The sequence below is a fragment of the Acinetobacter haemolyticus CIP 64.3 = MTCC 9819 genome, assembly GCF_000369065.1.
In the GTDB taxonomy this organism is placed as follows: domain Bacteria; phylum Pseudomonadota; class Gammaproteobacteria; order Pseudomonadales; family Moraxellaceae; genus Acinetobacter; species Acinetobacter haemolyticus.
The window spans coordinates 241,040-356,382 of the sequence record NZ_KB849812.1 but is presented as its reverse complement, the minus strand read 5'-3'; the positions used below and the strand labels follow the sequence as shown (position 1 = coordinate 356,382).

Annotated in this window: 96 protein-coding genes, 8 tRNA genes and 1 pseudogene (2 of these 105 running past the window's edge); 72 read left to right on the top strand and 33 right to left on the bottom strand. The window is 40.1% G+C overall.

Annotated elements, in window-relative coordinates; all coding sequences use genetic code 11:
- The 3 genes from F927_RS15820 to F927_RS15810 all read left to right on the top strand — a co-directional run.
- Nucleotides 1-679 carry the 3' portion of an OXA-214 family carbapenem-hydrolyzing class D beta-lactamase OXA-264 gene (locus tag F927_RS15820; RefSeq protein ID WP_005087154.1) on the top strand. The gene continues 149 nt to the left of window position 1, outside the view, so the window shows 679 of its 828 coding nt (coding positions 150-828); the start codon falls outside the window, past its left edge; its stop codon occupies nt 677-679.
- Nucleotides 680-1,008: 329 nt separating this feature from the next.
- On the top strand, nt 1,009-2,730 hold the full coding sequence (locus F927_RS15815) for a GGDEF domain-containing protein (RefSeq protein ID WP_005087152.1): 1,722 nt from the start codon (nt 1,009-1,011) through the stop codon (nt 2,728-2,730).
- Between the two features lie 53 nt (nt 2,731-2,783).
- Nucleotides 2,784-4,547: a P-loop NTPase fold protein gene (locus F927_RS15810; RefSeq protein WP_005087150.1), complete on the top strand. Its 1,764-nt coding sequence runs from the start codon at nt 2,784-2,786 to the stop codon at nt 4,545-4,547.
- Between the two features lie 23 nt (nt 4,548-4,570).
- Here the strand turns inward: F927_RS15810 and uvrA are convergent, their stop codons facing one another.
- Nucleotides 4,571-7,402 (bottom strand): excinuclease ABC subunit UvrA, encoded by a 2,832-nt coding sequence (gene uvrA / locus F927_RS15805; RefSeq protein WP_005087149.1) that lies wholly within the window; start codon nt 7,400-7,402, stop codon nt 4,571-4,573.
- 256 nt (nt 7,403-7,658) lie between these two features.
- On the opposite strand from uvrA, the gene F927_RS15800 reads away from it, so the two are divergent.
- A complete protein-coding gene (locus F927_RS15800) occupies nt 7,659-8,231 on the top strand; it encodes a DUF2939 domain-containing protein (RefSeq protein WP_005087147.1) in 573 nt (190 codons plus the stop codon).
- A 55-nt stretch (nt 8,232-8,286) separates the two neighbouring features.
- A complete protein-coding gene (locus F927_RS15795; protein ID WP_005087145.1) occupies nt 8,287-8,640 on the top strand; it encodes a DUF1304 domain-containing protein in 354 nt (117 codons plus the stop codon).
- Nucleotides 8,641-8,792: 152 nt separating this feature from the next.
- Here F927_RS15795 and tenA read toward each other — a convergent pair whose 3' ends face one another.
- Complete coding sequence (tenA, locus tag F927_RS15790; RefSeq protein ID WP_005087143.1) at nt 8,793-9,467, bottom strand: thiaminase II; 675 nt, start codon at nt 9,465-9,467, stop codon at nt 8,793-8,795.
- A 172-nt stretch (nt 9,468-9,639) separates the two neighbouring features.
- Here tenA and F927_RS15785 point away from each other — a divergent pair, with 172 nt between their 5' ends.
- The 13 genes from F927_RS15785 (at nt 9,640) to F927_RS15725 (ending at nt 22,172) form a co-directional block, all read left to right on the top strand.
- Entirely contained in the window at nt 9,640-10,722 is a 1,083-nt protein-coding gene (locus tag F927_RS15785; protein ID WP_005087141.1) for a DUF475 domain-containing protein, read from the top strand.
- 131 nt (nt 10,723-10,853) lie between these two features.
- Nucleotides 10,854-12,218 carry an MFS transporter gene (locus F927_RS15780; protein ID WP_004641478.1) on the top strand — a complete coding sequence of 455 codons (1,365 nt, stop codon included), beginning with the start codon at nt 10,854-10,856 and terminating at the stop codon, nt 12,216-12,218.
- A 51-nt stretch (nt 12,219-12,269) separates the two neighbouring features.
- On the top strand, nt 12,270-12,851 hold the full coding sequence (gene ssb / locus F927_RS15775) for a single-stranded DNA-binding protein (protein ID WP_004641476.1): 582 nt from the start codon (nt 12,270-12,272) through the stop codon (nt 12,849-12,851).
- A 143-nt stretch (nt 12,852-12,994) separates the two neighbouring features.
- Nucleotides 12,995-14,365 (top strand): tyrosine-type recombinase/integrase, encoded by a 1,371-nt coding sequence (locus tag F927_RS15770; protein WP_005087139.1) that lies wholly within the window; start codon nt 12,995-12,997, stop codon nt 14,363-14,365.
- A complete protein-coding gene (locus F927_RS17275) occupies nt 14,362-14,523 on the top strand; it encodes a hypothetical protein (protein ID WP_005087136.1) in 162 nt (53 codons plus the stop codon). Before F927_RS15770 ends, F927_RS17275 begins: the two co-directional genes overlap by 4 nt.
- A gap of 44 nt (nt 14,524-14,567) precedes the next feature.
- A complete protein-coding gene (locus tag F927_RS15765; RefSeq protein WP_001055585.1) occupies nt 14,568-14,951 on the top strand; it encodes a transposase in 384 nt (127 codons plus the stop codon).
- Nucleotides 14,948-15,283, top strand: coding sequence for an IS66 family insertion sequence element accessory protein TnpB (tnpB, locus tag F927_RS15760; RefSeq protein ID WP_000618091.1), 336 nt, complete (start codon nt 14,948-14,950; stop codon nt 15,281-15,283). The genes F927_RS15765 and tnpB overlap by 4 nt, the downstream gene beginning before the upstream one ends.
- A 74-nt stretch (nt 15,284-15,357) precedes the next feature.
- Nucleotides 15,358-16,941, top strand: a complete 1,584-nt coding sequence (locus tag F927_RS15755; protein WP_005080957.1) for an IS66-like element ISAba25 family transposase — start codon at nt 15,358-15,360, stop codon at nt 16,939-16,941.
- Between the two features lie 9 nt (nt 16,942-16,950).
- On the top strand, nt 16,951-18,414 hold the full coding sequence (locus tag F927_RS15750; protein ID WP_005087132.1) for a site-specific integrase: 1,464 nt from the start codon (nt 16,951-16,953) through the stop codon (nt 18,412-18,414).
- On the top strand, nt 18,411-18,929 hold the full coding sequence (locus F927_RS15745) for a hypothetical protein (protein WP_005087131.1): 519 nt from the start codon (nt 18,411-18,413) through the stop codon (nt 18,927-18,929). The genes F927_RS15750 and F927_RS15745 overlap by 4 nt, the downstream gene beginning before the upstream one ends.
- Before the next feature lie 38 nt (nt 18,930-18,967).
- A protein-coding gene (locus tag F927_RS17145) for an IS4-like element ISAba33 family transposase (RefSeq protein WP_107010211.1) occupies nt 18,968-20,058 on the top strand; the annotation gives its coding sequence in 2 pieces (ribosomal slippage) (nt 18,968-19,508 and nt 19,508-20,058; 1,092 coding nt in all).
- Nucleotides 20,059-20,061: 3 nt separating this feature from the next.
- Nucleotides 20,062-21,759: a hypothetical protein gene (locus F927_RS15730; protein ID WP_005087129.1), complete on the top strand. Its 1,698-nt coding sequence runs from the start codon at nt 20,062-20,064 to the stop codon at nt 21,757-21,759.
- On the top strand, nt 21,756-22,172 hold the full coding sequence (locus F927_RS15725) for a hypothetical protein (protein WP_005087126.1): 417 nt from the start codon (nt 21,756-21,758) through the stop codon (nt 22,170-22,172). Before F927_RS15730 ends, F927_RS15725 begins: the two co-directional genes overlap by 4 nt.
- A 91-nt stretch (nt 22,173-22,263) precedes the next feature.
- Here the strand turns inward: F927_RS15725 and F927_RS16955 are convergent.
- Nucleotides 22,264-23,354 (bottom strand): IS4-like element ISAba33 family transposase gene (locus F927_RS16955; protein ID WP_108565324.1). Its coding sequence is split into 2 segments (ribosomal slippage): nt 22,264-22,814 and nt 22,814-23,354, totalling 1,092 coding nucleotides; the frame shifts between segments, so codons are not numbered across the junction.
- A 106-nt stretch (nt 23,355-23,460) separates the two neighbouring features.
- Between F927_RS16955 and F927_RS15710 the strand changes: the two genes are divergently transcribed.
- Nucleotides 23,461-26,775 (top strand): VPA1262 family protein, encoded by a 3,315-nt coding sequence (locus F927_RS15710; protein ID WP_005087123.1) that lies wholly within the window; start codon nt 23,461-23,463, stop codon nt 26,773-26,775.
- Nucleotides 26,776-26,796: 21 nt separating this feature from the next.
- Here F927_RS15710 and F927_RS15705 read toward each other — a convergent pair whose 3' ends face one another.
- Nucleotides 26,797-27,258, bottom strand: a complete 462-nt coding sequence (locus F927_RS15705; protein ID WP_017394392.1) for a hypothetical protein — start codon at nt 27,256-27,258, stop codon at nt 26,797-26,799.
- Nucleotides 27,259-27,376: 118 nt separating this feature from the next.
- Here F927_RS15705 and F927_RS15700 point away from each other — a divergent pair, with 118 nt between their 5' ends.
- The 4 genes from F927_RS15700 to F927_RS15685 all read left to right on the top strand — a co-directional run bounded on the left by F927_RS15700 (nt 27,377) and on the right by F927_RS15685 (nt 36,532).
- Nucleotides 27,377-27,595, top strand: a complete 219-nt coding sequence (locus F927_RS15700) for a helix-turn-helix domain-containing protein (protein WP_005087120.1) — start codon at nt 27,377-27,379, stop codon at nt 27,593-27,595.
- A 453-nt stretch (nt 27,596-28,048) separates the two neighbouring features.
- Complete coding sequence (locus tag F927_RS15695) at nt 28,049-33,094, top strand: AAA domain-containing protein (RefSeq protein WP_005087118.1); 5,046 nt, start codon at nt 28,049-28,051, stop codon at nt 33,092-33,094.
- On the top strand, nt 33,087-34,475 hold the full coding sequence (locus tag F927_RS15690) for a hypothetical protein (protein WP_005087116.1): 1,389 nt from the start codon (nt 33,087-33,089) through the stop codon (nt 34,473-34,475). The genes F927_RS15695 and F927_RS15690 overlap by 8 nt, the downstream gene beginning before the upstream one ends.
- A 623-nt stretch (nt 34,476-35,098) precedes the next feature.
- The gene (locus F927_RS15685; RefSeq protein WP_005087114.1) at nt 35,099-36,532 is read left to right on the top strand and encodes an amino acid permease; all 1,434 of its coding nucleotides are present in this window, start codon (nt 35,099-35,101) and stop codon (nt 36,530-36,532) included.
- A gap of 57 nt (nt 36,533-36,589) precedes the next feature.
- Here F927_RS15685 and pdxR read toward each other — a convergent pair whose 3' ends face one another.
- Nucleotides 36,590-38,092, bottom strand: a complete 1,503-nt coding sequence (gene pdxR, locus F927_RS15680) for a MocR-like pyridoxine biosynthesis transcription factor PdxR (protein WP_005087113.1) — start codon at nt 38,090-38,092, stop codon at nt 36,590-36,592.
- A gap of 154 nt (nt 38,093-38,246) precedes the next feature.
- On the opposite strand from pdxR, the gene gabT reads away from it, so the two are divergent.
- Together gabT and F927_RS15670 are read left to right on the top strand one after the other, a co-directional pair.
- Nucleotides 38,247-39,539, top strand: coding sequence for a 4-aminobutyrate--2-oxoglutarate transaminase (gene gabT, locus F927_RS15675; RefSeq protein WP_005087111.1), 1,293 nt, complete (start codon nt 38,247-38,249; stop codon nt 39,537-39,539).
- Nucleotides 39,536-40,984: an NAD-dependent succinate-semialdehyde dehydrogenase gene (locus F927_RS15670; protein WP_005087110.1), complete on the top strand. Its 1,449-nt coding sequence runs from the start codon at nt 39,536-39,538 to the stop codon at nt 40,982-40,984. Before gabT ends, F927_RS15670 begins: the two co-directional genes overlap by 4 nt.
- A 62-nt stretch (nt 40,985-41,046) precedes the next feature.
- Here F927_RS15670 and F927_RS15665 read toward each other — a convergent pair whose 3' ends face one another.
- Nucleotides 41,047-42,027 carry a LysR substrate-binding domain-containing protein gene (locus F927_RS15665; protein ID WP_171057120.1) on the bottom strand — a complete coding sequence of 327 codons (981 nt, stop codon included), beginning with the start codon at nt 42,025-42,027 and terminating at the stop codon, nt 41,047-41,049.
- A gap of 23 nt (nt 42,028-42,050) precedes the next feature.
- Nucleotides 42,051-42,677, bottom strand: a complete 627-nt coding sequence (gene ycaC, locus F927_RS15660) for an isochorismate family cysteine hydrolase YcaC (RefSeq protein WP_004641467.1) — start codon at nt 42,675-42,677, stop codon at nt 42,051-42,053.
- 284 nt (nt 42,678-42,961) lie between these two features.
- Here ycaC and F927_RS15655 point away from each other — a divergent pair, with 284 nt between their 5' ends.
- The 3 genes from F927_RS15655 to F927_RS15645 all read left to right on the top strand — a co-directional run bounded on the left by F927_RS15655 (nt 42,962) and on the right by F927_RS15645 (nt 46,385).
- Entirely contained in the window at nt 42,962-43,822 is an 861-nt protein-coding gene (locus F927_RS15655) for a pirin family protein (protein WP_005087105.1), read from the top strand.
- A gap of 435 nt (nt 43,823-44,257) precedes the next feature.
- A complete protein-coding gene (locus F927_RS15650; protein WP_005087101.1) occupies nt 44,258-45,556 on the top strand; it encodes an FAD-dependent oxidoreductase in 1,299 nt (432 codons plus the stop codon).
- A 1-nt stretch (nt 45,557) separates the two neighbouring features.
- Nucleotides 45,558-46,385, top strand: coding sequence for an SAM-dependent methyltransferase (locus F927_RS15645; protein ID WP_005087098.1), 828 nt, complete (start codon nt 45,558-45,560; stop codon nt 46,383-46,385).
- A 49-nt stretch (nt 46,386-46,434) separates the two neighbouring features.
- On the opposite strand, the gene F927_RS15640 is transcribed toward F927_RS15645, so the two are convergent.
- Nucleotides 46,435-46,510 (bottom strand) — tRNA-Thr (locus F927_RS15640).
- A gap of 64 nt (nt 46,511-46,574) precedes the next feature.
- Nucleotides 46,575-46,664 (bottom strand) — tRNA-Ser (locus tag F927_RS15635).
- Nucleotides 46,665-46,785: 121 nt separating this feature from the next.
- Between F927_RS15635 and F927_RS15630 the strand changes: the two genes are divergently transcribed.
- From F927_RS15630 to F927_RS15620, 3 genes are all read left to right on the top strand, one after another.
- The gene (locus F927_RS15630; protein WP_004641452.1) at nt 46,786-48,666 is read left to right on the top strand and encodes a potassium transporter Kup; all 1,881 of its coding nucleotides are present in this window, start codon (nt 46,786-46,788) and stop codon (nt 48,664-48,666) included.
- A gap of 159 nt (nt 48,667-48,825) precedes the next feature.
- Nucleotides 48,826-49,902, top strand: coding sequence for a DNA/RNA non-specific endonuclease (locus F927_RS15625; RefSeq protein WP_005087096.1), 1,077 nt, complete (start codon nt 48,826-48,828; stop codon nt 49,900-49,902).
- Between the two features lie 71 nt (nt 49,903-49,973).
- Entirely contained in the window at nt 49,974-50,216 is a 243-nt protein-coding gene (locus F927_RS15620; protein ID WP_005087095.1) for a hypothetical protein, read from the top strand.
- A gap of 69 nt (nt 50,217-50,285) precedes the next feature.
- On the opposite strand, the gene aqpZ is transcribed toward F927_RS15620, so the two are convergent.
- Together aqpZ and F927_RS15610 are read right to left on the bottom strand one after the other, a co-directional pair.
- A complete protein-coding gene (aqpZ, locus tag F927_RS15615) occupies nt 50,286-50,975 on the bottom strand; it encodes an aquaporin Z (RefSeq protein ID WP_004641445.1) in 690 nt (229 codons plus the stop codon).
- 173 nt (nt 50,976-51,148) lie between these two features.
- Nucleotides 51,149-52,156 (bottom strand): AraC family transcriptional regulator, encoded by a 1,008-nt coding sequence (locus tag F927_RS15610; RefSeq protein ID WP_005087093.1) that lies wholly within the window; start codon nt 52,154-52,156, stop codon nt 51,149-51,151.
- Nucleotides 52,157-52,270: 114 nt separating this feature from the next.
- Here F927_RS15610 and F927_RS15605 point away from each other — a divergent pair, with 114 nt between their 5' ends.
- A complete protein-coding gene (locus F927_RS15605; protein ID WP_005087092.1) occupies nt 52,271-52,918 on the top strand; it encodes a sterol desaturase family protein in 648 nt (215 codons plus the stop codon).
- A 301-nt stretch (nt 52,919-53,219) separates the two neighbouring features.
- On the opposite strand, the gene hisF is transcribed toward F927_RS15605, so the two are convergent.
- Nucleotides 53,220-53,978, bottom strand: a complete 759-nt coding sequence (hisF, locus tag F927_RS15600) for an imidazole glycerol phosphate synthase subunit HisF (RefSeq protein ID WP_004641438.1) — start codon at nt 53,976-53,978, stop codon at nt 53,220-53,222.
- 112 nt (nt 53,979-54,090) lie between these two features.
- Between hisF and F927_RS15595 the strand changes: the two genes are divergently transcribed.
- The 3 genes from F927_RS15595 to F927_RS15585 are packed head-to-tail and all read left to right on the top strand — an operon-like array spanning nt 54,091 to nt 56,097.
- Nucleotides 54,091-55,041, top strand: coding sequence for a homoserine kinase (locus F927_RS15595; RefSeq protein ID WP_005087090.1), 951 nt, complete (start codon nt 54,091-54,093; stop codon nt 55,039-55,041).
- 9 nt (nt 55,042-55,050) lie between these two features.
- Nucleotides 55,051-55,668: a DUF1294 domain-containing protein gene (locus tag F927_RS15590; RefSeq protein ID WP_005087088.1), complete on the top strand. Its 618-nt coding sequence runs from the start codon at nt 55,051-55,053 to the stop codon at nt 55,666-55,668.
- A 36-nt stretch (nt 55,669-55,704) separates the two neighbouring features.
- Entirely contained in the window at nt 55,705-56,097 is a 393-nt protein-coding gene (locus F927_RS15585) for a DUF4870 family protein (RefSeq protein ID WP_004641431.1), read from the top strand.
- Nucleotides 56,098-56,133: 36 nt separating this feature from the next.
- Here the strand turns inward: F927_RS15585 and F927_RS15580 are convergent, their stop codons facing one another.
- From F927_RS15580 to hisB, 6 genes are all read right to left on the bottom strand, one after another.
- Nucleotides 56,134-57,018 carry a DMT family transporter gene (locus F927_RS15580; RefSeq protein WP_005087086.1) on the bottom strand — a complete coding sequence of 295 codons (885 nt, stop codon included), beginning with the start codon at nt 57,016-57,018 and terminating at the stop codon, nt 56,134-56,136.
- Complete coding sequence (locus F927_RS15575; protein ID WP_005087085.1) at nt 57,005-58,459, bottom strand: SulP family inorganic anion transporter; 1,455 nt, start codon at nt 58,457-58,459, stop codon at nt 57,005-57,007. Before F927_RS15575 ends, F927_RS15580 begins: the two co-directional genes overlap by 14 nt.
- Before the next feature lie 234 nt (nt 58,460-58,693).
- Nucleotides 58,694-59,425 carry a 1-(5-phosphoribosyl)-5-[(5-phosphoribosylamino)methylideneamino]imidazole-4-carboxamide isomerase gene (gene hisA / locus F927_RS15570; RefSeq protein ID WP_005087083.1) on the bottom strand — a complete coding sequence of 244 codons (732 nt, stop codon included), beginning with the start codon at nt 59,423-59,425 and terminating at the stop codon, nt 58,694-58,696.
- 167 nt (nt 59,426-59,592) lie between these two features.
- Nucleotides 59,593-60,132 carry a DUF805 domain-containing protein gene (locus F927_RS15565; protein ID WP_005087081.1) on the bottom strand — a complete coding sequence of 180 codons (540 nt, stop codon included), beginning with the start codon at nt 60,130-60,132 and terminating at the stop codon, nt 59,593-59,595.
- 149 nt (nt 60,133-60,281) lie between these two features.
- The gene (gene hisH / locus F927_RS15560) at nt 60,282-60,899 is read right to left on the bottom strand and encodes an imidazole glycerol phosphate synthase subunit HisH (RefSeq protein ID WP_004641424.1); all 618 of its coding nucleotides are present in this window, start codon (nt 60,897-60,899) and stop codon (nt 60,282-60,284) included.
- Complete coding sequence (hisB, locus tag F927_RS15555) at nt 60,899-61,492, bottom strand: imidazoleglycerol-phosphate dehydratase HisB (RefSeq protein WP_002116767.1); 594 nt, start codon at nt 61,490-61,492, stop codon at nt 60,899-60,901. The genes hisH and hisB overlap by 1 nt, the downstream gene beginning before the upstream one ends.
- Nucleotides 61,493-61,596: 104 nt before the next feature.
- On the opposite strand from hisB, the gene F927_RS15550 reads away from it, so the two are divergent.
- The 5 genes from F927_RS15550 to F927_RS15530 all read left to right on the top strand — a co-directional run bounded on the left by F927_RS15550 (nt 61,597) and on the right by F927_RS15530 (nt 63,841).
- On the top strand, nt 61,597-61,974 hold the full coding sequence (locus F927_RS15550; RefSeq protein ID WP_005087080.1) for a GNAT family N-acetyltransferase: 378 nt from the start codon (nt 61,597-61,599) through the stop codon (nt 61,972-61,974).
- A gap of 101 nt (nt 61,975-62,075) precedes the next feature.
- Nucleotides 62,076-62,151: transfer RNA gene (locus F927_RS15545), tRNA-Phe, on the top strand.
- 135 nt (nt 62,152-62,286) lie between these two features.
- Nucleotides 62,287-62,362, top strand: a tRNA-Phe gene (locus F927_RS15540).
- 261 nt (nt 62,363-62,623) lie between these two features.
- Nucleotides 62,624-63,055 carry a hypothetical protein gene (locus F927_RS15535; protein WP_004641419.1) on the top strand — a complete coding sequence of 144 codons (432 nt, stop codon included), beginning with the start codon at nt 62,624-62,626 and terminating at the stop codon, nt 63,053-63,055.
- A 66-nt stretch (nt 63,056-63,121) separates the two neighbouring features.
- The gene (locus F927_RS15530) at nt 63,122-63,841 is read left to right on the top strand and encodes a hypothetical protein (RefSeq protein WP_005087079.1); all 720 of its coding nucleotides are present in this window, start codon (nt 63,122-63,124) and stop codon (nt 63,839-63,841) included.
- A 136-nt stretch (nt 63,842-63,977) separates the two neighbouring features.
- Here the strand turns inward: F927_RS15530 and F927_RS15525 are convergent, their stop codons facing one another.
- From F927_RS15525 to ompR, 3 genes are all read right to left on the bottom strand, one after another.
- Nucleotides 63,978-65,492 carry an acetyl-CoA hydrolase/transferase family protein gene (locus F927_RS15525; RefSeq protein ID WP_005087078.1) on the bottom strand — a complete coding sequence of 505 codons (1,515 nt, stop codon included), beginning with the start codon at nt 65,490-65,492 and terminating at the stop codon, nt 63,978-63,980.
- Between the two features lie 121 nt (nt 65,493-65,613).
- The gene (locus tag F927_RS15520) at nt 65,614-67,068 is read right to left on the bottom strand and encodes an ATP-binding protein (protein ID WP_004641411.1); all 1,455 of its coding nucleotides are present in this window, start codon (nt 67,066-67,068) and stop codon (nt 65,614-65,616) included.
- 18 nt (nt 67,069-67,086) lie between these two features.
- Entirely contained in the window at nt 67,087-67,851 is a 765-nt protein-coding gene (gene ompR, locus F927_RS15515) for an osmolarity response regulator transcription factor OmpR (RefSeq protein WP_004641409.1), read from the bottom strand.
- Nucleotides 67,852-68,239: 388 nt separating this feature from the next.
- Between ompR and F927_RS15510 the strand changes: the two genes are divergently transcribed.
- From F927_RS15510 to F927_RS15495, 4 genes are all read left to right on the top strand, one after another.
- Nucleotides 68,240-70,594, top strand: a complete 2,355-nt coding sequence (locus F927_RS15510) for a Tex family protein (protein WP_005087076.1) — start codon at nt 68,240-68,242, stop codon at nt 70,592-70,594.
- A gap of 160 nt (nt 70,595-70,754) precedes the next feature.
- Nucleotides 70,755-71,585, top strand: coding sequence for an AraC family transcriptional regulator (locus tag F927_RS15505; RefSeq protein WP_005087075.1), 831 nt, complete (start codon nt 70,755-70,757; stop codon nt 71,583-71,585).
- Between the two features lie 77 nt (nt 71,586-71,662).
- Nucleotides 71,663-72,373: an AzlC family ABC transporter permease gene (locus F927_RS15500; RefSeq protein ID WP_005087074.1), complete on the top strand. Its 711-nt coding sequence runs from the start codon at nt 71,663-71,665 to the stop codon at nt 72,371-72,373.
- On the top strand, nt 72,370-72,687 hold the full coding sequence (locus tag F927_RS15495) for an AzlD domain-containing protein (protein ID WP_005087073.1): 318 nt from the start codon (nt 72,370-72,372) through the stop codon (nt 72,685-72,687). Before F927_RS15500 ends, F927_RS15495 begins: the two co-directional genes overlap by 4 nt.
- 48 nt (nt 72,688-72,735) lie before the next feature.
- Here F927_RS15495 and F927_RS15490 read toward each other — a convergent pair whose 3' ends face one another.
- Nucleotides 72,736-73,491, bottom strand: a complete 756-nt coding sequence (locus F927_RS15490) for an SDR family oxidoreductase (protein WP_005087071.1) — start codon at nt 73,489-73,491, stop codon at nt 72,736-72,738.
- 107 nt (nt 73,492-73,598) lie between these two features.
- Between F927_RS15490 and F927_RS15485 the strand changes: the two genes are divergently transcribed.
- Both F927_RS15485 and F927_RS15480 read left to right on the top strand, forming a co-directional pair.
- Entirely contained in the window at nt 73,599-74,483 is an 885-nt protein-coding gene (locus F927_RS15485) for a LysR family transcriptional regulator (RefSeq protein ID WP_005087070.1), read from the top strand.
- 100 nt (nt 74,484-74,583) lie between these two features.
- Nucleotides 74,584-75,348, top strand: coding sequence for an HD domain-containing protein (locus F927_RS15480; protein ID WP_005087069.1), 765 nt, complete (start codon nt 74,584-74,586; stop codon nt 75,346-75,348).
- A 259-nt stretch (nt 75,349-75,607) separates the two neighbouring features.
- On the opposite strand, the gene F927_RS15475 is transcribed toward F927_RS15480, so the two are convergent.
- Both F927_RS15475 and F927_RS15470 read right to left on the bottom strand, forming a co-directional pair.
- Nucleotides 75,608-76,495 carry an SDR family NAD(P)-dependent oxidoreductase gene (locus tag F927_RS15475; protein WP_005087067.1) on the bottom strand — a complete coding sequence of 296 codons (888 nt, stop codon included), beginning with the start codon at nt 76,493-76,495 and terminating at the stop codon, nt 75,608-75,610.
- Nucleotides 76,496-76,744: 249 nt separating this feature from the next.
- Nucleotides 76,745-78,022, bottom strand: coding sequence for an O-acetylhomoserine aminocarboxypropyltransferase/cysteine synthase family protein (locus tag F927_RS15470; RefSeq protein ID WP_005087066.1), 1,278 nt, complete (start codon nt 78,020-78,022; stop codon nt 76,745-76,747).
- 297 nt (nt 78,023-78,319) lie between these two features.
- On the opposite strand from F927_RS15470, the gene ettA reads away from it, so the two are divergent.
- The 9 genes from ettA to F927_RS15425 all read left to right on the top strand — a co-directional run bounded on the left by ettA (nt 78,320) and on the right by F927_RS15425 (nt 89,336).
- Nucleotides 78,320-79,981, top strand: coding sequence for an energy-dependent translational throttle protein EttA (gene ettA, locus F927_RS15465; RefSeq protein WP_004641376.1), 1,662 nt, complete (start codon nt 78,320-78,322; stop codon nt 79,979-79,981).
- 145 nt (nt 79,982-80,126) lie between these two features.
- Complete coding sequence (locus F927_RS15460; protein WP_005087065.1) at nt 80,127-80,711, top strand: hypothetical protein; 585 nt, start codon at nt 80,127-80,129, stop codon at nt 80,709-80,711.
- Between the two features lie 207 nt (nt 80,712-80,918).
- Nucleotides 80,919-81,323, top strand: a complete 405-nt coding sequence (locus tag F927_RS15455; protein ID WP_345788874.1) for a cation efflux protein, CzcI-like — start codon at nt 80,919-80,921, stop codon at nt 81,321-81,323.
- Between the two features lie 164 nt (nt 81,324-81,487).
- Nucleotides 81,488-81,673 carry a hypothetical protein gene (locus F927_RS15450; RefSeq protein WP_005087061.1) on the top strand — a complete coding sequence of 62 codons (186 nt, stop codon included), beginning with the start codon at nt 81,488-81,490 and terminating at the stop codon, nt 81,671-81,673.
- 150 nt (nt 81,674-81,823) lie between these two features.
- The gene (locus F927_RS15445; protein WP_005087059.1) at nt 81,824-82,252 is read left to right on the top strand and encodes a cation efflux protein, CzcI-like; all 429 of its coding nucleotides are present in this window, start codon (nt 81,824-81,826) and stop codon (nt 82,250-82,252) included.
- Nucleotides 82,253-82,306: 54 nt separating this feature from the next.
- Nucleotides 82,307-83,728, top strand: a complete 1,422-nt coding sequence (locus F927_RS15440) for a TolC family protein (RefSeq protein ID WP_005087057.1) — start codon at nt 82,307-82,309, stop codon at nt 83,726-83,728.
- A gap of 4 nt (nt 83,729-83,732) precedes the next feature.
- Nucleotides 83,733-84,974, top strand: a complete 1,242-nt coding sequence (locus tag F927_RS15435) for an efflux RND transporter periplasmic adaptor subunit (RefSeq protein WP_005087055.1) — start codon at nt 83,733-83,735, stop codon at nt 84,972-84,974.
- Entirely contained in the window at nt 84,964-88,107 is a 3,144-nt protein-coding gene (locus tag F927_RS15430) for an efflux RND transporter permease subunit (RefSeq protein ID WP_004641363.1), read from the top strand. Before F927_RS15435 ends, F927_RS15430 begins: the two co-directional genes overlap by 11 nt.
- A 284-nt stretch (nt 88,108-88,391) precedes the next feature.
- A complete protein-coding gene (locus tag F927_RS15425; RefSeq protein WP_005087053.1) occupies nt 88,392-89,336 on the top strand; it encodes a cation diffusion facilitator family transporter in 945 nt (314 codons plus the stop codon).
- A gap of 24 nt (nt 89,337-89,360) precedes the next feature.
- On the opposite strand, the gene F927_RS15420 is transcribed toward F927_RS15425, so the two are convergent.
- Nucleotides 89,361-89,699, bottom strand: a complete 339-nt coding sequence (locus F927_RS15420; RefSeq protein WP_004641358.1) for a hypothetical protein — start codon at nt 89,697-89,699, stop codon at nt 89,361-89,363.
- A gap of 226 nt (nt 89,700-89,925) precedes the next feature.
- Here F927_RS15420 and F927_RS15415 point away from each other — a divergent pair, with 226 nt between their 5' ends.
- Both F927_RS15415 and F927_RS15410 read left to right on the top strand, forming a co-directional pair.
- Nucleotides 89,926-91,545, top strand: a complete 1,620-nt coding sequence (locus F927_RS15415; RefSeq protein WP_005087052.1) for a hypothetical protein — start codon at nt 89,926-89,928, stop codon at nt 91,543-91,545.
- Between the two features lie 168 nt (nt 91,546-91,713).
- Nucleotides 91,714-92,649: a hypothetical protein gene (locus tag F927_RS15410; protein ID WP_005087050.1), complete on the top strand. Its 936-nt coding sequence runs from the start codon at nt 91,714-91,716 to the stop codon at nt 92,647-92,649.
- A gap of 56 nt (nt 92,650-92,705) precedes the next feature.
- Here F927_RS15410 and F927_RS15405 read toward each other — a convergent pair.
- The 7 genes from F927_RS15405 to F927_RS15375 form a co-directional block, all read right to left on the bottom strand.
- A tRNA-Glu gene (locus tag F927_RS15405) sits at nt 92,706-92,781 on the bottom strand.
- Nucleotides 92,782-92,812: 31 nt separating this feature from the next.
- A tRNA-Glu gene (locus F927_RS15400) sits at nt 92,813-92,888 on the bottom strand.
- A 213-nt stretch (nt 92,889-93,101) separates the two neighbouring features.
- Complete coding sequence (locus F927_RS15395; RefSeq protein ID WP_004641352.1) at nt 93,102-94,517, bottom strand: amino acid permease; 1,416 nt, start codon at nt 94,515-94,517, stop codon at nt 93,102-93,104.
- Between the two features lie 111 nt (nt 94,518-94,628).
- A tRNA-Glu gene (locus F927_RS15390) sits at nt 94,629-94,704 on the bottom strand.
- A gap of 121 nt (nt 94,705-94,825) precedes the next feature.
- Nucleotides 94,826-94,901: transfer RNA gene (locus F927_RS15385), tRNA-Ala, on the bottom strand.
- A 58-nt stretch (nt 94,902-94,959) separates the two neighbouring features.
- Nucleotides 94,960-96,468 carry a glutamate--tRNA ligase gene (gene gltX, locus F927_RS15380; RefSeq protein ID WP_005087048.1) on the bottom strand — a complete coding sequence of 503 codons (1,509 nt, stop codon included), beginning with the start codon at nt 96,466-96,468 and terminating at the stop codon, nt 94,960-94,962.
- A 106-nt stretch (nt 96,469-96,574) separates the two neighbouring features.
- Nucleotides 96,575-96,877: a hypothetical protein gene (locus F927_RS15375; RefSeq protein WP_017395591.1), complete on the bottom strand. Its 303-nt coding sequence runs from the start codon at nt 96,875-96,877 to the stop codon at nt 96,575-96,577.
- A 397-nt stretch (nt 96,878-97,274) separates the two neighbouring features.
- Between F927_RS15375 and F927_RS15370 the strand changes: the two genes are divergently transcribed.
- From F927_RS15370 to F927_RS15335, 8 genes are all read left to right on the top strand, one after another.
- Entirely contained in the window at nt 97,275-98,267 is a 993-nt protein-coding gene (locus F927_RS15370) for a sulfate ABC transporter substrate-binding protein (protein ID WP_005087046.1), read from the top strand.
- A 200-nt stretch (nt 98,268-98,467) separates the two neighbouring features.
- Nucleotides 98,468-99,391: a 16S rRNA (cytosine(1402)-N(4))-methyltransferase RsmH gene (gene rsmH / locus F927_RS15365; protein WP_005087045.1), complete on the top strand. Its 924-nt coding sequence runs from the start codon at nt 98,468-98,470 to the stop codon at nt 99,389-99,391.
- Nucleotides 99,391-99,729, top strand: a complete 339-nt coding sequence (gene ftsL / locus F927_RS15360; protein ID WP_004641340.1) for a cell division protein FtsL — start codon at nt 99,391-99,393, stop codon at nt 99,727-99,729. The genes rsmH and ftsL overlap by 1 nt, the downstream gene beginning before the upstream one ends.
- Nucleotides 99,730-99,739: 10 nt before the next feature.
- On the top strand, nt 99,740-101,569 hold the full coding sequence (gene ftsI / locus F927_RS15355; protein ID WP_004641338.1) for a penicillin-binding protein PBP3: 1,830 nt from the start codon (nt 99,740-99,742) through the stop codon (nt 101,567-101,569).
- Between the two features lie 7 nt (nt 101,570-101,576).
- On the top strand, nt 101,577-103,076 hold the full coding sequence (locus F927_RS15350) for a UDP-N-acetylmuramoyl-L-alanyl-D-glutamate--2,6-diaminopimelate ligase (protein WP_005087044.1): 1,500 nt from the start codon (nt 101,577-101,579) through the stop codon (nt 103,074-103,076).
- Nucleotides 103,077-103,098: 22 nt separating this feature from the next.
- Entirely contained in the window at nt 103,099-104,496 is a 1,398-nt protein-coding gene (locus F927_RS15345) for a UDP-N-acetylmuramoyl-tripeptide--D-alanyl-D-alanine ligase (protein WP_005087042.1), read from the top strand.
- Nucleotides 104,497-105,615, top strand: a complete 1,119-nt coding sequence (mraY, locus tag F927_RS15340; protein ID WP_005087040.1) for a phospho-N-acetylmuramoyl-pentapeptide-transferase — start codon at nt 104,497-104,499, stop codon at nt 105,613-105,615.
- A 61-nt stretch (nt 105,616-105,676) separates the two neighbouring features.
- Nucleotides 105,677-106,495 (top strand): putative RNA methyltransferase, encoded by an 819-nt coding sequence (locus F927_RS15335; protein ID WP_005087039.1) that lies wholly within the window; start codon nt 105,677-105,679, stop codon nt 106,493-106,495.
- A 28-nt stretch (nt 106,496-106,523) separates the two neighbouring features.
- Here the strand turns inward: F927_RS15335 and ponA are convergent, their stop codons facing one another.
- Nucleotides 106,524-109,115 carry a penicillin-binding protein PBP1a gene (gene ponA / locus F927_RS15330; RefSeq protein WP_005087037.1) on the bottom strand — a complete coding sequence of 864 codons (2,592 nt, stop codon included), beginning with the start codon at nt 109,113-109,115 and terminating at the stop codon, nt 106,524-106,526.
- A 163-nt stretch (nt 109,116-109,278) separates the two neighbouring features.
- Here ponA and F927_RS15325 point away from each other — a divergent pair, with 163 nt between their 5' ends.
- The 7 genes and pseudogenes from F927_RS15325 to aroB all read left to right on the top strand — a co-directional run.
- On the top strand, nt 109,279-110,337 hold the full coding sequence (locus tag F927_RS15325) for a pilus assembly protein PilM (RefSeq protein WP_004641327.1): 1,059 nt from the start codon (nt 109,279-109,281) through the stop codon (nt 110,335-110,337).
- The gene (locus F927_RS15320; protein WP_004641325.1) at nt 110,337-110,981 is read left to right on the top strand and encodes a PilN domain-containing protein; all 645 of its coding nucleotides are present in this window, start codon (nt 110,337-110,339) and stop codon (nt 110,979-110,981) included. The genes F927_RS15325 and F927_RS15320 overlap by 1 nt, the downstream gene beginning before the upstream one ends.
- Nucleotides 110,978-111,688: pseudogene (locus tag F927_RS15315) on the top strand (type 4a pilus biogenesis protein PilO). Before F927_RS15320 ends, F927_RS15315 begins: the two are co-directional and overlap by 4 nt.
- Nucleotides 111,688-112,215, top strand: a complete 528-nt coding sequence (locus F927_RS15310) for a pilus assembly protein PilP (RefSeq protein WP_004641321.1) — start codon at nt 111,688-111,690, stop codon at nt 112,213-112,215. The pseudogene F927_RS15315 and the gene F927_RS15310 overlap by 1 nt, the downstream one beginning before the upstream one ends.
- 61 nt (nt 112,216-112,276) lie before the next feature.
- Nucleotides 112,277-114,409 carry a type IV pilus secretin PilQ gene (gene pilQ, locus F927_RS15305; RefSeq protein ID WP_171057143.1) on the top strand — a complete coding sequence of 711 codons (2,133 nt, stop codon included), beginning with the start codon at nt 112,277-112,279 and terminating at the stop codon, nt 114,407-114,409.
- A gap of 38 nt (nt 114,410-114,447) precedes the next feature.
- Nucleotides 114,448-114,990, top strand: coding sequence for a shikimate kinase AroK (aroK, locus tag F927_RS15300; RefSeq protein WP_005087029.1), 543 nt, complete (start codon nt 114,448-114,450; stop codon nt 114,988-114,990).
- Between the two features lie 20 nt (nt 114,991-115,010).
- A protein-coding gene (aroB, locus tag F927_RS15295; RefSeq protein WP_005087027.1) for a 3-dehydroquinate synthase crosses the window boundary here: on the top strand, nt 115,011-115,343 show its 5' end (the start). Its footprint extends 753 nt past the window's final position; 333 of the gene's 1,086 nt are visible here — the first part of the coding sequence; it begins with the start codon at nt 115,011-115,013; its stop codon lies beyond the right edge, outside the window.

The following is a 115,343-nucleotide window of genomic DNA, read 5'->3' as shown; positions in this document are numbered from 1 at the left end:
AACAACAGGTGTTCTAATTACCTTTGATGGACAGGCGTATAAAGCATACGGTAATGATCTGAATCGTGCCAAAACTGCGTATATCCCAGCATCTACTTTCAAAATATTAAATGCTTTGATTGGTATTGAACATGATAAAACTTCACCAAATGAAGTATTTAAGTGGGATGGTCAGAAACGTGCTTTTGAAAGTTGGGAAAAAGATCTGACTTTAGCTGAAGCCATGCAAGCTTCTGCTGTACCTGTTTATCAAGCGCTTGCCCAGAGAATCGGATTGGATTTGATGGCAAAGGAAGTCAAAAGAGTCGGCTTCGGTAATACACGCATCGGAACACAAGTTGATAACTTCTGGCTCATTGGACCTTTAAAGATCACGCCAATCGAAGAAGCTCAATTTGCTTACAGGCTTGCGAAACAGGAGTTACCATTTACCCCAAAAACACAACAGCAAGTGATTGATATGCTGCTGGTGGATGAAATACGGGGAACTAAAGTTTACGCCAAAAGTGGTTGGGGAATGGATATTACTCCGCAAGTAGGATGGTGGACTGGATGGATTGAAGATCCGAACGGAAAAGTGATCGCTTTTTCTCTCAATATGGAAATGAATCAACCTGCGCATGCAGCTGCACGTAAAGAAATTGTTTATCAGGCACTTACGCAATTGAAATTATTGTAATGCGTAATTCACTGATTTTAAGCAAAAAAAAGCCCAATCTCTTAGCATGAGTTGGGCTGAGAAATAGGATGTTTACATTTGGGGGGAGAAAACATCCTAGAGGGTAACGAGTGAGTAGTAAGTCATATATTCATTGATCAAAGTATGTGGCTTGATGGCTGATTTGTAAAATTGATAATTTTCATTTTTACAATCTGTTTCGGCAATGAAGTGGGTGGGCGTATATGATGTTGGTCGTATAAAGGTTTTGTGATTGTTAGAACATCGCTAAAATGTTTATTTGGTTATGAATTAACCAAAATAATGGGTGAGAAAAGCAAGGTATGTTCATGGGACGTGATTTAAAAAACTCAAAACTACGTTCTGAGCAGATCAGCCTCCGTTTGTTTTCATGTATGGCTGTGATCATTTTATCGATCTTATATATTTCTATTCCGCTGATTATCCGGAGTTGTCAAGAATATACCGAAACCAAACAAGTGCTGACAGATACGACCAGTTTACGAGCACTGGTTAAGACTGTGAATAAAATCTCTAGGGAACGTGCGCCGGCAAATAAGGTAATGTCCAGCACACCCGATGAGCTGGCTGCAAACCAAGCAGAGTTACACGCTTTTAGAGATATTGTAGATGCTGAAATTGATCAAACAGTCACAATCTTGGAGCAAGGTGGCTTTCCATCGATAGCTCAATCTTTGCAGACTGATTTAAAAGCAGAATTGGCGCAAGCGCGAATTACAGTGGATGCTTATGCACTTATTCCACCTCATCAACGAACATCTTTGCAGTTCGATCAAGCGATTTTGTCGATGTTTACTGCATGGGATAAAGCACGTGAACTTTTAAATAAATGGATGATTTTATCAGAGAGCAAAGATAGTAAAATTTCAAATTACTTTACTTCTATTCTGATCTTAACGGATATGCGTGATCAGGCGGGACGTGTTGCTTCTAATATTATGGCTCCCGTTACGTTTGATGAAAAAATCTCAGATGAAAATCTTGCTCGATCTTTGCAAACACAACATCAAACACGCTATTTATGGGCGTTGGTGGACACCATTCATTTAGAACAATCCAAAACACCTGAATATAGTCGGTTGCATCAACGAGTCAAAACTGAGTTTTTGGATCAAGGACTTCCGATCGTAACTCGATTATTATTACAGAGTAAAAATAATGAAGATTATTTTATTTCTGGGACGGAGCTAACAGAGCAAATCGTAGACAAGTTTACAACGGTGATTGATCTGCAAAACTATATTTTGGATTACAGCATTGAATTTGCGACTACCCAAAATCAGAATGCTCGACAACAGTTTCTTTTTACCCTTGGTATTTCTAGTCTCTCTTTGATGATTGCGCTTTTTACGATGATTTATGCTAAGCAAAAAGTGTTTAGTCCATTGATTAAGGCCCGAAATATGATTCTTGGATTGTCTGATGTCAGCGATGAGCCTGTGAATCCACGCAAATCTCAAAACGAGTTCTATTCTTTATTTGAAGCGATAGACAAACTCAAAATCATGTTAGGTCAACGGGATACGATGGAGTTGCAATTAAAGCAGATTGCCAACTCGGATCCGATGACAGGGGTATCCAATCGCCTTGCACTAGATGAGTATCTTGATCTACTTCAATCTAAACCTGAGCTTCTTGGGCATTTGGGTGTGATCGTGATTGATATTGATAATTTTAAATTTGTGAATGATCAATATGGGCATATTGTCGGTGATCAGGTGATTATAATGATCGCGGAACAGTTAAAGCACAATGTGCGTGCCTCAGATTTAATCGTCCGTTATGGTGGTGATGAATTTTTGGTAGTGATTGAAAATATTCAGTTAGATGCCGCAAAACAAATTGCGGAAAGTATCCGTTTGGAAATTTCTAAGCAGGCTATTGAGATTTCTCGTTCGGGAGAACAACTCTTTGTCTCGGTCAGTATTGGCGTTGCAACAGGGGCTGAAAGTTGGTTGGAATTGTTAGAGAAAGCCGATCAGTCTTTATTAAAAGCGAAGGTAAAAGGGAAGAATATTGTTGAGACTTGATTCGTTCAATTATTTAATTATTATAGAATTTTATAATTATAGTGTTGTAGCTGATGAATATCTCAGAGAAAGAAGAAAGATTAAAAGGCATATTAGAACATAATATAAAAAATGAGAAAATTGGTACCGCAATTGCGATTACTGGATCTTGGGGTGTTGGTAAGACTTTCTTTTGGAATAAGTTTCTAAAGGATGTTACACAGAAAGAAAAAGAAGATAAGAAAGATTTTTTTTACGAAGCGAGTAGAGTTAGTTATAAAAGTATTTTTGATTGTCACAAATATGCCTATATTTCTCTTTTTGGTATTGAAAATTTAAGTGATTTGAAGAATACGATATGCACAAAACTTAGTCTTAACCCTTATGCAAAATTAGATGTTGGTAGGTTTGAATTCATCCAGCTTTTAAAAAATACAATTGCTCAATTTAGAGATTTAAAAGTATCCAACTATGGTGTCAGTGCTTCGGCAAGAATTTTAGAGTCTTTGCTTTTCTTGCAAGTCAAAGATGCAATTATTTGTTTTGATGACTTTGAGCGTATGTCTAATAAACTTGATATTAAAGATGTCATGGGGCTAGCCAACTATTTAAAATTAGAAAAGAATTGTCAGGTCATATTGATTTTAGATGAAGATAAAGCTGAAGGTGACAATAAGAAAAAGTATGCGGACTATAAAGAAAAGTTAATCGATGAAACGATTGTTATTAATTCTGTTGAGCCTTTGATAAGGGAAAATGCGAAAGATATTGATGAAGCATTAGTTAATCTGATGATTGATTTTGCTGATAAATTAGAAATTCATAATTTTCGATTTTTTCAAAAAGTAATTAAATTGTATCAGCAGTTTAGGAGTGAACTATCAGTTGATATTGCTCTGTCGACTAAAGAAATTATTTTAGTAAGAGTTCTTCAAGGCTACTTAATTCATGAATTTACTAATTTTGAATATGGTTGGAATGATTGCAAATATTATTCAGAACAGACAAAAGAGAGTTGGTCGGATAGAAAAAAGCAAACTTATGAAAGTTTACAAAAGGTATCCTATTCATTTGCTCATGATGATTTATGGTTTTTAGAGTTCAAGAAATGGTTTGAACAATGCGATAGAGTTGATTTTTATGAGTTAAATAAATTAGCTAACTCAACTCTAATATCTGAAAAAAATAATAAATCCAAAAATGATTTGTATGATTTAATGTATAAGTGGAGAAATTTGGAAGTTAATGAGTCTTATTGTGATCAGATTTTCTGCTTATCAAATGCAGTTGTAGGTGTAGAAACTTTAGAGAATTTATACTTTTATAGTGATTTGCTGAAAAAGTTTGGCAGACATGATTTATCACGAGAGTTGAATCAAAGAGTTAAAGAAAATTTAAAGCACTGTTTAAATCAAGATGCTTTAGGAACCATTAATCTAGCTTTTGATTTTGGGTATAATAGGAAAAACTTGTTTCATCGATATCTTAAATATTGGCAATATCACAACCAAGATCTAGTTGTACCAAGTTTATTTAATGTTATGAGTAATTATTTGCTAACTAAAAGTTGGAATGATAGAGATAAAGTGACTCTAAAAAATGCAACTAAAAGTGATTGGGAAGTTTTAATATGGGATAAAATTCCTAACGATCCTAGATTTACTCAAATTCATAAAATGTCATTAATAAATAAGATATTTGGACAGCAGATAGATACTAGTTTAAGCCCTCAAATTAAAAGCATGATTTTTGAAATCTTAGAAGAAAAAGCAGATAATGGTGATACTTATCTTAGAAAAAATATTGAACTTATTATATCAATATTAAGGGAAAATTAAGGGCTCTTCCGAGCCCATTAAAATCACTTCAACATCGGCTTTAAGAAACGTCCTGTATGTGAGATTTCAACCTTAGCCACTTGCTCAGGTGTACCTTCTGCAATAATTTGACCACCTCCAGAACCACCTTCAGGGCCTAGATCAATCACCCAATCGGCAGTTTTGATCACATCCAGATTATGCTCAATCACTACAATGGTATTACCCTTATTGCGTAGTTCATGCAAGATGTCAAGTAACTTGGCAATATCATGGAAATGCAAACCTGTGGTTGGCTCATCTAGGATATATAAGGTTTTACCCGTATCACGTTTTGCTAACTCACGCGCTAATTTTACGCGTTGAGCCTCACCACCTGAAAGGGTTGTTGCAGCTTGACCCAAACGGATATAACCAAGTCCCACTTGAGTTAGGGTTTCTAGACGACGATGAATCACAGGAATTGCACTAAAAAATTCGGCTGCATCTTCTACGGTCATTTCTAACACATCAGAGATATTCTTACCTTTATAGCCCACTTCCAGCGTTTCACGGTTATAACGCTTGCCGTGGCAGGCATCACAAGGCACATACATATCAGGCAGGAAATGCATCGCGACCTTGATCATGCCATCGCCTTCACAGGCCTCACAGCGTCCGCCTTTCACGTTAAACGAGAAACGACCTGCACTATAACCACGTGCTTTGGCTTCAGGGGTTTGCGCAAATAACTCACGAATTGGGGTAAATAAACCGGTGTAGGTTGCTGGATTCGAACGTGGTGTACGGCCAATTGGACTTTGGTCAATATCGACCACTTTATCCAAGTGTTGCAATCCATCAATCGAATCAAATTTTTCTGCGGTAAGAGTGGTTGCACCATTGAGTTGAGTGGCTGCTAAAGGCAATAAAGTACGGTTAATTAAGGTTGATTTTCCTGAACCTGAAACACCAGTGACACAGGTCATAATGCCTAAAGGAATAGTCAAATCGACATTTCTAAGATTATGTCCGCTTGCGCCTGAAAGCTTAATCACTTCATCCGGACGTGGTGATTGGGTACGTTGTTTTGGCACTGCAATTTTTAATTTGCCTGAAAGATATTGACCTGTAAGCGAATCGGCATGGCTTGCCAATTCATCATAGGTTCCTTCGGCGATGATCGCACCACCGTGAATCCCTGCACCTGGTCCGATATCAATAATATGGTCCGCAGCACGAATTGCATCTTCATCATGCTCAACCACAAGCACGGTATTGCCCAAATCACGTAAACGAATCAGCGTTTGTAATAAGCGATCATTATCACGTTGGTGCAGACCAATCGACGGTTCATCAAGCACATACATCACGCCCATCAAACCTGCACCGATTTGCGAAGCGAGGCGAATACGCTGCGCTTCACCCCCTGAAAGGGTTTCAGCCGAACGTGCTAAGCTTAAATAATTGAGTCCCACACTCACCAAAAAGTGTAAACGCTCACGAATTTCTTTAAAGATTTTATCGGCGATTTCGCCTTTAGCCCCCTCAAGATTGAGATCTTGATAATAACTTTCTGCATCACCAATCGACATCTTGGTGATTTCAGCAATGGTTTTGTCTTTAACACGAACATGACGCGAGATTTCATTGAGACGAGAACCACCACAGGCATCACAAGCGGCATTAGATAAGTATTGAGCTAAGTCATCTCGAACATAATTCGATTCAGTCTCACGATAGCGGCGTTCCAAATGTGGCAAAATTCCTTCAAAAGGCTGCACACGGTTATGTTTACGACCACGTTCATCAATATAACTGAGGTCGATTTTTTCTTTGCCTGTACCTTGTAAGAATTTCTTTTGTGTCTCTTTATCCAGTTGATTCCACGGGGTATCGAGTGGAATATCAAAATGATCTGCGACTTTTTGAAGCATCGTATAGTAATACGGACGCTGTCTGTCCCAACCACGAATTGCACCTTGGCTGATCGATACTTCTGGATTTGGAATAAGTTTGTCGGCACTAAAATGACTACGCGTCCCTAAACCATCGCAGACAGGGCAAGCACCAAAAGGGTTGTTAAATGAGAACAAACGAGGCTCGAGTTCAGCAACTGCACGGTCACATTCAGGGCAAGAGTGTTTCGCTGAAAAGACGCGTTCAGGGTGTTCGCCATTCATCCACGATAAAATTGCAATATCACCACCTAAACGTAAGGCAGTTTCAAAGGATTCAGCAATTCGATTACCAAGATCATCACGTACTTTGAAACGGTCGACCACGACTTCGATGGTATGTTTTTTCTTTTTGTCTAATTCAGGTGGGGTATCAATATCAATAATTTCGCCATCGACACGTGCACGCACAAAGCCTTGGCTTTGTAATTGTTCAAATAAGTTACTGTATTCACCTTTGCGCTCACGAACCACAGGTGCGAGCAACATCAGTGCCGTACCTTCTTCAAGCGATTTTACCGCATCAACCATTTCCGAAACGGTTTGTGCGACCATCGGTAAGTCATGTTCAGGACAGTAGGGTGTCCCCACACGCGCATAGAGTAAGCGCAAATAGTCATAAATTTCGGTAATTGTTCCGACCGTTGAACGCGGGTTATGGCTCGTCGACTTCTGCTCAATCGCAATTGCAGGCGATAAACCTTCGATTGAATCAACTTCAGGCTTTTCCATCTGCGAAAGGAATTGGCGTGCATAGGCCGAAAGTGATTCAACATAGCGACGCTGACCTTCAGCATATAAGGTATCAAATGCTAAGGATGACTTTCCTGAGCCTGAAAGTCCCGTAATCACCACAAACTTGTCACGTGGAATATCGAGTGACACATTTTTTAAATTATGGGTACGTGCGCCTCGAATACGGATATGACTTTGACTCATAAATACATCTCAGTAATGTGATAATTGAAATAGGGAGTGTAATCTGTTTCCCCACAAGGAATTGTGAAGTTTCCTCAAACCCTCTATATAATAGCGATTTAAAATTGTTCAAGCTGTAACAAAACGATTTTAAGCGTCAGTTTGTGTCGGATAAATGATGTGGCTCATGTTTTAACATGAATTTTTTATATTGCCCAAGTGTTTATCTGTGAGTTTTACAGACCATTTAGTAAAAAAGTTTATTGCTGAGGATAAGATGTCACAAAAATTAAAGATGACCAGCATTGTGTTGGTGTTATTGGTCTTCGGCTATTTATTTGCTTCACCCTATTTAACGATTTATCAAATCCGTCAAGCAATTGAACAAGAGGATAGTGCAGCATTGGCCAGTCATATTGATTTTCCAAGTGTACGCCAGAGTTTAAAAGATCAGGTGAACTCACAAATGTTGCAAGACATGCCTCAAGCGCCTTCGTCAGAGCGCGGACTCGCTGCACTTGGGGCAATTTTGGCGTCATCGATGCTGGATAAGGTGGTGGATGTTATGGTGTCACCGCAGGGAATCACGATGCTGATGCAAGGCAAACAACTCAAGGACAGCTTGCCTATGCAAACGCAGTCAGATTTTCAAACCACACATTTATCCGAATCCGCATCTTTATCTGGTGCTGAAAAAGGGAGCTACAAAGGTCGTTACCAGTCTTTCAATCAATTCGCCGTGCAAATTCAGCATCCACACAATCGTTTGCCGACCAAAATTATCTTGCAAAGAACGGGTTTGAGCTGGAAAGTCACACAAATCCAATTGCCGATCGAGCAAAATCGCTAGATCAGTGCTACATTCATTTCAATCATAGAATGAGCAGAATAAGGAATCGAAAAACATGCTAGCAAATATTTTAATTGCATTGATTGGTCTATTACATGTTTATATCTTAGTGCTGGAAATGTTCTTGTGGGATAAACCAGTAGGTTTGAAAGCATTTGGAAATTCGCCTGAAAAAGCACAACTCACTAAGGTACTGGCACAAAATCAGGGACTTTATAATGGTTTCCTTGCCGCAGGTTTATTTTGGTCATTGTGCGCACCTGAGAACTATGCACTGCCTTTGGCGAATTTCTTTTTAGGCTGTGTGTTGGTGGCTGGAATTTTTGGTGGGTTGACTGCCAGTAAGAAGATTATCTATATCCAAGCACTGCCTGCCTTGGTCGCTTTAATTGTCGTCAATTTATTTTAATGCGGGTGCTATGCAGCGTTTGAGCTTTGTGTTTTAATGCCCTCAGTTTGAGATGAGCCTCATACAGTATATCGGACGATACGATATACGACTAAGCCCCTTAATTGGGGCTTTTTTATGTCGATTAAAAACTAAAAAAATAACTGAACGGCTTAGGTTTGGTCGAGACCTAACCATTGACGTTGCTGATAGGCGCTGTCCCAAAACAACCATTCGAGTTTTGCGCCCATGGTATAGGCTGCATGCATTTTCGCTAAAGTATCTGGGTCGCAACGCGCGGCAACTTTATCCACGGTCGCAATCACATTCGCTACGGCAGTATTGAACTCTTCACCTGCATAGGTATCAATCCAGGCTTGGTAGCGATTGTTGGCGACAGATTGATGAATAATATCCTTGCCGACTTCGGCATAGATCCAGAAACAAGGCAGTAATGCTGCCAAAACCACGGGATAACTTTCTGACCATGCTGTGGCGGTCAAGAAAGAGGTGTAGTGATGGCAAGCCAAAGTTAAAGGTGTGTTTTCAAAATCAGTTTTGCTAATGTGGAATTCTTGCATAAAATCATTGTGCAAACTACGTTCAACAATGATGGCAATCTTTGCCGCTTCAGAAAATTGAATCACATCATCGGCATCATAGGCTTTGGCTGCAGCGATTGCGAGTGCACGACCATACGCCAATAAATAATGCGCGTCCTGAATCACATAGTGGCAAAATGCTTTTGGATCTAATGTGCCCGCTGCTAGTTCTTGATTGAAAGGAAGGGCTAATATTTTTTGGTATAAATCGTGATTTTGCTGCCAAAGCGCTTGTGAAAATGCCATGAAATGAACCTGCAGAATGATAAAAATGAATTTTGTCCAAACTATAACAGAAGTCCGTTTTATGCTGCTTGAATCTGCAAATAAGTCCAACAATCTTTTCTATCTTTCGGTTAAAACTCGCCTACAATAGAGCCATTTTTATGACCCAATAATTTTGTCTAAAAGGCAGCTCATGAAGCATTTCCGTTTTTCCATATTCTTCACCATTGTGTGTTTAGCACTGTCTGCGTATTGGGGTTATACCCATGGTCCAGAAGCAGGCATTTCAACTATGTTAAAGGCACTCACCATTACCGTCATTTTGGCGATTATGGAAGTTTCTTTATCTTTTGATAATGCTGTGGTCAACGCATCCGTCCTGCGCAATTGGGATCACTTCTGGAAGATGTTGTTCCTCACCGTTGGTATTCTCGTTGCTGTATTCGGTATGCGTTTAATTTTCCCGATTTTGATCGTTGCTGTCACTGCTGATATGGGCATGATGGAAGTGGTGAAATTGGCGCTCAATGATCCGAAGTCCTACTCTGAACGTTTAATGGAGCATCATCCTGAGATCGCAGCCTTTGGTGGGACATTCTTACTCATGGTGTTTTTAAACTTCTTTTTTGATGATGAGAAAGAAACCCATTGGTTCCGTTGGATTGAATCCAAACTGGCACATTTAGCCAGTGTGCCTGCGATGTCAGTTTTTATTGCATTGGTGGCGATGTTGATTATGGCGGCACATGTGGACGAAGCAAAGCGTCTGGTGGTGACCATGGCGGGCATCTGGGGCATCGTGGTATACATCGGTGTGAAAGTTCTAAGCCACTTATTGGGTGGTGAGCCTGAGGTGGACGACAATGGCAATGCTGTGACGCAAGGTGCAGATGGCGCAGCAAAGGGTGTGGTAAAAGCGGGTATTGGTGGTTTCCTCTATCTGGAAGTGCTTGATGCATCATTTAGTTTTGATGGCGTGATCGGAGCATTTGCGATTACCAGTGATGTCGTGATCATTATGTTGGGTCTTGCAATTGGTGCAATCTTTGTCCGTTCCATGACCATTTATTTAGTCGAAAAAGGCACGTTGGATGCCTATATCTTCTTGGAGCATGGTGCGCATTATGCGATTGGTGCTTTAGCATTTATCATGATTGCAAGTGGTACAGGTTTACATGTGCCAGAAGTTGTGACAGGTTTGATTGGCGTTGCCTTTATTGTTTGGGCGGTGATTGCCTCGATACAGTATAGTAAGCGACAGCAGCAACTCTCTTAAGTTTGGATTCAGTTCAAACGACTAAGATGATGAGGGACGGTAACGTCCCTTTTTGTTTTTTGGTTATGTTTTTTTCAACGCTTTGCGAGCGGATGGCTTATAATCCGTTCAGCCAGTTTTAGTGTCTTAAAATGATGAATGCTTTAGAACGCCGTTCAACCTTTGCCTTAAGTAGCATTTTTGCCTTACGCATGTTGGGCTTGTTCATGATTATCCCTGTATTTGCAGTTGCAGGGCAGTCTTATCAATATGCAACGCCTGCATTGATTGGTTTGGCTGTCGGGGTATATGGGCTGACTCAGGCACTGTTACAGATTCCATTCAGTTTGCTTGCCGATCGCTTTAGCCGTAAACCATTGGTGGTACTTGGTTTATTACTCTTTGCCTTGGGTGGCGCGATTGCGGCGATGTCTGAAACGATTTATGGCGTGATTATTGGCCGTGCGATCGCAGGGGCTGGGGCTGTTTCAGCTGTGGTGATGGCACTGTTGGCAGATGTCACACGTGAAGAACAGCGAACCAAAGCCATGGCGATTATGGGTATGAGTATTGGTCTCTCCTTTGTGGTTGCCTTTAGTTTGGGGCCTTGGTTAACCAGTTTGGTTGGGATTTCAGGCTTATTTTGGGTGACCACCTTAATGGGCTTGATTGCGATAGTTATGCTTTTACTGGTTCCCAAAGTCACACGGCATCATCGTAACTTCCAGCAAGGTTATTTGCCACAGCTTAAACAAGTGATTCAGATGGCCGACCTGAATCGACTGCATATTTCTGTATTTGCCTTACATTTGCTGTTAACTGCAATGTTTATCTATGTGCCTTCGCAGTTGATTGAGTATGCTCAAATTCCATTATCACAACATGGTTGGGTTTATTTACCATTATTGTTGATCAGTCTGTTCTTTGCATTTCCAAGCATTATCGTGGCAGAGAAGTATCGTAAAATGCGTGGCATTTTTCTCTCCGCTATTGCAGGGATTATCGTTGGTTTATTTATTTTGATTTTTGGTTATGAATCAAAATATGTATTACTTGCAGGTTTGGGGATTTTCTTTATTGCGTTTAATGTGATGGAGGCTTTATTGCCTTCATGGCTGTCTAAATCTGCACCCTTACAATCTAAAGCCACCGCCATGGGGATCAATGCCAGTGCCCAATTTTTAGGGGCATTCTGTGGCGGGATTTTAGGTGGTCAATTGATCATGTTACAGAATACTGCACTGGGTTGGAGTGTGCTCACGGTCATTGCTATACTATGGTTGCTGATTAGTTTTCGTCTTGCTCAGCCGCGTTATTTAACTTCAGTAGTGCTTGCACTGCCTGAAATGCAAGAAACGGATGAGTGGACTTCAAAACTTTTGGCAATTCGTGGTATTGAAGAAGTGGTGGTGATGCCCGAACAACAAGTTGCTTATATTAAGGTCGATAAACAGTGTTTAGATGATGCTGGGCGACAAGATTTAACGCACTTGATTGGCAAAGAGGTAGCCATTTAAGCATAACTCTTATAAAGTAAAACATAGAAATAGATAGGATGAAGACAGCTAATGCGTGGTGTGAATAAAGTTATTTTAGTCGGTACTTTGGGTAAAGATCCAGAAACAAAGACTTTTCCGAATGGTGGCTCGCTAACACAGTTCTCGATTGCAACAAGTGAATCGTGGACAGATAAAAATACAGGCGAACGTAAAGAGCAAACAGAGTGGCATCGTATTGTATTGCATAACCGTTTAGGTGAAATTGCACAGCAATATCTTCGCAAAGGTTCTAAAGTCTATATCGAAGGTTCACTACGTACCCGTCAATGGACTGACCAAAATGGTCAAGAGCGCTACAGCACTGAAATTCGCGGTGATCAAATGCAAATGCTTGATTCACGTCAGCAAAGTGAACAAAGCGGTGGTGATTTCAATCAACCACGTTTTAACAATAATCAAGGCGGTGGTTACCAAAACACAGGTCATAACAACAATCAAAATGGTTATGGTCAAGGTGGTGGTTTTAATGGTGGTAATCAAGGCAATTATGCAGGTAATCCACAAGCTGGAAATGGTTTTAATACACCAAAGTCTGCACCACAACCTGCTGCGACAGCACCTGCTGATTTAGATGATGATTTGCCCTTTTAGACTATACAATAATTAAATATTGTATTTAATATAAAGTAAGAACCTGATTTAGATTGGGTTCTTATTTTTTTACTCTAAAAAGCTTGTATTTCTTGTAAAATAACTTTATACAATATAAAACATTGTATTTATTATTCTTAAGTATGCCTGACTTACACCGTAAAAATTTCATAGCTCAAGATGGTGAGCGATTTACTTTGTTAGTTAATGAAGATGGTATTCCTGATTTCTGGACTACACTCTATATGACTACTAAAGTGAGATCTCAGACTCAGGCTACTCAAAGAGCACATTTAAATAACTTGGTTCATATCAATATTTGGGAACAAATTGTAGGTGAACGTTTATCAGACAAGATAATTCGCATAATTAATGATCATACTAAAATATTGAATGATGATTTATTTACGACAAATGAAATTCATCAGATTGGCCATCATTGTAAATTAACTTCTAAAGCTGCTAGAAGAAATTTAAAAGTCTCATCGAAAAAAACAAGAAATGATAATTTAATTAAATTCATATCTCCGATAAGTAAAATCCCTGATCCAATAGTAGGGGTAGAGCAACAAATAGGTAGAATTCATGAGTTTGCAGAGTATTTTGAATTCTTAGCAATCAATATCTTAAGATCAAAGCCTTCTTTTTCAGCTTACTTAGATCAGATATCTCGAATTAAAAGCAATATCTTGAATCAAAAGAGTAAAGGACGTAGTTCCAGAAACAAAGTAATTGATCCAGATAAGAAGGCACCTCCTCCCGAAGTTTTTGATGAGGTCATGAGGATTGTTGATTTTGAGAATCCAATGAATCCATTTACTTCTGCTGTTAGAACCAGAAATTATTTATTGTTTCGAGTGCTGTATGAAACAGGTATGAGAACTGGTGAAATATTACAGCTAAAGATTACAGATATTGATTTTTCGGACTCAGTAATTCAAGTAAGAAGAAGGCATAACGATCCCGAAGATACAAAACGTAGATTCGAACCAAATGCAAAAACTGAAGAAAGAGATATTCCTATCTCACGAAAACTATCTAATGAACTTAGAAATTATGTTTTATATGAGCGTAGAGAAATACCTAACGCAAAATCACATAGTTTTTTGTTTGTTTCAAATAAAGGAAAAAGCAAAGGTGATCCATTGTCACTAATTCAATTTTCTAAAATGGTAGAGAAAGTGGCTGTTAGTGAAAAATTAGCAGATTTTATTAAAAAGAATGGTTTTTCTACATCTAAAACTATAACTAAGCACAGCTTTAGACATAACTTTAATAAAAGATTTTCTCAAATTATTGATACAAACAATAAGTTAGCTGTAGAGGAAGACAGGCTAAATGATGTTATTTCGGAAAAAAAGGAAATAGAGCAAAGGATGTATTTAAATGGGCATCGTAGTGCTACATCTGCCTTGGTTTATAACTTGAGACATACTAAAGAACAAGCAGAGAAGCTCCTAAAAAATGAACAAAATAGAATTGATGAACATCTAAATATTGGAGAATTTGAATGAAACAGGATTATGCAGATGTTGCTGAGTTCTATCTCGAAACACGATTAAGTAAGGCAGGTTATGCATTTGATTTTTTTGATTCACATTGGTCTTTAGATAATTCACTGATACTAAACGTAAGCATCCGGCTAACACAGCCTTACCAAGCGATCCTATAAGCCTTAATTTAGTTCCCACCTAAAAACAAGTGGGGACTTAATCCATGAACATGGATATATATTCAGCAACACCTCCTGTTGCTAAAAAACGCCGAAAATACAGCAAAGAATTCAAACTCAGTATTGTCAATGCCTGCAAAAATCCTAATACCTCGATCGCTTCGGTCGCACTGCAACATAGTATTAATGCCAACCTTGTCAGTCGTTGGATCAGGATCTTCAGCCATCATGAGGGTGCCGTGCAGGATCCTACTCATGTGAATCCAGCATTTATTGCTTTGCCTTACACTGCTGCAATCAGCCAACCTATTGATGAGAGGATCACGTTGTGTATCACCGTGCCTCATACGAATAATGATATTCAGCTAAAATGGCAGACATCAGAAATACCTGCCTTGGCAGAATTACTCAAGGCACTTGCAACATGATCCGCATTGATGAAATCTGGTTGTCTACTCAGCCCATGGACATGCGTGCAGGTATGGATACGACCATGGCTCAGGTGGTGAGAGCCTTTGGCTACATCAAACCGCATTGTGCTTACCTGTTCTGTAATAAACGTGGCCATCGCATGAAAGTGCTGGTACATGATGGATTGGGCATCTGGCTGTGTGCCCGGCGGCTGGAACAGGGCAAATTTCACTGGGCTCAAGTTCACCAAGGTGAAACCGTGGCCCTCAGCCCGGAACAGTTACAGGCACTGATCCAAGGTTTGCCCTGGCAGCGCATTGGACGACAGCAGGTGGTGACGATGCTTTAAACCAGGCTCGACCATTCTGCTATTCTCCAAACGTTCTATTTCATTCTTCTCATGACCTCAGGCATACTGCGGTCATGAATACGCTGCCTGACTTAAGCCAACTGACCCATGAACAACTGCTGGAATTCACCAGGCAGTTGGCGCTGCAGCATCAGTCTCTAGCACAATCAAACCAACAATTGGATGCCAAAGTTCAACATCTTTCTATTCTCAATCAAAAATACGAGCATGAACTGGCGCTGTTTAAAAAGCACAAATTCGCCCAAAAGAATGAACACTTAACGGCAAAACAAATCCATCTGTGGGATGAAGCGGTTGAAGAAGATATTGCCGCGGTTGATCTAGAACTGGAACGGCTAAATGCAGATAAAACCAATGCAGCGACACAGAAAGCCAAAACCAATAAACCTAAACGTCGACCACTGCCAGATCATCTACACACCATCCGTATTGAGCATGAACCTGCATCAACCCAATGTGCTTGTGGCTGCCAACTCCGTCGTATCGGCGAAGATGTCAGTGAAAAACTGCATTTCAGACCGGCACAGTTCTATAAGGAACAGCATGTGCGTGGTAAATGGGTCTGTGATCAGTGTGACACTCTAACTCAGCAAGCGATGCCCGCCTATGTGATTGATAAAGGCATTGCTTCACCTGAATTGCTCAGCCATGTGCTGGTATCGAAGTATGCCGATCATTTGCCGCTGTACCGTCAACGCCTGATCTATCAGCGGGCTGGCATCGATCTTTCTAGATCAACTTTATCTGACTGGATAGGTCGCTGCGGTGTAGAACTGGAACCTCTGGCCAATGCCTTAAAAGAGGTGGTGCTGCAACAGCGGGTGCTGCATGCAGATGAAACACCGGTCACCATCATGCGGATGGGTGAGAATAATAAAAAACCGAAGAAAGGTTATGTCTGGGCCTATGCCACCACACAGTATAATCCAGTTCAGGCGGTGATCTATGACTTTCAGGATAGTCGTTCAGGCCAGCATGCTGAAGAGTTCTTGAAAGGCTGGCAGGGCTATCTAGTCTGTGATGATTACAGTGGTTATAAAGCACGTTTTAAATCAGGCCAGGTGATTGAGGTGGGGTGCATGGCCCATGCACGTCGTAAATTCCATGAACTGCATGTAACTGGGAAAAGTCAGGTTGCTGAACAGGCCTTAGTGCTGATTCAGAAACTGTATGCGATAGAAGCAGAACTCAGGAAAAAGACCGATGGTACAGCGGAAGACCGCCGCGAATACCGACAACAGCATAGTCAACCAGTGATGCAACAACTATATGAATGGCTCAACCAACATCATCTGACAGTGCCATCGAGTTCTCCCACCGCCAAGGCTATCAATTACACTCTGAAGCGTTGGCCAGCCTTAAGCCGCTATCTGGATGATGGCAATCTACCGATATGCAACAATTGGGTAGAGAATCAGATGCGTCCCTGGGCGTTGGGACGCAAGAACTGGCTGTTTGCAGGTTCGCTGCGCAGTGGTCAGCGAGCGGCAAACATCATGACTTTAATCCAGTCAGCAAAGCTGAATGGCTTGGATCCGTATGCCTATTTAAGTGATGTGCTGAAAAGGTTACCGACACACAAAGTGACCCAAATTGAAGAATTGCTGCCGCACTGCTGGAAACCTAAATCGAATTAAAAAATAGGTATGGGATTCAGCGGACGCTTACTACTAAACTGGGATATTGTAAATACAAAAATTCATCCTGAAGTACTTAAGGGGTTCCGCTTAACAATTGCGAGATTAGCTGAGGAAGTATCAGCTCATTACACAAATAACTGTTGGAGTTATTTTAGAAGATACCTAATAGATACAGATATATATGAGGGTGGACTGATTACACCTGAATTGATTTTGAATCTTAAAGCTAGTTTGAAAAAAGAGGATGAATATAAGTTAGGAACTATTCGTGCTCTATTACGTAATTGGATCTCTTGGGGATTTAATGGATTAACTACTGGTGTTGAAGAGGTTTTAGATAAGATTGTATTAGCAGGAAATACTAAAGGTAAGGCAGTTACTCACCATTGTCCTTATACAGGTCCATATACATTAACTGAACAACAATCATTGTTAGTATGGGCAGGGAATGCATTTAAAAGCGAACTAATTAGTTTAGAAGAATTTGCATGGTTATATATAATTTATTCTACGGCTCGCCGATCAAATCAGATTCGAGCATTAAGAGTAGTCGATTTAACAGTTAAAAAGGTTGTTGATGGTCTAAAATACGAGCTTGAAATTCCTAGAGCTAAGCAAAGAGGTGGTACGTTTAGAGGAGAATCACGATCAATATATATCAGTGAAGATATGTATTTGGTTCTGAAAAATTTAATTGATCAAAACAAGCAAATAGCTAGAAAATACATCCCAAAATTAACAGAAGAAGACTTAAAAGAACTTCCGATTTTTTTCAATGTTAATAGGTTTAAGGTAGTCAATTCGGTAGAATTATTCCGTGAAAAATTGAAGACAACACCTGATTGTTTTCATGCTTCAATCAAAGATGTTGATATTTTAACTACAAGTCTATCTCGAAAGTGTGATGCTATTTCTGAAAGAACATCAGATTATATTCACTTCACTCCAGTACGATGCAGACGAACACGTGCAACAAACCTGGTTCGGCATGGAATCACGGGAGTTCAAATGGCATATTTAATGGATCATTCAGATACTCAACAATTGAAAGTTTACACAGCTCATACACATGAATTGGCCTTACGCATCTTTGAGCACATGAATGATCCTATGACTTTCCTAGCTACTAAATTTGAAGGTCGACTAATCGAGGATGAGAGAGAAGCTAGACGAGGACAAGATATTACTAGCAGAATTTATAAGAGGGACAATAAACAGATTGGTAATTGTGGAGGCTCTCCATCATGTCAAGCTGGTATGAAAGCATGTCTGCTATGTGATCAATTTCAACCTTTACTTTATGCACCTTGGGATGAATTGTTTTTAGATTTATTAGAAGAGGTTGAGCAGCGACATAAAGAGGGTGCTAGCGAATTAGTTATAAAATCTTATGACTTACAATTATCTCGTGTAAAAGCCATTTTAGATGCATGTGATAAGCGCATTAAAATGGAGGAAATAAGAGCATGAGCGAAGTTATTCCATTTGTACCCAAACATGAATTAGATTGTCAAAAGAACTTAAATGATTTCATTTGTCGGGCCAAGAATCAGTTAACTATTTATGAAGATCAAGGTGGTTTCAGTAGCTCAAATTGGAAGCATTATTTAGCTAATGGTCGTGCTCAATCTATGGAATTTACTGGTTTAGCGGAAAAAGGTAGAAAGACTGGTTCTCCGATGGAGCCCCCTTTTGTTGATTTTGCTAAAGCTTATGTAAGAGATAGCCAAACATGGAATGCAACAAATCCCGGTAACATGATGATGGTATTAAAGACTTGTCATGATGCACTACTCTTTATTTACTCTAAAGCAGATGTTTTACTACTTGATGGGATTGTATTAAGAAAGATTACTGAGATGATTTATGAACGGAGTTCTGAATCTTCAAGATACCGTTATGGACAAATGTTGGAAAAATTTTTAGAAGATTTGCGACTTCTTAAAATTAATCTTTGTACACGACAAAAAAAGATAACTCATTGAAATAATGGCATAATACTTGTTTTCTGACGACGAATATGATGACACATTTCAATGAGTTACATCTCATCTTAAACAAATATCTAAAGTGGAACAAGTCACATGCAAAATGTTTTACACTGATTATGCTTGCATTAATTGTAAAACAGACATGTAATCTTTCTTCTGCATCTAAAGCCTTACCCATCAAGTGCTTACCACAATCATTTTATCGACGTATACAACGCTTCTTTGCAGATCAGTATTTCGATTATCGTCAAATTTCTCAGTTAATTTTCAATATATTTTCATTCGATAAAGTCCAATTAACTTTGGATAGAACTAATTGGAAATGGGGAAAACGAGATATTAATATCTTGATGTTAGCCATCGTCTATCGTGGAATAGCGATACCTATTGTTTGGACATTGCTCAATAAACGTGGAAATTCAGATACAAAAGAGCGTATTGCTTTGATTCAACGCTTTATCTCCATTTTTGGTAAAGATCGTATTGTGAATGTGTTTGCAGACAGAGAATTTATCGGTGAGAAATGGTTTACATGGTTAATTGAAAATGACATTAACTTCTGTATACGTGTTAAAAAAACTTTATTGTGACCAATCACTTAGCCAAGAATCATAAAATTAGTGATTTATTTCGTCATCTTCAAGTTGGTCAAACTGAATGTCGTAAACGACGTATTTGGGTTGGTCGAGTGAAACTGTATATTAGTGCGCTACGATTAGAAGATGGAGAGCTTTTACTTGTTGTTTCTCCTATGTTTAATGCTTCTGCTATTCGTGATTATGCATTACGCTGGGAAATCGAAACGTTATTTAGTTGTCTCAAAGGACGTGGATTCAATCTTGAAAATACTCGTTTAACAGACCCTAGACGAGTCAAGAAATTGATAGCAGTGCTAGCTATCGGTTTCTGTTGGTGCTATTTAACAGGTGAATGGCAACATGATCGGAAAAAAGCGATAAAAATAAAGAAGCATGGACGACTTTCAGTAAGTTTATTTCGCTACGGTTTGGACTATGTTCAAATGGCTATTCTACGTTTGATTGGTTTTGGAAAAAAAGAAGAATTTAAGAAAGTGCTAGCAATTTTAAGAAAGAAAAAGCCTGATAGGACAAGGATCCTATGAAATTTGTCGTGTACAGAGAAAATTAATATAACTATTCCTGTATGGACAAATCCGTGGAAACGACCTGGAAATAAAGCACAAGGAACATCAGAAGAAGATAGAAAATGGCAACAAGAAAGGCTATTAGCAAGTTTTGAAATTACAGCATTAGCTGATGCATTCAGGTTGGCAAAAACAGCTTATCAAAAATTTTATTCAGCTCAAGCTGTATTACTGATGTGTGCTCCTAGTCGTGGTGGGGAGTTGAGTTTTTTAACAGTAGATTGTTTGTTTGAAGAAACTCATAGTGAAAAAGTGAAAAATAAAGAAACTCAGCAGTTGGAGGATAAAGAAACAACAATCCTTTATATTCGATGGAAGGCAGAAAAAGGTGGAGGCTTTATTTCCAAGCCTGTTCATCCATTAATAGCTCCTACAGTTAAGGAAGCTGTTAAAAGATTGATTGAAATTGGAAAGCCAGCGAGAAAAGCTGCCAAATGGGCTATTGAAAAATCGGGCCAATTTTATCGGCATGATGATTGTATAACATCTAAGGAACATGATGAAGATGCACCACTTACAGTTGCAGAGTTTGCTGCTGCATTTAATTTAACAGATTGGTCAGTAGGTCAAGATACTCTATCTATTAATACTAATACTATTAAAAAGCTATATAAGCAGAAATGGGTCGAAAATTTAGTGGATGCTAAAAGGCATTTGACTTACAGAGATTTAGCTACATTTACTGTTCAGAAGTACAGTAGAAAATTTCCTAAGTGGCCTCAGATCCCCGAAGTAAATCAGCCGATTTATGATTTACTCTGTTTAATAAGAGAAAATGAACTTCATAATAATTTTGAATCAAAACAATACAGTTTTGAATGTCCAGATTTAAATCGCTTAAATGACGCATTAGGTGCAATACATCAGAGATTACCTGGTACACACTCTCTATTCAGTGAATTAGGCATTAAAAATGAAGATGGAGGCGAAATAGTTATTTCCTCCCATCAAATTAGAGTTTGGCTATCCACGATGGCAGAGCGTGGTGAGATGGACTCTCTGGATCTAGCTATGTTTGCTGGACGTTCAAGAATTGAAGATAATCGTGCTTATGATTTGCGACCAATGAGTGAATTTAAAGCAGAATCTAGAAAGCTTTTAGAGCTAGGATTAGCAAGCTTGGATGGTACAACCGCTTTGGAAGCTGTCAAAGTTAATGTACCTGTAACATTTGAAATGCTAGGGCGTAAAGATCGAATAGGTACAGTACAAGTCTCAGGTTATGGATACTGTGAGCATGATTGGACAATGACACCCTGTACTAAAGCAGGTGAATGTATCAGTTGTAAAGAACATGCGTGTGTAAAGGGATTGCCGAAAAATGTTGAACATCTCAAGCAGCTAGAAGATGTTGTGCAAAATGAACTTAATCGAGCCGCTGCTGCTACGCAAGAAGGCTTTCATGGTGCAAATGCTTGGTTAGTTTACCATGGCAAAAAACTCGCCATTATTAAGACATTATTAAAGTATCTAGAAGATGATCAATTACCTGATGGCTTAATACTTCGTATCCCAGAAGAGTTAGATGTGAGCCTGACAAAAATTGCATTAGGTGAACAAAATTTAATGAATACGGTAGACGAAAAGAATCCTATGTCTGAACAATTAGCGAATGAATCAAAGAATTCGTTCTTAGCATTATTGCAAGGTGGCTTATGAAACATAAATTCATTGATGTCAAAGAAATGAAAGTTATCGAAAGTATCCTTAATAAATGGTCGGGTAAGTTAACTTGGGATCTTTTTGCAGTGTCAGTTGCTAGAGCATTAGATAAACCTTCTATTTCTAAATTTACCTTAATGAGCTATGAGCCTGTAAAACAAGCTTTTAATCTTCGAAAAAAGACGCTTAGAGAGGCAAAATCGACCATTATAGCTTCAATGGCTGATGTAACGATTGATATGCTTATCAAAGAGAATGAAGAGCTAAGAAACCAAATTTCACATTTGAAAAAGCTACTTGAAGAAAAAGAAAGTTTATGGGTAGACCAGTACAGAAGGTGGCAATACAACCTATCTCAGATGCCGAATGTGGATTTGGCAACTTTAGATCGACCTTTAGTTAAAAAATAAAGCTTCATAGTTCTCTAAAACTATGAATTACAATGTATTTTAATTTGATAGGCATATTGTTATTATTGTTTTTCTCTGTACACGACAAATTTCATAGGGCCCTTGTTCTATCAGGCTTTTTCTTTCTTAAAATTGCGAGCACTTTCTTAAATTCTTCTTTTTTTCCAAAACCAATCAAACGTAGAATAACCATTTGAACATAGTCCAAACCGTAGCGAAATAAACTTATTGAAAGTCGTCCATGCTTCTTTATTTTTATCGCTTTTTTTCGATCATGTTGCCATTCACCTGTTAAATAGCACCAACAGAAACCGATAGCTAGCACTGCTATCAATTTCTTAACTCGTCTAGGGTCTGTTAAACGAGTATTTTCAAGATTGAATCCACGTCCTTTGAGACAACTAAATAAGGTTTCGATTTCCCAGCGTAATGCATAATCACGAATAGCAGAAGCATTAAACATAGGAGAAACAACAAGTAAAAGCTCTCCATCTTCTAATCGTAGCGCACTAATATACAGTTTCACTCGACCAACCCAAATACGTCGTTTACGACATTCTGTTTGACCAACTTGAAGATGACGAAATAAATCACTAATTTTATGATTCTTGGCTAAGTGATTGGTCACAATAAAGTTTTTTTAACACGTATACAGAAGTGAATGTCATTTTCAATTAACCATGTAAACCATTTCTCACCGATAAATTCTCTGTCTGCGAACACATTCACAATACGATCTTTACCAAAAATGGAGATAAAGCGTTGAATCAAAGCAATACGCTCTTTTGTATCTGAATTGCCACGTTTATTGAGCAATGTCCAAACAATAGGTATCGCTATTCCACGATAGACGATGGCTAACATCAAGATATTGATATCTCGTTTTCCCCATTTCCAGTTGGTTCTATCCAAAGTTAATTGGACTTTATCGAATGAAAATATATTGAAAATTAACTGAGAAATTTGACGATAATCGAAATACTGATCTGCAAAGAAGCGTTGTATACGTCGATAAAATGATTGTGGTAAGCACTTGATGGGTAAGGCTTTAGATGCAGAAGAAAGATTACATGTCTGTTTTACAATTAATGCAAGCATAATCAGTGTAAAACATTTTGCATGTGACTTGTTCCACTTTAGATATTTGTTTAAGATGAGATGTAACTCATTGAAATGTGTCATCATATTCGTCGTCAGAAAACAAGTATTATGCCATTATTTCAATGAGTTATCTTTTTTTGTCGTGTACAAAGATTGTTTTTATTTTAAATATAATAAAAGGTAACTTATGTCTTATCAATTAAGCGACTTAATAGAAGATAGTCGCCTTCAAAGGTTATTCTTATTTAAAAGCAAACCTTGCGCTTTACAACTGTGGATACTACAAATAAAAAAAGATGATCTTGTAGAGAACAGAATAGTATACGGGCGTTTGGTTCCATACAGCTTTTTTAATAACGCTTGGTCCTTTAGTGACAAGGATAATTCTAAAAGTGTCGAGAATTTTCGTGCTAGTGTTACTCAATTGAATTTATATATAGATAGCTCTCTGTGTAGTGATCTTTTTAGGATGATTTGTACAGGTCAATCTATTAATGTAATTAGTGAAGCTTTAAATTTAAAGATCCCCAAAAAGTTGAGTAAACAATACGGGAATACAATTCTAATAAACAAGAATCCAATTTTTAGACCAGTAAGTTATCTGGTCAATCGTGACTCGTATCTGACTAATTTACTGCTTAGTCCACATGGTAGTGCAGGAGCTTTGAGTGCTGCTGTAAGTAATAATAGTAAAAGTTTACTATTCTATTTTGATGATAGTTATAGTCGTGATCTTGCTTCAATAGTTCTAAAGAGACTTAAAGAAGATACAGGTATGGACTTTGATGGCGTTGACATCCATAGATTAGGTGAAATCGAACTTTTGGTATTTCCAACATTAGATGATAAAGAAAAAAATTTACTTTCTATAGAAAGAACTAAATATAAAGGGTTAATTATTAAGTTCAATTCAAGCCAGATTCCTAATTTTGATAAATTTCAGTTCCATTTAAGTTGTGAGAATAATAACCAGGTTTATTTTTCAAAAATTGTTTTAGCTCAATCTAATCGAAGTGGGATATTTCAATACTATTTTGATTTAGATGAAAAAATATTCAAAATTACTGATGCTACAAAAATTGATATTTTTGGTTTTAAGGAGAATGATTCTACCGAAGGATGCTTATGTTGCAGTTGGAGAATTACATACGTTAAAGAAATTAATTTACGGATGCAAGTTATTGGTAATCAATCGAATTCTGTAAAATTTGATTGGCTTGAAAAAACGGTTAACTCAAAAAAGAATGACCGTTTAGTGGCAGCGTTAAATCCAGTAAAGAGTGCAGATATCTCAGAAAGTCGTATAAGTGAGTATGCAATTGATCCATGGGTTGAAGAAAATCAGAATTTAAAATCATTATTTCAAAAGCTCAATCCTCCTAAATCAAGTGGGAGGTTTTTTCTTCAGTGGGGCAAAAGTGATGGTGAGGGGAGATTACAATTTGTTGAATGGTTTAAAGAATTAATATCGAAACATAAAAGTAAACATATTACTATTTTTGATCCATATTTTGAGGATGTTGGATTAGGTTTGTTAACTTTGTATGCCTCACAAAGTGCTGAATATTCAATTTTTCGTAGTCTTCCAAAGCCATCGGATCCTAATATACCAAAGCGTAGAAAAACAGATAATGTTGTAATAGTAGGGCTTGATAATTTATTAGCAAACTGTAAGCAAAATAGTAAAAGGCTGCAAAATAAAAAAATTAAAATTTACGGGTTAAAAGATGGTTATTTACATGACAGATATATTTTGGTCATGAACGATAACGGACTACCAGTCGAAGGCTATCATTTATCAAATTCCTTTCAGAAAGCAACGGAAAATTATCCATTGTTAGTTACTCCTATTCCAACGGATGTTCTTTATGGAATTAATCAATATACTTTTGATCTCATAAAAAGATTAAATAATTCTTCAGATTTAGAAGACGATAGTAGTCCTATTACTATGCTTTTTGATTCAAAAAATATATCTAGAAATACAAAAATATATGATCCTTTAGCTTTCTTGAATAATGAGTTGGCTGGAAAGGTATTAAGTGTATGGCTACAGAAACCTGTGTTAAAAGGTTTGTTTGGAGATAACTTAATAAAAAAAATGAATGAATTGGGTGTGATACAAAATGAATCATTCCATGATTTACCAGATGAAGGACTATTTCTTTGTTTAAATCAAATTGATGGTGAACTTGCTGATTTTAAGGAGGCATGGAAAGTTATAGGAGAAATATTAGCTCGTACAACAACTGGTGATTCTAATTTAGAAAAGTTGAAGACTGAAAGTAAGTTTTTATTATTCCTTTCAAAATTTTTGTCAAATTCATTTCAAAGGAATCATCTTAATGATGATAACGGAGTTTCAGTAATTGACCCAACTTACTTTAGAAAAACACTAGTAGAGTTAATTCAAAGTTCAATATGGGTACGAAATTTTTTCCAATCAACTAAGTATAGTGCTTTAACTTGGGCCGAATTTTATACAATCAAATGTCTATGGCAATACGAACCGAAGTTACTCATTGATATAGTAGAGAGAGAGTTAGTTACAGATTTTAATTCAACTAAGATAATTGAATTATCTTTGCTTGGTCAGATAGTTAGTGAAATTTCATTCAATCTTGAATTTAATTCTATTTCAAATCAACAATTACAGATATTACTTGCGAGCAAAATTGTGTTTTTAAGGTGGTTGGGTTGGAATGCTTTGGAGCAGAGTATAATTTCATCCTCCGATCTTGCTAAAATTAATAAAAGTTTAGCGAATTTTGAATATACTGAAAAAATTCAGTTTATTGCATGGATTCTTAATAGAAATCATGAAAACACTGATTTTGCTGATACTTATAAAAATATATTGGATGTGCTATGGAATGTACTTCCAGAGCATATTGCTTATGAAGATTTAGAAACTTTTATTAATGCTGCAAGAGGCCACATGCATAAGCTTACATGGAGTGGTCTGTGGCTATTTAGAGATATTATTCAGCCATTATTGGATAATAAGCGTATTGGTTTTGATGATGCTTGTAAGATTTGGCTTAAAGATTTTATTGAAATATTAGAGTTGAAAGAGCCTAATAGACCATTAATTTTTTCTTCAGAAAGAGAAGGAAATCTAATCAATATTACTGCATATTTATGGGCAAATAGTGGCTTTTCTTTCCAGTTATCTTCATTAAATGATGTTAAAGCTATTTTTGAAAATCAAAAAAGAATTGTTCAACGACCACTTGCTAGCACTTCTAATTGGTCTCGTTGGGATGAAGCTCTTAAAATTTCAATGTGGATTTCAGTATTTACTAAATTATGTAGATACTATCTAAATCAAATTAATATTGAAAAACATGAGCAACTTGATAATTTATTGGAATTTTCATATGGGCTTGTCACAATTCGATCATTAGAAGAATGGAATAGTGAAAGTGATTTAATAAAATTTGCTGAGTGGGCTGAAAATTTATTAAGTAATCAGGAGTCAATTTCTAATTCTGCTGTATAGCATTTGTTTCTCTCCTAACCTCTACATAGAGGTTAGGATGCAATTTAAAGCAGCACTGTATGCATTTAGACTAGTTAACTCTCCAATACATTTATTTTTTTCAGTATTGATCCTAATTGCTGAATTTGGAAATTTCTTTTCTAATAAAGAGAAGCTTTCTAGTTGCTTTTCTAACATTAAGATTTTCTTTTGAGTTTCTTCTTTAGAGTGGCTCATTTCTATAAAATCTAAAGATGTATCTGTAATTTCTCTCAATTGATCAAGCTTACTTGTTTCCGAAAATGTTGAAAAACGAGGGTTAACCAAATTGGTTTCTTTTGTTAAAAAACCATCTTCTACTAGCTTTCTCAGTAATCGATACATTCGTTGTCGATTAAAGCGATTACGTTCTTTTTTACTAAGTTTTAAGTGTTTCCAAAACTCATTTGCTGTCCATTGTTCAATTTGCTTACTCTTAAAAAGCGGTGGAAAAAGTTCAAACATTGGCATATTGCTTATAGACATAACCATCACAGCATAAAATAATAAAAGGAGGATTATAGTCCGTGGATATATAATCCTTAAATGGTGATAGTTCTGTTTTTTGATCAATTGAATTGAAATGTCAGAACTTAGTATCGCTTTTGGACAATTAGTTCGGAAATACAGAAAAGAGAAAAATATATCTCAGGAAAAATTGGCTCTGCTTTGTAGTATCGATCGTAGTTATATGGGGCGTATCGAACGAGGTGAAGTGAATATTACAATCGAAAAACTATATGATTTGGCGAAAGCTCTTGAAAGAGATGTATATGATCTACTCCCTAGAACTCTTGATTGAATAATGTCGAAGACTTAATGAATAAGTTTTTTACACATATAAGACGCTAGTGTACAAATTAAATTTTTTAAAATAGTACTTTACTTACTTCTTCAATGCGGTTATTTTTTTACACATAAATTATTGATGGCTGAAAATGCCAAGGAAAGATAACTAAAAAAACCTACCTAAATTTGAGCTCGTACATAATTGCACTTGCCCATAACTGTATTACTGAATTTTATAAAAGTCGCAAATCTAAAAAATTATAGATTCTATTTTTACGTCTATTATTTTTATGGGTTTGTTTTTTAATCTATTTTTTTTATATGGCGTATTTCTATGTTTTTTTATTATCTATATGTTTTTATTTATTTAATTCAGAAAATTTATTATTTTTTTGATTTAATTATTAATACCTATTTTTTTATTGACTTGATTTTCAATATCTATGTTTTATGGATTTAACTTTTTATGTCTTTAATTATTAAAACCCAAGCAAATGGGCTTCATCAGCACGAAACTGAAGCTATCTCCAAAATTCAAGAAGCATTTAGTATTGATGACGAAATGCGAAAAAATAGTGCTTGGTATGGTTATGCTGGCTATACCTTAGTTGATACGATTTCAAAAAAAGAGGGTGAGTTTGATTTAATCTTAGTTACTAACAGTGTTCTCATAGTTATTGAATTGAAAAACTGGAATGGTAAATCGATTAAGTCCGCCAATGGTAATTGGTATATGGACGAGCGTGATATGGGGGTATCACCTGTTTCAGTGACACGCCAAAAACAATTTATCCTTGTCAATAAATTAAAGGGACTCAAAGATAAATTTCAGGGAAATCCTGGTTTTGTTCCAAGGGTGTATTTCTTTGTTGTAATGTGTGGCAAGGTTAATTTTTCAAATTTGCCCGATGATGAAAAAAATCATGTCATTAGCCTTGATAAATTCTTAAAATTCGCCGATAAGCATTCATTTAATAAAGAGTTTAAGCCACATCCAAGTGCCCAGCATCTTTATAAAGATTTTGACCTTATTGATAAAATCTTTATGCAGAAAGTGACACAACCTAAAAAAATCATTGTTCAAAAATATAAGCAAGATGATGAGCTTCTAAGTCACCCTAAAAAGCTATATACCGAATACGAAGCTACCTCAACTATTTCACGCTCCGACAAAGCAATCATAAGACAGTGGATGTTTTCAAATTTTAAGGAATTGAGTATTCAATCTCCTAAAATGAGAGCAGCATTGTTGAATCATGAACGAGTTATCAGCGCTGAATTTAAACAAAGCAGCCATTTGTATAATACGGCACTTGTTCCATTAATCATGCCAGATGAAGAGCAAATTACTCAACAGTACAATGAGTTGGTTGAGTATCGTCAAAGTCATCTTAGATTTAATGATTTTATTACTACGATTTGCCCGAATTTGAATGAAGAAGATAAGTTAAATCTAATTCAGATTTTACTCAGCAAGTTTTCTGAGATGCATAACCTAGGTATATCACATGGAGATATTAATTCGCATTGTATTTGGATATCGCCTGAAAAAGATGTGGCTATTTCACATTTTTTAACATCAGATTCAAAAAATATAGCTAATAATATTCGTGATTTACAACCTGATTTAGTATTTTTTGCTGATGGGGAAGAATCAAAAATTGCTAATGTACAAGCGTTTAAAAAAGACGTCTATATGTTAGGGGTTATCGCATGGCATTTGTGGTCTAATATTCGTTTGACCCCAAAAGCTCTAAATAATATATGTGTTAATAGTGACCATTGGTTAGCAAACTTAGTGAGAAAGGCTATCAATCTTGAAATAGATGATGCTAGCCAATTGTTTAGAGAGTTCAATGCAAAACGACCTGTTCAAGCCGTAGACTTTATAGCCGATATTTCATGTTTAAATGAATATATCACTTCAGAAAGACTAAATAGATTATATCCTGAAGATGATGAAATTTATGAAGATGAAAAGAACGATATTATCTTATATCGTTCAGGTAATTTATGTGTTAAAGAATGGGCTGATGTTCATGTAAATGAATTTTCATCTAGCGATATTTTAAAATATCAGCACTTTTTTGAGCGTATTAAGGAAGCTAATTCCCAGAATTTATCATATTTACCAATCATAGAGAGATTTGGTATTTCATCAAAATCAAGATCTTTATTTCTAGTTAGCAATTTTGTTGAAGGTATAACTGTTGATCAAATTGAAACTACGAAAGAATCAAGATTATTGTTGGCAGCTAATTTGATTGAGGCCATCATCCATCTACACAAGTTAGGTTTGCCAATCGGAAGAATTAACCCAAAAAGCGTCTTATTCAATCTAGATGATAACAGCTTTATTTTTAATGACATCATTGATATTGATGAATATCTAGATCACGAAAGTACGTATTATCCATCCTACATTGATAATCCCACAAGTGAACAGTGCCAAAATTATGCAATTATGGTGTTGGTGTGTGAAATTCTTGGATTTGAAATAGGAAGTGATAGTTTAGAATTCAAATGGGTTAGCGATGCTGTAAATATAGAACTTAAAGAATCAGAATATCCTTTAGGCGATCTAAACCGCTTATTAGAAAGTATTGAAACTGAACAAATCTATGGCGATACTCTGACACTTCGCATTCCTGTGCCTGATAAGTTTACAGAGCTTAAAATTTTTGCAGACAATAAACGTATCTATGTAGCATTAGAAAAGGGACGTAACGCAAATGATATTATTGTTAAGATGCAAGGTATTGGGGGCTCAATACAGTTTATTCTAGATCCGAATAGTAAGACTATACGCTTTGTAATGGGAGTGCGTGAGTCAGATGTTGTTCCACATTACGTTATAGATCAGGCTATGCTTGAAATAAATGTGGCTCTTGATATTAGACATTCTATCGGTAAACCTGAATATATCGAACTAGCGGAATTTCTTTTTAAAATTGATGAGTTTTCAACAGCTATTAATGATGTCCTTCAAGAGCAAACGAACGATCAAGATGAGAGTATTGATGTAAGTAACAATTTAGATTCGTTTGATGACTTGATGGCTAGTCAACAATTACTTACGCAAGATAATCAACTCTCAGTAGAACATTCATCAAAATCTAGAGATGACAATTTAAGCAATGATATTCAGAAACTAGCTGCTCTAAATATTGATACTAAGAAGCTATGGAAGGCAATTTTAGAGACTGAGACTGAGGCATTACCGTATATCGTCTTGTCACAACCATTACATTTGGTTGATAGTAAAATTTATATTGCAAGATATGAAGATGACAATGATGTATTAGATAAGTTTCCTAAAGATTCACTTATAAGCCTCATTTACAAGACTATTGATTTTAATGGGGAAGATAGAGAGTTTCGAGTAGGTGATATTGATATTCAGAACTCACTTGCTGGTGAGTTAAGAGTTAAGGGTGTTAAACACGCCGATAAAATTAAGGTTGGCGAAGTCCTATATTTAAGAACAAAAGCTGATAAATCTTCATTCTTGAAAAGAAAAAATGCTTTAGAGCAAATTCTAAGAAGACAATCAGATATTCCAAACTTGGTAGAATATTTCGAGCCTAATTCAGAGATTAGACCGACTCACTATGATATTACAGTCACTGATAAGGACTTCGAGAGATATGATCAATGTAATGAGCAAGGTGAAGCCATTGTCAGTCTGAACAATCTTCAACGAGAAGCTTTCCGAAAATTAATAAACTACGGGCCTGTTTCAATTCTACAAGGTCCTCCAGGAACAGGTAAAACTGAATTTATTGCAGCATTTGTTCACTTTCTTTTTGAAAAACAAAACGTCAATAATGTATTGATGGTCAGTCAATCACATGAAGCTGTTAATACTGCTGCTGAACGCATAAGAAAACACTCACACCGACTAAATACGCCTTTAGAGATTGTACGTTTCAGTAACAGAGAGAATGCCGTATCGAATAATCTAAAAGATGTGTTTTCTGATTCTATCATATCGACACATCGCAATCTATTCTTAACAGAAATGGAGGATCGAGTTCTTTCTTTGAGTCAGTCGATAGGCGTTGACAGAGATTATTTGGCATGTGCTTTGTTTTTAAAAGTACATTTGTTTGGCCACTTATCTAGAATGTGGGTATCAACAGACTTAGAAGCTAATCAATTAATCTCCAAAGCTGAATGGAATAACCTGTCAACGAAGCTTATCGAAAGACTTAAAAATTATTCAAAGGAATTGCATACTTCATTATTAGGATGGAATAGTCGTCAGATCCTAGATCGAGAAAATCAAATATGGGAGATGCTGGATGAGGCTTTTGAGGTTCAAGGTAAGGCTGCAAATAACGCTAAAGCCCTAGTGCAAATTGCTTTTGATTATGATCAGCTGATTGATAGTCCAAATGCTAATTACGAAACATACCTTTCTAAAACTAGACAATTTATCTGCGGTACCTGTGTAGGTATAGGACATCACTCTATTGATATTGCGAACCAATCATTCGATTGGGTCATTATTGATGAGTCTGCGAGGTCAATTTCATCAGAATTAGCTATTGCAATGCAATCTGCTAAACGCATTTTATTAGTTGGAGATCATAAACAATTACCTCCATTATATTCACCTGAACATGCTAAAGCCCTTGGTCGAAAGTTAGGATTTACAAAAAACCGTATTGAAGCGAACTTAAAAAGTGATTTTGAACGATTATTTAATTCGCCATATGGTAAGGCTGTACAGGGTAAATTATTAGTTCAATATCGTATGGCTCCAGCAATTGGAGAAATGGTTTCTGCGTGTTTCTATGAAAAGGAATTAGTAACAGGTGTTATTGAGCCTCTAGGTAAGCCTTACCAAGAGAAAATGGTTCGAGTCGTACCAAATATATACCAGCATTGTTCGGTTCAAGAATTACGCTCTACTGTCACATGGGTCGATACGTCTAAAAAATTTAGTGATGGTGTTGGAACAACCTTCTTTAACAAGCATGAAGCTCGTAAAATTATTGATTTATTAGAAAAAATTCATACAGATGAGGAGTTACTAAAAGAGTTAAAAGAACGATCTAAGCCTAATGAGCCTCCGATTGGCATTATATGTATGTATGGTGAACAAAAGCGTTATTTACGCAAACAGTTCAATTCCAAAGCTTGGAATGAAGATTTTAGGTCATTAGTAAAAATTGATACTGTTGATAGTTATCAGGGGAAAGAGAATAGAATCATCATTCTGTCTGTAACCCGAAATAGCCCAGATAACAAAATTGGATTCATGAACATGCCAAACCGAATTAATGTTGCATTATCTAGGGCAATGGATCGTTTAGTTATTTTTGGTGCTTCACGTTTATGGAGTATGCCAAAACATCAAGAATCACCGCTTGGAGAGGTGCTTAACTATATTAAGGGGTATTCAAGCGATAGGACACGTTACCAATATATTGCTGATGGAAAAAATGAATTCAAACTAAATGCAAATATCAAAACAGAGACAAGTCGAGGTATCAGTCATGAGTAATTACAGCATCCCATATCATGATGTTGATATTTTGATTCCGGCACAGAAGTTTGAAATAAAATTCAGTTATACATCAAGCCAAATGCCAAAATTTATTGATTCAATGATTATGCGTTTACTGCGTATCAGCCCAATGTCGGTCAAAAACATTGCAAACTTTTTGGCGATGAATCAAAGAGAGTCACGGATAGTTTTAGATCAACTGATTACAAATAACGAGATTGAGCTTAAACAAGATGGGTTATTTCATTTAACGAACAAATCAATGAAATACTTTACAACTGTGGACTCTATACCTAAGATTGCTTCAATCTTGGAACATACACATGGTCTAGTTTATGAGCTTACTAATTTTAATTATATAGCTCAGAATCCTGATACTAATATGTACGGCTTAAAACTAATCGCTTCAAGTGAACATGCAGCAAATAGTGAAAGTATTGTTCGAGATAGATTTCAGAAGCAATTTTATCAACTCATTGAAGATGACATTATCACCCTAAAAAAAATGGATGGTAGACCAGCCATCTACAAAATGGGAACTGTAAAGAAGGTTCGGGAATGCACTGTACGTAAATCGCTAGACCTTTATATAGATGCTCAAGCGGATCCACAACCTATAAAGGTTTTGGACTCTATTATGAGCGATGAGCTTAAAGATAAGACTTATCAAGTATTAGGGCAGAGTAAGAAAGGGAATAATATTCGAGATATCGTGAAGAACCTTGAGGGCTTTGAACAATTAAATTTGCACCAATATTTTAAAGATGGTCGTTTTTTGGCACCAGTCGCATTATTCGATAGCTTAAATCCTATAGAGAAAAAAGCAAATGATGGAAATCACTTGTTTATTGGACCTTGTTATAGCCAAGGTAATGCAAAGCTGATATTGAATAAGATCAAAGATGTTCTTGCGAAGAATCGTCCTATAAAGAATATTTATTGGTTAGCTCCAGATGATGCATTTTGGGGTAAATCTCTTAGATTCAATACATTTGTCAATGCTTTAGGGCAACTTAAAAATAAACAAAATGATGAAATACAGCTAAAGTGTTTCTTACCGATGTCAGATGAGCGAGATCGTGTTTCCGTACAAAATTACCGAAAGATTATTGGAAAAGATCATCAAAAATATTTTTATGGCATTAAAGAAGGTTTGCTTGATGGTAATTTTGAATTAATTGTAGTTGAAAACGAATTTGCTGTGATACTTCTACATGTGTTGGATTCGGAAGCAGATTACTTAACATCATTCCCAATCGGGTCAATTAGCTACGATAGTACTCTGGTCAGTAGTTTGGTTAGTTTATTTGATGCTTGGCAGCGTCCAAAAGATGAAAATGGAATTAGCTTTGGACCAATGTTTAAGAAAAATGGTTAATGGGTGAAGAGTTACATCATTCTTGTCTTTATTCAGATCTTTATTTTTTAAATAAGAGCTAGTTATTACTAGCTCTTTTTATTGTATTTATAAATGAGTTTAAGAGAAAAAACATATAAATTAAATTTTTAAATTAAAAGTTTGATTTTTTATTATATAAATTATTGAATTTTATTAAAAATAATATTTATTTTTTATTTATTATATGGTTAACCGTTCTAACTTGTAAGATTCACTGAACAAGTTTCTCAAAAAGCCCCTTTTCAGCGATTGAAAAGGGGCTTTTGTTATGCCACGACAACAACTTTATTCCTTATATAAATTCTCCTAAAAAGATCATTCACTGATCGCGACTCAGACCAAGTTGATCATAAAACTCGCCAAAATTGTGCATAATTTTTACAATTGGCTCTCTCTTTTATTCTAAAAATGGCTCTCGTTTCTTCAGAGTCAAAACGACAAATTAAAGCCATAGCAAGTATGCATACGGAAGCGTTGTTCATTCGTCCTTTCTTTTATTTGAGGAGAGCAGGTTTGAACAACACCATTTTTAGGGATATATGGGGCATTGAGATGAACAATTCTCAGGTTGCAAATATCCCCAATAGGTTAAGGAAAATGATATGGCAGCACATCAACACGGTTCTGAAGCCAATCTCTCCCAAAATTTAAAACATGGATTGCAATCACGACATTTGACCATGATCTCTATTGCAGGCGTGATTGGTGGATCATTATTTATCGGTTCGGGCAATGTGATTTACTCCGCTGGACCTGCGGCTGTTTTGGCTTATGCCCTAGGTGGGTTACTGGTTTTATTTATTATGCGTATGTTAGGGGAAATGGCGGTTCAAAACCCTGACAGTGGCTCCTTTTCAACTTATGCTGACCGTGCCATTGGTCGCTGGGCGGGATTTACCATTGGTTGGTTATATTGGTGTTCATGGGCATTACTCATGGGATGGGAGGCCTATGTTGCAGGCAAAATCTTGAACAACTGGTTTCCCTTTATTCCCATTTGGGGCTATATGCTGTTGGTGATTGGGTCACTGGTTTGGATCAACTTACAAAACGTTAAGAATTATGGTGAGTTTGAATTTTGGTTTGCATTGATTAAAGTCATTGCGATTGTGATCTTTTTAGTGATCGGTAGTTTAGCCATTATGCACCTCTGGCCTTGGGGAGAGGGATCTGCCGCAGGTGTGGGCAATCTCACTGCACAAGGTTTTATGCCCAATGGTTTTTCCTCTGTGATTACCGCTTTACTTGGGGTGATGTTTGCCTATATCGGAGCTGAAATCGTCACCGTTGCCGCTGCAGAGTCTAAAAATCCATCTAAGGAAATCCGCAAAGCATCCAACTCGATTGTATGGCGAATTATGCTGTTCTATGTGGGTTCGATGTTGATTACCGTATGTTTGATTCCCTATAACAACCCGTTGTTAAAAGACCCGACATGGGGAACCTATAGTGTAACTTTGAGTGCCTTGGGCGTCCCAGAAGCACGTCATATTGTGAGTTTCGTGGTGCTGACTTCGGTGTGTAGCTGCTTTAACTCCGCCTTGTATACCTGTTCACGGATGCTATTTTCATTATCTAAACGCGGTGATGCACCCAAAAGTTTTGGTTATTTAAATAAAAAAGGCAGTCCGGGCATTGGTGTAATTGCATCATGTTTATTTGCCTTGTTCGCAACTTTTTTGACCGCCACAGAGAGTATGAATGTCTATGACATTTTCATGCTGGCAACGGGTACGGCAGCGTTGTATGTGTATTTGACCATTGCGTTTTCACAGCTACGGATGCGTAAAAAACTTGAAGCTGAAGGGGCTAAAATTGATTTTAAAATGTGGCTATTTCCTTGGCTGACTTATCTGGTGATTTTTGCGATCATTGGTTCGATCATTACCATGTTGATTGAAGGCACATATTTTAAAGAAGTGACCTATACTTCATTATTGGCCTTATTCATTGTGGCAGTAGGTTTTCTGGTTCAGAAATTCAACTGGGGAAAGAACGCACAGAGTGAAATGATTCAAGAAAAGCCATCGCTTTAATCCGAAACGTTGAAGCGAATTGAAGAACCTCATGTTGAGGTTCTTTTTTTATTGAATTTATGCGGAAAGCGTCGGCACTTTTGCTTCACGTAGACATTGCAGCAAGACTCCAAACGCCATCACCATGTCTTTTTCATTAACACAGGCAAAGCCCATGAGCAAACCGCGTTGTGCATGAGCATGGGACTGCATATAGTATTGGGACAGGGGACGAACTTTGACTCCACGTTCCAGCGCAGTTGCTGCAATCGCGACATCATCACAATAATCGGGGAGTTTTAAAACCAGATGTAAGCCCGCAGCCTCATCGTATTCATGTAAAAACGCAGCACCTAGATAACGTTGAATCAAGCTCACCAAATAGTCCCGACGTTTGCCATACAATAGGCGCATACGTCGAATATGCGCTTCATAATGACCTTCACGAATAAATTCGGCTAAAGCTTTTTGTTCCAATAAATGTCCGCCACGATAGAGTTCTGCGGCAACGATGCGTAAGGGTGAAAATAGTGGTTTAGGCACCACCAGATAACCGATCCGCAATGAGGGATAAATGGTTTTACTAAAGGTGCCCATATATAACACGGGGGCATTATGTTCTAAGCCTTGCAGAGCTGGATAAGGTTGCCCAGAGAATCGAAATTCACTGTCATAATCATCTTCCACGATCCAACTGTTGTGCTGGCGTGCAATCTGAATCAACTGTCGACGTCGATCCAAACTGAGATGGGAACCCAATGGATATTGGTGTGAGGGTGTAACAAAGATCAGTTTTGGTGGCTGGGTTGGGTTATTTTCAGGAATAATGCCTTCTGCATCGACAGGCATCGGTTGAATATCCAGACCGTTGATCCTGAGCGTGTTGCGCATGCCCCAATAGGCAGGATCTTCGATCCAAACACGATCCCCGATATCGCTGAGTGCACGAGATACTAAATCAATGGCTTGGTGAATACCTTCGGTGATAATGATCTGATCCGCATCGCATTGCACAGAGCGTGCGACTTTTAAATAATCTGCCAATGCGCTCCTGAGCTCAATACATCCCCCTGCATTGCTATAAATCAGTCGATTGACATCAGGTTCACGACTCAAACGTGCTTGAATGCGACTAAAGATATGGTGGGGAAACTCAGTCACATCGGGTGCGCCCGGCACAAACGCTCCCCATTGATGGGGTGAAGCTGCCGCATAACCCAATAAGTTTGAGCCACGCTGTGATAAAGCATAAGAGCTTTCAATATGAGCTATCTCAGCCTTCTTATTTTTATTTCTGCTGTTTAAAAAGGTTTCAGGCAGTTTTTCAGCGACCCAAGTGCCATGTCCCGTGCGTGCTTCTAAATAACCTTCCGCTTGCAACTGTTCATAAGCACTCAATACGGTATTTCGAGAGACATGAATTTCGCTAGCTAAATCACGTGACGCAGGTAGACGCGTCATCGGTTGGATCACACCATCCATAATTGCAGCACGCAGACAACGGAAAAGACGTTGATGTAGTTTCCCTTCAGTGTCTTGTTGGAGTCTTTGCAGTAAATGATCTCCAAGTAAGCTACGCAATTGGCTCTCTCCTACAGTTTAAAAATGGCTCTCGTCACTTGCCATTAGACGAGCGAAATTACAGCTATAGGCAGCCATTGTATCGCATCCCAAAAATCGACTCCTAGGATGTAAGACCAAAGCTGTAACTGATGATGAAATATGAGGGAATCAAATGGACGCTCAACATTCTGCACTGAATATACGTAAACAGCAAGCAACGCCACGTGGTGTCGGTGTGATGTGTCAGTGGTATGCAGAAAAAGCTGAAAATGCAACGATTTGGGACAAGGAAGGTAAACCATATATCGATTTTGCTGGGGGTATTGCGGTACTCAATACAGGTCATCGCCATCCAAAAGTGATCGCTGCTGTCACAGAGCAACTGACTAAATTTACCCATACGGCTTATCAAGTGACACCTTATGAAAGTTATGTGGCTTTGGCTGAACGCATTAATCAACGTGCGCCGATCGCAGGTGCAGCGAAAACGGCATTTTTCACCACAGGTGCAGAAGCTGTTGAAAATGCGGTGAAGATTGCACGTTCATATACCGGTCGTCACGGTATCATTACGTTTGGCAATGGTTTCCATGGTCGTTCATTTATGACGATGGCAATGACTGGTAAAACAGCACCGTATAAGCGTGACTTTGGTGTGATGCCAGCAGGTGTATTTCATGCGCGTTATCCAGTGCCAGAAAAAGGTATTTCAGTTGCAGCAGCGATTGAAAGTGTTGAAGATATTTTTAGCGAAGATATTGCCCCACATGATGTCGCGGCAATTGTGCTTGAACCTGTACAAGGTGAAGGTGGTTTTAACGTTGTACCTGCCGAGTTCTTAAAGCGCTTACGTGTGCTATGTGATAAACACGGTATTTTATTGGTTGCAGATGAAGTGCAATCTGGTTTTGCCCGTACAGGCAAATTATTTGCCATGAATCATTATGAAACCAAAGCAGATTTGATCACGATGGCGAAAAGCTTGGGTGGTGGTTTCCCTATCTCAGGTGTAGTGGGGCGTGCTGAAGTGATGGATGCACCAAACCCAGGCGGTTTAGGGGGCACGTATGCAGGTAGCCCAATCGCGGTTGCTGCTGCGCATGCGGTGATTGATGCAATCGAAGAAGAAAATTTATGTGAGCGTGCCAATCAACTGGGTGCAGCGTTGGTTACTGTTTTAAAAGAAATTCAACAGGCTTCCGGTGAAGTTGTTACTCAAATTCGTGCTTTGGGTTCAATGGTCGCTGCCGAGCTAGAAACAGCGGAGCAAGCAAAAGCAGTACAAACTTATGCAATGGAACATGGTTTATTGATTCTCACTTGTGGTAAATACGGTAATGTTATTCGTTTCCTATATCCGTTAACCATTCCTGCTGAGCAATTCCGTCAAGGTCTCGATATTTTAAAACAAGGTTTTGCAGCATTAACAGCAGACAGTGCACAAACAGTGGAGCAATCTGCATGATTCAAAACAATTTGCAGTATTTATTACAGCACACCGATATTTCATTCGCTGCGCCTGCCGCGCATAACGATATCGAAGTGAAAGATGCTGCGACCGGCGAAACACTGGCATGGGTGAAAAGCTATGACCGTGCAGGTGTTGAAGCCGCGATTCAGCGTTCAGCCCAAGCCCAAGCCGTATGGAAAAAGCAAACTGCTTTAGTTCGCGCTGATGTGCTTTTGGCGTGGTATCAGTTGATGCTTGAGCATAAAGAAAATCTTGCTCAGATTTTAACTGCCGAGCAAGGCAAACCGTTGGCTGAAGCACGAGGTGAAATTGGTTACGCGGCTTCATTCATCCGTTGGTTTGCAGAGCAAGCTCGTCGTATCGATGGTGAGGTTTTAACACCGACATTGCCAAATCAACGTTTGCTTGTGATTAAACAAGCGATTGGGGTAACGGCTGCGATTACGCCGTGGAATTTCCCTGCGGCGATGATCACACGCAAAGCTGCGCCAGCAATTGCTGCGGGTTGTTCGATGTTGGTCAAACCAGCAGAACAAACACCTTTAACTGCATATGCACTGGAAATATTGGCTTTGCAAGCAGGGTTGCCTGCTGATATTTTGTTAAATATCAGCGGTGATGCGATTGAAGTCGGCAAAACCCTGTGCGAGAGCGATATTGTGCGCAAGCTGAGCTTCACAGGTTCAACCCAAGTGGGACGCATTTTAATGCAGCAATGTGCGCCAACCATTAAGAAGCTATCGCTCGAATTGGGTGGTAATGCACCTGTGTTGGTGTTTGATGATGCCAATCTCGATCAAGCGGTTCAGGGCATTATGGCGAGCAAATATCGCAATAGTGGACAGACTTGCGTCTGTGCGAATCGTATTTATGTGCAAGATGGTATTTACGATGCCTTGGCAGATCGTTTAGTCGAAGCAGTATCCAAGCTACAAGTCGGTGATGGTCGTAAGGAGACATCAACCCAAGGCCCATTGATTGATGAAGATGCGATTGCCAAAGTTCAGTCACATATTGCTGATGCGACTGCAAAAGGCGCGACAATACGTATTGGTGGTCAGCGTTCAGCACTCGGTGGCACTTTCTTTGAACCGACGGTACTCACCAACGTCACCCAAGACATGAAAGTCTCTAAAGAAGAGACCTTTGGTCCACTTGCGCCGTTATTCCGTTTCAAAACTGAAGACGAAGCCGTAGCCATGGCAAATGACACTGAGTTTGGTTTGGCAGCCTATGTATTTACTCAAAGCACAGCTCGTCAATGGCGTGTTGGCGAAGCGCTTGAATATGGCATGGTTGGAATCAACACGGGCGCGATTTCAAATGAAGTTGCACCATTCGGTGGAGTCAAACAATCAGGTCTAGGCCGCGAAGGTTCAAAATTTGGTATTGAAGAATATCTCGAGATGAAATATCTCTGTGTGGATCTATCTGAGTAGATCTTGGATATCTGAAGATCCAATCTTGTTAAAGAGCGGTCATGCCCATTCATGACCGTTTTTTAAGTCGAAAGATAGCCATGCTGGTGTTGGCTTTCAGGCAGACGTCTTAAATTTTCGATTAAAGTATCAATCAGTTTTTCAACCACTAAACGTTGTCCTTTGCGTGATGCATAAACCAGTTGCACCGTACCTCGATTAGACTTCCATTCGGGTAGGATATGAATCAATTTGCCTTTTTCGATATCAGCTTGTACGGTTAAATAGGGCAAATCTGCGATGCCTAGACCATCACTGACAGCATAATATACTCCCGCAAGATCATTGCTTCTAACGCGAGGCGTATAGGGGACATCCACGCTTTTATCGTCTTTCACATGACACAGATGCCAGAAGTATTGGTTTTTTTGGATCCCTAAAGCCACGCTTGGGTAGTGTGATAACTCTGAATAATGTTGGATGTGTTGCCCCTGCAAAAGCTCTGGTGCAGCAACCAAACAATGTTCAGTCTGAATCACATCACGGACAATGAGACTTGAGTCTTCGTTAGGTTCAAAGCTGGTTCGTATGGCGATATCAATATCATCATGCATCAGATCGACACGACGGCTGGTCAGTTCTAAGGCAATTTCGACTTTGGGATAGGCTTTTAGAAATTCATTTAATAACTTGCGGATTTGGAAATGCATCATCAGTGGTGGACAACTGATTTTGACCAAACCTTGAGGTTCACTTTTTTGTTTGAGTAACACATTTTCAGCACATTCAACTTGTGCAATCACTTTGCAGCACTCTTCATAAAACTCTTGACCGAGTTCAGTCACCTTAAAATGCCTTGTGGTTCGTTGGATGAGGCTGACATTAAATTTGTTTTCCAACTCAATAATTCGACGACTGAGCTTTGACTTACTAATGTGTTCTGCCTCACTGGCAGCACTAAAGCCACCGTGTTTCACCACGAGATAGAAATAATGGAAATCATCAAATGAATTAATCAAGGTCGATGTAGTCCTATATCGAGAGAAGATTAGAGTCGCATGCAGGACTCTAATCTTCAGTGTGTATTTTATTTTTGTGATGTATTTTGATTATAGCTATTGATCAGGTTGCGATAATCAGGGATATGATTGGAGAATAATGCACCTAAACCTTCGATATCATTGCGCCAGTCACGATGTAGTTCACATGCCATACCAAACCATGTCATCAACTGAGCGCCCGCTTTAGACATACGATCCCAAGCTGCATCACGCGTCAATTCGTTAAAGGTACCCGAAGCATCGGTAATTACAAAAACTTCAAATTCTTCAGCAAGTGCTGATAGTGTTGGGAAAGCCACACAAACTTCAGTCACAACACCCGCAATAATCAATTGTTTTTTGCCAGTTGCTTTAACCGCCTTAACAAAGTCTTCATTGTCCCATGCATTGATTTGACCAGGACGAGCAATGTAAGGTGCATCTGGGAACATTTCTTTGAGTTCAGGAACCAGTGGACCATTTGGACCATTTTCAAAGCTTGTGGTTAAGATGGTTGGTAAATTGAAGTATTTTGCGGCATCTGCAAGCGCCAATACATTGTTTTTAAATTTATCTGGATCAATATCACGAACCAATGAAAGTAAACCAGTTTGGTGGTCGACTAAAAGCACTGCTGCATTATCTTTGTCTAGGCGAATATAGTCTTGAGCCATCGTTGTTTCCTCATGTTGTTGTAAAATAAAAATGAGCCTATTTGCTCTGTTTGTATTGCTTTAAATCATGCTAGTGAAATTATTGAATTGAATGAAGTCTAAAAAATAGGATAAACAATATCAAAAATGGGATGATTAAGATTTGTATCAGTTTTATTGGTGATAATTACTTGAATTGTCCCGTATATAGAATAATGTGTTGTCAAACTGATGCTATAAGCCTTGGATAGAGGGGCGTAAAATAAAGACCAAGATCAGAACTTCTACACTATAGGAGTATATAGATGAAAAAGATTGTTGGTATTTATCAAAATAAACATATGCACTGGGTAGGTGACGGTTTTCCTGTCTATAACCTATTTTCCTATGATCATTTAGGACAAAGCATTAGCCCATTTTTGCTATTAGATTATGCTGCACCGTATCGCTTTAAACCAACCACAGCTCAGCATGGCGTGGGTACTCATCCACATCGTGGCTTCGAAACGGTAACGATTGCTTATCAAGGTGAGGTGACGCATAAAGATTCTGCTGGCGGTGGTGGTACCATCAAAGCAGGTGATGTGCAATGGATGACCGCAGGTGGTGGGATTTTGCATCAAGAATTTCATTCACCAGCCTTTGCTGAGCAAGGCGGTCTATTTGAAATGGTACAGCTTTGGGTAAATTTACCTGCTCATTCCAAAATGACCCCTGCCAAGTATCAAGCAATTGATGCTGCACAGATTCAACGTATTGCACTTGATGATGTGGGTAGTGAGTTACGTGTGATTGCTGGGCAATATCAAGACACCCAAGGCGCTGCAACGACATTCAGTCCAGTCAATGTTTGGGATGGGACAATTGTTGAAGGTCAGCAACATCATTTTTATGTGACTGAAGGTCATACAACATTGTTGGTGTTACTTGCAGGTGAGGTGACTTTAAATGAAGTACAACAGATACAATCGCCAAGTTTAGTGGTGCTTAGCCGAGAAGAAATTGATTTTTCAATCAAAGCTGAGCAGGACAGTAAATTCTTGGTTTTAACGGGTCAGCCACTCAATGAACCGATTGAAGGTTATGGACCATTCGTCATGAACAGTAAAACTGAGATTGCCGAAGCGATACATGATTTCAATAGTGGTAAATTTGGCGTGATGTAATCTATATTGTTTTAGGTATCAATTGTTTATATAAGAAAGCCCATAACTCCGCTAGAGTTATGGGCTTCGGCTATAACGTTCTCTATTGATTTTTTTAATGTTAGGTCACTTATAATTATACAGCTTATTATGTGACTCAGTTCTCATTGTTGTACAAACAGAATAGCCTGAATTTTGCACTTTGCAAAGCCTTTCGAAGCTAAAATATGGAAAAATATAGAAGGATCTGTATATTTTTGGCTTTTTTTTGAAATTTATTAAGTAATTTCAGTTGTTTATCTTAATAAAATGAATTGTGATAAAATGTAACCATAGTAGGCTAAAATATTTAGAGAAAAGTCGGACTTAAATGCTGAATCTGGTATTTTTTAATAAGGTGTTTAGGTTAATGATCGGTCATAATCAATAAAAATCATCAACTGATGGGACATAATTTTGGATATTGCAATTATCGGCAGTGGAATGGCAGGGCTTGCTGCAGCCAGAATCCTACATGATGCAGGACATAAAGTAACGATCTTCGAAGCACTCGCAGGTCGGGGTATGGATAGCCATAGTATAGATTTTGATGGCGGTATCATTGATGCTCCATTGCGTGTGATGAATCCAAAGCTTTGGAAGAACACGTTAAGTTTAGCCAGTTATCTAGGCATAGAAACTTTTCCTGTCCGTACCTTTATGGCATGCAGTTGGTTATTTGAAGATAGAACAGACACATGGTTGACAACCTCTCGTAGTCGTATCGGTAATTTTCCGATTATTAATAACCGCAAAGGTATTCAGCAATACGGTTGGCGCTTGGTCAAAGGAATGCTACAGCTCAAAACAGCAGTGAATCAGTTCTTTAAATCTGAGAATCAAGACATCACGCTTGCTGAGTTTATGAATCAGTACCATATTGAAGAAGTGTTTTGGCATGGAACGGTCATGCCAGTTCTCTATACCATTTGTACCTGCCATCCAAAAACCATTGGAGAATGGCCAGCGAAACCCTTATTAGAATTTATTCGCCAATTGACCGAAGGTGAAGCGTTACTGCGAATGAAAGGCGGAACACCCGCTTTGGTCAGCCGCTTGATTGAGGGGATCGAGATCCATAGTGGCGCTGCGGTTGAGAAAGTCGAAGAGCAAGGCGACAAGATTTTGGTAGAAAATGCACTCGGTCAAAGCCAGTTGTTTGATCGTGTGGTCATCGCAACACCTACTCCTGCGATTGAAAGTTTCTTGAAACAGCCACAATTTGCTGAAGATATTGCCTTGTTAAAGAAATTTAGATTTGAACAAGGGGATTTGGTGATTCATACCGATCCTGTGGTCATGCCACCACGCCGTAAAGACTGGGCGGTATTGAGTTATATGATGGATCGTAAATTTACTCGTCAGCAGTTTACGGTGTGGATCAACGCGATTGAACCGACGTTGGTGGGTAAAAATGCCGTGTTCCAAACATGGTGTCCTGTGATTGATATCGATCCAAAGAAAATTATTTCTAAAGTAAAACTTACTCGTGCGGTGGTGGACTCAGAAACGGTGGCGTTGAATAAGCAAATTCAGCAACGTCATTTAGACCAAAATCGTAAAGTTTTCTACTGTGGTTCTTGGTCATGTGATGGTCTGCCAATCTTGGAATCAGCGGTGACTTCGGCGATGCATATCTCTGAAATTTTAGGTGCGCCGTTACCTTTTGTTGGGCTTAAACCGAAGGTTACCGTTGCACCTGAACTCGGTTACTAAGATGACCCGCTTCAAGCAGGCATGGATTGAAAAAATCATAGGGCATAAGTATGCCATTGATGCCAAACGGCTCGGTGATGATGCCACGCTTGCTTGGAGTAATTTAGGATATTGGCAAGCACAATATGATGATTATCCACTCGCGTGCCAAAGTCTCGCTGATCAAGCCGCAGATTCGATCCAATTGCAACAGCAGGATCGTGTTTTAGATCTCGGCTGTGGACAAGGTGCGAGTGTGTTGCATTGGCTCAAGCGTTATCACGTCGAACAGCTCTGTGCAATTGAATTACAACCCGCCTGCATTGAACGAATTCAAAAAAACTTGCCGCAGGTTGAAAGTTATTGCCAATCTTTTTTGAATTTAAACACACTTCATTTTTTAAATTCATTTGATGCCGTGATCTGCATTGATGCGGCGTATCACAGTCATTTGAATTCATTTCTAGATTCAGTCATTCCCGTTTTAAATTCAAAAGGTCGTATTGTTTTCCACTATTTAATGTGGTCTGACGTGTGGCAACAGTGTTCTTATATGCAAAAGCAACAATATCGTTTGTTGTTAAAAGGGGCGGATGTTGATTGGCAGCATTTAATGAGTGAACCGCAGCTTGCGCAAACTTTGGAGCGACATGGTTTGACTCAGATCAAGATTCAGGACTTTTCTGAAGCGGTATTGGACGGTTTTGCGCGATATATTGAAATGCAGCAAATCGACAAAAAAGCATTGGACTTTGCTCAGTTGAAAATCAATATGACTGCCAAGCTGTGCCGAAAACTCTACAGAGATGGTTTGGTACGTTATGTTCAGATCAGTGCACTGAAAAGCTAGGCAATAAAAAAGGCTTAAACCTGAAAGTTTAAGCCTTTTTTGAATTTGATGGTGCCGGCACACGGATTCGAACTGTGGACCTACTGATTACAAGTCAGTTGCTCTACCAACTGAGCTATGCCGGCAACGTGGCGAGCATTTTACCTAATCTAGCTAAAAAGACAAGCGAAAAAATGAGCAATTAAATCTTGGCGGTGAGAGAGGGATTCGAACCCTCGATACGCGCAAACGTATACACACTTTCCAGGCGTGCTCCTTCAGCCACTCGGACACCTCACCAAGGTGTGCGATAGTAACCAAAAAAAAGCCAGCTGCCAAGTTATCACTAAACAGATTTGCAGAAAAAGTTTTGAGCTAGTGGTAAGATGGCACGATCTCAAAGTTGATTTGATTGAAATATATGCAAAGTTCTGCAAAAAAAGCCGCATTGCCAGTGATGACATTGGCAGCCTTAGGGGTGGTCTTTGGAGACATTGGAACAAGTCCGTTATATGCCATACGAGAATGTTTTAACACAGGACATATGGCGATCAGTGAAGCATCGGTACTTGGGATCTTATCGCTAATCTTTTGGTGCATGAACTTAACCATTAGCTTTAAATATGTTTCCGTGATCATGCGTGCAGATAACAATGGTGAAGGTGGGATTATTTCTTTACTGGCGTTAAACCTTCGCTCAAAAGTATTTTCAGATAAAAATAAAATCTATCTAATTGCACTCGGCTTCATCGGTGCATCGCTTTTCTTCGGTGATGGCATTATTACCCCCGCGATCTCAGTCCTATCTGCAATTGAAGGGCTAAGTATTGTCACCCCTGCGTTTAACCAATGGTTAGTTCCGATTGCATTAGGGATTCTTACAGGGTTGTTCATGGTGCAGCGCCATGGTACTGCAACGATGGGAAAACTTTTTGGTCCTGTTACCCTGTTATGGTTTATCTCGATCGGTCTAGTGGGATTGTGGAGTATTATTCAAACCCCTTATGTCTTGATGATGATCAATCCTTACTGGGCATTTAACTTTGTTTATGAACAGCCGACCATTGCATTTATCACCATGGGAGCAGTGATCTTGACCATGACGGGTGGTGAAGCACTATATGCGGATATGGGACACTTTGGTCGTATGCCGATCAAATTAGCTTGGTTCTGTATCGTACTGCCATGCTTGCTCTTTAACTATGCTGGTCAAGGTGCATTACTACTGCGTAATCCAGCAGCAATTGAAAATCCATTCTACCTTTTGGTTCCAGATTGGGCGTTATTCCCGATGATTGGATTGGCAACGGCTGCCGCGGTTATTGCATCTCAAGCGGTGATCACGGGGGTATTTTCAGTTGCCAATCAGGCGATGCAACTCCGTTATTTACCGAGATTAACCGTGCATCACACCTCTGATGTGGAGCAAGGTCAGATTTATTTGCCATTTATCAACTGGGTGTTGTTTATTTCGGTCTTCATTTTGATTTTACTTTTTGAAAGTAGTACCGAATTAGCTAGTGCTTATGGTGTCGCGGTGACCATGACCATGTTGTGTGGCACCATTCTGATCTCGACTTTGGCATATGGTGTTTGGCGTTGGTCATGGTGGAAAGTGGCATTGCTGGCCATCCCATTCTTACTATTGGACTTAGTTTTTGTTGCATCAACTTCATTAAAAATCTTGGCAGGAGGTTGGGTGCCAATTTTAATTGGTGCGGTGGTCTATACCATTTTGATGACATGGAAGCGTGGTCGTGAGATTGTTTTCAAGCGCATGGAGACAAATGCTTTATCGATTGAATTGTTCATCAAAAGTATTGGAATGAGCAAGGAAACACAATTTGTTCCGGGTGAAGCGATCTTTTTGACAGGAACGCCAAATATTGTGCCTCATGCGATGTTGCATAATATTAAGCACAATAAAGTACTGCATGAACGCAATGTAATCGTTACGGTATATACCCAAGATATTCCATATGTGGCACGAGAAGATCGAATCAAAGTCGAAAAACTCGATGATCATTTCTATCGTATCTACATGTATTATGGTTTTAAAGATCAACCGAATATCCCAAATGCGTTGGAACAAGCATATCAAGAGCTTGGTTTTGAGTTTGATATGATGCAAATGAGTTTCTTTATTTCACGAGATCGTATTGTACATACGGTGGGTGACGGAATGTCTCCTTGGCGCGAAAAGCTGTTTATTTCGATGCAACGTAATACCAGTCCAGTCAGCGACTTTTATCAGATTCCAACCAACCGTGTGGTTGAGTTAGGAAGTCAGATCGAAATCTAAACTTGGATCGATAAAAATGGCACCATCGGGTGCCATTTTTTATGTTTGATGATTGAATGTTCAGATTTACGACATAAAGTGTCGTTCTAAGCCGCTGTTCAATGTACAGTAAGGGTTTGACTTGATAAGCTGCGCGTTCATGTTGATTTTGATATGGTTATGGCAAGAAGAACGAGCAGGAAGAGTAAAGCGAAATTCGCTTTTTTGAGCCAAAATTTTGGAAAGATCGTATTAGCGCTGCTTGCAACAAGTAGTTTTGCGATAGCTTTTGGCAATGAAAAAATTGCCAAATTTATTCCCTTGCAAAGCAGTGGTAATCCCACTTGTTTAAAGCAATTTTATCGTGATGTTCCGCCCTTACTCAGCAAAGCCAGTTTGCAAAAAGACAGTTACGCACTGTGCTTTAATGATTTTAATGTGATGTACTCAGGGGTGTCCAAAACACCACTTTGGTCAGCAGCCTATCTGACTCCACAACGTTTGAGTATCAAGATCAAGCGTGAAGACAATTTCCATGAAGAAACGCGTGTAGCGGAACGTCATCGTGCTTTACTATCAGACTATCGTGGTTCAGGTTATGACCGTGGGCATATGGCGCCAAATGGCGATATGAATAATAAAGCCGCACAATACGATAGTTTTTCCTTGGCAAATATGGTACCGCAAGCGCCTAAAAATAATCAGGAAGTCTGGCGTAAAGTTGAGGAAGCGGTACGTGCAGTGGTGAGTAAGCAGCATAAAGATGCTTATGTGATTACAGGTCCCGTGTTTGAAGGACAAAGACTAAAAACCATTGGCAATGGTGTCATTGTTCCAACCGCAGTTTATAAAGCGGTGTATTTGCCGAAGCAGGGGATTATTGGGGCGTATTATGCTCCGAATAATAATTCGCTGCAGGTAAAAGTAGTCAGTGTGTGTTATTTGGAAGAGAAATTAGGCATTAACCTATTTCCCCAATTAACAGAACAACAGAAGCGTAATGTCTATCAATTACCCACCTCAGCACAGCAGGTCAAAGCACAGAGTGAGTTGAAGTATTTGCATTGGGATGGTCAAAGCCAATGTGCAGAAGATGCCAGTGCAGACAGTATTCAAGCGCAACAACAGCAGTTTACAAGTAACTCAGCGCCAACGGCTGAGCGTCCAGTGTCGTCAATAGATGAGGAAGCAAAGCAAGAAGTTATTCGACAGTTGGTGGATATGCTGGTGCAGTATTTTTTACAAGTGTTGAGATAATGTAGGATCACTTGCAAAGCAAGAATGCACAGCGCAGGCTATCTCAAATAAAATAACAATGTGAGGCTGAAATGTTTAAACCGTTTGAAAATGGCAATGAATCTTCGGCGATTGATGATCTGACTTTGGAAAATCAGGTGGATTGCGTCAGTTTGTATGGGAATTTGCAGATCACCAAAGATCAGGTGGGATTGCAAACAGCAAAAGCACTACAGCAGTTCATCAATGATGTGGTCATCGCATTAGAGAAAGACGACTTACCCGAAAAGATTGAGCGTTTGCCTGAAAAGGAAATAGATAATCCATTTTTATAAGCACAATAAAAATGCCTCCTTTTAAAGGAGGCATTTTTTAATCATAAATCGTTGGAACTTCATCATGATTTAGTTATTTTCACGTCCAACCAATTTATAGATCACAGCACCAATCACGGCACCGATAATTGGAGCAACCCAGAATAACCAAAGTTGACCTAACGCCGCTGTTTCAGCAAAGAAAGCAACCCCCGTACTACGTGCAGGGTTTACAGAGGTATTGGTCACTGGAATACTGATTAAGTGAATTAAGGTTAATGCCAAACCAATCGCGATAGGTGCAAAGCCAGCAGGTGCTCGACGATCAGTTGCTCCCATAATGATGATTAAGAAGAATGCAGTTAATACCACCTCGATAATAAAGGCTGAGCCGAGTGAGAAATTATTTGGGGATAAATCACCAAAACCATTACTCGCGAAACCACCTGTACCTGCAAAGCCAGCTTGACCTTGTACAATGATGTAAAGCACCAAGGCTGCAACTGTTGCACCAATCACTTGTGAAATAATATATGGTGCGAGTTCTTTGGCTTCAAAACGACCACCCACCCACAAGCCAACGCTGACAGCAGGGTTAAAATGTCCTCCAGAAATATGCCCAAATGCATATGCACCTGTTAATACAGTAAGACCGAATGCAAGTGCTACGCCCGCAAAGCCAATACCAAGTTCTGGATAAGCTGCTGCTAAAACAGCACTACCACAACCACCAAAAACAAGCCAAAAGGTGCCTAGAAATTCTGCTAAATATTTGTTCATTGTTATCACCAAACCATGTATAAAAAATAAAAAAACATCCAAAAAAATTTATTATGGATTTTCTGATGACCTGTGAAAAAAATGTGAATTAATTCACACAGGTTCTACGCTCTTGTATAAATGCTGTAAAAACAATGAACAGTTGTGAAACCGTAAGTTTGAATTGAGTTTTATTACGAATTGTAAATTGTGTTGTTGTTCCGCCACTGTTGCGGTGTTTTCCCTGTCCAAAGCTTAAAAGCACGTTGAAAAGCACTTTGTTCCGAATAACACAGTAACAAGGCGATTTCTTGCAGACTAAGGTGGGGGTCTTTTAAATATTCTGTTGCCAACATAAAGCGAACTTGCTGAACACGTGCCTGAAACGTAGTGTCCTGTTGCTGCAAGTGTCGTTGAAGCTGTCGAACTGAAAGTCCTAGCTTTTCAGCAATAAAGTCGATTTGGTATTGGTCCTTTTGCAGCCCTGTCAAAATGGCATGCTGTAAACGTTGGTCGAGTTGTGTGGAGTTCGGGAGCTTTTCCAATAGGGCTTGGGCTTGTTGCAATAACAATTGCTGTAGTGTGTGATCACCTGTTTTTAGCGGTTTAAATGCTTCGGTCACGGGTAAAAGAAGCTGTGTTTTCGGTTGTTCAAAGCGGACTTTACAACGGAAATATTGCTCGTAAATATGTATGTTCTTGGGTGCAATATTGACGAAATGAACTTCGTGTAAATGAATTGTTTCGCCAGACATAAATAATTTGAGAAATTGCACCATTAAGGCAATCGCAATTTCATCTGTAAGTTGGGTGGGGTGAGGCTCTGGTGCTTCCCAACGGATAGATGCATAAGGATGATCAAACTCTACAATCAAGGGACTACCATCATAAATAAGACGATGAAAATCATGATAACGAGCCAACGCTTCGCCAAGGTTTTCACATGACAGTGCCAGATAAGCAATGATGCCTAAATGTTTGGGCTGAACATATTCAGCGATTTCCAGCCCTAAGGCGGTGGTGGGATGTATGCAGTTGAGGTCTTCCAGCAAATCTCGCCAAATGACATAATCGAAGCGTTCTTGATTTTGAACACGCTGTAATTGTTCTGGAATAGCGATATGTTTCGCTTCACAGTAGGCTTTTAATAAATGCCCTAAACCACCGAAAACAGAACCTGTATAGTTTTTGAGTTGAGACATCCTGTCCGTTCCCATCTTGTCGTGTTTTGTCAATATTAATATATCGTATCGTCAATACTTCGCCTATAAAAATTTATATCTTAAATAAGAAGAAGGAAATATCAGGAGAAAACCATGTTCAAGGGGTTCATCGCAGGTTTGGCAGTTGCCAATGCATTTGAGTGGTTTGCACATAAATATATTTTGCATGGTGTCCATCGACCAGGACAGCCACGTTATAGCCCTGTACCAAAAAGCATGGAGTCACACTGGGCACATCATCGTGAAGTCCGTAAACAGGAATTTTCGGATGAATGCTATGTACAAGGATTTGAACATTGGCGCACACGTAACGAAGTGATGTCCTTGGCCGTTGTGGCTGGAGTGGCAAGTGTGGCGTTCTATCCATTTTCAAAAGGAATGTCACTCGCTGCACTTTATAGCGCTGGGAATTATTATTATGTACATCGTCGTGCGCATTTAGAGCCAGACTGGGCAAGACGTACCATTCCTTGGCACTATGATCATCACATGAATTCAAATCAAGATGCCAATTGGTGTGTGACACGTCCTTGGTTTGACTACGTCATGGGAACGCGGGTGGTATCTTCTGCTGATTTAAAAGAAGCCAATCCACTTGGCTTGCCATTGCCAGCGCCTATTTCTAAAGTACTAACGCAAGCGATTGAATCCATTTTTCCTGCTAAATGGGTGGAGCAAAAACCAAAATTAGTGACTACCGCTCAGGTAAAGGACACCGAAACAGTATCAGTGGCATCTTGATGAAAAACGCAAAGAGGGTATTTTGGATAAAATATGATGATGACCATGTGCTTATGTCGTGAATTGTCAATAATATAGGGTTTTACTGTCAATATTTACCACTTGATTATCGCTATGTTAGTGCAAGCAGCGTGAATGTTTCAGATTAATCCAGTGTTATTGTTGTTGAAGTTACCCTCTGGCGTTGAATAAACGCAGTTTCTATACCTTGCATAGCAAGGTATTTTTTTGACTACAATTTCTCGAATAAAAAAACCTCCCAAGCGATCATGCTGGGAGGTTGTGTTTATCGCTTTAATGCTTATAAACGCATTTCAATACCTTGATCAGCCAGATATTGTTTCGCTTCTGGAATAGTATGTTGGCCAAAGTGAAAAATAGAGGCTGCCAATACTGCATCAGCACCGCCTTTTAAAATACCATCAGCTAAGTGCTGTAAATTGCCAACACCACCTGAAGCGATGGTTGGAATGCTGACACGATCATTAATTTGGCGCATCAAGGCAATATCATAGCCTGCTTTAGTGCCATCAGCATCCATACTGGTAATTAACAACTCACCCGCACCGAAGTCTGCCATTTTGACCGCCCATTCAATGGCATCGATACCTGTTGGCTTGCGGCCGCCATGGGTAAAGATTTCCCACTTATTTTCGCCTGTTTGCTTGGCATCGATTGCGACCACGATGCATTGTGCACCAAAACGTTGTGATGCTTCTTGAACAAACTCAGGCGTAAACACTGCCGCCGAGTTAATACTCACTTTATCCGCACCTGCGTTGAGCAATAAGCGAATATCCTCAACTTTACGGACACCACCGCCTACAGTTAAAGGAACGAAGACGCTTTCTGCCATTCGCTCTACGGTACGATAAGTCGTATCACGTCCATGATGGGTGGCAGTAATATCTAAAAAGGTAATTTCGTCGGCACCTTGTTCGTTATAACGACGAGCAACTTCTACAGGATCACCTGCATCACGAATATCAAGGAATTGAACGCCTTTGACGACTCGACCATTATCAACATCTAAGCAAGGGATAATACGTTTTGCGAGCATAAAATTTTCCAAAAAATCGCCAATAAAGAAAGGAGACCGACTTAGGTGCTACACCTTCATGGTGGGAAAGGGTATTCTATCAAACTTCACAGCTATTTTTTGCAGGTTTTCCATGTCGGTTTATACCCCGTTGAGTTTAGAAGAAGTTCAAGCCTTTGCTGAGCCTTATGGTTTGGCAGTGATTGATCTGATTCCGATCCAAGGCGGTATCCAAAACACCAATTATTTTTTGGTGGATCAAACACAAAAGCAATATGTTTTGACAGTATTTGAAGAGTTAGATGCGGAAGGTGCGGGTGAGTTGGTCCCTGTATTGGACTGTTTGGGTGAGGCAGGTGTTGCTGTCGCGGTGCCACTCAAGCACCATGGTCAAGCGATTCATAGTATTGCAAATAAACCCGCCCAAATTGCACCCCGTTTGATGGGCGTACATCCCGAAGATGCCACGATAGAACAGATTCAAGCGATCGCTCAAGCTCAAGCAAAAATGCATTTGGCTTTAAAAGATTTTCCTTTAGTGCGTGATTTTAATCGCAATCATCAGTATTGGACTGAAGTTGCTGAACAGTTGAAACCTCACATGAATCAAGCGGATCAGGACTTATTGGCGCAGGTTTTTCAACAATTTGCAGACATTACTCAGCAGCATCCAGATCGACCAATAGGTTTTATTCATTCAGATTTGTTTAGAGACAATACGCTGTTTGAAGGCGATCAATTGCAGGGGATTTTAGATTTTTATGAGTTGAATCAGGATGAATGGCTATTTGATATTGCGATTAGTATCAATGACTTTTGTACTGCCTATCCGCAAGCTCATCTTGATCAAGCTAAAGCCGACGCATTCTTGCAAGCTTATCAAACGATTCGTATGCTCACCCAAGATGAGAAAGCGTGTTTGGATGTGTTTTTGGCGATGGCTGCATGCCGTTTTTGGAGTATGCGTTTGCAAGTTGCACAAAAAAATGCCGAACATGGACGTACAGGTGGCGATATTTTGCAAAAAGATCCAATGGAAATGCGCATGATGTTGCAAGACCGTTTACAACAGATCACAGCTTAGGGAGACGTCATGCGAGATCAAGGTCGATTAGTTGAATGGTTTGATGAAAAAGGTTACGGTTTTATTCAACCCAATGATGCATTTAAAGATCGTGTTTTTTTACATATCAAAGACTTTGCTCGTCCTGGGCCTCGTCCTATCGTTGGTTGTGCGTTGGAATACCTTGTGATTTTGGATGAACGTGGGCGTTATCGTGCACAGCAAGTCACTTATTTGAAAGCATCGCAAGTGATTGAGCATAAGGCAGCACCGACCAAATCTCAGCAGAAACAGACATGGACGCCGATGAAAATTGGAATCTTGGTTTATATCGGCTTTATGGTAATTGCCAGTTTGGCCAAATGGTTACCGCCATATAGCTTACTGTTTGTGAGCTTGATGAATGCACTAAGTTATTGGCTATATGCTCAAGATAAAGAAGCGGCGCAGTTGGGCAATCGCCGTGTACCTGAACAGACTTTACATATTGTCGATGCTTTGGGTGGATGGTGCGCTGGTTGGTACGCTCAGCAAAAACTGAGACATAAAACACAAAAACAACCGTTTCGTCAGATATATTTCTGTACCATAGCTTTTCATATATTGTTGATATGTTGGTTAATTTCTCCTCTTAATGTTTTTTACTAAATTATGGGGAGTTGGTTCGTCCTGGAGAAATAAAAAATGAATTATTCTGTTGATCAAGATCCGAATCGCACCTTGACCTTAATTCTTTATGTTCTTTATATTATTGCGATTTTTACTGGTGGTTTGTTAGCAATCGTGGCTTTGATCATTAACTATGTCAAACGTCGTGATGTGCAAGGCTCAATTTTTGAGAGTCATTTTACATGGCAGATCCGCACTTTCTGGTGGTATCTGGCATGGAATATTATCGCCTTTATTCCGTTCCTTTTCCTGTTTTTTACAGGTGATAATCCGAACGTATTTGCAGGTGTTGCACTTTCTGCGGTTACATTCGCGTTTGCTGTCGTGTTCGTCGCATGGGTTTGGATTGTTTATCGTGCCATTCGTGGTTTGATCGCACTCAATGATAATAAACCGATGTATTCTTAATTTATTTTTAATTGAAGAGTTGGTGAAGAGAGCTTTTTAGCTCTCTTTTTTATTTTCAAAGAATTTAAATTTCAATTCACTGACCAATACGCCTAGAACTACGAGTAATCCACCAAACAAAGCCAACAGTGGTAAACGTTCGCCAGCAATGCGTCCAAATAATCCTGCCCAAACGGGTTCACCCGCATAAATGATCGCAGCACGTGTTGGATCAACCATTTTTTGCGCCCAGTTCATAACAAATTGAATCAATGCGCTTGCTAGTCCTAAACCAACTGCAATAAAGACTAGTGGCCATGAAAATGCAGGAAGCTGATGTTCACCCACGAGTGGCATGCAAGCAAATGACAAAACAGAGGCAACGATGAGCTGGACAACAGTGACACGTCTTAAATTGACCTTGCCAGCAAAAAAGCCAATCAAGATAATTTCTAAGGCAATCACAAATGCGCAGATCAAGGTCAGGGCTTGTCCATAACTCAAGGTGATACTCGAAAAACCATTACCGGTTAGCAACACCAAACCGATAAATGCCAAGGCTGTGCCAATCCATGTCATCAAAGCAGGACGCTTCTGAAAAATAATCCACATTAAAATTGGAACCAAGGGGACATACAATGCCGTCAAAAAGGCGGATTCACTACTGAGTATAATTTGCAAACCAATGGTTTGTGTTCCATAGCCAATTGCGATCATGACTCCAATTGCTGTACCTGCAAAGGTTTCTTTTAAGGTTAAGCCTGTCATTGATTTTAATGAAATCAGGAGGATTGCGAATGCCGCCACTGCAAAGCGACAGCCAACAAAAAACATTGGCGTACTAAAATTCAGTGCATATTGCACCGCTAGAAATGTCCCGCCCCAAATGACGGTAATCAAAATCAGCGCCATTTGGGGAAGATAAGAGTTAGATTTTTGCATGTGTTCCATATTTATCAATCATGATTGAACTGGCTTCATTCAACCCTCGTACCGTGACATTGACCCCGTTTCTTTGGAACTTATTGACCACAGAATCCAACATTGCCACAGAGGTGACATCCCAAATATGAGAATGGGTTAAATCAATAATGACGTCATTGATATTTTCTTTAAAGTCAAAACCCTGCATGAACTTTTCTGCGGAGCTGAAAAAGATCTGTCCCCTGAGATCATAAACACGGGTTGAACCTTCGAGGTGGCGTTCTACACGAATATCATTTTCCAATTTATTGGCAAGGAACAAGGCAGAAAGCAGCACACCAGTAAGTACCCCAAGTGCAAGATTATGGGTTGCCACAACAACGATCACGGTTGCGATCATCACAATGTTACTGCTTTGCGGATTTTCTTTAAAACTGGTGAGCGACTTCCATTCAAAGGTACTGATTGAGACCATAATCATGACAGCAACCAAGGCCGCCATTGGAATAACTCTCAGCCAATCACTAATAAATACCACCAGAATCAGAAGGAAAACACCTGCTGAGAATGTAGATAATCGTGTTAAACCACCTGATTTGACGTTAATCATGGATTGACCAATCATGGCACATCCCGCCATACCCCCCATAAAGCCCGAAGCAATATTGGCAATACCTTGACCTTTACATTCTTGGAATTTATCACTCGGCGTATCTGTCATTTCGTCCACAATCGTGGCAGTCATCATCGACTCAAGTAAACCCACGGCTGCAAGTGCAATCGAATAGGGCAAGATGATCGTCAATGTTTCAAGGTTTAAAGGGATATCAGGTAACAAAAACACTGGAAGGGTATCTGGTAATTGCCCCATATCCCCAACGGTGCGAACATCAATACCGAAGCTAATCGCGATCAGGGTAATGATGATGATACACATCAATGGAGAAGGAATTAATTTGCCGATTTTAGGTAGTAAAGGAAATAAATAGATGATTGCTAAACCGAGTGCAACCAAGACATACACATACCAAGTCACATTAATCAGTTCAGGAAGCTGCGCCATAAAAATGAGAATAGCAAGCGCATTCACAAAGCCAATCACCACTGATTTAGAGACAAATCGCATTAACTTTGCCAGTTTTAAATAACCCGCAATGATTTGAATCACCCCAGTCAGGATGGTGGCAGCAAGTAAATATTCTAAACCATGCTCTTTGACTAAGGTGACCATGAGTAAGGCCATTGCACCTGTGGCAGCGGAGATCATGCCCGGTCTTCCGCCGACAAATGAGATGACGACTGCGATACAAAAAGAAGCGTATAAACCAATTTTGGGATCGACACCCGCGATGATGGAAAATGCAATCGCTTCAGGGATCAGGGCCAAGCCGACCACAAGACCCGCCAGCACATCGCCACGGATATTAGAGAACCATTGTTCTCGTACATTGGAAAACATAGAAATAGCCTATTTCATTAAAAATATAAAAGGCTAGTGATGTGATATATAACAAACACACGACTACACCACATCACTAGACAGTGATGAGTTATTTACAAAAGGGGGCTGTAAAAACTAGGGTGGCGTAAGTGTCATTATAAAATTGGAGAGTAAGATAAAAATCGGTACAAGGATAACATTTAAGCTTAAAAAGCTCTAGCCATTATTTAAATCACTAGAGCTCTTGATCAATTACAAACGATCTTCATCCAGTAATAACTGTGCTTCACGAAGGTTTAGTGTACCTTCATAAATCGCCCGACCTGTGATCGCACCTAAAATGCCTTTTTGGCCTTTTAAATTACGCACATCATCGAGGTTGGTTACACCGCCTGAAGCGATCACCGGTAAGCCAGAATATTGCGCTAGGTTCACGGTTTGCTCTACGTTGACCCCTTGCATCATGCCATCACGTGCAATATCAGTGTAAACGATGCTAGATACACCGGCATCTGCAAAACGTTTTGCTAAATCAGTGGCTTTTACATCGGTGACATTTGCCCAACCATCAGTTGCCACCATGCCATTGATCGCATCAATACCCACAATAATATGACCTGCAAAGCGTTTACATGCTTCTTCAACAAACTCAGGCTCTTTCACTGCTTTTGTCCCAATAATGACAAAAGTTACGCCAGCATCAAGATAGTGTTCAATGGTTTCAAGTGAACGAATACCACCACCGATTTGAATCGGGAGTTCAGGTTGTGCACGCGCAATCGCTTCGACAACTGGTTTATGAATCGGTGTACCTGCGAAAGCACCATTTAAATCAACTAAGTGTAATCGACGTGCACCTTCATTGACCCAGTGCTGTGCTGTTGCGACAGGATCATCAGAGAAAACGGTATCGTCTTCCATACGACCTTGTTTTAAACGAACACATTTGCCATCTTTCAGGTCAATTGCAGGGATGATTAGCATGCTTTCGCTCCTTGCGTCATCATGGAGTTTAAATTGGCTACATATTAGCAAAGTATTGTTCAATCGCTAAGCTTTGGATGTTAGACGACTGCATCTTTCTTTAGATTTTGTGTTCATAAAAAAGCCAAGCATTATAGCTTGGCTGGATGATGTCGGGATAAGGTATGTTATTCAGTATCGTATTGTTGATATTGCATTTGAATTTGTTGGCTTCGCTCAACGTAGTCTTGATACGCTGGTAGTGCGATTGCTCCGATAATACCGAAAACAAATGCCAGTGGAATAATCACAATATAGATCCAGCCGAATACTTTTTCCCAACCTGCTGTTTCTCGTAGAGGACCATAACTATTTTCACCATCTGAACCTTTGGCTGCGAGTAGATAGATTAAAAATATGAAGTTGAAGAAGGGGATAAGCATTAACAATGATAGCCAACCTGTTTGATTGCGATCATGTAAACGGCGAATAGTGAAAATAAAAGATACATAAATCATTGCAGCATAAATCACAATGAAAAGTAGTATGGTGATTAAGGGAAAATCACTGCTTGCTAGAAGATTGCCACCAAAACTTGCGAAGGCCAAAATGAAAATAACGATGCAAAGTACGATCGTCATTAACAGTGTCCATGCGGCAAAAGATAATCGACCAAAACGGCCTTTAGCGCTGAGTGGATGATCCACAGTTGGAGTAGATGAATTCATTTTATGCCTTTTTAGATGTTTTTATACAATTGTTCAAAATGGAAGGGGCTGTATAGATGCGAATAATAAAGAAAATAATATGAGAATGACAGAATATTTTTATAAAAGCAGATCAAATGAATACATTTGATCTGCTATGGTTTTTCTAATTAGATTTTCCATTCCACAAAGTTTTTCAACAACTGCAAACCAGCGGTATGACTCTTTTCAGGGTGGAATTGAGTGGCAAATAAATTATCTTTGTGAATCGCAGTACAGAAATTCACCCCATAATCACAAGTTGCCGCAATCACAGACGAGTCATTTGGTTCAACATAATAACTATGGACAAAATAAAAACGCGCATCTTGTTCGATGTTGTTCCACATCGGATGGCTTGGGTCAAGTTGATGTACTTGATTCCAACCCATGTGAGGGACTTTTAAGTTTGGCATTTCTGGAAAATGCTTCACCACACCATCAAAAATTCCAAGTGCATCCACACCACCATTTTCTTCTGATGTTTGCAATAAGGCTTGCATGCCTACACAAATTGCGAGAACAGGCTTGTTAAAAGCAGCCTGACGGACCACTTCATCAATTCCAGCTTCGTGCATGCCTTGCATACAGTCACGCATTGCGCCTACACCTGGAAATACGATTTTATCTGCTTTCGCAACTAACTTAGGATCATTAGTGACATCAACAGTTGCACCGACATGTTCGAGTGCTTTCGCAGCAGAGTGTAAGTTGCCCATGCCATAGTCAAGTAAAGCAATACGAGTCATTACAAACTACCTTTGGTTGACGCAATGGTATTTTCTGCACGAGGGTCTACTTCACATGCCATACGCAACGCACGTGCCAATGCTTTAAACACGCTTTCAATTTGGTGGTGGCTGTTTTTACCTTTCAGGTTATCAATATGCAAGGTCATCAGTGCGTGATTGACAAAACCTTGGAAAAATTCTGAAAATAAATCGACATCGAATGTTCCGATACGTGCGCGAGTAAATGGAATATCCATAAACAAACCAGGGCGACCAGAAAGATCCACCACAACACGAGATAAGGCTTCATCTAAAGGTGCATAAAAATGACCGTAGCGTTTTAAACCTTTTTTATCGCCTAAAGCTTGAGCAAAGGCTTGCCCCAAGGTGATTCCACAATCTTCAACAGTATGGTGATCATCGATTTCTAAGTCGCCATCGCAATGAATATCGATATCAAATAGACCATGGCGCTTGATTTGATCAATCATATGGTCTAAAAATGGAACTCCAGTGTTGAGTGTGCCTTGACCAGTACCATCGAGATTGAGACGAACTCGAATTTTTGTTTCGTTGGTATTTCTTACCACTTCACTGATACGTTGCGTCATGGACACGTTCCTCAAAAAACGTCAAAAATGATTGAATTAAAAACCAATAGTTTCGCTGTGACGAAAAAGTGACAGCATCATAGTTTGCTCAGGAGGGTTAATCAATGCCTATTAGCGTACATGCTTACAGTTCACTAGAAAATCTAGGAATTCGCACCCAGCTAGAGCGACTTTATGACACCAGCCCAGAGTTTGGTGATGGGCAAGATGCAATGGAGCAACTTGAACAAAATCTACAGCAATATACCACAGTTTATACCGCTGAATTTAACAGCAAAATTATAGGTGCAATTTGGGTGACAGGACAAGGTGAAAGCCGTGTTTTGGAATATGTGGTGGTGCATCCTGCAAATCGTGGTCGTGGTGTGGCAGAACGCCTTGTGGAAGAGGTGTGTCGTATGGAGGAAGAACAAGGGGTGAAATTGTTTGAACCAGGGTGTGGTGCAATCCATCGTTGCTTATCGCATATTGGTAAAATTTAAATCGCTTGGATAATGGGTTGCAGTAAAATTAAGCGCTCAATCGAAAAATCCATAAATATACTTGACGGATTTTGACAAACATTGTTTAATACGCCCACTTTGGCGCGATAGCTCAGTCGGTAGAGCAACGGATTGAAAATCCGTGTGTCCCCAGTTCGATCCTGGGTCACGCCACCATAGATTCAAATTTCAATCCCTGATCCCATCAGGGATTTTTTTTGCCTAGTGCTTGTCTGAAAAATAAGCATTTAAATCAAAAGCTCATGATATTGATTGACTATTTTGGCTAGATACGGCTTAATACACGCCATTGGCGCGATAGCTCAGTCGGTAGAGCAACGGATTGAAAATCCGTGTGTCCCCAGTTCGATCCTGGGTCACGCCACCATATTCAAAAAACCCCAAACGAAAGTTTGGGGTTTTTTTATTGCTTTGACTGAATTAGAAAAATGATTTTTAACCCTTTGATTAATTTATTTTGTTGATTAATCATGTATCTTTGAGCTAATCTTCGGCTTGTATTTCGCTGAGTATGCTTATGTGAAACGATGTGAATTCAAAAAATAATAAGCGTGCGGAATTAAAAACTTGAGTGCAACAACTCAAACAAACAAAACTTTTAATTAGATAAAATGATAAAGGCCTTAATATGTTATCCAAAATCAAATTAGCGACTGCTGCATTATTGTTAGGTGCTTTAACGGCATGTGGAGGAGGAGATGGTGATGATTTTAACTCTTCTTTCTCTAAAACCATTACTAAAAATGGGGTGACCTATGTTTGTAAATCGCAGTCTGCTGCCAATGCGTGTGAAAATAATAACGATTGTACCGCCTGTGAGACCTCAACACCGGGTGCTGTGATTACTGCACAGTGTGTCACAGGGGCTGGCACAGTCAAAGCGACTGAAAATGGATGTATCGCAACCATTGGTAACGCGCAACAAACCAATGTCTGTTCTGGAACTGCATTGAAAATGCTAACAGGCATAGGTCATACCAAACAGAAAGTAATTGCTGAAGGCGCAACATTTAGTAAGGGTAGCGCCGTATTAAATGGCATTAAAGTGAGCTGTAGCTAACTTACTCATTAAATATATTGATGAAAATTAAAGGTGACGCGCTCACCTTTAATTTTGGGGTCCATCATGGAAAAGTATTTATATATTTTGTTCTTAGTCGTTGGCTTTGGTCTAGGGTATTTAGTGGCTGATTTTAAGCAAATCATCCCTTCATCTGCGCCACTCGATAAACATGCAAAGAGTACATCGATGGTCGTTAACGATTTACAAGCAATCGTCGCTTCAGTGCCATCACCGATAACCAACAGCGCAGCATCATCAATTAAGACCTTGTCAGAGCAGCAACGCGAACAAGTGTCTAAGATTATTGAACATGCATCTGAACAGCAAATCGATGAATATTTAAATAAAGCTTTTCCCAAACAGGATTTCACTGCGATCCAAAATAAAAAATTGTTTGCTCAACGGGCTTTAGAAGAATTGAGTTCGCATAATGATCAACAGACTTTATCTGGTCGTTTAGTGTTAGGACGTACCCCTGTGATGCCGCAAATCTCTGAGGATTTGAGTCAGATCCATTCAAATCAGAGTATTTTTGCGCATTTTGATACTTTGGGTAAGTTCCCCGCGGATGAGCAAATATTTATTCGTTGGTTAAACCGTGACACTGGCGAAGTGTTGATGTTTACGCCACGAAAGATTACCCAAGATGTTTCCCAAAACTGGGTAAGTGCTGTGCCTCCAACAGGATGGCAAATAGGTATTTATGATGTCAAAGTTTATCAAATGCATGATCAACTTAAGCCGATTGCTCAGGCAAGTTATCGGATTGTTGAGATTTTATAAGCGTGTATCTGTTTATAGATGCAGTAAACTTTAAGTTTGTTGGTTTTGTTGATGATTTCGATGGTGAATGCTATCGAATAACGCTAAATACAAAAGAAGTCGCTATGTAGCGACTTCTTTAGTGTAGAGGTTGTTTTTAAGCTGTTTTAGCGACTTGAGAAGCATTGAGCATATGACCTGTTTCTTCAAAGTTGGCATGCCATGACAGCGCTTCACGCAAAATATGAGGCGTATGCCCGCCACGCTCACAAGCACGATCAAAATAGTCATTCAATGCTGCTTGATACAGTGGATGTACGCAATGATCGATAATCACGCGAGCACGTTCACGTGGTGCTAAGCCTCGCAAATCTGCTAATCCTTGCTCGGTCACTAAAATATCTACATCATGTTCACAATGATCGACGTGGCTTGCCATTGGAACAATTGACGAAATATCACCGCCTTTGGCAATCGATTTAGTTACGAAAATAGCCAAGTGTGCATTACGTGCAAAATCGCCTGAACCGCCAATTCCATTCATCATTTTTGTGCCGCAAACATGCGTTGAGTTTACGTTTCCATAAATGTCAAACTCAAGCGCAGTATTGATCCCAATAATGCCTAAACGTCGTACGATTTCTGGATGGTTTGAAATTTCTTGGGGGCGCAATACCAACTTGTCTTTGTATTGTTCCAAATGACCAAAAACACGTTCGCCGCATTTTGCAGAAAGCGTAATCGAGCTGCCTGAGGCAAACTTGATTTTCCCTGCATCAATGAGTTCAAAAGTACAGTCTTGAAGTACTTCTGAGTACATGACTAAATCTTCAAATGGAGAGTCTTTTAGACCCGTTAGCACAGCGTTGGCAATTGAACCAATGCCAGCTTGTAATGGCCCTAAATTTTTAGCCAAACGCCCCGCTTCAACTTCTTTTTCAAAGAATGAAATTAGGTGATTTGCAATCGCCTGTGTTTCTACATCTGGTGCAGTCACTGTGGATGGAGAGTCCGCCGTATCATTGAAAACAATTCCTGCAATTTTAGCGGGATCAATCGGGATTGCTGTAGAGCCAATACGATCATCGACTTGGGTTAGCGGTACTGGTGTGCGTGTTGGACGATAGGTTGGGATATAAATATCATGTAAACCTTCAAAGTTCTCACTTAATGAGGTATTGATTTCGACAATTACTTTTTCTGCAAAAATCGCAAAACTTGCCGAATTACCCACAGACGTGGTCGGAACGATATGTCCCTGTTCAGTAATCGCAACCGCTTCGATGATGGCAATATCTGGGCGTTTAAGCTGTTGATTACGCATTTGTTCAACAGTTTCAGACAAATGTTGGTCGACAAACATGACTTCACCATGATTGATGGCACGACGTAATGTACTATCCACTTGGAAAGGCATACGACGCGCCAATACACCTGCTTCAGTCAACTGCTTGTCTAAATCGTTGCCTAAACTTGCACCGGTAATTAATGTGATTTTTAACGGATTTTTTTTGGCACGATGGACCAGTGCTTGTGGAACGGCTTTTGCCTCACCTGCACGCGTGAAACCGCTCATGCCAACTATCATATCATTTTCAATAAAGTTGGAAGCCTCATCAGCACTCATAACTTTGTTATGTAGGCTGTGAAGGCGAATGCGACTTAGTGACATCATCCATTCTCAATGTTGCTTTTTATCAGCAATGGATTTTAGACCTAAAATGTGAAAAGTGTATTGAATTTAGGCTAAGGTCTAAGGTGAATAACAATATATTTGATCAAAAATTGTCTGATTAAAAGTGCCCTGTTAGTGTTTGTCTAATTTTATCAATGGTATTACTTTGTGGTTCATCTGATTCAGGTGATGGGATCGGTAATGAAATCACGACTTCTAAACCACCTTGTTCACGGTTACGAATATTGATCTGACCTTGGTGAATATCCACAATTCGTTTCACGATTGCTAATCCGAGTCCACTGCCTTGGATTGTTCTTGCCGAATTACCACGAACGAAAGGTTGCATTAGTTCTTCAACCTGATCCGGTGGAATACCCTCGCCATGATCTGCAACAGTAATCAGAATATGGTCATCAACATGGCTTGCTGATAGTTCAATTGGTTCTGAGCCATAGCGTTTAGCATTATTCAATAAATTTGCAATCAATCGTTTTAATGACAAGCTGCGTGCAGGAATAATCGGCAATTCTTGCATTTCAAACTGGATGTCGAGAGGCTGGAATTGCACCACCAGTTCTTGTAATAAAGTATTGATATTGGTGTCGCTGAGTTCCTCATCCGAACCATCACGCATATACGAGATGAATTGATTTAGGATCGCATCCATATCATCGACATCGTATACCAGACCTTCACGCAGAAACTCATCAGGTAACATTTCCGCGGTGAGACGGATACGTGTTAGTGGTGTACGTAAGTCATGTGAGATACCTGCAAGCATGATTTGACGATCACGTTCGGTCTGCTCAAGCGTATACACCATATGATTAAAGGCTTGATTGACCTGACGAATCTCCAGTGGGCCGTGATTGGTATCTAAATAAGGTGCTTTGCCCGTCTTACTGTAGGTATTCGCCGCATTTTGTAGTCGTCGTAATGGACGATTCATCTGACGAACCAAAATAAGGATAATAATCGAAGAAAGAATCGGCACACCAAATAGCCACGTTGCGATCAGTTCAACGCTGTAGTTGGCATAGGTTTTTAATGGCTCGCGTACCCAGTTGCCATTCATTTCTGGGGTTTGAATCCAGATCCTTGGAATCGGTTTAAATTTAAAATAGACGGTAACGTCATCTACACCTAATTCTTTGGCTAGTTTTTCCTCGATTTGATTGGTGAATAGTTCAGCTAGAAACTTATCTTCAACTTTTGGAAACTCTTTAGGATCAGTAATGTATTCAATGCCGATCCGATTTTTAAGCCATGTATCCACATCGACTTCGGTATCACGATGCAAGATACGGATATCAGGATTGTTAACCAGTTCAAGTTCAATCGCGAGATAGCGTGCATGTTGCTGTAATTCAGGTAAATAGAGCGTACGCCAAAAGAACCATAACGACATGAAAAGGCTGAAAAAAACCATGAGAAGTACCAGTATTGTGGTACGCATGGCTGCGGAACGAGGTTTGATTTTATCTAAAAAGCGTTCCCATTTGGTCCGTGGCCGTTCTGAATAGGCCACGAAATCAGTAAACTCTTGTGGGTCGATAGGTTCAAGTTTCAACGTCTAAATTTCCTGAACTTATTCAGCACCATCTGGAACAAATACATAGCCTACACCCCAAACGGTTTGGATATAGCGAGCACGAGCAGGGTTGTCTTCAATTAAGCGGCGTAAGCGGGAAACTTGGACGTCAATTGAGCGTTCCATTGCACCCCATTCACGACCGCGGGCTAAGTTCATTAACTTATCACGGGTTAAAGGTTCGCGTGGATGCTGAACCAATGCTTTTAATACTGCGAATTCACCTGTGGTTAAGGTGACGACCTGACCTTCACGCGTTAAGGTGCGGGTAGATAGATCAAGTGCCCACGGACCAAAGCTGACCACTTCAACTTGTTGGCTCGGTGCGCCTGGAACTTCGCGAACTTGGCGACGTAATACCGCACGAATACGTGCAAGTAACTCATTTGGGTTAAATGGCTTTGGTAAATAGTCATCAGCACCCGCTTCTAAGCCTGCAATACGATCCGAGTCGCTGCCACGTGCTGTCAGCATGATGATCGGAGTATCAATATTGGATTGGCGCAAACGACGGCAAATACTGAGACCATCTTCAACAGGTAACATAAAATCAAGAACAATCAGCGAGAATAATTCGCGTTGTAGCAAACGATCCATTTGTGTTGCGTCATGGGCAGTTTTAACGACGAAACCTTTGTCTTCGAGGAAGCGTTGTAAAAGCGTACGCAAACGCACATCGTCATCGACCACTAAAATGCGTTCGACGCGGTCTGTTTCATGCTGAACAGTTTCCGTCGATTCGGCAGGTACAACTAAACTCATGCTGTGCTCCTTTATCGTTTATTGTCATCGTCTTTATGCAATGCTATATGAAGTATTGATAATTCAATTATGAAGTATCCGTAGACCCACGAGTATACGATTCATTGCACAGATTTGACTATGTTATAAAGCAACAAATATTGCCAATAAAATCAAGAGAAAGATACCAAATATATACAGGTGAAATTATGACAATCAATCTATTTTTCAATAGATAGGCAAAAAAAGCACGGTATTTTAGAAACATTGGTGAATTAGCATAAACTGTAGGCTTTTTCACAAAAGAATGGGGCCTGTGCACAATATTTTAAAAAAACAATAGTGGATTTTATGGTCATGGACTTTATAATCAGTGCTTTTAGACTTAACCCTTGTGGAATCAATCACGATGACTGACATAGTTCAGCAGTTGGCAAATGAACTTGCCGTACGTCCAAACCAAGTAGAAGCTGCTATTCGTTTAATTGATGAAGGCGCCAGTGTTCCTTTTATCGCACGTTACCGTAAAGAGGTCACGCAAGGCTTAGACGATACCCAATTGCGCCAACTCGATACACGTTTAACGTATTTGCGTGATTTATACGAACGTCGTGAAAAAGTGATTCAGTCTTTAACAGAACAAGATAAATTAAGTGATGATTTATTGGCACGTGTTAACGCGGCAGAAACCAAAAATGCATTAGAAGAAATTTACGCGCCATATCGACCAAAACGCACCAGTAAATCTTTTAAAGCAAAAGAAGCGGGTTTAGGTCCGATCGCAGAAAAAATTATTGCTGAACAAATTGACCCAACCGAAGCATTGGCTGGTTTTAGCCATGAAGATTATCCAGATGTTGAAAGCCAACTGGATGCGATTCAACATATCTTGATTGACGATTGGGCGCAAAATATTGCGTTGACCACTGAATTAAAACAAACCTTCGCTAAAACTGCGGTCTTGAAAAGTGCAGTGGCTTCTGAAGAGAAGAAAGAAGTCGGTAAGAAATTCCGTGATTATTTTGAGTTTTCAGAGAATTTAAACAAAGTACCTTCACATCGTTTATTAGCGATGTTACGTGGTCGTCAAGAAAATGTCTTAGGCTTAAAAGTGGATGGTGAAGATGATGCACCATTAGCACGTATTGAGACTGAGTATAATCTTGAACAAATTCAACCACAAAGCCGTCAGGATTATTTGAAGCAAACTGCAAAACTATTCTGGCTGGGTAAAGTGCGTCCACAAATTGAGCACTCATTACTCACGGATAAGCGTTTGGCTGCTGAAGCTGAAGCAATGGATGTATTTGCAGAAAACTTACGCCATTTGTTACTTTCTGCGCCAGCAGGTAGCCGCACGACATTGGGTGTGGATCCTGGTATTCGCACAGGCGTGAAGCTTGCTGTGGTGAGTGATGCGGGTGATGTTCTGGCACACAGCACCATTTATCCTTTCGCACCGAAAGAAGACAAGGAAGGTTCTATTACAGAACTCGCGCGTTTATGCAGAGAGTTCCACGTGGAACTTATTGCGATTGGTAATGGAACAGCAAGCCGTGAAACAGAAGCTGTTGTTGCTGAAATGATGGCGGCAAATACGGATCTGAAATTAACACGTATCACTGTAAGTGAAGCAGGTGCATCTGTTTATTCTGCAAGTGAACTGGCTGCACAAGAACTTCCAGAACTTGATGTATCTATTCGTGGCGCGGTTTCAATTGCGCGCCGTTTACAAGATCCATTGGCTGAGCTGGTAAAAATTGACCCTAAATCAATTGGTGTTGGTCAATATCAACATGATGTGAATCAAACAGGTTTAGCAAAAACATTGGATGCTGTGGTTGAAGACTGTGTGAATGCGGTCGGTGTTGATGTAAATACCGCATCTCCAGCGATTTTGGCGTATATTGCAGGCTTGAACAAAGCGATTGCACAGCAAATCGTTGAATACCGCAAAGAGCACGGTCGTTTTGATAACCGTCAAGCTTTGAAAAAAGTACCACGTTTAGGTGAGCGTACTTTTGAACAATCAGCAGGTTTCTTACGTGTTCAAAATGGTTCTGAGCCATTAGATGCCTCAGCAGTTCACCCTGAAAGTTATGGTTTAGTGGAAAAAATCGTCGCAGCAAAAGCAACGACTGTAAAAGACATTATTGGCAACACTGAAATCATTCGCCAAGTGAAAGCAGAAGAGTTTGTTGATGACAAATTCGGTTTACCAACCATTCAAGACGTTTTAGCAGAATTGGAAAAACCTGGTCGTGATCCTCGTCCAGAATTCCGCACTGCGAAGTTCCGTGAAGACATTACTGAAGTTGCTCAACTCACTGAAGGAATGCAGCTTGAAGGTGTTGTAACCAATGTGACGAACTTCGGTGCATTCGTGGATGTGGGTGTACATCAAGACGGTTTAGTACATATCTCTGAACTTGCGAATGAATTTGTTTCTGATCCACATAAAGTGGTGAAACCAGGTCAAATCGTGCAAGTCCGTGTGATGCAAGTGGATGTGGAGCGTAATCGCGTCAACTTGAGTATGCGTGCAGAAGGTTCTGCGCCTGTTAAAGCACCACGCCAGCAACGTGCACAGCAGGATCGTCCTGAACGTTCAGAGCGTAAGCCACAAGGTCAACGTCCGCCACGTAAAGATGGTGACTTTAAACGTCCGCAACATAACAAGCCAAAAAATGACAAGCCACAAGAGCAAAAAATTGGTGGTTTGGGTGCCTTGTTATTACAAGCTGGCATTAAAGGATCTAAATAATCTAATCTAGCTCACTTACAAAACCTTCCTTCGGGAAGGTTTTTTGTTTGGGCGGATTAAGTGATAGATTGATAATGGAATATAAAACAGCAATTTTATTCTATAAATCGTATCCTATTGCGTTAACCTGATTTGATGTGAAAATCCAAAGGAGGTCGTGATGTCACGTAGACCTCGAGAACAAGTCGATTACTTACACCTCGAAGAACTCGGTGGTTTAGAAATGTTGAAAGCCAGTTACTTTCAGCAGGAGTTCTCTCGGCATGTCCATGAAGGATTTTGTATTGGTGTGATTGAAGAGGGTGCACAACGGTTCTATCGCACAGGTGGCAACCATGTCGCACCACAAGGCGATATTATTTTAGTGAATGCAGATGAAGTGCATACCGGCTCGTCAGCTGTAGAAACTGGTTGGCGTTATCGGGCAATTTATCCGACACCAGAGATTTTCCATGAATTAACCCGTGATCTGACGACAGTACATGGTACAGCACCATGGTTTAGAGACGCCGTGTTGCATGACGAAGGTTTAGCACAGCAATTCCGATTTCTCTTTGATTTACTTGAACAACCGAATAATACCTTACTCAAACAAACCTTGTTCTTATCTACGATTGCTTGGTTGGTGTCAAAGTATAGTCAAACTAGACCACATACGGCTGATCTAAGTAATACCAAACAACGTATTTTAAATATTAAAGAATTAATGGCGAGTATGCCTGAGCAAGAGTTTTCACTCATCGAATTGGCGGAAATGGCAAATTTGAGTCAATGGCATTTCTTGCGTCAATTCAAAAAGCATGTAGGACTCTCACCCCATGCATGGTTAATTCAAGCACGTTTACAGAAATCACAAAAATTATTAAGACAAGGACTAAACTTATCTGAGATTTCGCAGCAGTGTGGTTTTTCAGATCAAAGTCATTTTAGTCGACATTTTCGTCAAACTTTTGGAATTACACCGGGCGGTTATATCGCTTACCTCAAATAAAAATAGCAATTTTATGCAATCTCCAGCGGTTGATTTTTGGCATAGTCACTAGGTTTTAATGAACTGTTGTGATGTAAATGTTAGGTGAAAGCATAGATGATACGCAGATGTCCGAATCACGGGCATTTTTGAATGGCGTGATCAAAATACTGCCGTTGTGTTTTGCGGTATTGCCGTGGGGCTTGCTGGCAGGTTCAATGGCGATTCAAGCGGGGCTTACGACTTTACAAGCTATTGGGATGTCGGCGCTGGTCTTTGCTGGTGCTGCACAATTGATGACCTTAGGTTTAGTGATGGCAGGAACACCCGCAATCACGATTATCATTTCCGTTTTTCTGATTACCACGCAGCATTATTTATATGCACTGTATTTACGTGAAGATATTTCTAAGCAACCTTTAAAAGATCGGTTAATGTTGGGCTTTTTGCTGACGGATGAATTGTTTGCAGTGAGTATTAAAAAGCAACCGCATTATATTCATTATCTGCTTGGTGCTGGGCTTTGCTTTTATTTGTGTTGGGTATTATTTAGTATTTGTGGGGTCTTTCTAGCCTCCGCTGTTCCCAATTTAGACCAATATCATCTCGATTTTTCCATCGTTGCGACGTTCATCGCAATCGTGATTCCATTTATAAAAAACTTAAATACTTTGGTTGGTGTACTCGTTTCAGTCACTTTAACAGTGGTATTCCTAAGTTTAGACTTTAAAAGTGCGGCGATTATGGCAGGGGTGATTGGAATGTTTACAGCAACTTGCTTACAGAATTTTCGGGAGCGTAAAGCATGACTTGGTTTGTCCTGATTATTCTGGCATTGGTCGTGTTTATGAATCGCTATATTTTGCTCGAGCCGAATCTGCCTTTGCGTTTACCCAAATGGTTTCAACAATCTTTGCAATACTCCGCCCCGTGTTTGTTGACGGCAATCGCAACACCAATTGTTTTTATGGATGAACATGGTGTATTTCGTGAAACTTTATTGAATCCTTATTTTCTGGCGACGATTTTAACGATTTTGATTGCGTATAAAGTCCGTCATACCTTGTTGACGATCATTTTGAGTTTGGCATGTTTTTATGGATTGGTGTTTTGGTTAAATTAAAAGCTTGGAAGCATATAGGTTATGCTCCCAGTTTTTGTTGCGAATGCCTTAACGCGTGGTGTACCCACCATTGGCGAAAATGGTTTGTCCTGTGATCCACCAACCATCAGTGACTAAGAAACGGACTAAGGGCTCAATATCTTCGATCTTGGTTAAACCGCCCAAAGCTGATGCTGACTTATGATACGCCACTGCTTCAGGTGATTCTTGGCCGTAGAAAAATGGTGTATCCATCGGGCCAGGAGCAACGGCAGTAACAGAAATACCGCGTTCACCAAACTCTTTCGATGCGGCGCGCGTGTAATGTTCCACAGGCGCTTTTAATCCTTCATAGGTTGAATAAAGACCTGTATAAGCGGCAAGTAAGCTGGTGACAATGGTACAGATTTTTCCATTTGGATTGAGATGGCGGCCAGCCGCTTGAATAAAGAAATAGGCAATTTTATTGTTGATGTCATTCATGCCATCAAACTCTTGTTCGGTGGTGTCTAGATACGGCTTTTTGAGCACACGTCCGATAGTATTAATCGCAATATCTACACCGCCAAACTCTGTTTTGGCTTTTACAAATAAGTCTTCAATGTTCTGGATGTTAGATAAATCTGCTTGTACCAAGATTGCTTTAACCCCCAGTGCTTGTGCTGCTTTTAAGGTTTCTTCAGCATCTGATTGTGTTGCGGCACTGTTGTAATGAATCAATAAATTTGCTCCTTGTTCAGCAAATTTACGGGAAATTAATCCACCTAAGTTTTTTGCACCGCCGGTAATCAGTACGGTTTTTCCTTTCAGATCATGTTGTGACATTGCTTTATTCCTCATGTTGTTTTGCGTAAAAAACATCCTAATTGAATTTATTTGTTTGAAATAGTTGTTAGTATTGAACTGATTGTGCAAAAAAGTTGAATAATAAAGTGGATAAAATTGAGCGTTTAAAGATTTTTTGTCTGGTGGCTGAGAAACAATCTTTTGCCCAAGCTGCACTGCAATTGGGGCTGCCTCGTTCAAATGTGACTTATGCGATTCAAGCTTTGGAAAAAGAATATGAAGTATTACTGTTTTATCGAACTACCCGCAAAGTTGCATTAACGCATGAAGGCAGTTTGTTTTATGAGGAGGCGATACGTCTGGTCGCTCAGCTTAAAGAGCTAAATCGTTTTAAAACGCAGGTGCGTAGTCAAGAGGGCAAGATCAGTATTGGTATGCCGAAACGCTTGGCAACACAAGTATTGATTCCTCATCTATCCGCATTTTATCAACGCTATCCTAAAGTCAAAGTGTTGATTAATGGCAGCGATGATTTTTCAAATTTGATTGAACAACAACTGGATTGTGTGGTGCGAGTTGGGCAGGTTCAGGATGAATATTTACTGATTCGACCGATTAAACAGACGCAAATCTGGACTTTGGCATCGCCACAATATTTGGCGGAATATGGTGAGCCGAAGCATTTTGATGCGTTAGAACGGCATTTTGCTGTGGATTACCATGTGGCAAAACATTATCGAGAACGGAGTGAGTTAGCATTTCAAAATCATCGGATTAACATGCCTTATCGTTTACTGGTTGAAAATACAGAAGCCTATATTCAAGCAGGTTTAGCTGGCCTCGGCTTGATTCAGATCCCTGAATTTGATGCGAAAACTTATGTGGAGCAAGGACAATTACAGCGGCTCTTTTCAGATATTCCATGCTTGGAATTGCCTGTAAATATTTTGCTGACGGATCGACAATATCGCCCAAAATATTTCCAAGACTTTATTGACTGGTTAGAGCAACATTTAAAAAAACTACTTTAACTTCTATCAGAACAATACCTCAGATCACTTTGACATGGAGAAAAATTTACAGTAAAACTAAAAATTAGAGTAATTACTCTAATTTTATAGGTGGATAAAAATGCAGATTGGTCGACAAGCATGGATGGCTCAAACTTCAGGTGATTTGTCTTTAAAAGATCGGATGGCTTTATTACGTCATAGCCTATTCCCAGTACTTAAACAAAGCATCAAGATGTATGCGTTAGCAGGTCATTCTAAGCTGAACGCTCGGCAGTTTTTGAGTGTAGAGGATTTACATTTGCCTGATAGTGATGATGTCAAACAGGCGATCGAAAAGATGCGATCCTGTAGTTCAGTGAGTTTGCAGAATCATTGTTTACGAACATGGTATTACGCCGTGGCGTTTTCCAAGTTACAAGGCTTGAAGCATGATGACGAGTTACTGGCAGTCTCGTGTTTGTTACATGATTTGGGAATGACCGAGCCGCATTATCAGCATCATGAAGATTGTCGTTGCTTTGCAGGACAAGGGGCTTATGCTGCAAAAGACTGGTCTTTAGTCCAAGGATGGCAAGCCCCGCGTGCTGAGCAATTGTTTGATGTGATCAGTATGCACATGAATCCTTATGTTGCGGTTGATGACGGGATCGAAGCTCATCTACTGCAACAAGCCGCCAGTTGTGATGTGATTGGCAGTCGGGGTTTTGAGTTTTCTTCTCAATTTAGACAACAGTTATATACACAATATCCACGCCTAGATTTTAATCAGCAAATGATTGAATTTACTGAACATGAAGCACTTGTTCGACCCAAATCGCGTACAGCGATGGTAGTTCAAAGTGGTTTTAAGCAGTTGGTTCGTTTTAATCCTTATCTTGAATGACGCAAGAGCATGGATCAGATATTGAACTTTATGCGACTTGAAATATTAAATATTTTGAAGTTCTTTAGACCGATACAGAAGGGAAGATTTTCAATATTGAGGTGACAAATTCTTTAGAAGAATGAGCGAGTGAATTGATCAATTATCGTGATTGCCGATTAAAACAACAAACTTGTGGATAAGTTTAAACTTATACACATTTTGAAGATCAATAAAAAAAGACCTTCCTTAGAGAGAAAGGTCTTTGTTCACAATCAGATTACCAATGTTCACCTGGGAACAAACGTGCATAGGCACGTTGCATAAGATTGAGCTTCTCTTGCTTACCGACAGATGCGGTTGAGCTTGGGAATAAATTGAAACCAATCGACATCAAGATATTATTAATGTCTGGCGCAACAGCATAAGTAATTGAAGCTAAGCGTCCAAGATTGGTTGCGATTTTCTTCTGACGTTTCACGATTGCATACGCAATCAGATCCGCAGCTTCTTCTGGAGAAAGCGTTGGTACATATTTATAAATCTTTGTCGGTGCGATCATTGGCGTACGTACTAAAGGCATATAAATCGACGTGATTGCGATTTTATGTGAATGCACTTCAGCAGACAAACAACGGCTAAAAGCATCTAAAGCGGCTTTTGATGCAACATAAGCAGAAAAACGCGTTGCATTTGCGAGAACACCGATTGAACTAATATTGATGATTTGCCCATTTTTGCGTTGCATCATATGTGGAAGAAGATTCAACACCAAACGGACTGCACCAAAATAATTGAGTTGCATGGTGCGTTCAAAATCATGGAAACGATCAATCGATTCATGAACTGCACGGCGGATTGAGCGTCCTGCATTATTTACAAGAATATCAATATGATCTACAGCCGCTAAGATGTCCTTTGAAACGGCATCGATAGATTCCATATCATTCAAATCACATGGAAATACAGTTGCTTTGCCGCCCTCAGCTTCAATCTCAGCTTTTACCTCATCCAACTTTTCTTTGGTACGAGCAATCAATAAGACATGTGCGCCTGCTTGAGCAAGGTATTTTGAAACCGTTAAACCAATACCACTTGAAGCACCTGTGACAATGATTGTTTTCCCGTCGACTTTTTGCTGAAAAAGTTTTTTGAGTTTTGCGTTCATGTAAGTGTCCTACATTAATCGAGCTGTTGTTTGCAATGTATCCTTGTTGCGATTAAACATTGCACTTTATTTTGTATTAATATTAACCGATATTTTTTGTTTGTCTAGTGTAAATGTTTGAAAAATAATGGTTTTTTTAGAGTAAAAACTCTAAAACAAGATGTTGTAATAGTTGAAAAAGCAATCATATTCTGCTTAATTTGAACAAAAAATAAGCCCCCATCAGGAGGCTCATTGATTTCAATGCGATTAAACCTGTGCGAGAGCCTGTTCAAGATCTGCAATGAGGTCATCGATATGCTCAATGCCAATAGACAAGCGTACTAGGTCTTCACTGACACCTGCCGATTTAAGTTCTTCTGCATTCAATTGACGATGAGTTGTGGTGGCAGGATGGCAGGCCAAACTTTTTGCATCACCGATGTTTACAAGGCGGGTAAATAGCTGTAATGCATCAATAAAACGAGTTCCACCTTCTAATCCATCTTGGACACCGAATGAGAGGATCGCAGAAGGTTTCCCTTTCACATATTTTTGTGCCAAATCATGCTGTGGATGATCTTCTAAACCTGCATAGTTCACCCATTTTACTTTTGGGTGTTGTTTTAAATATTCCGCAATTCTGATTGCATTTTCAGTATGACGTTCCATACGAAGATTTAAAGTTTCTAATCCTTGTAGAATTAAGAACACACTCAAAGGGCTAATTGCTGCGCCTGTATTACGTAATGGAACGACGCGCGCGCGTGCAATATAAGCAGCTTCTCCAAGTGCTTCCACATAATTGACGCCGTGATAGCTTGGGTCAGGGGTATTTAATGCCTTGAAACGTTCTGGATATTTACCCCAAGGAAACTTCCCACTATCCACAATGATGCCGCCAATGCTATTGCCATGACCGCCGATATATTTAGTGAGTGAATGAATTACGATATCGGCACCAAATTCAAATGGTTTGAGTAGGGCAGGCGTTGCCACGGTATTGTCCACAATCACGGGTACGCCATATTCATGCGCAATTTTTGAGATGGCTTCTAGGTCGATAATATTACCGAGTGGATTACCAATTGATTCCACAAAAACTAATTTGGTTTTCTCATCAATAATTGAGCGTAATGCTTCTGGATTCTGATAATCAAAGAAGCGTACTTCGATACCTTGTTTCGGCAAAGTATGTGCAAATAAATTATAGGTTCCGCCATATAAAGTTGAGACAGAAGCAATATTGTCACCTGCTTCAGCAATGGTTTGAATCGAGTAAGTGATTGCTGCCATACCAGATGCTAAAGCTAAAGCACCAATACCACCTTCAAGCGCTGCGATACGTTGCTCCAGCACAGCGGTGGTTGGATTCATGATCCGAGTGTAGATATTTCCCTGAACTTTTAAATCGAATAAATCTGCCCCATGTTGTGTGTTATCAAAGGCATAAGACGTGGTTTGATAAATGGGTACTGCGACTGCTTTGGTGGTTGCTTCTGGTGAATATCCTGCATGAATGGCTAAAGTTTCGTCTTTATAAGTCATGTTTACATCATCTATGTGAGTTAAATAATGATCGAGTGTAGCTGAAAATCTGTCCAAAATGGTGCACAATTTATGCGATTTATTGCGTTTTTAATGATATGTATAGCAGCTTATCTTCCCATGAGTTTTGGCTTATCTGTCCAAAGCAATCGCGTAATGTCTTGAAATAGAAAATCCTTTTATTTGTCCCAAACAAAATCTAACTTAACTTCATGTTGATTGGGTTTTCAGCGTATAATACGTGCGATTATTTTTCGCTTTTTGCGATGTGTTGGTTTTTCAATTGAGGAGTCCTGCGTGGCCCAATATATTTATACGATGAACCGAGTGTCTAAAATGGTTCCGCCAAAGCGCGAAATCCTAAAAGATATCTCTTTATCATTTTTCCCAGGTGCAAAAATTGGTGTGCTTGGTTTAAACGGTGCGGGTAAATCTACTTTGCTCCGTATTATGGCGGGCGTGGATAAAGATTTCTCAGGTGAAGCACGCGCGCAACCTGGAATCAAAATCGGTTACTTAGAGCAAGAGCCGCCATTAGATCCAACCAAAGATGTTCGTGGTAACGTTGAAGATGGCGTGCGTGAAGCGCTTGATGCTTTAGAACGTCTTGACCAAGTTTTTGCTGAATATGCGGATCCTGATGCAGATTTTGATGCGCTTGCAAAAGAGCAAGAAAAATTAGAATCCATCATCCACGCTTGGGATGCACATAACCTCAATAATCAGCTTGAAATCGCGGCAGGTGCTTTGAACCTACCTGCATGGGATGCAGACGTATCCTTACTTTCAGGTGGTGAGCGTCGTCGTGTTGCGTTGTGCCGTTTATTGCTTTCGAAGCCAGATATGTTGCTTCTTGACGAACCGACAAACCACTTGGATGCAGAGTCTGTATCGTGGTTAGAACGCTTCTTGAAAGATTTCCCTGGCACGATCGTTGCGATTACGCATGACCGTTATTTCTTGGATAACGTTGCTGAGTGGATTCTTGAGCTTGACCGTGGGCATGGTATTCCATACCAAGGCAACTATACTTCTTGGCTTGAACAGAAAAATGCGCGTTTAGAGCAGGAACAGAAGCAAGAAGAATCTTTTGCAAAAGCATTGAAAAAAGAACTTGAATGGGTTCGTTCAAATGCGAAAGGCCAGCAGAAGAAAAACAAAGCGCGTATGGAGCGTTTTGAAGAGTTAAACTCTAAAGAATTCCAACAGCGTAATGAAACGTCTGAAATCTATATTCCACCTGGTCCACGTTTAGGCAACAAGGTTGTGGAAGTGGAAGGGATCAGCAAATCATTCGATGGTCGCTTATTGTATGAAAACTTAAGCTTCAGTGTACCTCCAACAGCAATTGTGGGTATCGTTGGTCCAAACGGTGCGGGTAAAACCACTTTATTCCGTATGATGACAGGCGAGCAGCAACCTGATACCGGTACTGTGACTTTAGGTGAATCAGTTAAAGTCGCTTATGTCGGTCAGATTCGTGACACCTTGGATAACAACAAAACGGTTTGGGAAGAAGTTTCTGGCGGTTTAGATATCCTGAAAATTGGTGATTACGAAATTGCATCACGTGCTTATATCGGTCGCTTTAACTTTAAAGGTCAAGATCAGCAGAAACGCGTAGGTGAATTGTCGGGTGGTGAACGTAATCGTTTACAACTTGCGAAGATCTTACAGATGGGTGCAAATGTGATCTTACTGGATGAACCATCAAACGACTTGGATATCGAAACTTTACGTGCACTTGAGGATGCAATTCTTGTATTCCCTGGTACTGTGATGGTGGTATCGCATGACCGTTGGTTCCTTGACCGTATTGCAACGCATATTCTGTCATTTGAAAATGAGCAGCCTGAATTCTACACAGGTAACTATGCAGAATATGAAGCATATCGTCAGTCACGTTTGGGTGATGCTGCAACAACGAAACGCTCTAAATATAAGAAAATTTCGGGCTAAGACCTGATTGGTAAAAAACCAGCCTGAGGGCTGGTTTTTTTATCAGAAGGATTCATTTTAAAGATACTTCAGCTTATATTTTCGTTTATAAATGGTTAAAATTAATCCTCAATTTATCAAATAGTAAATACTTAATGGAAAATACATGAAAAAAATGAAATTTTCTCTTGCTGTTGCTGGTTTAGTTGCTGCTTCACAACTTACTGGTTGTCTCTCTATTAAAGCTTATGTTGACCCAGCTTATAAAAATACAAGCTACTCGGATATTAAAAGACCAAGTCAACCTATTCCTGTTGTTTTAACTACTGAGTTCCAACGAAATGGGGTCGTAATTCCAAGGGCGGCGAAAGAATTGCAATCTGCAGTTGAGCGCAGTTTAAGAGCGACTGGGGTATTCTCACCGACGGAATCTAATACTAATACTCAGGCAAAATTATACTTAACCGCAAATAATGTTGCTGATCTAGGTGAAGCTGCTGGAAAAGGAGTTTTGACTGGTCTTACTTTCGGCGCAGTAGGTAATGCTGTGACTGATAAATATGAATTTAAATTTAAATATGTTGATGCGCAGGGCAAAGAAACTTCTCAACGTTATCCCCATATGATTTTAACGACAGTTGGTAATAAAAAGGCTCCTGTCGAAAATGTACAACCAATGGCTATAAATGAAGCATTTAATAAGGTTATAGATGATGTTGTAATTCGCTTCACATATGACTTACAGAAGTAGTAATAAATCTTTATATTGAATAATAAGGCTTTTGAGAAAGCCTTATTATTAAAGTTATTAATAAACACCATTTACTAAATTTCAAATCAAAATTTTATAGATCTCAAATTGTTATTTACTTTTCTAAACAATCCTTGTGAATAATGTAATTTTATTACATCAGCTTTCGTTGCTATAGTTAATCTGATTTTGAACAGTTGATCAAACATGAGACGTTCACTTGTATTCATGACACTCTTGCTAAGTTTGTTCATGTTCCAAAGTATTTGGAACGTGGCGGCAGCGTATTGCGGTCATGAAAGTGCAACTCAGCAGGCTGTTTCGGTTAATCATTTTGGTCATCATGCGTTGGATAACTCTAAAGAGCAACAAAGTTCTTTAGTCGCAGTTCAAGAGGCAGATGCTCAATGGTTGTTGAAGGTGCAAGATCATCACGATCATTTGCCAACATGTTTTCATGCAATTGTTATTCAAGAACAACAGCAATTGATGCAACCAGTTCTACGGATACATGAATTAGAACAAAAATATAACTGGTCCAATCATTACCAGTCGCCATATCTAACAAGCTTAAATCCCCCTCCAGTCTTTGCCCCACTATTGGTGGGATAGTATTCAAAATACTCACCAGAAAGCTCTCTATTTCAATACGTCATTTCACCATTTTGCTAGGTAAATGATTGAAGTAGATCATAAATGAACAATTTTATTCATTTTGTTTGGAGGTCAAATCCTCGAATCAGATGAATCAAAAACATTTAAATTAGGTGAAGATAATGTTGATTCAATTTAATAAAAAACTATGTTTTATGGTGTTATTCCTTTCAGCAAGCTTGGCAAATGCAGATGGAGGTTTGATTTTCTTAGAAAGAAATCTTCAGTCTCAGCAAGAAATGAAAGCAAATGTCGAACATGACATTAAGCACAGCAACACCAAGCATAAGTGTAAATCATCGGGTTAATTTTTTAGGGGACTGCTCGGCAAGTGAGCAGTCCCCGACTGTCAAAATGTATTGATTAGTTTTTGTGAATCTTGCGTTTTTAAAAAGATTTTAGTGCTGAATGAAGAGATGTAATTTTATTACATCAAACTTCCTTGCTATAGTTCAGTTGTGCAATTTTTGACTAAAGAGAAAATTTTGCGTCGATCAAGTATTTTTATTACCGTCTTACTCAGTCTTTTCATATTCCAAAGTCTTTGGAATGTGGCGGCGGCGTATTGTGGTCATGAAAGTACAACGCAGCAAACGGTTTCTGTCGGTCATTTTGGTCATCATGTACCAGAAAATATAGATGTGACGGAAATATCTGTCTTGAAGGTAAATCAAGATTCAAGTGATTTGCCGATGCCATTAAGTTTGCAAGATCACCATGATCATTTGCCATCCTGTTTTCATGTGGTGGTTACGGAAGCACAGCAACAGCTTGATCATCTTGTTTTGAGTGATCATGAGACAAAACAAAAATATTATTGGTCTAATTCTTATCAGTCTCCGCATCTATCTGGATTAAATCCGCCGCCGCTGCTAACCCCGCTATAGGTGGGGTAGCCGAAAAATAGCCCACCGCATCTTCTTTTATTTGCGGGGCTTTATATGTCTTTTAATCTATCTCAGCGTATCGGTACGTTGAAAAATCACACGCTCAATCCTGCGACGCATTCCATTGCTTTGAAATATTCGGTATTGGCTTTAATTGCGGTGCTTTCCAGCCCATCGGTTTTGGCGGAATCATTGTTAAATGCGAATCAATCATCGATCACTATCGCACAGCAAAATGCGAGCTTTGACGGGGTGTTAGAGCGCGTTCGCAACTATCAAAATCAACAATCCAGTTGGCAAACACAGCAACAAATGGCGAGTGTGCAACTTAAGCAAAGTGCTCTGTGGGCCAATCCTAGTCTTTCGGTCGAACAAACAGGCTTGCAAAGTGATCAGGATCGCGAACTGTCCATTGGTATTTCACAACCTTTAGATCTATTTGGGCAGCGAAAGGCCGCGCAAAAGGTCGCGAAGCTTTCTGCTCACCAAGTAGATTTGTCACAGCAGCGTTATAACGCTGAATTGGAATTAATTGTTGAATATGTATGGTCTCAAGTCGCGTTATTGCAATTGGAAAAGGCAGCGATCGCTGAGCAATTACAGGTGAGTCAGCAGAACTTAGAGGCAACTGAAAAACGTTATCAAGCTGGGAGTATTGCCCAAGTCGATGTTGAGCGGGTTCGTATGGCACATCTTGAGAACCAGCGACTTAGCCAACAAGCAGATTTACAGCTCCAAGTTGCGCAAAAACAGTTGGCTAGATTATGGGGGGAAAGCACGTCATCTTTTTCGATTCAGCCCAATGTAAATGAGCTTTGGACGCAGGCAATGACCATTCAAACTGTGTCTGAACAAAATCAGAACCTTTTTGAACAAGGCTTACAGCTCGAAACGCAGCGTCAACAGGCGCATATTGAACAGCTCAAAGCGCAGTCGCGTCCTCAACCAACGATGACTTTGGGGGTAAATCGTACGCGTTCGGCAGACCAAAATACTGAAAGTCAAATTCGATTAGGCGTAGAGATCCCACTCAATATTTTTAATTCACAAAAATATGGAATCCAAATTGCGCAAGCTAAACAGACTTTAATTCAACAACAGCAGCGTTTTTATCGTCAGCAAAATCAGTTGGATATCGATCTTCGCATGACTGAGTTAAAAGCCTTGCAAAGCCAATATCAACAATTGAGTGATCAGCAAATACCGTTAGCGATACAAGTTCAACAAAAAACCTTGCAAGGTTTCCGGTTGGGTAAGTTTTCCGTGACAGATGTTCAGCAAGCCACAATCCAGCTACAAGACGTTCGTTTGCGTAAAGTCCAACTGCTCAAGCAAGCATGGCAACTCAATATCGATGTGCAAACGGCACGTATGGGGCTTTCCTCAGATCAGATCACTGCTAAAGATGCATTGATGCAACTCAACCAACGCATGTGGCAACAAGCAAGTGCTTTCCCAAGCCAAGTCGGAGAATAATGTAATGAAGATGAAATCAAAAATGCCTAAGCAATGGGTTTGGATTGCAGTCATCCTTGTTGTTACAGGTTTTCTCGCAACAGTTTTACTCTGGGAAAAAGGCAGTAAGCCACAAAGTGAACAAGGTCATTCTCATCAGGAAAATGAAGCAGATGAACATACAAGTGATGCATCAGCAGGGGAGCATGATGAAGATGGTCTGAGTTTGACCTTAGACCAAATGCAACAGCATAACTTGAAGCTTGCTCAAGTGGCTATGGGTGAGGTCAATCAGATTCAAAGTTATCCTGCAAAATTGGTTGTTAATACGGATCGACAAGCTCATGTGTCGCCAAGTTTTGCGGGACGAGTTGAATCGGTTTATGTCGAATTAGGGCAGCAAGTGAAACGTGGTCAAGCATTGGCAAATCTTCTCGTGCCAGATTTGGTTGATCAACAAGCCAACTTGCAAATTGCGCAAACCAATTTGGAACTTGCAAAGCAAGATTATGAGCGTGAACGAAGCTTATGGTCACAAGGAATTTCAGCTAAGCAAGAATATCAACGTGCTTACAATGCCTATCGCCAAGCACAAATCCAAGTTCAAGCTGCACGTTCACGTTTAACGGCTTTTGGCGCTGGTTCTGGCTCGAATGGTCGGTACACCTTAACCGCACCCATTAGTGGTGTAATTAGCAATAAAGATATTGTGATTGGAGAAAATGTTCAACTCGCCGACCAATTATTTACCATTGATCAGCTAGATCAGTTGTGGTTGGAATTTGTGTTGCCGACTATGGCGAATGTCAATGTGCAACCAAATCAACAGATTCGATTTAAGTCACTACAAACAGGCAATATTTTTAATGCTCAAGTACAAAGCCTGACAACAGAAGCTGATGCACAAACAGGTCGTTTACAGGTTCGTGCCAAAGTGCAATCCAATGCGACTGAATTGCGTCCAAATCTCATGGTGAATGTGGAATTACAATCTGGTTCAACTGCATCGGTGATGCGTGTGAGTGCAGAGGCAATTCAACAAGTTGATGGCAAGCAGGTGGTATTCGTTGCAGAGAAAAATCAGGACAAAGGTTTTGAGTTTAAAGCAGTTCCAGTACAAATTGGGCAGCGAAACATTTCAGAGAAGCAGGATGGTGAGTGGGTTGAAATTAAGCAAGGTTTAAGTGTTGGACAATCCTATGTCGCAGCAGGCAGTTTCTTACTGAAATCGGAACTTGAGAAAGGAGAAGCGGAACATGACCACTAATTCTTCTCAGTTACCTAAACCCGAAGGGCTGTTTGATCGTTTGATCCAGTTTGCGATTCGCAATGCCATTTGGGTCATGCTCTTTGTGATGACATGGATTGCCGTTGGTGTCTGGAGTTATCAAAAACTGCCGATTGATGCGGTACCTGATATTACCAATACGCAGGTACAAATTAATACTCAGGCCAATGGCTATACTGCTTTAGAAGTTGAGCAAAGGATTACTTATCCGATCGAAACAGCGATGGCTGGTATTCCGAATCTGGAACAGACGCGCTCAATTTCGCGCTATGGTCTATCCCAAGTGACCATTATTTTTAAAGATGGTACGGATATTTACTGGGCACGACAGTTGATTAATCAGCGTTTGCAGGAGGCTGATGGGCAGTTGCCTGATGCAGTTGATCCTGTGATGTCGCCGATTTCCACAGGACTTGGAGAGATTTACCAATGGGTGATTAAAGCCAAAGCCGATGCTAAAAAAGAGGACGGAACACCTTATACGGCTATGGACTTGAGAGAGATCCAAGACTGGATCGTACGGCCTCAATTACAGCGAGTCAAAGGTGTAGCCGAAATTAATAGCATTGGTGGCTATAACAAAACCTATATTGTTTCTCCAGATTTAAAGCGGTTGCAGCAACTCCAGATTTCCTTAACTGAGTTCCAAACGGCGTTACAGGAAAATAATGAGAACCGTGGTGCTGGCTTTATTGAAGAAAATGGTCAGCAGCTCACAGTGCGTGTACCGGGGATGTTGAGCAGCGTTGAAGATATTCAAAATATTACGGTCAGTGTTAAAAATGGTCTACCCATTCGCGTCGCAGATATTGCATCGGTTGCGATTGGACATGATTTACGCACAGGTGCGGCAACCTATAATGGCGAGGAAACCGTTCTTGGCATTGCCATGATGATGATGGGTGAAAATAGCCGTACCGTTGCCCAAGCTGTTGATGCGAAAATCCAAGAAATTCAAATGACCTTGCCAAAAGGTATTGAGATTGAAACGGTCTATGATCGTACCAGTCTCGTGAATAAAGCCATTAAAACAGTTCAAAAAAACTTAGTAGAAGGTGCGATTCTGGTTATCGTCATTCTATTTATTTTCTTGGGAAATTTCCGAGCAGCACTAATTACAGCCTGTGTTATTCCACTCTCAATGTTATTTACGCTTACAGGAATGGCAGAGCAGAACATCAGTGCCAACTTGATGAGCTTGGGTGCATTGGATTTCGGGATTATCGTCGATGGCGCAGTTGTTATTGTAGAGAACTGTATTCGGCGATTGGCAGAAGCACAGCATCATGCAGGGCGGTTATTAACCCGACAAGAGCGTTTTAAAGAAGTCTTTCTTGCGGCAAAACAGGCACGTAAACCTTTATTGTTTGGGCAAGCCATTATTATGGTGGTGTATTTACCTATTTTCGCTTTAACAGGTGTTGAGGCGAAGATGTTCCATCCAATGGCAATGACCGTAGTCATGGCATTGCTAGGTGCAATGATTTTGTCGGTAACGTTTGTACCAGCTGCGGTTGCGTTATTTGTTACGGGTGAGGTGAAAGAGAAAGAATCGCGTTGGATGCAAGCTTTAAAAGGAAAATATCAACAGCTTTTAGATCTGGCTTATCAGTTTAGGTTGGTCGTGGTGACTTTAGCGATCAGCATTTTGCTGTTGACGGGAATTTTAAGCACCAAGATCGGGAGTGAGTTTGCGCCTCAGTTAAGTGAGGGGGATTTTGCCGTGCAGCAAATGCGTTCTCCAAGTACAGGTTTAGAGCAGTCTTTGCGGATGCAAGAAACCACTGAAAAGTTGATTCTGAAAAACTTCCCTGAAGTAAAAGCAATTTTTGCACGAACAGGGACGGCTGAGGTGGCAACCGATGTGATGCCACCTAATATTTCAGATGCGGTGATTTTATTAAAGCCGAAAAAGGAATGGGAAAATCCGAAAGAGAGCATTGATGAATTACGTACACGAATGCAAGCCTTTTTGGCAACGATTCCTGGTAATAACAGTGAGTTTTCCCAACCGATTGAATTGCGTTTTAATGAGTTGATCTCAGGCATACGTAGTGATGTTGGTATCAAGGTTTTTGGTGATGATATGGATGTATTGAATACGCAAGCTCAAGCAATTGCACAAAAAGTACAGAATATATCTGGTGCGACAGCGGTAAAAGTCGAACAAACCAGTGGATTACCTGTGTTAAATGTGGAGATTAATCATGCTTTGGCTGCGCAGTATGGTTTATCCGTAAGAAGTATTCAGGATGTTGTTGCTGCGAGTGTAGGTGGACAAAATGTTGGGCAAATCTTGCAAGGAGATCGTCGTTTTGATTTTGAAATTCGTTTGCCAGACAACCAACGTACCGCACAAAGCTTGGCACAACTCCCAATCCAGTTACCGAATGGTGGTTTAGTTCAATTGCAAGACGTCGCCAAAGTCGAAACGATTTCTGGTATGAGTCAAGTCGGTCGTGAAAATGGTAAACGTCGAGTCATTGTCACTGCAAATGTGGAAGGTCGTGATTTAGGTTCATTTGTGCAAGAGTTACAAGCTACATTAAAACAGCAACCTTTACCCGCAGGCTATTGGCTGGAATACGGTGGGCAGTTTGAAAACTTGGCATCGGCGGCAGCACGTATGCAGATCGTCATTCCTTTGGCCTTGATTGCAATTTTTACTTTGTTAATGGCGGTATTCCATAACTTTAAAGAAAGCTTGCTGGTATTTAGTGGCGTGCCATTTGCCTTGTCTGGTGGACTGGTTGCATTGTGGCTACGAGATATTCCATTGTCGATGTCTGCGGGCGTGGGTTTTATTGCGCTTTCAGGTGTCGCAGTCCTAAATGGTTTGGTGATGCTCAGTTTTATCAAAGAGCTTCGTGAACAATTCGACCTGCATATTGCTACATGGCAAGGCGCGATTTTACGGTTACGCCCTGTTTTGATGACTGCTTTTGTGGCATCACTGGGTTTTATTCCGATGGCGATCGCAACGGGTACAGGTGCTGAAGTTCAGCGTCCACTAGCAACAGTGGTGATCGGTGGAATTATTTCATCGACTTTACTGACTTTGGTGATCTTGCCTGTGGTCTATCGTTGGATGAATGAGAAAGCAACAAATTAAATGAGTGTGGGTTCATATCTCATCGTATGGTGTCTGAATAGACATTACTCTACTTTTCAGAGATGAAAAGTAGCAAAAATCTTTTGTAGGTCTGACGGCACATCCTTGATGCCGCAGACCTACGGGTGGCATCCATGCCACCGCCACGATAGTAAATTTTGGTTGGAGATGTAGTATTGAAAATTTTGGACAATTTGTTGCACTTCATCAATCATATTTATGCATGATTTGAGATAGTGTAGTTAGAAAGATATTTGAATTTAAACAATTATAAGGAGTCCAACATGAGTGGACATCAAGGTCATGATCACAGCCACGCAGCTGTAACTGAAGGCAATATAAAAAAACTCACAATCGCGCTTATTCTAACATCAACGTTTTTAGTTGTAGAAGTGATTGCAGGTTTAATCACACAAAGTTTAGCGCTGTTGTCCGATGCTGCACATATGTTTACAGATGCTGCTGCACTGGCGATTGCTTTGGCTGCGATCCAAATCGCAAAACGACCGGCAGATAATAAACGCACTTTTGGTTATCAGCGTTTTGAAATTCTCGCGGCATTATTTAATGCCTGTATGCTGTTTTTTGTTGCGATGTATATTTTGTATGAAGCCTATCAGCGTTTTACTCAACCACCTGAAATTAATAGTTTAGGTATGCTGATTGTGGCATCACTGGGTTTAGTGGTGAATCTGATCTCGATGAAAATGTTGATGTCCAGTGCTTCAGAGAGTTTAAATATCAAAGGTGCATATTTAGAAGTACTCAGTGATGCTTTGGGATCAGTCGGCGTTATTGTGGGTGCAATCGTGATTTATTACACCAATTGGTATTGGGTTGATACAATTATTGCGGTAGCAATTGGATTCTGGGTACTGCCGAGAACATGGATTTTATTGAAGCAGAGTATCAATATCTTATTGGAAGGCGTACCTGAAGAAATCGATATTGAAAAATTAAGGAATGATTTATTGGCATTGGATGGCGTTGAAAGCATTCATCAACTTAAGGTGTGGGCGATTACGTCTAAAAATATTCATCTGACGGTCCATCTATTTGCACCTCATGCCGATCGTAATCAATTACATCGAGCGGCCACGGAAATGCTGGCACATCAACATGAAATCAGGGAAATGACGATACAAATCGAAGATGATGCAGAAATGAATTGTGAGCACACACATCAACATGATGCCAAATCTGATACAGATCATTCACATCAGCATTAAGCTGATGTGAATTTCTGACGGTGCTTAGTTGTGCCAGTCATGGCCACAGTCACGGCATTTCCAATGTTTTTGTGCTTGCATGAAAGCTTGCATTGAAATTTTAAAATCTGGTAGATCACGCCAAAATAAACCACCTGCAATCACACAGATCACAAATACTACAATCGTTGTGATTTGAAGCCCTTGACCTGCACCATTACCAAAAATCCACATGGCAATACTAATCAGTACCAAGATCAGTAAAATAAAAATAGCAGGAACCAAAAGAACTAAGCTTTTTGGCACGTTAGGGCGTGGACTATTTGCACCCTGACTAGCAGGCATTATTTTTACGCTTTGACATTTAGGACAACGGTATTGCATAGATTTTTCCTATTGTGTTTTGAGTAGTTTAGCGAAAAAACCGCAAAAGCTAAAATCTAGAAATGTTTAAATCGTCAAATTTAGATGACCGAAAGGGGAGAGAATTGCTCAAGTCTTTATTTCACTATTTTAAACCCACCTGCATCTCGTCTAAACATGGTCGCTAATCGACATGAACTCATGCTAAGTTGAAGCTAAATTGGCTGAATAGTGCGCAAGGAAAGGCATGTTACCGACCAAAATTCTCAAATTACGTTTGGCACGGATTGCCAAAGGAAAAGCACATCTTTCCACACAAGATAAACTCATGTTAGTCACTATGGAAAGCCCAGATCTGAGTGCTCACTTTATTTTACGTTTATTTAAAATGTCATTGCCAAAGCAATGGAAATTTAAACATGAGACAGCAGAAGACATCTTTTACTCAACGCAATTGATCGAATTGATCGAGACAGAGTTGATCGCTGCTTATGAAATGCATGCACGGAAATATGCTTGGTATGAACAGTGCTTGATGTATCTCTTGAACTTCGTGGTATTACATCCCACACAGCAGCAAATCAATGCGTATCTACGACAGCTGGATCAGTGCTTAGATCAAGCACCTAAAATTGATTTGTTAAAGTATTTTCAGCAGCATTATCCCAGCACTCAACATGCAATTGCTTTGGCAAAATCTTATGCTGGTGCTGAACAATATACTCAGGCAATCGAACAATATGAATGGGCAATGCAACATGCGACCCAACCCAATGAAGTGGCTTTTTTTGCTTATGTAAATTGTTTGATTCAACGGCAACAACAATATCGAGCTGATGTAAGTGATGTGGCTTATGCGATTGATCTGCTATGTCGCTATAAAAAGCCAATTGATCAAAAAGCCTATCGAAAAACTATTCAAAATGCAGTCACCGCATTTTTACCACCTGCGACTCTCCAAAGCCGCGCTGTAGAAACGCATGTGTTAGCAGATGTTGGACGCAGTTTAAATGCTATAGGCAAATCGATGGGTGGGATATTCGGGAGCAAAAATGTCGATATTCCTTACAGCCAGCAGGTGATCGAAAGTGCGCCCCAGTTATTAATGGATTCACATATTGTAGAAAGTTTAATTCAATCTGATCTCATGCAAGCTGCAATGCAGCGCCTATGTGGATCATCATCAATTGAGCAAACGGTTTCGACACATCTTTTGGGGAATTTATGGCTATTGCTCAGTCAAAACAATCAAGCACTTTCATTAGTCACTCAATCATTACAAAGCAATCAACTACATGAGTTGCTGAATGATCATCAGCTTAAGACAACTTCGTCATTGGAACTTGGTGACATTCAAACTATTCTTGATCAAGGTTTAGTGGCTTATCTAGGCGATGCTCGACTTGATAAGCATCATCCTGAGCGGTCTATATTGTATGCGCAGCGTGATGAGTTGGTTGCGGAAATGATTGGGTTAGCGATTTGGTTTCAACAAACTATTCTTTATCCGTTCGCTGACCAACAAGCTCGACAATTGCAGGAAATGCAAAAACATTTGGGTGAGCAATTGAATAACATGACTTTATCCAGTGGATTATTTGCTTATCAATACGAGAAGCAACAACGAGCACAGGATTTATGTGTTTGGTTACAACGGAAATTGGACAAAGGCACAGAGTTCGAAAAAATACAGGCTGCGTGGGTGAGCTTAAGGGAATTGAAACATTTTCATTTGGATGAGGGAGAAGAAAAGATCGCACAGTTACAGCGAAGTTTAGAACACTATAGACAAATCCGTTTAAAACAGATTGTCATGGTACAACCAACGGTCGCTATATCTCCTGTACAACAGCATGATGACCAGTAGGTAAAATAAAACTCAATGTTGAGTGGTTAAAAACTTGATGTTATGCAACAAAAATAAGCAAATCGCTTTCTGTTGCATGCTAATCTAGAAAGAAAGATTCGAACTGTTCAAAAAGTGAATCGTCACGAATAACAATGAACGAGTAAGAAAGGGAAGAGGGAGAACATCTTGAATCGACAAGATGATAAAAAGGCAATGTTCGATATTATGCCTGCCGACACAGCATCATCTGATGAGAAGCCATCATTGTCACGTCGCCTAATTAATAAAACGCTACAACACGCACAGGATGCTGTAGAGTTTGCCAGTGATACATCTCGTAATATCGCAGAGGTGGCTGATGCAGCATTAGATGCTTTAGATCACGTCACGCATCATACTAAACGTGGTGTAGAGGGGGTACGAAACTCTGTGCGCGGTATGGTGACTGAAACCAGTGAAGCAGCACGTCAAGTTGCATTGAGTATGGCTCGTGCTTCGTTGGGGCGAAGCAGCCTAACCTTATATCTTCCCGAAATGTTACTCAATAATCAGATTAGAAAGCGGATTGATCGCAGTGAGATCGATGATATTAAAGTCGAGTGTGGAAATGATCGCTTTCACATTGAATTGGATGGGCATTATCATCGTTTCTTGTACCGTTTATCACTTGAGTTTAATGTCTTGGAGTGTCGTATCGGTCAAGAAAAATATCTGCGATTGCGTCAGGTTGACGAACATCTAGATCTACAAGTTCGTCATGGCGGTACACTCACCAACTGGGCAACACGACGAGTTGGTAATATCAGTTTTGATCTGATTAATTCATTACCTATTCCTTTTCTGATCAATCATTTGATTCGTGATGTGCCTGGTATTCAAAAAGAAGGGCATCGCATTTGGTATATCGATCTTGAAGAAGCAGGTTTTATTGACTTTATTAACAATCGTTCATGGATGGTTGATAAGTTATTAAATTTAAGCGACTTTAGTATTTTACCTGGTTTGAATATTTTGCAAGAAAGCCGTGAGTTGGTACAGCAGTTGGTTGATCAATTTGAAATTCGTGGGTTGCGTGTTCAATCAGGACGTTTGGAAGTGCAAGTTGGTATTGGTATCGAATAGCAAATACAACATATAGATAGAAAAAAGCCACTGTCATGCAGTGGCTTTTTAGAATTTGGCGTCCCTACGGGGATTCGAACCCCGGTTACCGCCGTGAAAGGGCGATGTCCTAGGCCTCTAGACGATAGGGACTTATATGAGGCATACATCTGAAACTATAAATTGGCGTCCCTACGGGGATTCGAACCCCGGTTACCGCCGTGAAAGGGCGATGTCCTAGGCCTCTAGACGATAGGGACGTTTCAGAGGTGGGCGTATATTAGGGTGAATTAAGTGGGGTGTCAAACACTTTTCCGCATAAAATTTAAAAAAATAGAATGAGTGTCTAAAAATAAAACATATTGAGGAATAAATAATCAAAAATAAGCAGTTATATCTAAATTTATGATCATTCTGATTTTATGGTGGTATAAAAAAATGCAGACTAAGCTGCATTTTTTTATAGGTGCTTATTATGTGCGATCACGGTAGAACATGTAATAGCTCAAATAACATCCTGCGATAAAGATTAAACAAGCAATAAAACCAGCATGCATTTCTGGATCTGCGGCCATACTTAACCCTGTAATTGTACAGAAAACAAAACCTAAGATTGGCACGATTGGATATAGTGGCGCAGCAAATTTCAAATCCTTTGCCGTATAACCCGCTTTATACCATTGGCGTCTAAAGTTAAATTGACTCCAACAAATACACATCCATACGATTACCATGGTAAATGCAGCAACACCTAAGAGATTTTTAAAGATGGTTTCAGGCGCATAGTGTTCTGATAAAAGCCCTGGTATCGCACCAAACATGGTCACCACAAGCGCGATAATCGGCGTGCCGCCCTTAGATAATTTTGAGAAAACACTTGGCAGTTGGCGTTGATCTGATAGAGACCACATCATACGTGATGCTGCATAAAGCCCTGAGTTCGCTGCAGAAAGTAATGCGGTAATAATCACAAAACGGATGATGTCATCTGCATATGGGATACCAATATAATTAAATACCGTGACGAACGGGCTGCTACTAACGCCTTCACCGCCCAAGCCTGCAATTTCAAAAGGCAATAAGGCACTAATGACGATAATGGTACCCACAAAGAAAATTAATAAGCGCCAAATCGCTGCATTAATCGCTTTAGGTACATTTACAGCTGGATCTTTAGTTTCACCCGCAGCGACCCCAATCAACTCTGTGCCAGAGAAGGCAAAGTTAACAATCAGCATTGTGGTAAAAATTGGAATGAGACCCTGAGGAAACCAACCGTGTGAGGTCAAGTTATGAAACAACGGAGCAGATTCTTTGCCTTCGAAAGGAATTAGACCAAAAATGGCTAGCAATCCAAGGATAATAAAGGCAATGACGGTCACAACCTTAACCAAAGCTAACCAAAACTCAGATTCTGCAAAGATGCGAGTAGAACTCAGATTTAGCCCGAAAATAGTCACTGCAAAAATAATGGTCCAAATCCACATCGAAATATGTGGAAACCATTCCTGCATGAGCAGAGCCGCAGCGGTAAATTCTGTACCTAAGGTTGCCGTCCAAGTGAGCCAGTATAGCCAAGAGACCATATACCCTGTGCCTGGACCAATATAGTGTTTGGCGTATGTACCGAAAGACCCTGCTACAGGCATATGTACGGCAAGTTCACCGAGGCACAACATCACCATGTAGGCGATTAAACCACCTAGAATATAAGCGAGAATTGCACCAATCGGTCCTGTTTGGGCGATAACTTCACCCGAACCTAAGAATAGCCCTGTACCAATCGCACCACCGAGAGATAGCATCACTAAGTGGCGAGTACTCATTGCGCGTTTTAATGTTTGTGGCGCATTTTGATCCTGATGAGTATTTGAGTTGGAAGATTGCATACGACAATTTGTCCAAACATGGAGAAGCGGCTATTTTATGTAAAATTCGGAAATGTGCAATCCGATTAATGGAAAGATTGTGAGAAAAATATAATTATTAGAGAAAGAATATGGCGTCCCTACGGGGATTCGAACCCCGGTTACCGCCGTGAAAGGGCGATGTCCTAGGCCTCTAGACGATAGGGACAGATGAGGCATGGTTTGTGTTCAATAAAATATTGTACACATTTAAACTGAGCTTGCCTGCGCACAGCGTAGCTGTTTGCTTAAATTTTAAGGAAAAGTTTTACTTTTCTAATCTTAAAATTTGGTGGAGCCAAGCGGGATCGAACCGCTGACCTCTACAATGCCATTGTAGCGCTCTACCAACTGAGCTATGGCCCCAGTTTGTGTGAGGGCAATATTAGGGGGATTACCCTCACACGTCAATGATTAAATTGAATTAATTCTCACTAGTTGCATCATTTTTCGGCAATTTTAGCGATTCATTTAACTTTTCCCAAACTTTCAATTCTTTCTTGCTTGGAGAGCCTACAATTTCCAAGGCATGACGTAAGCGTGCAAAGGTTAAATCTGGTCCAAGTGTAACCATTGCCTGCATCACAGGAGTAGAGCTGGTTGAACCCGCAATTGCAATAAAGAATGCTGGCATGAAATCACGCAGTTTAATCTCCATTTGATTTGCCAAGTCCATTAAGGTTTGACTCACTGTATCGTTATTCCACGTAAACTGACTTTCTAAACGCCAAATCGCAAACTGTAAACTTTGGCGAACTTGCTCTTCAGTTAATTTCTTACTTTCAAATTGCTCTTTACTAATTTGTGGTATGTGATTGAAGTAAAAACCTGCCCAATTCACAGCTTCAGAAAGTAAGTTGATACGAGGCTGAATAGCGGCAGCAATATCTTCAAGGGTTTGGCGATCACTTTTCCACGACAATAAACGATCTAGGAGTTGTCCAGGTGTTAGGCCCTTAATCCACTGACCATTGAGCCAGTTAAGCTTTTCAACATCAAAGATTGGTCCACCCAATGAAACACGCTGTACATCGAAGTTGTCGATCATGTCTTGCAGCGTAAATACTTCACGTTCATCTGGCATTGACCATCCCATACGACCGAGATAGTTGAGGAGGGCTTCAGGTAAGACACCAATGTCGCGATAGTAATTGATAGAAGTCGGATTTTTACGCTTAGAGAGTTTTGATTTGTCAGGGTTGCGCAACAGTGGCATGTGACAAAGCGTTGGCATATCCCAACCAAAGTATTGATACAGTAATTGATGCTTAGGGGCTGATGGTAACCATTCTTCACCACGTAATACATGTGTAATTTGCATTAAATGATCATCAACGACGTTGGCAAGATGATAAGTTGGTAGTCCATCAGTCTTTAACAACACTTGCATGTCTACTTGTGCCCATGGAATCTCAACTTCACCACGTAACATATCATTGATTTTGCAGATACCGTCTTCTGGCACTTTCATACGAATAACGTGTGGTTCGCCTGCGGCTAAACGTTGTTGTACTTCTTCTTGTGTGAGTTTAAGGCCGCGACCATCATATTTGGGTGTTTCGCCACGAGCTTGTTGTTCCGCACGCATTTGATCGAGTTCTTCTGCAGTTGCGAAACAATAGAAAGCATGACCTTTTTCGACCAATTCAAGCGCATATTGTTTATAAATTCCCATCCGCTCTGATTGGCGATAAGGTGCATGTGGACCACCTACATCAGGACCTTCAGACCAGTTCAGACCTAACCAACGTAATGAGTCTAAAATCATTTTTTCAGATTCAGGAGTTGAACGCAGTTGATCTGTATCTTCGATACGTAAAATAAATTCACCGCCGTGCTGTTTCGCAAAACATAAATTAAATAATGCAATATAAGCAGTACCTACATGTGGGAAACCTGTAGGAGAGGGAGCAATACGGGTACGAACTTTCATAGGTAATCAGGACGTTAAATTAGAATTGAAGCTATTATAACGAAAAAGCCTAGTCACAACATGACTAGGCTTGATTTAAACATGTGAAGGGTTACATATTTAAAAACTAAGAGCTATGTGGTTGGAATATCGTCTGTACAAAACGTGAAAAGCGTTCATGTTGACTGGCAAAAAATGTTTGAGTCGGCGTCGTACGAATCGTATTCAACATTTTTAACTCATCATCTGTAGATGGTAGCATAACGTTATTACGCTTTTGCTGGTCAAGAGCTTTCACAATCGGTGAAGTGGTTTTTTCCATGGTTTTTATGTTGTTATTTTCTTTAATAGCAGCAGCATGTCCAATTTGTACAGAACATACTAAAAATAAACTAAGGCATAATGTTTTTTTCATTTCTAATGCTCGCATTGCTAACATCCCCTTCATTAATTGAGCCTAAAAGACTAACTAAGCAAATATAGTATTGCTTTAATAATACGATTCAAACATAAATCTTAATAAAAAAGTAGAACTACGTCACACTTTTTACAAAAATAATAAAATTTATAGCTATTAATACCCTCTATTAATAACAGTTTGGCTACTTTGTATACAAGCTAAATTTAGCAAGCAAATGTGTAGAAAACATGGAGAGTTGTCAATATGTATTTGGGATGAAACAGCTTCATACCATTGATTTGGATCTAAAGCATTTTTCTATATCAAAAAATAAGAAAAACAATGATTATTTGCTTATAAGGCATTGATTATATTAATTTTTATATATGTGTATATTGAGTAAAACACAAACTAATGAGTAAGATGAATGAAAAAAATAATCGCGGTAGCATTTGTTGCTTTTGGTATAAATAGTCTGGTTCATGCAGCAACAACTTTTTTAAATGTTTCTTATGACCCCACGCGTGAGTTTTATCAAGAATATAATCAAGCATTTGGTCAATATTGGAAAAATAGAACTGGACAGGATATTGATTTTAAACAGTCTCATGGGGGCTCTGGCAAGCAAGCAAGAGCCGTAATCGATGGTTTACAAGCTGATGTTGTTACATTGGCGTTGGCAAATGATATTGATGAAATTGCTAATGCAGGCTTAATTCGAAAAGATTGGCAGAAACAATTTAGAGATAACTCCGCGCCTTATACCTCGACCGTAGTTTTTTTAGTGCGTAAAGGCAATCCTAAAAATATTCGTGATTGGAATGACTTAACCAAAGATGGGGTGGAAATTATTACGCCCAATCCAAAAACGGGAGGAGCGCCCCGTTGGATTTATTTATCTGCTTGGGGGTATGCCTTGAAACAACCAGCAGGCAATGACGCTAAAGCTCGTGAACTGGTCAAAAAGATATATCACAATGTAAAAGTTTTGGATTCAGGCGCACGTGGATCATTAACCACCTTTGCAGAGCGTGGAATTGGTGATGTTCTTTTGTCATGGGAAAATGAAGCGCTGTTAGCAACACAGGGTTTGGGTAAGGATAAATTTGAAATCATCTATCCTTCGATCTCCATTTTAGCTGAACCCTCAGTTGCGATTGTCGATAAAACAGTAGATAAAAATGGCAATCGCCAGCTTGCTCGAGGGTATTTAAATTTTCTGTACTCTCCTCAAGGGCAGCAACTTGCGGCAAAACATTATTTTCGACCAAGGAATCCTCAGGTTGCTGCCAAATATGCAGCACAATTTCCGAAAGTCAAATTATTCAGCATTCATGATGTATTTGGTGGATGGGAAAAAGCACAAAAAACACACTTTGTGAATGGTGCGATTTTTGACCAAATTTATTCACAAAAATAATAGACTGATTCGTTGAATCATCATTCTAGTCCTTCGAAAAGCAAATCTTTAGCGAGATTTGCTTTTTTATTGATTGGAAAAAGTCGAGAAAACGGTTTTGCCTATGAAAAGTTAAGAATTCTCTACAAAAAGTCGTTTGGTGCTGGCTTAAAACAAGGTGATAATGTGCAGTTACATTTTTAGCTGTTGATTTATCTCTTATGTCGCATATTTCTGTCTTACTTCACGAAACGGTTGATGGCGTATTGGCAGGTCGCGACACGGGTGTTTATGTCGATGCAACCTTTGGTCGTGGTGGTCATACCAAGTTGTTGCTTTCCAAGCTTGATCCAAATGCGCGTGTTTATGCCTTTGATAAAGATCCACAAGCACTTGAGGTTGCAGCTCAGTTAGAACAAGAAGATTCTCGTTTTAAAATCATCCATGCTAGTTTTGCTGACATTCAAGCTGAGTTAGCCAAGATTGGTATTGTTGAAGTTGACGGGATTATGGCGGATCTTGGGGTATCTTCCCCTCAGCTTGACCAAGCAGAGCGTGGTTTTAGCTTTATGCAAGATGGTCCTCTTGATATGCGTATGGATAACTCTCAAGGTTTGACTGCCGCAGAGTGGTTACTCGAAATTGAAGAAGAAAAATTAGCCAATATTATTTACCAATATGGTGAAGAGCGTTATAGCCGACGTATTGCCAAGGCGATTAAGTTGGCCGGTGAAATTACAACTACAGCTCAACTCGCTGAGATTGTTAAAGTGGCTCACCCTAAATGGGAGAAGCATAAACATCCTGCAACTCGAACTTTCCAAGCGATTCGTATCGCAATTAACAAAGAACTAGATGATATTGAGATATTTTTGCCGCAAGCTGTAGAATTATTAAAACCAACAGGACAATTGGCAGTGATTAGCTTCCATTCTTTGGAAGATCGTTTGATCAAACAATTTATTCAAAAAGAGTCGACTTTGGCTGAAGATCATGGTTGGGGAATGCCTCAAGCGCAAATTGATACCCGCCGTTTAAAGAAAGTCTCTCGTATTCGTGCGAGTGAAGCAGAAGTAAAAGCAAATCCTCGCTCACGCAGTGCATGGTTGCGCGTGGCAGAACGTTTAGAGAAAAAAGGCAAATAATGGACAACAAAAATGATGACGAGGTAATAACAAGCAGCAAAACTGGACTTAAAAAAGTCGTTGTTTATGCTGTACTCGTTGCACTGGTGTTCACAAGTGCATTGATGGTGGTATTCCAAGTGTTTGAATACCGACATGACTATCGTGACTTGAGTGCGCAAATGAGAGAAAGAGATGACTTGAATGCAGAGTGGGGACGTTTGCTGATTGAACAGCAAACTTTTGGCGCAACTGCACAAATCGGCTCTCGTGCTGTGACTCAGCTCCGTATGTTTTCACCACCTGCATCCCAAACGGTTGTGATTTCTTTACCAACGACTTCAAAGCAAGATAAATAAGGCACGCTGTATGGTAGACAAGCGAAATAAACCAACACGAAAAAAACAGCAATCCATTTCTGCTAAACCGACACTGGCTTTGGATATGTGGCGGTTTTATTTGCTTTGGGGAACGGTATTACTTTGTTTTATCGTGATTGTTGCACGTGCTTTCTATGTACAGGTTATTAATAAGGACTTTCTTCAGAATAAGGCCAATGCCAATATTTTGCGTACTGAACGTTTAGAGGCGATGCGCGGTGTGATCAGTGATCGACATGGCGTTCCTTTGGCGATTAGTACACCGATCATGAAAATTGTGATTGACCCAAGAGATTATTGGGATGCCAAGACCCAATTTGATGAGATTACTGCTGAACTGAAAAAGGATCCGAATAATCGTCGATTAAGACGCCAATTACCCAATAAAAATCTGAATTTAGATGAGTTGGCTGACGTTGTCGGTATGGATCGTAAAACGCTGAAAAAACACATGACGGATCGAGCTCGATCTCGTTATTTAGTCTTACAGCGTGAAGTACCACCACAGCAAGCAGATTTGATTCTTCAACATAATTTTCAGGGTGTTTATACGGAGAAAAGTTATAAGCGCTATTACCCTCAACCGCAACCGAATGCCCAGATTATTGGCTTGACCAATAGTGAAGGTCGGGGGATTGAAGGTTTAGAAATGCAGTTGAATACTCGACTTGCTGGTGTGGATGGCGAACAAAAAATTATTCGTGATAAAAAGGGTAATCGCTTAAAAGTTTCAGAAGTGATTAAAGAAGTCGAATCTGGTGAAAATATTACCCTTAGTATCGATTCGCGTTTGCAATACATCATGTATCGGGAGCTGACTGCTGCGGGCGTGGCAAATAATGCACGTTCTGCCACTGCGATTGCGGTGGATGTCAAAACGGGTGAGATTTTGGCGATGACCAGTTGGCCATCTTACAACCCAAATGACAAAGGTGGTTTGAGCAATAAAGATGCCATGCGTAACCGCGGTGCAATTGATATGTTTGAACCAGGCTCAACCATGAAGCCGTTTACCGTTGCTGCGGCATTGGAAAGTGGTCAATACACCCCGAACTCGATTGTGAATACCGCTCCGGGAACAATGCGTTTAGGTTGGCATACTATTCGTGATACACATAACTATGGCGCATTGACGCTGACGGGAATTATTGTCAAGTCATCAAATGTTGGATCTGCCAAGTTGGCATTATCCTTACCGAAGGAGGCATTGCCTTCTTTCTTCCGTCGAGCTGGGTTTGGTCAACGCTCAGATGTAAAATTCCCTGGTGAAAGTGCAGGCTTACTCTATTCTGCCGATAAATTAAACTCATCACAATTAGGTACGATGGCCTATGGTTATGGTTTGAATGCGACGATCTTACAGCTTGCACAAGGTTATGCCATGTTGGCAAACCATGGTGTGGAAATGCCTTTGAGCCTTCATAAGCTCGATCAGGTGCCTGAAGGGCGACAGGTGCTCGACCCTAAGATTGCAGATCAAGTCTTGATGATGTTGGAACAAGTGACCTTACCTGGTGGGACGGCTAAACAAGCCGTTATTCCGGGTTATCGCGTCGGCGGTAAAACAGGAACAGCACACAAACTTCGTGCTGACCGAAAAGGTTATTCGAACAGTGAATATCGTGCCTTGTTTGCAGGTGTTGCACCTGTAAGTGATCCTCGTTTGGCAATGATTGTTGTCGTCGAGAATCCACAAGGTCGTTATTATGGTGGTTTAGTTGCAGCGCCTGTATTTGCCAAGATCATGCAAGAGTCATTACGTTTGCTAAATGTACCATTAGATAAACCATTAGATACTTCTATAAAAACCAATCCGTAGGTAAATTATGTCGATTAGTTTTCAACAGATACATCCGATCAGCATAGATGCGGTTTGGTATACACAACCTTTTCAAGGCTTTAGTTTAGATAGTCGTAAGGTTCAGAAGGGGCAAATTTTTATTGCCCTGAACAGTTATAGCCAACCTGAAAAAACACGCCAGTTTGCTCAAAATGCTTTGGATGCTGGAGCACTCGCCGTAATCAGTGAAGCGACATTGGGGGTGACAAACGAGTGGGTTTGTCCTGATGTTCGCTATCAAATGGGAGAGTGGCAAAAGCAATATTTACAGGCAGTTGATCCTGTACAGCCTATATGCGGTGTTGCAGTCACAGGTACTAATGGAAAAACCACGATTTCACGCCTGATTGCTGAGTTGATTAGCTCGCAAGGTAAAGGTTGTGCGGTGATGGGCACCACGGGTAATGGTATTTTGCCCAATTTAACACCATCTACCCATACCACCTTAGATGCTTTGCAACTTCAACATGCTTTGCATGATTATGCAAAACAAGGTGCAAGATTTGTGGCATTGGAAGCAAGCTCACATGGATTGGAGCAAGGTCGTCTGAATGGCTGCGATTTGGAAATAGCGGTTTACAGTAATTTAAGTCGTGACCATTTGGATTATCACGGTACATTAGAAGCGTATGCTGAAGCAAAAGCGCGGCTTTTCAAATTTACGACCTTAAAAGCAGTGGTGATTAATCTGGATGATGCATATGCCCAACTCATGTTAGATGCGGCTAAAGCCAATCCATCTCAACCGAAAATTCTGACGTACTCCTTAACCCAAGTAACGGCTGATTATCATATCGATGCTTTAGAGTATCGTTTGAGCGGCGCGAATTTTACGCTGTTGGCACCAACAGGTTCATATGCAGTTCACAGTCGATTGCTTGGGCATTTTAATGTTGAAAATTTATTGGCAAGTTTAATTGCTGCTGAGTGTGCAGGATTCGACTTGGTGGATTTAGTTGAATTTGTGCCACAACTTCAAGGCGCGCCGGGTCGTATGCAAGTGATTCAAGATGCAAATCGCCTGTTCGTGGTGGACTATGCACATACGCCAGATGCTTTAATTCAAGTGCTAACAACTTTGAAGCGACATGTTACAGGTCAACTGTGGGCGGTATTTGGTTGCGGTGGTGATCGTGATCGTGGCAAGCGTCCGTTGATGACGCAAGCAGCACTTGATCATGCTAATCCCGTTATTTTGACTTCGGATAATCCTAGAACTGAGGATCCAGCACAGATTTTTGCTGACATGAAACAAGGGATGAATTTTACTGAGCATCTCATGCATGAAATTCATGATCGTAGAGAAGCAATTAAATTTGTCGTTGCTCAAGCTCAAGCGGGTGATATTGTGGTGATTGCAGGGAAAGGGCATGAAAACTATCAGGAGATTGATGGCGTGCGTCATTGGTTTGATGATGTGGTTGAGGTGCAGTCTGCGATAGCAGCCCAACCACATTCCTTAGATTCTGCTTATTCTGCACAATAGCGTTAAAAGGTAAATAAAAACCATGCATACCTCAACAACCAGTACTGTTCCATTAGAAGCGTGGACAGCAGAACAATTACAACAAGCGACTCAAGGGGAATGGTTTCGGCAGAATCTTCCGAAGAGTGAAATTAAGCGTATTTTAACGGATTCACGTCATGCGGAAATGGGCGATGCATTTCTGGCTTTAAAGGGTGAGCGTTTTGACGCACATGATTTTGTTGTGCAAGTTGCCGCTCAAGGATGTCAAATTGCGATTGTAGAGCGCCCAATAGATTCAGATATTGCACAGTTGATTGTCAAAGATACTCGATTGGCTTTAGGTCATTTAGGGACTTATCGTCGTCAGCAAAATCAACAGTTAAAGGTTATTGCTTTAACAGGAAGCAGTGGGAAAACCACCACTAAGGAAATGTTAGGCAGCATATTATCTCGTTTAGCACCGACTTTAATCACACGTGGCAACCTGAATAATGATCTAGGTGTGCCGATGATGTTGCTTGAGCTCCGCCCAGAGCACCAATTTGCGGTAATGGAATTGGGTGCGAATCACCAAGGTGAGATAGATTATACGTCTAATTTAGTCCAGCCACATGTTGCAGGGATTTTGAATATTGGAACTGCTCATTTGGGTGAGTTTGGTGGGCGTGATGGAATTTGTCGTGCTAAGTCCGAAATTTATGCACATATCCTACCTGAAGGGACTGCCATTGTTCCTTCAGATGATGATTTCACCACTACTATTCGTCAAAATGCAGGCAATCATCCAATCCTGAGTTTTGGTGAGGGTGGTGATGTGTACGCAACGGAGATTCAGCTGAATCCCCAGTCTGCACAATTTAACCTCCATACACCAGAAGGTTCGAGAACAGTCAATCTGCCATTTGCAGGTGCACATAATGTGCAGAATGCGACGGCAGCAACTGCCTTTGCATTAGCGATAGGTATACCTTTAGATGATATTGTTCAAGGTTTAGAGCAAGCCCAAGGGGCCAAGGGCCGTTTGAACTTTATTCAACATCAAAATTATCTGTTCATTGATGATACTTATAATGCGAATCCTACCTCAATGCGCGCCGCAGCAAAGGTCTTGCTACAACAGCAGGGTTTAAAAGTCATGGTGATGGGGGATATTGGGGAATTAGGCGATAGTAGTTGGCAGGAACATCATGATTTGGGTCGTGATTTGATTGAGTTGCCCTTAGATCATTTGGTGGTGGTTGGTGAATTTGCTGAAGCAGCACAACAAGGTTCTAGATGTGCAGAAAATTTACATGCATTTGCAACACAAGCAGACGCTCTACCGTTTTTAATTAATTTAGTCCAAACACATCAACCCCAGTCAATGAGTTTCCTCTTTAAAGGGTCTCGTTATACCCATATGGAAACGTTGATGGCTGATTTGATGGAGAAACTTTAAATGTTGCTATGGTTATTTGAACAATTGGCGGGGTATAACAGCTCGTTCCAAGTTGTTCGTTATTTAACACTACGTTCTTTATTGAGTGTATTGACCGCGTTGATGATCGGGTTGTTCCTTGGGCCGATGATGATTCGTAAATTACAAGCATTAAAATATGGTCAAGCGGTCAGCTCTTTTGCTCCAGAAAACCATGCTAAAAAAATGGGGACACCTACGATGGGGGGGATTTTGATCTTACTCTCCATCGGAATCAGTACCTTGTTGTGGGCTGATCTATCTAACCCTTATGTTTGGATCGTGTTAGGGGTGATGGTGGTGTTCGGTGCAGTCGGTTGGGCAGATGACTGGATCAAAATTCGCTATAAAGACAATGCTGGTTTACCTGCTCGAAAAAAATTCTTTTGGACTTCACTTGCTGCACTTGGGGCAGGTGTTGCGCTTTATGTGATTGCAAAACAACAAGATAGTCCTGTGCATACGGCAAACATGTTGGACTTGTTGATACCATTCTTTAAAAATCTTTCGATTCCACTTTCTGCAATTCCACTCGGTTTGGCATTTATTGCTTTTACTTACTTGGTGATCAATGGTGCTTCGAATGCGGTTAATTTAACTGATGGTTTAGATGGTTTGGCGATTATGCCGATTGTCATGGTTGCTGCTGGTTTAGGTGTATTTGCTTATTTGTCTGGTGATGTTCGCTTTGCAACTTATCTGCATATTCCTTACATCAAATATACCTCTGAATTGGTGGTGATCTGTTCAGCAATGGTGGGTGCTGGTTTAGCTTTCCTTTGGTACAATGCCCACCCTGCGCAGATTTTCATGGGTGATGTTGGCGCTTTAGCATTGGGTGCAATGTTGGGTACGATTGCGGTGATGGTGCGTCAGGAAATCGTATTTGCGATTATGGGCGGTGTTTTCGTCATGGAAGCAATTTCTGTTTTCTTGCAGATTGGTTCATTGCGTATGCGAAATAAGCGTGTGTTCTTAATGGCACCCTTGCATCATCACTATGAAAAGCAGGGATGGAAAGAAACACAGGTGGTCATTCGATTCTGGATTATTACGATTTTCTTGGTCGTTTTAGGTTTAATGACCTTAAAATTACGTTAAGCCACGATTCAAAGAAAGAAGCTGGTGAAAATGCCAGCTTTTTTATGTTTGGAGAAAATGAATGAGTTTATTGATGTGCCCTGTGTGTCGCCAAGCTCTACACTTGGCGGAAAATGCATGGCGATGTGAGAATGGTCATAGTTATGATGTGGCAAAACAAGGCTATGTCAATTTACATGTGGTGCAGCATAAGCACAGTAAGACACCTGGAGATACACCTGAATCGGTATTGGCGCGTCGAGAATTTTTACAGGCAGGATTTTATCAACCTTTACAACAGACGGTGGTTGCATTGTTACAGCAACTACAACCTAAATCAGTCTTAGATATCGGTTGTGGTGAGGGGTACTATACGAGCGCAATGCAAGGGTGCACAGATCAATGTGTTGGGGTAGACATTGCCAAAACAGCGATACAGCGTGCAGCCAAGCTCAATGCGAACGTCACTTGGGTTATCGGTACAGGAGCAACTTTGCCTGTACAAGACCGAACTATTGATGTGTGTACCAGCTTGTTTAGCCCAATTCCTCAAAGTGAAATTGTTCGCGTATTAAGGGAGAATGGTTATCTGATCGTAGTGACACCTGCACCAAGACATTTATATGAGTTGCGTGAAGCTTTGTTCGAACAAGTAACTTTGCATGAGCCTCAGAAGTTTGTGGAACAGTTAGCTGCGCAGTTCAAGCTGGTTCAATCACAATGCGTCGAAGCACCAATGTTGCTGGATCAATATGCATTAAAAAACTTAATTGCAATGACGCCTTATGCTTATAAAGCCAATCCTGAGCGACGTATGAAGCTAGAACAAGTACAGCAATTTTCGGTCATTGCTGCTTTTCAGATTTATGTATTTGAAAAAAACCAACAGCCACCAAATTGATGACTGTTGGTTCTGTTAAAACCTGAAACTATTGAATTTGATTAATTAAATTCTCGATACCATCACGCTCTCTTTGTTGTGGTGGGTTCTGGGTGGTAGAGCCCATGTTTGGAGGCTGTCTGCGTGCAGGGGTGATCGTCTGTTCAGTATTGGATGTCGTTTCAGATAAATCTGAAAAATCACTTTGAGCTGAAGTGGTGGGCGCTGGCGGCGCAGGGCGATAAAGTGGACGAGCCAAAGGTGGAGATGCTCGGTATTCTTTACGATCCTGATTTTGCTGAACTTGCATTTGATCATGTGAGATCGGGTCTTTGGCATCTTTGTCCAATTTTACCCATGCAGACGGTGTGTCTTTTAAAGCATTTGCCATAAAGTTCGTCCAAATTGGCAATGCAGCGACTCCACCATATTCTCTGCGGCCCAGTGTTCGTGGTTGGTCGAATCCAACCCAAGCAACCGCGACAAGATTTCCATTGAAACCAGCGAACCATGCATCTTTGGCATCGTTGGTTGTACCTGTTTTACCCCCTAAATCATCACGACCGATTCGAAGTGCAGCCCGACCAGTACCATGCTGAATAACATCACGTAATATGTTAGCCATATCATAGGCAGAGCTGGATTTTAGGATGCGTTGTGCTTGACGATAGTCACTGTTGGTTTTGACCATTTGTTCAGTTTGAGTTGTATTTTCCATTACTTCAGAAGCGGCATTGTCTTGCTCTAGGCTTTGATTGGTGATTTCAGTAACATTACTTTGCTGTTCATCTGTTGGCGCTATAGCTTGGGCATCTGATGAATTCTTGTTGATACATGGAATACATGCATATTCAGGTTTGGCTGTATAGATCACTTTGCCAGTGACATCTTCGATACGTTGGATAAAATGCGGTTGAACACGATAGCCACCATTGGCAAAAGTTGCATACCCTGTTGCCATTTGTACAGGCAGTACCTGTGGCGTTCCTAAGGCAATGGTATAGTTACGTGGAATTTGATCTTCTTGTAAGCCAAAGTCCATGAATAACTGACGTGTACGCTCGATTCCAACATTTTGTAATAAACGTACTGAAACTGTATTTCGAGAAAGATATAGAGCACGTCGTAGCGGGATCATACCGAGATAGCGGCCGTCAGTGTTTCTTGGTGACCATCTACCAATGGTAATTGGACTATCATTGACCATGCTATATGGCGTCATGCCGCGTTCTAATGCAAGGGCATAGACGAACGGCTTGATGGTTGAACCTGGTTGACGCCAGCCTTGGATGGCACGGTTAAATTTTGAATGATAAAAGTTATAGCCCCCTACAACAGCTTCTATTGCGCCGTCATTCGGATTTAGAGCAATCAATTGGCCTTGAACCCGCGGAATTTGGGTTAATGCCCAAGCTGTTTTATCGCTATTTGGACGTAAACGAACAATATCTTTAACCTTCACAATTTGTGAGGCATTCGAAGGTGCTCCGCCTACGCTATTCACATTGCGGTATGGGCGAACCCATGACATGCCCGACCAATTTACAGTAACCGTTGAGCCGTCTTGTAATAAGGCTTCAAAGGAGTTGTTATTGATTTTGGTCACTTGAGCCGGAAATGTATTGGCAAAAGCCATAAATTGATTCAATGGTTGATCGTGAGCTTCAGCACCACGCCACCCATGACGTCGATCATAAGCTTCTAAACCATCTTGGAGGGCTTGTTCTGCATAGCGTTGGCGTTTACTGTCAATGGTTGTATAAACTTTATAGCCAGAATCTGTTGCTTGTTCACCAAAGTGTTTCACTAATTCAGCACGGACCATTTCGCCCACATACGGAAATACATTGCTCACTGAGCGATCAACCATATTTAAGTTAATCGGCTCTGCGACGGCTTTTTGGTATTGATTTTGATTAATATAGCCGAGTTGTAACATGCGCCCAAGAATCCAATTACGGCGCTCCAGTGCGCGTTGTGGATTGGCAACAGGGTTATAGCGAGATGGGGCTTTAGGTAAGCCTGCGATCATCGCCATTTCGGCAATACTTAGATCATCAATCTCTTTGTTGTAATAAATTCGTGCTGCTGCTGCGATTCCGTAGGCGTTTTTACCTAAAAAGATTTTGTTTACATACGAACTGAGAATTTCTTGTTTACTTAGATTTTGTTCAATTTTTCTGGCAAGAAAGACTTCTGTTAGTTTGCGTCGTAGTGTTCGTTCTGGACTTAAATAATAATTTTTTGCAACCTGCATGGTGATCGTTGAGCCGCCCGTTTGCACATCAGATCCAGTAATTGACTCGGTTATCGCTCGCCCGAGACCTTTAAAACTGATACCACTATGCTCAAAAAAGGAAGAATCTTCTGCAGCCAGAAACGCATGGATAAAGGTGGGTGGAATTTGCTCATATTCAACAGGAATGGAAAGGTTACCGCCATATTCAGCAATAAGTTGATTATCTGCTGTATAGACCTGCAATGGTTTTATAAGTGGCGCCTTTTTTAATGAGCTCATATCTGGCAGAGATGGTGCCAGATAGAGATACATGCCATAGAATCCCATTGGAAGTGAGACTAAGATAATAATAAGGATCAAAAAAAATGGGCGAACAATACCAGAACTGGATAGCTTTTTCATAATAAGTAAGTTTTAATAAGAGCGAATGGCAAACTAATTGTGGTCAGTATATCCTTTAGACATGCGGATTGTTAGATGAGATATTGTATCCGTATTAATTAAAGACCAAAACAAATTAGTATGTTGTATTTTTTGGGGATAAAAAAATAAATAGGAAAGTACTGTGCTCAGGTTATATCGTAAACCAAATAAGGGGTTAGTGGGGGTCGATATTAGTTCGACAACTGTTAAATTATTGGAGCTCTCTGTAAAGAACGGTAGATATTGGGTTGAAAGTTATGCTGTGATGCCGCTGCCTGAAAATAGTGTGGTGGAAAAAAGCATTCTGAACCCAGAGGCGGTAGGTGATGCACTTGAAAGAGTGGTGAACCTTGCGAATCCTCACACCAGTAATGTTGCGATGGCAATTCCGACATCTATGGTCATTAATAAGATTATAGAAATGGATGCTGACATGACGGATGAAGAACGTGAAGTTCAAATTCGTATGGATGCTGAGCAATACATTCCGTTCCCATTAGATGAAGTGAGTCTTGATTTTGAAGTCCTGCCTGATCGATTAAATAATCCAAATCGGGTGAATGTACTTCTGGTTGCAACACGTACTGAAAATGTAGATACCCGTGTTGAAGTGTTGGAACTGGCTGGCTTAACAGCAAAGAAAGCAGATGTTGAAAGCTATGCAATGGAACGTGCATTCTGCGTCTTTTCTGATACCTTGCCGATGGGTGCCAATACTGTTGGGATATTAGATATTGGCCATACGATGACCACCTTGTCTGTTATGCAGAAAGGGAAAATTATCTACACGCGTGAGCAGGTTTTTGGTGGACGTCAACTGACACAAGATATTCAAAGTCGTTATGGTTTATCTTTTGAAGAAGCCGGTCGTGCAAAAAAAGAAAGAACCTTACCTGATGATTACGATATTGAAGTGTTAGAGCCATTCTTGGATGCAGTGGTACAACAAGCAGCACGTTCACTACAGTTCTTCTTTTCATCATCTCAGTTTAATGAAATTGATCACATCTTGCTAGCAGGCGGAAATGCGAATATTCCCGGTCTAGCGAAGTTATTACAACAAAAATTAGGTTACCGAGTAACGATTGCCAATCCATTTTTACAAATGGGGTTTTCTCCACAAATCGATATTAAAAAAATTGAAAATGATGCGTCCTCACTGATGGTTGCATGTGGTTTGGCATTGAGGAGTTTTGATTAATGGCAAAGATTAACTTACTCCCTTGGCGTGATGAGCTAAGAGAACAAAGAAAGAAACAATTTATTGCATTTTGTGTTGGGGTGGCTGCTTTAGGAATCGCATCTGTATTTACAGCATGGATGTATTTTGATCACAAGCTGAATGATCAAGAACAAGCAAACCAGTTTATTGTGAGTACCAATCAAAACTTAGATGTTCAACTGAAGTCATTAGAGGGATTGCAAGAGCGTCGCAATGCGATTATTGAACGCATGAAGTTGATTCAAGGACTGCAAGGACAACGACCAGTCATTGTACGTTTGGTTGATGAGTTGGTGCGTGTAACCCCTCCAACAATGTACATCACTAAGTTTACGCGTACAGGTGATAAATTTACCATCGAAGGAAAAGCAGAGAGTCCAAATACCGTTGCCGAGCTGTTACGAAATTTGGAAGCTTCACCTTGGTATCGTAACGCATTTATGAATTCGTTTTTGGCATCAGAAGAGAAAAAAGATAAAGCCGTTAGCTCTTTAGTTCCTCGTGTCGAAGAAAATTATGGCAGTTTCGTTGTTACTGTAGACTTGGGTGAAATTGGAACCACGGTGACAACTGATCCTGCTTCAGAATCAGCTGCATCAGTAACAGTGGGAGGCGCACAATGAGTCAAGATGAACTAAATGATCTCAATCAAGAAGGCGCAGCTGTAAAGAAAAAGAAAATGACAGTTGAGCAATTTTTTCAGCAATTTAATACCTTAGATATGAACAACTATGGCAGTTGGCCATGGTCGGTAAAAGTGACGTGTTGGATTTTTATTTTACTCGCTGTTGCGGCATTGGGTTATTTTGTTGTGATCCAAAAGCAGCTACAGACGATAGCTAATGCTGAAGCGCGTGAACAAAGTCTATTAAATTAGTTTAGAGAAAAGGAATCTAAATTACGCAACTTACAGCAATACCAAACTCAATTGCAAGAAATGGAAGCGAATTTTAATCAACAGCTTGAGCAGTTGCCAAAAGAAACTGAAATTCCGAGTTTGGTTGAGGATATGAACTTAACTGGGGTAAATTCAGGTCTGAAATTTAAAAACATTCGTTTAGAAAAAGAAGTTAGACAAGAGTTCTTCATCGAGCAACCAATTAGTTTGGAAGCAACAGGGGATTATCATGCTTTTGGTGCTTTCGCGACAGGTATTGCCGCTTTACCTCGTATCGTGACTTTGCATGACTTTGCTGTAGAGGCGAAAGAAGATACTCAGAAAAAGTCTGATATTCCTGTTGTTCATTATACGGTCAAAGCAAAAACTTATCGTTATGTCGGTGCGGATGATCAGGTTGATAGCACTGCTGTTTCAGGGGGGCAACGCTAATGAATAATTATAAATTATTACTTACATTATTCGTTGGTCTTGGGATGGTGGGGTGTGACTCTCGCATTGATGCGGTGAATCAAAAAATGGCTGAAATTCGTAATCAGCCACCGTTACCGATTGAACCTGCGCCTATTTTTACGCCAGTTCCTCTATTTAATTACGCAGCACACCAACTGAAAAGTCCATTTATGCCAAGTTCGTTGGCGGCTGAATTAAAAATTATGGCAGGTAAACGTGTTTATCCTAATTTTAATCGCCAGCCTCAGCCTTTAGAAAGCTATGCCTTAGAGTCTTTGAATATGAAAGGCAGTATGCGTGGCCGTGCTAATGAAACCATTGCACTGATTCAAACACCAGATGGGCAGATTGAACGGGTGCAAGTGGGAAGCTATCTGGGGATGAATCAGGGGCGGATTATTAAAATTAGTCCAACACAAATCGATTTGGTTGAAATCGTTCCTGATGGGCGAGAGGGTTATGTTGAGAGACCAAGAACACTCGTTTTAATTGGACCTGCGCCGTAAGATTAAGGGAATAACAATGAAAAAACAGTTTAAAGATTCTTTATTTGGGGAAGCGAAGACCATGAATCGTGCATTCCGTCAATTTTCAATGGGTGCTGTCGCAATAGCAGTGATGCAGGTAGCATCAGCACAAGTGAACATGACCAACATTGTGCCAATGAGTTTGGCTGATCAGGGGACAGAAATTCGTGTCATGTTTAATGGTCTGCCACCACAGCCGCAGGCATATCAACTTGAACAACCCTCTCGTTTAATTTTGGATTTTGATAAAGCTAAACAAACCTTAAAGCAGAGCTCTATTCCTGTTGCAACCAATGAAGCCAGCTCAGTAGAAGTCGCTGCGGATGAACAGCGTTCTCGTGTGATTGTGAATTTGAAAGATGCAGGCGCTTTTACCACACGTGTAGAAGGTAATACTTTTATTCTAAAAATTAATTCTGCGCGTCCTGCTATTGCGAGTCCTGTATCTGCGACTGCCCGTCAAGTACAACAAGGGGTTTCAAATATTGGTTTCCAACGTGGCAATCAAGGTGAAGGTCTAGTTGTGATTGATTTATTGGGTAGTAATACGCCAGTAGATGTACAACAGCAAGGGAGTAAAATCGTTGTGCGAACCATGGGGAATAAAATTCCGACCCATTTAGCACGTCGTTTAAATACCAATGATTTCGCAACCCCTGTAGCAAGTATTGATGCCTATAATGATAAAGGTAATGGTGTGATTACCATTCAGTCTGCGGGTAGTTATGAATACATGGCTTATCAAGCTGAAAATAAACTGACGATTAGTTTAAAGCGACCTGAAGAAAAATCACCATTAAAAGCAAAATCTCAAACTTATACTGGCAATAAGATTTCTTTAGATTTCCAAGATATTGAAGTGCGTCGTGTGCTGCAGTTACTTGCTGATTTTACCAATATCAATATGGTGGCTGCTGATACGGTACAAGGGAATATTACTTTACGCCTAAAAGATGTACCTTGGGATCAGGCTTTGGATATTGTCTTAAAGACCAAAAATCTAGATAAGCGTCGTAATGGTAATGTGATATGGATCGCGCCAGTTTCAGAGTTGATTAAGGCTGAGGAAGAAGAGGCGAAAGCCATTGCTCAAAGTGTAAAGCTTGCACCAATTCAATCTGAATATATCAAGCTGAGCTATGCAAAAGCAGCAGATATTTTAAAACTGATCGAAGATTCTCGTGATGGTAAAGCTGGCGGAGTGAATCGTACAGCAAACTCTGATTCACTTGCTTTAGAAAGCTTATTGAGTCCGCGAGGTAGTGCTGTCGCAGATGTGCGTACTAATACTTTGATCGTCAATGATACTGCCCAAAATATTGACAAGATCCGTAAGATGGTGGATCTGTTAGATGTTTCAGTTAAACAGGTGATGATCGAAGCCCGTATTGTTCGAGCGAGTACCGACTTTACCCGAGAGATGGGAGTGAAGTGGGGAATCCTATCTCAAGGTGTTACCCGTAATAATGACCTGTTAGTTGGTGGAAGTGACACTACGCTATGGAATTTGAGAGAGCCGAAAAAAGATAGCGAAACTGGTGGATGGAAATATGAAATCGAACGTCCCGATAATTTAAATGTAGATTTGGGTGCAGTTACTCCGGGTGCAAGTCGTATTGCTTTTGGCTTAATTAGCCTCTCTGACTTTATGTTGGATTTAGAACTTTCAGCAGTACAGGCGGATGGTTTTGGTGAGGTTATTTCAACGCCTAAAGTGATGACTGCCGATAAGCAACCTGCAAAGATCGAGTCAGGAACCAAAATTCCTTATTCATCTTCGACGGGTGGGGGTGCAAATGCGGTACCTAAAACTGAGTTCATTGATGCAACTTTAAGCCTAGATGTGACTCCAAGTATCACGCCCGATGGAAAAGTCATGATGAAACTTAACATTGCAAAAGATGCACCTGGCGCACCAACGCCAACGGGTCAATTAACCATTAGTAAGAATTCAATTGATACCAATGTTTTGGTTGATAATGGTGAAACTGTAGTGCTTGGTGGTATTTTTGAGCAGGAAAATATTAGCTCGCAAATTAAAGTGCCATTTTTAGGTGATCTTCCGTATGTGGGGCGACTTTTCCGTCGTGATCTGAAAACAGACAATAAACGTGAACTGCTTATTTTTGTGACACCGAGAATTGTTAATGACACTTTGACCAGAAATCATTAATATATTTTCAATAATTGCAATTAATATAGGTGGCGCCTTTGCCAAGCAAAGCGTTTGAATCCCTACCAAATATCTATTTGGTAGGGCCGATGGGGGCAGGAAAAACAACTGTTGGTCGACACTTAGCTGAACTGTTAGGACGAGATTTCATGGATAGCGATCATGAAATTGAACGTAAAACAGGGGCGACGATTCCATGGATTTTTGAGAAAGAAGGTGAAGTGGGGTTTCGTTTGCGTGAAACAAATGTGTTGAATGATTTAACTGCCCGCTCTTCACTTGTTTTGGCTACAGGTGGCGGGGCAGTGACCCAACGACCCAATCGAGAACTTTTAAAACAACGAGGCATTGTTGTTTATCTATATACTCCTGTAGAGCTACAACTACAGCGAACCTATCGCGATAAAAATCGTCCATTATTACAAGTCGAAAACCCAGAACAGAAGTTACGTGACTTATTGGAGACACGTGATCCTTTGTATCGTGAGGTCGCACATCATATTATTGAAACTAATCAAGGTGCTGCACGTGATCTTGCTCAGCGAATTCTGCAAGTCATTTTATCTAAACAAGTTAAGTAAATCTGTCGTTGGTTTAAGTTATGCAAACATTATATGTCGAGTTAGGTGAGCGTCGTTATCCGATTTTTATTGGAAGTCATTTAGATCCTAAAACTTTGCTTGAGCCATATTTACATGGGCGACAAGTCATGCTGGTTTCCAATACCACTGTCGCTCCTTTATATTTGCAAAGCTACAAAGATGCGCTCATTCAACTGAATAAGCAGGTTGCGCAGTGCATCTTACCTGATGGTGAGCAATTCAAAGATATTCAACATCTCAACTTGATTTTTGATGCTTTATTAGAGTCTGGTTTTAATCGTGACTGCACGGTACTGGCTTTGGGTGGTGGTGTAATTGGCGATATGGCTGGA

What these genes read in the sequence shown, in the direction of transcription:
- F927_RS15815 (WP_005087152.1), top strand. Translation starts at nt 1,009, where the DNA reads ATGGGACGTGATTTAAAAAACTCAAAACTACGTTCTGAGCAGATCAGC.
- F927_RS15810 (WP_005087150.1), top strand. Translation starts at nt 2,784, where the DNA reads ATGAATATCTCAGAGAAAGAAGAAAGATTAAAAGGCATATTAGAACAT.
- uvrA (WP_005087149.1), bottom strand. Translation starts at nt 7,402, where the DNA reads ATGAGTCAAAGTCATATCCGTATTCGAGGCGCACGTACCCATAATTTA.
- F927_RS15800 (WP_005087147.1), top strand. Translation starts at nt 7,659, where the DNA reads ATGTCACAAAAATTAAAGATGACCAGCATTGTGTTGGTGTTATTGGTC.
- F927_RS15795 (WP_005087145.1), top strand. Translation starts at nt 8,287, where the DNA reads ATGCTAGCAAATATTTTAATTGCATTGATTGGTCTATTACATGTTTAT.
- tenA (WP_005087143.1), bottom strand. Translation starts at nt 9,467, where the DNA reads ATGGCATTTTCACAAGCGCTTTGGCAGCAAAATCACGATTTATACCAA.
- F927_RS15785 (WP_005087141.1), top strand. Translation starts at nt 9,640, where the DNA reads ATGAAGCATTTCCGTTTTTCCATATTCTTCACCATTGTGTGTTTAGCA.
- F927_RS15780 (WP_004641478.1), top strand. Translation starts at nt 10,854, where the DNA reads ATGATGAATGCTTTAGAACGCCGTTCAACCTTTGCCTTAAGTAGCATT.
- ssb (WP_004641476.1), top strand. Translation starts at nt 12,270, where the DNA reads ATGCGTGGTGTGAATAAAGTTATTTTAGTCGGTACTTTGGGTAAAGAT.
- F927_RS15770 (WP_005087139.1), top strand. Translation starts at nt 12,995, where the DNA reads ATGCCTGACTTACACCGTAAAAATTTCATAGCTCAAGATGGTGAGCGA.
- F927_RS17275 (WP_005087136.1), top strand. Translation starts at nt 14,362, where the DNA reads ATGAAACAGGATTATGCAGATGTTGCTGAGTTCTATCTCGAAACACGA.
- F927_RS15765 (WP_001055585.1), top strand. Translation starts at nt 14,568, where the DNA reads ATGAACATGGATATATATTCAGCAACACCTCCTGTTGCTAAAAAACGC.
- tnpB (WP_000618091.1), top strand. Translation starts at nt 14,948, where the DNA reads ATGATCCGCATTGATGAAATCTGGTTGTCTACTCAGCCCATGGACATG.
- F927_RS15755 (WP_005080957.1), top strand. Translation starts at nt 15,358, where the DNA reads ATGAATACGCTGCCTGACTTAAGCCAACTGACCCATGAACAACTGCTG.
- F927_RS15750 (WP_005087132.1), top strand. Translation starts at nt 16,951, where the DNA reads ATGGGATTCAGCGGACGCTTACTACTAAACTGGGATATTGTAAATACA.
- F927_RS15745 (WP_005087131.1), top strand. Translation starts at nt 18,411, where the DNA reads ATGAGCGAAGTTATTCCATTTGTACCCAAACATGAATTAGATTGTCAA.
- F927_RS15725 (WP_005087126.1), top strand. Translation starts at nt 21,756, where the DNA reads ATGAAACATAAATTCATTGATGTCAAAGAAATGAAAGTTATCGAAAGT.
- F927_RS15710 (WP_005087123.1), top strand. Translation starts at nt 23,461, where the DNA reads ATGTCTTATCAATTAAGCGACTTAATAGAAGATAGTCGCCTTCAAAGG.
- F927_RS15705 (WP_017394392.1), bottom strand. Translation starts at nt 27,258, where the DNA reads ATGTTTGAACTTTTTCCACCGCTTTTTAAGAGTAAGCAAATTGAACAA.
- F927_RS15700 (WP_005087120.1), top strand. Translation starts at nt 27,377, where the DNA reads ATGTCAGAACTTAGTATCGCTTTTGGACAATTAGTTCGGAAATACAGA.
- F927_RS15695 (WP_005087118.1), top strand. Translation starts at nt 28,049, where the DNA reads ATGTCTTTAATTATTAAAACCCAAGCAAATGGGCTTCATCAGCACGAA.
- F927_RS15690 (WP_005087116.1), top strand. Translation starts at nt 33,087, where the DNA reads ATGAGTAATTACAGCATCCCATATCATGATGTTGATATTTTGATTCCG.
- F927_RS15685 (WP_005087114.1), top strand. Translation starts at nt 35,099, where the DNA reads ATGGCAGCACATCAACACGGTTCTGAAGCCAATCTCTCCCAAAATTTA.
- gabT (WP_005087111.1), top strand. Translation starts at nt 38,247, where the DNA reads ATGGACGCTCAACATTCTGCACTGAATATACGTAAACAGCAAGCAACG.
- F927_RS15670 (WP_005087110.1), top strand. Translation starts at nt 39,536, where the DNA reads ATGATTCAAAACAATTTGCAGTATTTATTACAGCACACCGATATTTCA.
- ycaC (WP_004641467.1), bottom strand. Translation starts at nt 42,677, where the DNA reads ATGGCTCAAGACTATATTCGCCTAGACAAAGATAATGCAGCAGTGCTT.
- F927_RS15655 (WP_005087105.1), top strand. Translation starts at nt 42,962, where the DNA reads ATGAAAAAGATTGTTGGTATTTATCAAAATAAACATATGCACTGGGTA.
- F927_RS15645 (WP_005087098.1), top strand. Translation starts at nt 45,558, where the DNA reads ATGACCCGCTTCAAGCAGGCATGGATTGAAAAAATCATAGGGCATAAG.
- F927_RS15630 (WP_004641452.1), top strand. Translation starts at nt 46,786, where the DNA reads ATGCAAAGTTCTGCAAAAAAAGCCGCATTGCCAGTGATGACATTGGCA.
- F927_RS15625 (WP_005087096.1), top strand. Translation starts at nt 48,826, where the DNA reads ATGGCAAGAAGAACGAGCAGGAAGAGTAAAGCGAAATTCGCTTTTTTG.
- F927_RS15620 (WP_005087095.1), top strand. Translation starts at nt 49,974, where the DNA reads ATGTTTAAACCGTTTGAAAATGGCAATGAATCTTCGGCGATTGATGAT.
- aqpZ (WP_004641445.1), bottom strand. Translation starts at nt 50,975, where the DNA reads ATGAACAAATATTTAGCAGAATTTCTAGGCACCTTTTGGCTTGTTTTT.
- F927_RS15610 (WP_005087093.1), bottom strand. Translation starts at nt 52,156, where the DNA reads ATGTCTCAACTCAAAAACTATACAGGTTCTGTTTTCGGTGGTTTAGGG.
- F927_RS15605 (WP_005087092.1), top strand. Translation starts at nt 52,271, where the DNA reads ATGTTCAAGGGGTTCATCGCAGGTTTGGCAGTTGCCAATGCATTTGAG.
- hisF (WP_004641438.1), bottom strand. Translation starts at nt 53,978, where the DNA reads ATGCTCGCAAAACGTATTATCCCTTGCTTAGATGTTGATAATGGTCGA.
- F927_RS15595 (WP_005087090.1), top strand. Translation starts at nt 54,091, where the DNA reads ATGTCGGTTTATACCCCGTTGAGTTTAGAAGAAGTTCAAGCCTTTGCT.
- F927_RS15590 (WP_005087088.1), top strand. Translation starts at nt 55,051, where the DNA reads ATGCGAGATCAAGGTCGATTAGTTGAATGGTTTGATGAAAAAGGTTAC.
- F927_RS15585 (WP_004641431.1), top strand. Translation starts at nt 55,705, where the DNA reads ATGAATTATTCTGTTGATCAAGATCCGAATCGCACCTTGACCTTAATT.
- F927_RS15580 (WP_005087086.1), bottom strand. Translation starts at nt 57,018, where the DNA reads ATGCAAAAATCTAACTCTTATCTTCCCCAAATGGCGCTGATTTTGATT.
- F927_RS15575 (WP_005087085.1), bottom strand. Translation starts at nt 58,459, where the DNA reads ATGTTTTCCAATGTACGAGAACAATGGTTCTCTAATATCCGTGGCGAT.
- hisA (WP_005087083.1), bottom strand. Translation starts at nt 59,425, where the DNA reads ATGCTAATCATCCCTGCAATTGACCTGAAAGATGGCAAATGTGTTCGT.
- F927_RS15565 (WP_005087081.1), bottom strand. Translation starts at nt 60,132, where the DNA reads ATGAATTCATCTACTCCAACTGTGGATCATCCACTCAGCGCTAAAGGC.
- hisH (WP_004641424.1), bottom strand. Translation starts at nt 60,899, where the DNA reads ATGACTCGTATTGCTTTACTTGACTATGGCATGGGCAACTTACACTCT.
- hisB (WP_002116767.1), bottom strand. Translation starts at nt 61,492, where the DNA reads ATGACGCAACGTATCAGTGAAGTGGTAAGAAATACCAACGAAACAAAA.
- F927_RS15550 (WP_005087080.1), top strand. Translation starts at nt 61,597, where the DNA reads ATGCCTATTAGCGTACATGCTTACAGTTCACTAGAAAATCTAGGAATT.
- F927_RS15535 (WP_004641419.1), top strand. Translation starts at nt 62,624, where the DNA reads ATGTTATCCAAAATCAAATTAGCGACTGCTGCATTATTGTTAGGTGCT.
- F927_RS15530 (WP_005087079.1), top strand. Translation starts at nt 63,122, where the DNA reads ATGGAAAAGTATTTATATATTTTGTTCTTAGTCGTTGGCTTTGGTCTA.
- F927_RS15525 (WP_005087078.1), bottom strand. Translation starts at nt 65,492, where the DNA reads ATGTCACTAAGTCGCATTCGCCTTCACAGCCTACATAACAAAGTTATG.
- ompR (WP_004641409.1), bottom strand. Translation starts at nt 67,851, where the DNA reads ATGAGTTTAGTTGTACCTGCCGAATCGACGGAAACTGTTCAGCATGAA.
- F927_RS15510 (WP_005087076.1), top strand. Translation starts at nt 68,240, where the DNA reads ATGACTGACATAGTTCAGCAGTTGGCAAATGAACTTGCCGTACGTCCA.
- F927_RS15505 (WP_005087075.1), top strand. Translation starts at nt 70,755, where the DNA reads ATGTCACGTAGACCTCGAGAACAAGTCGATTACTTACACCTCGAAGAA.
- F927_RS15500 (WP_005087074.1), top strand. Translation starts at nt 71,663, where the DNA reads ATGTTAGGTGAAAGCATAGATGATACGCAGATGTCCGAATCACGGGCA.
- F927_RS15495 (WP_005087073.1), top strand. Translation starts at nt 72,370, where the DNA reads ATGACTTGGTTTGTCCTGATTATTCTGGCATTGGTCGTGTTTATGAAT.
- F927_RS15490 (WP_005087071.1), bottom strand. Translation starts at nt 73,491, where the DNA reads ATGTCACAACATGATCTGAAAGGAAAAACCGTACTGATTACCGGCGGT.
- F927_RS15480 (WP_005087069.1), top strand. Translation starts at nt 74,584, where the DNA reads ATGCAGATTGGTCGACAAGCATGGATGGCTCAAACTTCAGGTGATTTG.
- F927_RS15475 (WP_005087067.1), bottom strand. Translation starts at nt 76,495, where the DNA reads ATGAACGCAAAACTCAAAAAACTTTTTCAGCAAAAAGTCGACGGGAAA.
- F927_RS15470 (WP_005087066.1), bottom strand. Translation starts at nt 78,022, where the DNA reads ATGACTTATAAAGACGAAACTTTAGCCATTCATGCAGGATATTCACCA.
- F927_RS15460 (WP_005087065.1), top strand. Translation starts at nt 80,127, where the DNA reads ATGAAAAAAATGAAATTTTCTCTTGCTGTTGCTGGTTTAGTTGCTGCT.
- F927_RS15455 (WP_345788874.1), top strand. Translation starts at nt 80,919, where the DNA reads ATGAGACGTTCACTTGTATTCATGACACTCTTGCTAAGTTTGTTCATG.
- F927_RS15450 (WP_005087061.1), top strand. Translation starts at nt 81,488, where the DNA reads ATGTTGATTCAATTTAATAAAAAACTATGTTTTATGGTGTTATTCCTT.
- F927_RS15440 (WP_005087057.1), top strand. Translation starts at nt 82,307, where the DNA reads ATGTCTTTTAATCTATCTCAGCGTATCGGTACGTTGAAAAATCACACG.
- F927_RS15435 (WP_005087055.1), top strand. Translation starts at nt 83,733, where the DNA reads ATGAAGATGAAATCAAAAATGCCTAAGCAATGGGTTTGGATTGCAGTC.
- F927_RS15430 (WP_004641363.1), top strand. Translation starts at nt 84,964, where the DNA reads ATGACCACTAATTCTTCTCAGTTACCTAAACCCGAAGGGCTGTTTGAT.
- F927_RS15425 (WP_005087053.1), top strand. Translation starts at nt 88,392, where the DNA reads ATGAGTGGACATCAAGGTCATGATCACAGCCACGCAGCTGTAACTGAA.
- F927_RS15420 (WP_004641358.1), bottom strand. Translation starts at nt 89,699, where the DNA reads ATGCAATACCGTTGTCCTAAATGTCAAAGCGTAAAAATAATGCCTGCT.
- F927_RS15415 (WP_005087052.1), top strand. Translation starts at nt 89,926, where the DNA reads ATGTTACCGACCAAAATTCTCAAATTACGTTTGGCACGGATTGCCAAA.
- F927_RS15395 (WP_004641352.1), bottom strand. Translation starts at nt 94,517, where the DNA reads ATGCAATCTTCCAACTCAAATACTCATCAGGATCAAAATGCGCCACAA.
- gltX (WP_005087048.1), bottom strand. Translation starts at nt 96,468, where the DNA reads ATGAAAGTTCGTACCCGTATTGCTCCCTCTCCTACAGGTTTCCCACAT.
- F927_RS15375 (WP_017395591.1), bottom strand. Translation starts at nt 96,877, where the DNA reads ATGCGAGCATTAGAAATGAAAAAAACATTATGCCTTAGTTTATTTTTA.
- F927_RS15370 (WP_005087046.1), top strand. Translation starts at nt 97,275, where the DNA reads ATGAAAAAAATAATCGCGGTAGCATTTGTTGCTTTTGGTATAAATAGT.
- rsmH (WP_005087045.1), top strand. Translation starts at nt 98,468, where the DNA reads ATGTCGCATATTTCTGTCTTACTTCACGAAACGGTTGATGGCGTATTG.
- ftsL (WP_004641340.1), top strand. Translation starts at nt 99,391, where the DNA reads ATGGACAACAAAAATGATGACGAGGTAATAACAAGCAGCAAAACTGGA.
- ftsI (WP_004641338.1), top strand. Translation starts at nt 99,740, where the DNA reads ATGGTAGACAAGCGAAATAAACCAACACGAAAAAAACAGCAATCCATT.
- F927_RS15350 (WP_005087044.1), top strand. Translation starts at nt 101,577, where the DNA reads ATGTCGATTAGTTTTCAACAGATACATCCGATCAGCATAGATGCGGTT.
- F927_RS15345 (WP_005087042.1), top strand. Translation starts at nt 103,099, where the DNA reads ATGCATACCTCAACAACCAGTACTGTTCCATTAGAAGCGTGGACAGCA.
- mraY (WP_005087040.1), top strand. Translation starts at nt 104,497, where the DNA reads ATGTTGCTATGGTTATTTGAACAATTGGCGGGGTATAACAGCTCGTTC.
- F927_RS15335 (WP_005087039.1), top strand. Translation starts at nt 105,677, where the DNA reads ATGAGTTTATTGATGTGCCCTGTGTGTCGCCAAGCTCTACACTTGGCG.
- ponA (WP_005087037.1), bottom strand. Translation starts at nt 109,115, where the DNA reads ATGAAAAAGCTATCCAGTTCTGGTATTGTTCGCCCATTTTTTTTGATC.
- F927_RS15320 (WP_004641325.1), top strand. Translation starts at nt 110,337, where the DNA reads ATGGCAAAGATTAACTTACTCCCTTGGCGTGATGAGCTAAGAGAACAA.
- F927_RS15310 (WP_004641321.1), top strand. Translation starts at nt 111,688, where the DNA reads ATGAATAATTATAAATTATTACTTACATTATTCGTTGGTCTTGGGATG.
- pilQ (WP_171057143.1), top strand. Translation starts at nt 112,277, where the DNA reads ATGAATCGTGCATTCCGTCAATTTTCAATGGGTGCTGTCGCAATAGCA.